Genomic DNA, 115,343 nt, shown 5'->3' on the forward strand with positions numbered 1-115,343 from the left:
CGCCCCTCCCATCGGAAGCGCTGGTCTCTTCGGAACGGAAGCGGAGGGAGGGTGCTGTCGTCCTCGCGCGCCTGGCTCGGGTCTGGCGGGCGCCCGAAGGGCGCGGGATGGCGCGCGAGGACGACAGCACCCTCCCGATCCCCTCAGCGCGTCGCTCAGCACTCCGGCGAACACCTCGGGGAAGCCAGAAGGCCCGGGCGGACCCGGGCCTTCTGGGGAGTCGGGATCAGCCTCGCGGCTTCTCCTTCATCTCGATCGTCTCGATCTCATCGCCGATCTGGATGTCGTTGTACTTGCCGAGACCGATACCGGCCTCGTAGTCCGTACGGACCTCCGTGACGTCGTCCTTGAAGCGACGCAGCGACTCGATGGCGAGGTTGTCGCCGACGACGACGCCATCGCGGATGACGCGCGCCTTCGAGTTGCGGGTGATCGTGCCGGAGCGGACGATGACACCCGCGATGTTGCCGAACTTGGAGGAGCGGAACACCTCGCGGATCTCGGCGACACCCGACTGGACCTCTTCGAACTCGGGCTTGAGCATGCCCGTGAGCGAGTTCTCGACCTCTTCGATCGCGTTGTAGATGACCGAGTAGAAGCGGATGTCCACTCCCTCTCGAGCAGCGCGCTCGCGGGCCTTGGGGTCGGGGCGGACGTTGAAGCCCACGATGATCGCGTTGTCGATCGTCGCGAGGTTGACGTCCGACTCCGTGATCGCACCGACACCGCGGTGGATGATGCGCAGCTGCACCGAGTCGTCGACCTCGATCTTGACGAGCGACTCCTCCAGCGCCTCGACGGCACCGGACACGTCGCCCTTGATGATGAGGTTGAGCGACTCGACCTTGCCCTCCTCGAGAGCACGGGTGAAGTCCTCGAGCGAGATGCGCTTGCGGGCCTTGGCCAGCAGGGCGTTGCGCTGAGCGGCTTCGCGCTTCTCGGCGATCTGGCGAGCCGTGCGGTCCTCCTCGGTGACGAGGAAGGTGTCGCCGGCGCGGGGCACGGACGAGAGTCCCTGCACCTGCACCGGTCGCGACGGCACGGCCTCGAGCACGGCGACGCCGTTCTCGTCCGCCATCGCACGGACGCGGCCGTAGGCCGTTCCCGCGACGATCGCATCGCCGACGCGCAGCGTTCCCGACTGGATGAGCACGGTCGCGACCGCGCCGCGTCCCTTGTCGAGCTTCGCCTCGATCGCGACTCCGCGTGCCTCCTTGTTGGGGTTGGCGCGCAGGTCGAGACCGGCGTCGGCGGTGAGCAGCACGGCGTCCAGGAGGTCCTGGATGCCCGTGTTGGCCCGGGCCGACACGTCGACGAACATGACGTCTCCGCCGTACTCCTCGGCGACCAGGCCGAACTCGGTGAGCTGCTGGCGCACCTTGGCCGGGTTGGCGTCGGGCTTGTCCACCTTGTTGACCGCGACCACGATCGGCACGTTGGCCGCCTGGGCGTGGTTCAGCGCCTCGATGGTCTGCGGCATGATGCCGTCGTCCGCCGCGACCACGAGGATCGCGATGTCCGTGACCTGGGCACCGCGGGCTCGCATGGCGGTGAACGCCTCGTGACCCGGGGTGTCGATGAAGGTGATCGGGCGCTCGATGCCCTCGTGCTCCGCGACGACCTGGTACGCACCGATGTGCTGCGTGATGCCGCCCGCCTCGCCGGCGACGACGTTGGCGTTGCGGATCGCGTCGAGCAGGCGCGTCTTTCCGTGGTCGACGTGACCCATGACGGTGACGACGGGGGGACGGATCTCGAGGTCCTCGTCCGTCTCGTCGTCGAGCTCCTGCTCGAGGTCGAGACCGAAGCCCTCGAGGAGCTCCTTGTCCTCGTCCTCGGGCGAGACGACCTGGATCTTGAAGCCGAGCTCGGAGCCGAGCACCTCGAAGGTCGCCTCGTCGAGCGACTCGGTCGCCGTGGCCATCTCGCCGAGGGCGAAGAGCACGGTGACCAGGTTGCCGGGGGGCACCGGCACGCCGGTCATGGCCTCGATCTTGTCGGCGAAGTCCGAGATGGACGCGCCGCGGCGCAGGCGGATGATCGTCTTGCCGTCGCCCCGGGGGACGCTGACGCCGCCGAGCGACGGGGCCTCCCTGAGCTCGAACTCCTGACGCTTCGTGCGCTTCGACTTGCGGGCCTTGCTCTTGCCGCCTCCGCGACCGAACGCACCCGCGGTGCCACCGCCGGGGCCGCGACCGCGACCGCCGCCGCCACCGGGACGAGGGGCGAATCCGCCGCCTGCTCCGGGGGCGCCGCCGGGACGCTGGAAGCCGCCGCCGGCCGGACGACCGGCACCGCCGGGACGACCGGCTCCGCCGCCGGGTCCGCCGGGACGCTGGCCGAAGCCGGCGGGGCGCTGACCCATGCCCGGTCCACCGGGGCGCGGTGCGCCGGGGCGGGGGGCCGCGGGACGGGGGATGCTGCTCGGGGTCGGGCGCGAGCCCATCCCCTGCGAGCTGGCGAAGGGGTTGTTGCCGGGGCGGGGGGCTGCGGGACGCTGGCCCATGCCCTGGTTGCTGGCGAACGGGTTGTTGCCCGGTCGCGGTGCACCGCCGGGGCGGGTGGATCCGCCCGCGCCGCCGGAGCGGGGGGTGTTGGCGGCGGGAGCCGGGCGAGGGGTCGCCGGCTTCGGGCCACCGGGGGTCGGTCCGCCCGCGGGCTTCTCCACCGCGGGGGCGGAGGCGGTCTCGGCGCTGGCCGGGGCCGCGGGGGCGGCGGGTGCCGCCGGAGCCGGAGCCTCGGCGGGCGCGTTGGCGGCCTCCTGCGCACGCTGGGCGGCAGCGGCCTCCTGCGCGGCCTGGGCCGCGACCTGGCGCTCGGCGACCGACATCGGCGGAGCCGGCGCGGGAGCGGGCGGCTTGGCCGGGCCGGGGGTCGGCGCGGAGGGGCGTGCACCCGAGGGGCGCGGGGCCCCGGGGCGTGCGGTGGTGGTGGGCGCCGACGGAGTCGACGCTCCTCCCGTGCTCGCACCGGCCTGGCCCTGGAGGGCCTGGCGGAGCTTGCGGGCCACGGGGGGCTCGATGCTCGAGGACGGTCCCTTGACGAACTCGCCCAGTTCCTTCAGCTTCGCAAGTGCGACCTTGCTATCGACACCGAGTTCCGATGCGATCTCGTGTACGCGTGGTTTTGCCACTTCTCTCCTGTCTTGGGCCTGCACCCAAGACGGGGGCAGGCGTCACGAACGGACGGGTCTCATTTCGAGCCGCTCATCAGTCTTCGCTCATGATCAGTTCACGGGCCGTTCTGCCTGTTCTCTATGGTGTGATCGTGCGCTGCGTCGGGTCCTCCGGATGAGGAGCCGAGCCGGTCGGATCGCGGGTGAGGTACTGCTCGAGGTCGCTCGCGTCCACGCTCTCGCGTGTCCGGAACGCCCTGCTGAACGCCCGGCGCTTGACCGCGCGTTCGTAGCAGTCCTTCGTCGGATGGAGCCACGCTCCCCTGCCCGCAGCGACGGCCCGCGGATCTACCGCGAGGACATCGGAGTGGGAGACGATCCTCAGAAGAGAGGATCGGGGGGCGCGCAGACGGCAGCCGACGCACGTTCTGACGGGTTCCACCCTACTCCCTCGTTCCCGGGAGCGCCTCCCTGCGTGGCCGACGCTCGGAGATCACTCCCCGTCCATCACCGAATCGGGCTGGATGTCGATCTTCGCGCCGGTGAGCTTGGCGGCGAGGCGGGCGTTCTGGCCCTCCTTGCCGATCGCGAGCGAGAGCTGGTAGTCCGGCACGAGGGCGCGGACGGCCTTGAGGCTCTGGTCGATCACGAAGGCGCTGGTCACCTTGGCGGGCGACAGCGCGCTCGCGACGAAGGTCGGGAGGTCGGAGGAGTAGTCGACGATGTCGATCTTCTCGTTGTTCAGCTCGGCCGTGACAGCACGCACGCGCTGGCCGAGCTCGCCGATGCAGGCGCCCTTGGCGTTCACGCCGGGCTCGGTGGCGCGCACGGCGATCTTGGTGCGGTGGCCCGCCTCGCGGGCGAGCGACACGATCTCCACGACTCCGGAGGCGATCTCCGGCACCTCGAGTGCGAACAGCTTGCGCACCAGCGAGGGGTGCGTCCGCGACACCTGCACCGAGGGACCCTTCGGGCCGCGTCCGACGCTCGTCACGTAGACGCGGATGCGGCGTCCGTGGCTGTAGTCCTCACCCGGCACCTGCTCCTCGGGGGCGAGGATCGCCTCGATCGAGCCGAGGTCGACGTGGATCATCTTGGGGTTCGGGCCCTGCTGGATCACTCCTGCGACGATGTCGCCCTCGCGTCCCTTGAACTCGCCGAGGACCTTCTCGTCGCCGATGTCCCGCAGCCGCTGGTTGATGACCTGCTTGGCCGCGAAGGCGGCGATGCGGCCGAAGTCGCGCGGGGAGTCCTCGGACTCGCCCACGACGGCGCCCTCCTCGTCGAGCTCCGGCACGAACACCGAGACGTGGCCGGTCTTGCGGTCCAGGTGCACGCGAGCGTCGACGGCGGTCGCCTTGTCGGCGTCGTCGGCCTGTCCGATGTGCTTGAGGTAGGCGGTGAGGATCGCCTGCTCGATGATCTGCACGAGTTCCTCGAAGGGGATCTCGCGCTCGCGCTCCAGGAGGCGCAGAACGCTCAGGTCGATGTCCACGGGCGGGCCTTTCTCTCTATTCACTTGGCGTCGCGGATGCGCGACCTCGTCGAAGTCCGGTCCGACGTCCGGCGGGTCGGCGGCCCGGGAGGCCGCCGCATCCGCGCGTCGGAACCATTGATCCTACCCGAGCGGGCGGGTGGCGGCTCGGCTCTCAGACTCCGAGACGGGCCAGGGCCTCGGCCGCCGGGAGCTGCTCGCGCTCCCCCGTGCGGCGGTCCCACAGCTCCACGATGCCGTCGGGAGCCCCGCGGCCGGCGATGACGATGACGGGCACTCCGATCAGCTCGGCGTCGCCGAACTTCACTCCGGGCGACACCTTCGGGCGGTCGTCGAGGAGCACGTCGCGGCCCGCGGCCTCGAGGGAGGCGCCCACCGACTCGGCGAGTGCCAGCGCCGACGGGTCCTTGCCCGTCGCGATCACGTGCACGTCGAACGGCGCGACGTTCGCGGGCCAGATCAGGCCGCGGTCGTCGTGGTTGCTCTCGGCGATGATCGCGAGGATCCGGGTCACCCCGATGCCGTACGAGCCCATCGTGACGGTGACGAGCTTGCCGTTCTCGTCCAGCACCTTCAGGCCGAGCACGTCGGCGTACTTGCGGCCGAGCTGGAAGACGTGGCCGATCTCCATGCCGCGCGCGGTCTCGATCGGGCCGGAGCCGTCGGGCGCGGGGTCTCCGGCGCGGACCTCGGCGACCTCGACGACGCCGTCGGCCGAGAAGTCGCGGCCGGCGACGAGGTCGAGCACGTGCTGCCCGGCGACGTTCGCGCCGGTGATCCAGGCGGTGCCGTCGACGACGCGGGGGTCGAGCAGGAAGCGGATGCCGGTCGCCGACTCCTCGCCGAGGACGGCGCCGTCGGGCGACCAGGGGCCGATGTAGCCCTTGACGAGTCCGGGGTGCTTGGCGAAGTCGGCCTCCGTGGCCGCTTCGATCTCGGCGGGCGCGAAGGCGACCTCGGCGCGCTTGAGGTCGACGTCGCGGTCCCCGGGCAGCCCGATGACCACGAGCTCGCGCGTGCCGTCGAGAGCGGTGAGCGCGAGGACGACGTTCTTGAGCGTGTCGGCGGCGGTCCAGGCCCGGCCGTCGTCGCGGGGCTGCTGCGCGTTCGAGAGGTCGACGAGCGTCTGGATGGTCGGGGTGTCGGGCGAGTCGAAGACGCGCGCGGCGGCGAGCCCCTCCATCGGCAGCGCGTCGGGCACCGGGGTCCGATAGGCCTCGACGTTGGCCGCGTAGCCCCCGGCCGAGCGCACGAAGGTGTCCTCGCCGACCGCGGTCGGGTGCAGGAACTCCTCGCTGCGCGAGCCGCCCATCGCGCCGGCGTCGGCCTGCACGATCACGTACTCGAGGCCGAGGCGGTGGAAGATCCGCTCGTAGGCGTCGCGCTGGAGCTGGTAGCTCGCGTCGAGGCCGGCGTCGGTGTAGTCGAAGGAGTAGGCGTCCTTCATGGTGAACTCGCGACCGCGCAGGAGTCCGGCCCGGGGGCGGGCCTCGTCGCGGTACTTGTCCTGGATCTGGTAGATCGAGAGCGGCAGATCCTTGTACGAGGAGTACAGGTCCTTCACGAGCAGGGTGAAGAACTCCTCGTGCGTGGGCGCCAGCATGTAGTCCGCGTCCTTGCGGTCCTTCAGGCGGAAGACGCCGTCGCCGTACTCGGTCCAGCGGCCGGAGAGCTCGTAGGGCTCGCGGGGCAGCAGCGCCGGGAAGTGGACCTCCTGCGCACCGATCGCCTCCATCTCGTCGCGGATGATCCGCTCGACGCGGCGCTTGACGCGCAGACCCAGGGGCAGCCAGGCGAAGACACCGGGGGCCTGGCGCCGGATGTAGCCGGCGCGGACCAGGAGGCGGTGGCTCGCGACCTCGGCGTCGGCCGGATCCTCTCGGAGGGTGCGGACGAACAGGTGCGAGAGACGGGTAACCACGAGGGACGATCCTATCCGGAGTCCCCGGGAGACCCGCTCCCGCCCCGCGTCACTTGGCGACGGTGACGACCGGCGATCCGGTGGAGGTGTCGTCGGCGGGCATCTCGGCGGCCAGGCGGTTGGCCTCCTCGATCAGCGTCTTCACGATCTCGGCCTCGGGGACGGTCTTGATGACCTCGCCCTTGACGAAGATCTGGCCCTTGCCGTTTCCGGAGGCGACGCCCAGGTCGGCCTCGCGGGCCTCGCCCGGTCCGTTGACGACGCAGCCCATGACGGCCACGCGCAGGGGCACGGTCATGCCCTCGAGACCCGCGGTGACGTCGTTGGCGAGCGTGTACACGTCGACCTGCGCGCGGCCGCAGCTCGGGCAGGAGACGATCTCGAGCTTGCGCTCGCGGAGGTTCAGCGACTGGAGGATCTGCAGGCCGACCTTGACCTCCTGCGCGGGCGGAGCCGACAGCGAGACGCGGATCGTGTCGCCGATGCCCTCCCCGAGGAGGATGCCGAACGCGGTCGCCGACTTGATGGTGCCCTGGAACTCGGGCCCCGCCTCCGTCACGCCGAGGTGCAGCGGCCAGTCGCCGCGCTCGGCGAGCTGGCGGTAGGCCTTCACCATGATGACCGGGTCGTTGTGCTTGACCGAGATCTTGAAGTCGTGGAAGTCGTGCTCCTCGAAGAGGCTCGCTTCCCAGACGGCACTCTCGACGAGCGCCTCGGGGGTCGCCTTGCCGTACTTCTGCATCAGGCTGGGCTCGAGCGAGCCCGCGTTGACGCCGATGCGGATCGAGACGCCTGCGGCCTTCGCGGCGGCGGCGATCTTGCCGACCTGGTCGTCGAACTTGCGGATGTTGCCGGGGTTCACCCGGACCGCCGCGCAGCCGGCGTCGATCGCCGCGTAGACGTAGTTCGGCTGGAAGTGGATGTCGGCGATCACCGGGATCTGGCTCTTCTTCGCGATGATCGGCAGCGCCTCCGCATCGTCGCGACTCGGCACCGCCACGCGGACGATGTCGCAGCCGGACGCCGTGAGCTCGGCGATCTGCTGGAGGGTCGCGTTGATGTTGGTCGTCGGCGTCGTGCACATGGACTGCACGCTCACGGGGGCGTCGCCGCCCACGAGGACCTTGCCGACCTTGATCTGACGGGACTTGCGGCGGGGGGCGAGGGTCTCGGGGACCTTGGGCAAACCCAGATTCACTGCTGGCACGCGCTCCATCGTACGCGCGCTCCGCCTCCGCCCCTCTCGGACCCCCTCCCCGTTCAGCGACCGGTCAGGCTGTCCCGCCCCGCCCGTCGCGCGGAGCGGCGGCGGCGGCTGCCCCGCCGCGCCCGCCGGCCGGCGGGTCGCGCAGGCCCGCAGGGGCGCATCGAGAACCACCACCGCCAGCAGAAGACTCTGCACTCCTCCCCTTCCGGCGGAGGTGGATCTCGATACGCCCGCTCCGCGGGCTACTCGATCAGCAGGCGGAATCCCGACGATGGGCCTCGGCTCCACCCCCGGACCCGGCGACCACCCCCGAAGCGAACGGACGAATCGCGTCCCAGCGATTCGCCCCAGCCGCACGCAGGACGCTCCACCCACGCACCGACCCCGTACAGCCGACCGCGGCAGGCCGGGCAGGGACCGGCCCCCACCCCCGAGGCGAACGGACGAATCGCGTCCCAGCGATTCGCCCCAGCCGCACGCAGGACGCTCCACCCACGCACCCACCCCGTACAGCCGACCGCGGCAGGCCGGGCAGGGACCGGCCCCCACCCCCGAGGCGAACGGCCGAATCGCGTCCCAGCGATTCGCCCTAGCCGCACGCAGGACGCTCCACCCACGCAACCACCCCGTACAGCCGACCGCGGCAGGCCGGGCAGGGACCCTAGCCGCACGCAGGACGCTCCACCCCCGCAACCACCCCGTAAAGCCGACCGCGGCAGGCCGGGCAGGGACCGGCCCCCACCTCCAAGGCGAACGGCCGAATCGCGTCCCAGCGATTCGCCCTAGCCGCACGCAGGACGCTCCACCCGCGCAACCACCCCGGAAAGCCGACCGCGGCAGGCCGGGCAGGGACCGGCCTGCAAGCTAGAACAGCCGGATCGGGTTCACGATGTCCGCGTAGATGAGCAGGGCGCTCATCCCTCCGAGGACGATGACGACCACGTACGTCAGCGGCAGCAGGCGGGCGATGTCGAAGGGCCCCGGGTCGCGCTTGCCGAAGAGCTTCGCGGTGCGGCGTCGGACGCCTTCCCAGAGGGCGCCGGCGATGTGGCCGCCGTCCATCGGGAGCAGCGGCACGAGGTTGAAGACGAGCAGTGCCACGTTGAGCGAGGCGAGCACGCCGACCATCGTCTGGATCTTCGAGACGATCGGCAGCTGGTCGGAGGCGGCGATCTCGCCCGCGATCCGGCCGACGCCGACCACGCTGATCGGTCCGTTCGCGTCGCGCTCCTCGTTGCCGAAGGCGGCCTGCGCCACGTCGTAGAGGCGCTGCGGGAGGTTGAGGATCACGTGGGCGACGCTCGTGATGTTCGTCCACACCGTCTCGGGGACGGCCGTGATCGGCTGCTGGACGAGCGCGCTCGTCGGCGAGATGCCGATGAAGCCGACGGTCTGCGTCTCGACGGCTCCGGAGGCGTCCGTCACGACCGCGCCCGACGCGTCGGTGACGGCGACCTCGTTCTCGACGGGCGTGATGGTGAGGGTGACGGCCTGTCCGTCGCGGTCGACGACCACCTCGAGCGGCGTGTTCGCCGACTCGCGGATGATCGGCGTGAGGTCGTCCCACGAGGACACCGCCGTGCCGTCGATCGAGGTGATGGTGTCGCCGGGCAGGATCCCCGCCGCCGCTCCGGGAGACAGCGGGTCGTCGGCGGAGCAGGTCTCGGCGCCCGTCGAGGAGGCGGGGACGACGCACTGGGAGACGGTGGCGATGGTGGAGGTGCTCTGCGCCACTCCGATGCCGCAGAGCAGCACGGTGAAGAGCACGGTCGCGATCACGAGGTTCATGAACGGGCCGCCGAACATGATGACGACGCGCTTCCAGACCGGCAGACGGTAGAATGCGCGGTGCTCCTCGCCCTCGCCGATGGTCTCGGCACTCGCCGCCCGGGCCTCGTCGATCATCGACGGGCGGCTGCTCGCGCGGATGTCGGCCGACTGCTGGCCGACGCCCTTGAACATGCCGACCGCCGACTCCGTGAGCGGATCGCCCTCGTGCTTCGGCGGGTACATGCCGATCATGGCGATGTAGCCGCCGAGCGGGATCGCCTTGATCCCGTACTCCGTCTCTCCCCGACGCCTCGAGAAGATGGTCGGACCGAATCCGATCATGTACTGCGTCACCTTGACGCCGAACAGCTTCGCGGGAACCAGGTGCCCCACCTCGTGCAGGGCGATCGAGAGCGCGACGCCGACGGCGATGATGACGACGCCGAGGACGAAGAGAAGCACGGATTCCACTGGGTCACTGTAGGCCGGGGTGTGGACATCCCGCTGGGCTGCGCCTGGGCGTCGTCGATGAGTCGCGGTGGCGAGCAGGACATCAGCTGAGAGTGGGGCTGGTCGACGATCGTGCCTGACGACCGCTCTCAGCCGAGGTGGTGCGCCGGAACGCTCAGGCGGAGGCGATCCGCTCGTCCGCCGTGCGCCGCGCCCACGTCTCGGCCTCGGCCAGCGACTCGCGGGTCAGCGCTCCGTCGACCGTGTGCGCGTCGACCACGGCCTCGACCGTGTCGAGGATGTCGAGGTAGCCGATCCGCCCCGCGTGGAACGCCTGCACCGCCTGCTCGTTCGCCGCGTTGAACACGGCCGGGTACGACGCCCCCGCGACGCCGACGCGCTTCGCCACCTGCACCGAGGGGAACGCCTCCTCGTCGAGCGGCTCGAAGGTCCAGGTGTGCGCGCGCGTCCAGTCGAGCGGGACTCCGACGCCCGCGACCCGGTGCGGCCAGTCGAGACCGAGCGAGATCGGCAGCCGCATGTCGGGCGGCGAGGCCTGCGCGATCGTGGAGCCGTCGACGAACTCGACCATCGAGTGGATGACCGACTGCGGGTGCACCGTCACGTCGATCCGGTCGTAGGGCACGTCGAAGAGCAGGTGCGCCTCGATGACCTCGAGCCCCTTGTTGACGAGGGTCGACGAGTTCGTCGTCACGACGAGGCCCATGTCCCAGGTCGGGTGCGCGAGTGCCTGCGCGGGAGTGACGTCGCGGAGGGAGGCGCGGTCGCGTCCCCGGAACGGTCCGCCGGACGCCGTGAGCACGAGCCGGCGCACCTCGCGGTGCTCCCCCGCGAGCAGCGCCTGCGCGATCGCGGAGTGCTCGGAGTCGACGGGGACGATCTGCCCGGGCGCCGCGAGGGAGGTGACCAGCTCGCCGCCGACGATCAGCGACTCCTTGTTGGCGAGGGCGAGCGTCCGCCCCTCCTCGAGTGCGGCGAGCGTCGGGCCGAGGCCCACGGAGCCGGTGATCCCGTTGAGGACGACGTCCGCCTCCACACTCCGCACCAGCTGCTCGGCCTCGATCTCGCCGAAGGCCGTGTGCTCGACCCCGAAGGCGGCGGCCTGCTCGGCGACGACGGCGCGGTTCGTGCCCGCCGAGAGGCCGACGACCTCGAAGCGGTCGCGGTTCGCGCCGATGACGTCGAGGGCCTGCGTGCCGATGGACCCGGTCGAGCCGAGGATGATGACCCTGCGCATCCGCCCATCCTGGCACGGGCGCCCGGCCGCGCCGGGGTCAGCTGACGGCGAGGATGTCGATCACGAAGACGAGCGTGTCGGTGCCGCTGATGCCCGCGTCCGCGTTGCCCGCGTCTCCGTAGCCCTGGGCGGGCGGGATCACGACGAGGACCTGCGAGCCGACCGTCTGGCCGACCACCGCCTGCTTGAAGCCCTCGATCACGTCTCCGGTGCCGAAGGAGGCGGGTGTGCCCGAGCCCCAGCTCTGGTCGAAGACCGTGCCGGTGCCCCAGACGACGCCCTGGTACTGCACGACGAGCGAGTCGCCGTCGACCACGGTCTGGCCGTCGCCCTTCTTCAGCACCGCGATCTGCAGGTCGGCGGGCGGGTCGGTCGCGGGGATGGTCACGGTCGGCGTGCCGTCCTCGGCGAGCGCCACGGTCGGGAGGCCGTCGACGGGCGCCTGCGGCTCGCCGGTCGCGGTCGTCGGGATGATGCCCTCGACGTCGATCACCATGACGATCGAGTCGGTCGCCGCGATGCCGAGGTCGGTGTTGCCCGCGTCGCCGAAGGCGTCGGCGGGCGGCACCACGGCGACGACCCGCGATCCGACGGTCGCGCAGTTCACGGCCTTCACGAGGCCGGCGAGGTACTGCTCGGTGTCGACCTCGAACGCCGCGCGGCCCCCGGAGGCGTAGCTGCTCGCCGAGAACTCGGCGCCGCTGGTCCCGTTGTAGAGGGTGTAGTCGACGAGGACCGTGTCGCCCTCGGCGACCGTCGCTCCGGTGCCCTCGATGGCGACGGAGCGCTCGGTGTCGTCGACGCTGATCGGCGTCGGGAACACGGTGACGGGCTTGGTCGCGAAGTCGCCGCTGGTCTGCACGGCGCTGGTCGCGTCCCCCTCCGAGACGCAGGTGAGCGGAGTCGCCGACGCGCTCGGAGCCGCATCCTCGGCGGTTCCGGTGCAGGCCGTCAGGCCGAGGGTCGCGGCCACGACGGCCACGATCGCGAGTGTTCTGCGCACAGCGCACCTTTCCTCTCCGGCGGAGCCGGCACGTACGGGGAGGAGTCCATCCTGCGCGACCCTCCTATGGAGGGCCTGGACGCGGAGGCCGGAGGAGCTGGACGCGGAGGCCGGAGGAGCTGGACGCGGTGCGTCGGCACGGGGTCCTCGGAGGCCGCTCGCCTACCATGGCGGCATGCGTGAATTCTCGGTCCCCCAGTCCCGAGAGCTCGTCACCGAGCTCCCCGGCCCGCGCTCGATCGCCCTGCAGGAGCGCCGCGTCGCGAGCGTCTCACGGGGCGCCGGCACCCTCGCGAACATCTACATGGACCACGCCTCGGGCGCCGTCCTGGTCGACGTCGACGGCAACCGCCTCATCGACCTCGGCTGCGGCATCGGAGTCACGACCATCGGCCACGCGCACCCGGCGGTCGCCGCGGCCGCCGCCGCCCAGGCCGACAAGCTGACCCACACCCTCTTCACGGTGACGCCGTACGAGAACTACGTGCGCGTCGCCGAGAAGCTCGCCGAGATCACCCCCGGCGACTTCGAGAAGCACTCCATCCTCGTGAACTCGGGCGCGGAGGCGGTCGAGAACGCGGTCAAGATCGCCCGCAAGCACACGGGTCGCCGCGCCATCGCCTCCCTCGACCACGCGTTCCACGGCCGCACCAACCTGACGATGGCGATGACCTACCGCCCCTGGCCCGAGCGCGCGGGCATGGGCCCGTTCCCGGGCGAGATCTACAGCCTCCCGATGAGCTACCCGTTCCGCGACCCCGAGGGCATGACGGGCGCGGAGGCGGCGGAGCGCGCCATCGACTACATCCGCACCCACATCGGCGCCGAGGAGCTCGCGGCTCTGTTCGTCGAGCCGATCCAGGGCGACGGCGGCATCATCATCCCCGCGGCCGGCTACTTCGAGCGCCTCTCCGAGTTCTGCACCGAGAACGGCATCGTCTTCGTCGCCGACGAGATCCAGGCGGGCATCGCGCGCACCGGCACCTGGTACGCGATGGAGCACTTCGGAGTCGTCCCCGACCTCGTCACGACCGCCAAGGGCATCGCGGGCGGCTTCCCCCTCGCGGCGGTCACCGGTCGCGCCGAGATCATGGACGCCGTGCAGCCCGGCGGCATCGGCGGGACCTTCGGCGGCAACCCGGTCTCGACCGCCGCCGCGCTGGCCACGTTCGAGGCGATCGAGTCGGAGGGTCTCCTCGCCGAGGCGCAGCGCGTCGAGCGCGCCCTGTGGGCCCGCATCGGCGACTGGGCCGAGCGCTTCCCCGTCGTCGGCGAGGTCCGAGGCAAGGGCGCCATGTTCGGCGTCGAGCTCGTGCACCCCGGCACGAAGCGCCAGAACCCGGAGGCGCTCGCGGCGGTCCTCGAGCACGCGACCACCAACGGCGTCATCGTCCTCGACGCCGGCAGCTGGGACAGCGTCCTGCGCATCATGCCGAGCGTGGTCATCAGCGACGAGCTGATCGACGACGCTGCCAGCGTCATCGAGGAGGCCCTCGCGACGCTGGGCTGACCGCATGACGCGGGCGGCATGCACCCGCCGGTAGCCTCGTCCGAATGCGGACCGACGACGACCACGAGAGGCCGACCCCACCCGGGATCGGCCTCTCGGCGCGTCTGGCGCGCCTCACCATGGGCGGCGCCGGGCGGATGATCTACCGGCCGATCGTCGAGGGCCGGGACAACGTGCCCTCCTCCGGTCGCGTGATCCTCGCGAGCAACCACCTCTCGTTCATCGACTCCCCCGTGCTGACGCTGCTCGCGCCGCGGCCGGTGCAGTTCCTGGCGAAGGCCGACTACTTCACGGGGTCGGGCGTCCGCGGAGCGCTCTCCCGCTCCTTCTTCACTGCCGTCGGAGCCGTCCCGGTCGAGCGCGGAGCGGGACAGGCCGCGCAGGAGGCGCTCGATCTCGGGCGCGCGATCCTCGAGCGCGACGAGGCGTTCGCCGTCTACCCCGAGGGCACCCGCTCCCGCGACGGCCGCCTGTACCGGGGCCGCACCGGAGTGGCCTGGCTCGCCCTCACGACGGGCGCTCCGGTCGTCCCCGTCGGACTGATCGGCACCCAGGAGCTGCAGCCCGTCGGCTCGAGCATCCCGCGGCTGCACCGCATCACGGTCCGCTTCGGCGATCCGCTCGACCTGTCGCCCCACGGCTCCGCCGACTCCGGTCGTGCCCGACGCCACGCGACGGACGAGGTGATGACCGCGATCCACGCGCTCTCGGGCCAGGAGCTCGCCGGCGCCTACAACGAGTCGCCGCCCGCGGGGACAGTGGAGCGCATCAAGCGGGCCCTGCCGCACGAGCGGCGCTGACTCACTCCGAGGAGCTCGCTCACTCCGAGGAGCTCGGCCCCGCCTCCGCCGTCGGCTCGTGCCCGACGGGGAAGCTCACCGAGTTCGCGATGAAGCACAGCCGCGACGCCTCGGCGTGCAGGGTCTGCGCCAGGGCGACCATCGACTCGTCGGCGACGCGGACGCGCGGCCGGAGCGTCACCGACTCGAACCGGCCGCCCTCGCCCTCCTGCACCATTCTTCCGACGGCGTCGTCCGTGTATCCCGTGACGACGACGCCGTTCTTGACGGCCACGTGCAGGTACGAGAGCAGGTGGCACTGCGCGAGGGAGGCGATCAGCAGCTGCTCCGGGTTCCACCGGTCGCGGTCCCCGCGGAACGGAGTGTCGGCCGAGCCGAGGATCGGCGCCGGTCCCTGCGCGGTGAGGAGATTCTGCCGCCCGTACTCGCGGTACCCGCTGGTCCCGGTCCCCTGGTCACCCTCCCAGACGACGGAAACCGCGTAATCGTGCGCTGCTTTCATCGGTATGCCCCTTCTCGTCGGTGGATCAGGCCGGTCTCGGCCGTCTGGACCACCGCGCCCCGAGGGCTCGCGGATAGACTCGACGGACCATGACAGACACGCTCGCCCCCCAGGTTCCCACGTCGGCAGTCCCCCAGGAGCGGCGCCTCGCGACCGAGATCCCGGGGCCGCGATCCCGGGCCCTGCACGAGCGACGCCTCGCCGTCGTCCCGGCGGGCGTGGGCACGGCGCTGCCCGTCTACATCGACCGCGCCCACGGGGCGATCCTCGTCGACGTCGACGGCAACCAGTTCATCGACCTCGGCGCCGGCATCGGCGTCACCACCATCGGGCACACCGACGACGCGGTGGTCGCCGCCGCGACCGCGCAGCTCGGTCGCCTGACCCACACGCTCTTCACCGTCACGCCCTACGAGCCCTACATCCGCGTCGCCGAGCTGCTCGCCGAGCACACCCCCGGCGATTTCGCGAAGAAGACGGTGCTCGTCAACTCCGGCGCGGAGGCGGTCGAGAACGCCGTCAAGATCGCACGCAAGCACACCGGCCGCCCCGGCGTCGCGGTGCTCGACCACGCGTACCACGGCCGCACCAACCTCACGATGGCCATGAACTTCAAGGCCCTCCCCTACGGACTCGGCTTCGGACCGTTCGCGAGCGACGTCCACCGCGCCCCGAGCTCGTACCCCTACCACGACGGCCTCTCGGGTGCCGGGGCGGCGGAGCGCACGATCTCGTACCTCGAGAAGACGGTCGGCGCCTCCGCGCTGGCCTGCCTCGTCGTCGAGCCCGTTCAGGGCGAGGGCGGCTTCATGGTGCCGGCCCAGGGCTACCTCCCCGCACTGCAGGAGTGGTGCACCGCGAACGGCATCGTCTTCGTCGCCGACGAGATCCAGTCGGGCATGGCCCGCACCGGCGCGTACTTCGCGAGCGAGCACTTCGGTCTCGTCCCCGATCTGGTGCTCTCCGCGAAGGGCATCGCGGGCGGCCTCCCGCTCGCCGGTGTGACCGGACGGGCCGAGATCATGGACTCGGCGCAGGCCGGCGGGCTCGGAGGGACCTTCGGCGGCAACCCCGTCGCGGCGGCCGCCGCTGTCGCCGTGTTCGAGCGCATCGAGCAGGACGGCCTCCTCGCCGAGGCCGATCGCATCGGCACGCGCCTCGGCGCCGCGCTGCGCGCGCTGCAGGAGCAGTACGACATCATCGGCGACGTCCGCGGCATCGGCGCGATGATGGCGATCGAGCTCGTCCAGCCGGGTACGGCCGCGACGACGAAGGCGCCGAACACGGCCGCCGTCACCGCGATCATCGACTACGCGGCGGCGCACGGCGTCCTCGTGCTGAGCGCCGGCACCTACGGCAACGTGGTCCGCTTCCTCCCGAGCCTCGCCCTCACCGACGAGCTGCTCGACGACGCGGTCTCGGTGCTCGCGGAGGCCTTCGCCACCCTCTGATCCCGATCCGCGGGGCGCCGTCCTCGAGCACGAGCGGCGTCTCGCGGCCGGGACCGGACAGGAGTCGACCGGGCGTCGGGCAAGATGGAGGGATGCCCGCAGGTACCTTCACCGTCGCAGAGTCCGTCGAACTGGCCGTCGTCGAGCGATCCGGCTTCATCGAGTCGCGTCACTCCGGCTCCGCGGTCGTCCTCGACTCCGACGGCCGCGTGGCCCGCAGCCTCGGCACGCCGACCGCTCCGATCTTCCCGAGGTCGTGCCTCAAGCCCTTCCAGGCCCTCGCGGTGATGACCGCGGGTGTCGATCTCACCGGGGCGGAGGCGGTCATCGCGACCGCGAGTCACGCCGGCATCCCGCAGCACGTCGCGCTCGTGCAGAACCTGCTGTTCCGGGCCGGCCTCGACCACACGGCGCTGCAGTGCCCGGCCGACTGGCCCGGCGACTCCACGACGCGCAGCCAGCTCATGCGGGCGGGCGCGACGCAGGACCCGCTCTACATGAACTGCTCGGGCAAGCACGCCGCGATGCTGCTCGCCTGCGTGCAGAACGGCTGGAGCACCGAGGACTACCTCGAGCGCTCGCACCCCCTGCAGCAGCACATCGTCGACACGATCGAGCGCCTCACCGGCGAGCGGATCGTCGCGTCCGGCATCGACGGCTGCGGTGCGCCGGTGCACGCCCTGCCGCTGACCGCGCTGGCGAAGGGCATCTCGCGGATCGTCTCCTCCTCCGCCGCCTCGCCCTTCGGCCTCTACCGGCAGGCCGGAGTGCTGACGAACTCGATCCTCGAGAACGCGTGGGCGATCGACGGACCGGGTCGCGACAACACCGTCGTCATCGAGCGCCTCGGCCTGGTCGCCAAGCTCGGCGCCGAGGGCGTGCTGGTGATGGCCTCCCCCGACGGCACGACCGTGGCGCTCAAGATCCTCGACGGCAGCCTGCGCGCCGCGACGGTCGTCGCTCTGAAGCTGCTCGTCGAGATCGGCGCCGTCGACCGCGCGGCCGCCAACGACGTGCTGGTGAAGCTCAACCCCGTGGTCTCGGGTGGCGGGCGCCCGGTCGGCGCGATTCGCGCCTCCTACGTCTGAGGCCCGGAGGTCCCTGGCTCCTCGCGAGCCTCTTCGCCCGCGCCGCCGACGACACCTGGGTGACGACGACGATCACGATCGCCAGGAGGAAGACGGCCGAGGCGATGACGTTGGCCTCGGCGGGGATGCCGCGGGCGGCCGCGATGTAGATGTACTTCGGGAACGTCGTCACCGAGCCGGAGTTGAAGTTCGTGATGATGAAGTCGTCGAAGCTCAGCGCGAACGAGAGCAGCGCCGCGGCGAGGATGCCCGGCAGCAGCAGCGGGAAGGTGATGCGCCAGAAGACCTGGCCGGGCGACGCGTAGAGGTCGCGCCCCGCCTCCTCGAGGCGCGGATCGAGGCTCGCGACACGGGCCTTCACCGTCACGACCACGAAGCTGATGCAGAACATCGTGTGCGCCAGGATGATGGTCACGAGTCCCTTCTCGGCTCCCACCGACAGGAACTGCGCGGCGAGACCCGCACCGAGGACGACCTCGGGCGTCGCCATCGGGAGGAACAGCAGCAGGCTGATCGCCGAGCGGAACCGGAAGCGGAACCGCACGAGGGCGATGGCGATCATCGTGCCGAGCGCGGTCGCGAGCACCGTCGCGACGGCACCGACCAGGAGGCTGTTGCCGAACGCGGTCATGACCTCCTCGCTCGTCCAGGCGGACACCCACTTGTCGAGGGTGAAGCCGCGCCAGGCGAGGTTGCTCTTCACCGAGTCGTTGAACGAGAAGACGAAGGTGTAGCCGATCGGGATGAGCAGGAAGATCAGCGCCAGCGCCGTGTAGACGCCGAGGCCGAGGCCCTTGAACCTGCGCGGCCCTCTGACGGGAGCGGGCGCTGGGGCGCCGAGGATCTCCTGGGCGCTCGCGACGGGCCGATCGGCGGTGGCGGTCACAGGAGGTCCTCCGTTCCACTGCGCTTCACGTAGAAGCCGACGATGACGAGGATGACGGCCATCAGCACGATGGACAGCGCCGCCGCCGCCGGGTAGTTCTCGAGGGTGAGGAAGTTCGCCTCGATCGCGTTGCCGACCATCGAGGTCTGCGACGAGCCCAGGAAGTCGCGGCTCGCATTGATGTAGTCGCCGGCCGCCGGGATGAAGGTCAGCAGCGTCCCCGAGACGATGCCGGGCATCGAGAGCGGCACGGTGACCTTCCAGAAGACCGAGGCGGGGTGCGCGTAGAGATCCGATCCCGCCTCGAGGAACCGCGTGTCGAGCCGCTCGAGGGTCGTGTAGAGCGGCAGCGTCATGAACGGGATGAAGTTGTAGGTGATGCCGAAGATCACGGCGAACGGCGTCCCGGTGAGGTGACCGTCGCTCGGGAGGATCGCGACCGCCTTCAGCGCCTGGACCAGCGGGCTCTCATCGGCGAGGATCTGCTTCCACGCCAGGGTGCGCAGGAGGAAGCTGATGAAGAACGGCGCGATGACGAGCGTGAGCAGCAGATTCTGCAGCAGCGGCCACGGCCGGGCCTTGACTCCGATGAAGTACGCCAGCGGATAGCTGATGACGAGCGCCAGCACCGTGGCGATCAGCGCGTAGCCGAACGAGCGGAGCGCGTGCGGCCAGTAGTCCGCCATCACGATCAGGTAGTTCTGCCAGGCGAAGCCGGGTGCGTACTCGCCGATGTCGCCGTCCGGGATCTCGACCTGGAACGACGTCAGCACCAGCGAGACGAGCGGCGCCAGGAAGAAGAGAAGCATGTAGGCGATGCCCGGCAGCAGGAGCACCAGCGCGATGGTCGACCGCTTCCGGACGGGCGCGTCGAGCGGATCCGCTGTGCCGGACGCGAAGGCGGCGAAGGCCATGCCTACGACCCTCCGGCGCGCCCGGCGAGGAGCCCGCGCTTCTGGAGCGCGATCGCGCGCGTGGAGTCGTCGGGGTCGAACCGCGCAACGGTGCCCGGCTCGTCGGCGAGGCCGAAGCCGTGCTCGATGCTCCAGCTGACCCACACCTCCGCGCCCTCGCCGACGACCGGCCCGAACACCATGTTCTGCGCGAAGACGACGACGGGGCCGAGGCTCGGGATCTCGATCGTGTACTGAGTGCTGACACCGCTGAACGACACGTCGACCACCCGGCCGGGTCCGAGCACGTTGCGGTCGGGGGCATCGGCGGGCGCCTCGGTCAGGAGGAGGAGCTTCTCGGGGCGGACCCCGATGGTCATCTCGCCCGACTCTCGGGCCGACCTCGCGGTCGGCACCACGATGCGGTTGCCGCCGGCCTCGACGGTGAGCGCCGTCGCGCTCGAGCCGACCACCTCTCCGGTGAAGAGGTTCGACTGCCCGAGGAAGTTCGCCACGAAGGCGGTGCGGGGAAGCTCGTAGAGCTCCTCGGGCGCGCCCATCTGCTCGATGCGGCCCTTGTTCATCACCGCGACCGTGTCGGCCATGGTCATGGCCTCCTCCTGGTCGTGGGTGACGTGCAGGAAGGTGAGGCCGACCTCCTCCTGGATCGACTTCAGCTCGAGCTGCATCTGACGGCGGAGCTTGAGGTCGAGCGCGCCGAGCGGCTCGTCGAGGAGCAACAGGGCCGGGCGATTCACGATGGCGCGGGCGAGCGCGACGCGCTGCTGCTGCCCGCCCGAGAGCTGCGCGGGGCGGCGCTGCGCGAGGTGATCGAGCTCGACGAGGCGGAGGGCCTCGTGCGCCTTCCCGACCGGGTCGTCGATCTTGCGCCGCTTGAGGCCGAAGGCGACGTTCTCGAGGATCGACATGTGCGGGAACAGCGCGTAGGACTGGAAGACCGTGTTCACGGGCCGCTGGTAGGTCTTCGTCGCCGTGACGTCCTTCCCGCCGATCAGGATGCGTCCGCCGGAGGGCTCCTCGAGGCCCGCGACGAGTCGCAGGGTGGTCGTCTTGCCGCAGCCCGACGGGCCGAGGAGGGCGAAGAAGGATCCCGCCGGGATGGTGAGGTCGAGCGAGTCGATGGCCGTGAAGCCCGGGTACTGCTTGCTGATCCCGACCAGTTCGAGGTCGGCGCCGCTCTCGGCGAAGGTTCCGGCGGCCATCAGATGCCCAGCAGCACTTTCTGGAACTCGGCCTGGTAGTCCTTCTCCTCGGCCGCGGTGAGCGTGCGGAAGACGTGGGCCTGCGACAGCGTCTCCTCGTCGGGGAAGATCAGCTGGTTCTCGGCCAGGTCCGGATCGATGCTCTCCATGGCTTCCTTCGCTCCGTCGACGGGGGTGATGTAGTTGACCCATGCGGCGACCTGGGCGGCCACCTCTGGTTCGTAGTAGTAGTTCATGAGGGCCTCGGCGTTGGCCTTCCGCTGCGAGCCCATCGGCACGACGAAGGTGTCGTTCCAGAGCGTGCCGCCCGAGTCGGGGAGGGCGAACTCCCACTTGTCCCCCGCCTCCGCGTTGATCAGGGTGATGTCCCCCGACCAGCAGATGGCGGCGAGAGTGTCCTCGTTCTGCAGGTCGTTGAGGTAGGCGTTGCCCTTGATGTTGCGGATCTGCCCGGCGTCCACCTGCTCGCGGAAGACGTCGATCGCATCCATGAAGGCGTCGTCACCCCACTTCCCGGCGATGTCCGTCCCCTGGGCGAGCATGATGAGGCCGATGGTGTCGCGCATCTCGCTCAGCACGCCGACGCGGCCGCGGAGCGCCGGGTCCCACAGGTCGTCGATGCTCTCGAGGCCGTTCGGGAGCTTCTCCTTGTTCCAGCAGATGCCGGCGAAGCCCGCCTGCCACGGCAGCGAGAGGTGGCGACCGGGATCGAAGTCGGGGTTCGCGAGTGACGGAGTCAGGTTGACGATGTTCGGGATGTTGGCGTGGTCGAGCTCCTGGATGTACTGGCGGCGTGCGAGCCGCGACACCATCCACTCGGTGAGGCAGACCGTGTCGGCGCCGATGTACTGACCGAGGGCGAGCTGGTCCTTGACCTTGCCGTAGTAGGAGTTGTTGTCGTCGACCGCCACGTTGTAGGTGACCGAGATGCCGCTCTGCTCCTCGAACGCGAGGAGGGTCGGGTAGGCGCCGTCGTCGTCCTCGTCGAGGTACGCGGGCCAGTTGTCCCAGACGAGCTCCGGATCGGAGGCCGATACGTCCGCGGCGGCCGTCGGAGCGGGCCTGCTCACGGGTGCGCACGCCGCGAGAGCCAGCGCCCCCGCCCCCAGTCCGAGGCCTCCGAGGACCGCGCGACGCGAGAGGACGGCCCTGCGCTCGCGGTCGCGGGAGCGGGCGACGGCGATGGCTTCGCGGAGGACGGGATCCCTCGGGAGGGGACGGGTCATGCTGCGACTCCTGTCTGCGTCGGTGCTCCGGCCGACCGGCGTGAACGTGAGGAAATGATGGCACAGCCCCCACCTCGTGTCGACGCTGGACCGACGAGATCGGACATCTGGAAACACGATCGTCACGAAATCCGTGCCGGAGGCGGGGTCATACGGCGGATTCCCTGTGTCCCGCTCCGATCGCGGCGGGCCAGCGCGCGCGGTGCAGCACCCCCTCACTCTCGATCAGCACCCGGTCTCCCGCGCAGAGCGGAGCCGGCCCCAGCGCTCCGAGCACCAGGCGCGCCTCGCTCGGCGGGACGTCGAGGACGACGGCCCCGTCTCCCCGCATCGTCGCGAGCAGCCCCCGGGAGGAGGACCACTCGAGGACCGTGCCGACGACGGCGTCCGTCGGTCCACCGGCGACCGCCTCCTGCACGCTCGAGACGGCGACTCCGAGTGCCTCCAGTCGTGATCGGACCGCACGAGCACGATTCGTGAGCACGGCGACCGGCACGGAGCCGATCGGAACGTCGGGCGGCGGAGGCGAGACGTCGACGAGCGCGCGGGCGCCGGGCGCGAAGACCTGGATGCGCTCGCCGTGCCACCATCCGCCCCCGGGCGGGAGATCGGGATCGAACCTCTCTCCCGAGAGGGCGAGCAGTTGATGCTCCTGCCGGTTCGACGCGCGGAGGAGCAGGACGTCGTCGAACGCGTCCCGCACCGCAGCGAGACCGTCCGTGAGGCGACGGGCCGCGACGACCACGCGGCGCTCCCCCGCTCGGACCGCGGTCTGCAGGGCGTCGAGCAGTCGGCGCCGCTCGTCGTCCGCGCAGCGCCGGAGCAGCAGATCGAGGTCGTCGAGGAGGAGCGGCCCGGCAGCCGCTCCGTCGTCCATGACGGCGTCCCACGCCCGCTCCGGGTCGTGCGCGCCGACGAGGCGAGCCCCCTCGAGCTGACCGGCGATCGTCCGCAGCACTCCGGTCCGGCCCGATCCCGACGCGCCGAGCACCAGGACCGATCGACGCTCGAGGGACACGACGTCCTGGCTCTGCTCCTCCGGCCGGTCGACCAGCCCGAGGAGGAGGCGATCACCGGGATCCGCGGGGAGAGGGATCACGGAGGGCAGCGGGTCGCGCCACGGTCGGTGCACGACGAACGCCGCGTCTCCCGGGCGCACGGCGGCGGCGAGCTCCTCCGGAGGCGCGACCGCGGCCTGGACGAGCCGCTCCTGCCCGCCGAGCGAGACGATGCAGCGTCCGGGAGCGCCGTGCGGGAGACGGGCCGCCGCGTCCGAGCCGATCAGGGCCCGGGAGTCGGCCGCGTCCTGCACCCGCAGGGCGATGCGGAGCCCGCAGTTAGCGGCGACGGCATCGCGGACGACTCCGACCGGCCGCTGGGTGCAGAGGACGAGGTGGACGCCGAGCGAGCGGCCCCGGGCCGTGATGTCGGCGAAGGCTCGATGCAGCTCGGGAGCCCGCTCGAGGACGACCGCGCACTCGTCGACCACGATGACCAGCCGCGCCAGCACGCCCGCGGCCAGGCGCGCGACGTCGGCGACCCCGTGCTGGGCGAGGACGATCTCCCGCCGGCGCAGTTCGGCCGCGACGCTGGCGAACGCCCTGGCCGCTCCTCCCGGATCGAGATCGGTGATCACCCCCGTCACGTGAGGGAGTGCGGCGAGCGCGGCGAAGCCCGCCCCGCCCTTGAAGTCCGCGAGGAGGAAGGTCACGGCGGCCGGATCGTGACGGGCCGCGAGGGCCACGATCCAGGCGACGAGCAGCTCGGTCTTGCCGCTTCCGGTGGTGCCTCCGATGATCGCGTGGGGGCCGTCTCCGACCAGGTCGATCTCGAGCGGGCCGTCCTCGGCCACTCCGATGACGGCACGGAGGCCCTGTTCTCCGTGCCTGCGCTCCAGAGCACCGAGCTGGGCGAGGAGTACTCGCGAGGGCAGCTCCCCGACCGCGACACCGCCGACCGACTCGCCCAGCGCGAGCGCATAGGCCCTCGCCTGCTCCGAGGAGACGTAGTCGACGCTCAGGTCCTCCGTCGCGCCCGGGAGCACCCGTCCGACGACTCGGTCGCCGGCGTCGTCGCCGAGGAGGACGACGACCCGGCACGCCGTCGGGAGCCTCGACGGGTCGTCGGTGAGGACGATCACCCTGGCGTCGTCGCTCGGCTCCGGCACCGCCTCCGCGCCCTGCTCGAGGACGCTCACGCCGACGGGAGCGGTGAACGCCCGGTTGTGCGGCAGCGCCCTCAGCCCGTCCCACGCCCGGTGCGGCGGCAGCCCGATCGACAGCGCACCGGGCGAGGCCAGCTCGGCGCACTGCAGGAGCAGCCCTCTGACGAAGGCCCGGGCGAGCACCGGAGGACCGACGACGCCGATGCCCGCCGCGAGAGGCGCTGTCAGCGGGGCCCCGGGCAGTGTCGTCTCCGACCTCCGCTCCGGCAGCCCCGAGCGGAGCTCGCCCGTTCCGAGGACGATCTCCAGCGACGCTGCCCGGCGTCGCCAGCGCGCATCCACGGGCAGGGACCGCTCGAGGACGGCCAGCGGGCCGGGGGCGGCGATCCGCAGGGCGGTGAGCTCTCGCGCGCGGGAGTCGGCGAGTGCGAGGTCGTACTCGGCGAGCAGTCGCTCGTAGCGGGCCTCGTCCACGCGCGCGGAGCGCTTCCTCCCGCGCACTCCGTCGAGGAACGACGCGAGGGCGATGACCGGCCCCAGTGCGGCCAGGGCGAGCGTGTACGGCGAGGACGTGAGCGCGTACAGGACCAGCGACGACAGCACGGGGGCGAGGGCCGCGATCCAGGGGAAGGATGCGCGGGGCGGCGCAGGAGGAGGCGTCGGCGGGGCGGCAGGTCGGAACGTCATGGGTCAAGCTCACCGGAGCCGGGCCGGACGCGGGGGCTCAGCGGGTGATCGGTGGACGAGCGGAGCCTGTGGAGGAGCCGTCGACGCGCTCGATGCCCATCTCGACGGTCGACAGGAGGATCCGGCTCCCGAGCTTCGCGCGGTACCGCCGCCCCGCCTCCAGGGGAAGCGGCGCCTGGGTCGTGGTCACCAGCACGGAGCCGTTCGCCGACCAGCGGTCGCGCACCCAGAGCCCGCCCTCATCGAAGCCGAACTCGAGGTGCGTCTTCGACAGCGATCGGGACGCGTCGGGGATCGCCAGGATGTGCCGGAAGGTCTCGCCGGGGTCGGGGAGCGGTTCCCTGCCGATGAGTCCGTTGCCCGTCACGATCGCGTGCTGCCCCGAGGCGAAGCTGAGACGCACGAGGCCCTGGGCCGGCGGGGCCATCGGCGCACCGGGCGCGGGCCGACGGTGGCGGCCCGGCGCGAGGCCGGGGAGCCATGCGCGGCGGGAGGGATCGAGCACCGTCGTGTCGCCCACGGAGGTCGGGCGCGAGGCGCCGGGAGTCGCGTGCGACGCCACCGAGGATCCGCACTCGCCGCAGAGGATCGCCCCGGAGGCGAGAGTGGAGCCACACGTGCTGCAGATCACCGAGAACGCCCTTCCTCTCCCCATCGTAGCCAGGCGTCGGACGCACGTTCCCGGATCACCGGATCAGCCCGGGTCCCCCGTCACCGCGAGCACGTCGACGACGATGACCGTGATGTTGTCGCGGGCTCCGTTCTCGAGGGCGGCGTCCACCAGCGCGTCGACCGCCTCGAGCGCGGTCGACGCGCTGCCGAGGAGGTGATCGAGTCCGGCGTCGGTGAGCTCCTTCGTCAGCCCGTCGGAGCAGATCAGCAGCCGGGAGGGGGCGATCACCGGCACGAGGCGGTAGTCGGGAACGGGCGCTTCGTGGAAGCCGACCGCGCGGGTGATGACGTTGCCGTGCGGGTGCACGTCGGCCTCGTCCCGGGTGATCAGCCCGGCGTCGACGAGCTCCTGCACGATCGAGTGGTCGACCGTCAGCTGGACGAGGGAGCCCTGGATCCAGAGGTAGACCCTCGAGTCGCCGATGTTGAAGATCGACCAGTAGGGCTCACCGCCCACCGCGGTCAGCGCCGCTCCGGTGACGGTCGTCCCGGTCCCGCCGTCCGCTTCGCCGGCGTGCCGGGCGATGTCGTCGACGGCGTCCCTCAGTGCTCGGTCGATCTCCTCGGCGCCGACCGTGGCACCGGTCGCGGCGCGCGAGAGGCGCGAGACGACGGCGTCGCTCGCCACCTCTCCGGCCGCGTGGCCGCCCATGCCGTCGGCCACGGCGAACAGAGGCGATTTCGCCAGGTAGCTGTCCTCGTTCGCGCTCCGGACGAGACCGGTGTCCGTCCTCGCGGCCCAGCCGAGCCGCACCTCGGCGGAGGGCGAGTCGGAGCTCCAGGCCGAGACCGGGACGGTGACGGAGGCGCGGCTGCGGCCGATCTGCGTCATCGCGTCTCCTCGCCTCCGGTCCTCTCCGTCCGCACAGGCCGGAAGGGCCTTCCGATGGTACCGGCTGGCAGGACGACCGGGGCCTCGCAGCGGCGCGGTCCCGACCGACCCGGGTCCCCGATGCCTCCGCCCTCGCGACCACCCGCCCGCTCGACGGCGGATTCCCACACCGTGCAGGCTCCGCGTGTACGGATTCACTTGCCGCGCCCCCCGGCGACTGTCAGAATCCTCGCATGAGCCCCTCCCGCCCCCCTTCCCAGCGCCCGATCCAGCTCGACGACGTGTCGAAGGCGATCATCGAGCAGCTGCAGGCCGACGGACGTCGCTCGTACGCCGAGATCGGGAAGGCGGTCGGTCTCAGCGAGGCCGCGGTGCGTCAGCGGGTGCAGAAGCTCACGGAGTCGGGAGTGATGCAGATCGTCGCCGTCACCGACCCGATGCAGCTGGGCTTCTACCGTCAGGCGATGATCGGCGTGCGGGTGACGGGCGACACCCGGGACGTCGCCGATCGGCTCGCCGCCATCCCGGCGGTCGACTACGTCGTCCTGACAGCCGGGACCTTCGACATCCTCGCCGAGGTCGTCTGCGAGAACGACGACGACCTGATCGCCCTGCTCAACCAGGAGATCCGCTCGCTGCCCGGCGTGCTCTCGACCGAGACGTTCGTCTATCTCAAACTCCACAAGCAGTTCTACAACTGGGGAACGCGGTAACCAATGACCGAGACAGCCTTTTCCACCGTCGGCCTCGAGTCCGGAGACGCGGTGACCGGCACCGAGGCCGGCGCCGGCATCGACGACTCCGCGCTCCAGCAGAAGGCCAAGGACCACCTCTGGATGCACTTCACCCGCCAGTCGGTGATGGACTCCGGCGCCGGTGTGCCGATCATCACCAAGGGCGAGGGCCACCACATCTGGGACAGCACGGGCCGCAAGTACTTCGACGGGCTCTCCGGGCTCTTCGTCGTCAACGCCGGCCACGGGCGCCGCCGTCTCGCCGAGGCCGCCGCGAAGCAGGCCGCCGAGCTGTCGTTCTTCCCGCTGTGGTCCTATGCGACGCCGTCGGCGATCGAGCTCGCCGACCGTCTGGCCGACTACGCGCCCGGCGACCTCAACCGGGTCTTCTTCTCGACCGGCGGAGGCGAGGCCGTCGAGACCGCGTTCAAGCTCGCGAAGCACTTCTGGAAGCTCCAGGGCAAGCCGGGCAAGCACAAGGTCATCTCCCGCTCCGTCGCCTACCACGGCACCCCGCAGGGAGCGCTCGCCATCACGGGTATCCCGGCCATGAAGGCGATGTTCGAGCCGATCGTCCCGGGCGGCTTCCGCGTGCCCAACACCAACTTCTACCGGGCGCCCGAGCACGGGGACGATCTCGAGGCGTTCGGGGTGTGGGCGGCGGACCGGATCGAGGAGATGATCGAGTTCGAGGGACCGGAGACGGTCGCCGCGGTGTTCCTCGAGCCGGTGCAGAACTCCGGCGGCTGCTTCCCGCCCCCTCCCGGCTACTTCCAGCGGGTCCGCGAGATCTGCGATCGCCACGACGTCCTCCTCGTCTCGGACGAGGTGATCTGCGCCTTCGGCCGCATCGGCCACATGTTCGCGTGCGACGAGTACGGCTACGTGCCCGACATGATCACCTGCGCCAAGGGGATGACGAGCGGGTACTCGCCCATCGGCGCGACGATCGTCAGTGACCGCATCTACGAGCCCTTCCGCCACGGTCAGGCGTCTTTCCCGCACGGCTACACCTTCGGGGGCCACCCCGTCTCGGCGGCCGTCGCTCTCGAGAACCTCGACATCTTCGAGGAGGAGAAGCTCAACGAGCGCGTCCGCGAGAACTCCCCCGTCTTCCGCTCGACCCTCGAGAAGCTGCTCGATCTGCCCATCGTGGGCGACGTCCGCGGTGCCGGCTACTTCTTCGGGATCGAGCTCGTGAAGGACAAGACGACGAAGGAGACGTTCGACGACGACGAGTCCGAGCGCCTGCTGCGGGGCTTCCTGTCGAAAGCCCTCTTCGATGCCGGGCTCTACTGCCGCGCGGACGACCGCGGTGACCCCGTCGTGCAGCTCGCGCCGCCGCTCACGATCGGGCCGAAGGAGTTCGACGAGATCGAGCAGATCCTCCGCGGCGTGCTGACGGAGGCGTGGGCGCGCCTCTGAGGCGCCGGCGCGCATCACGCGGCTCGCTCCGCGCCGCTCCTCTGCGGAGCCGGGGTCGACTGCTGGAGCGCGCAGACGAGCCGGCGGGCGTCGAGGTCGTGCGGATCCGAGCGGGCCGCGCGGTCGGCGAGACGGAGCGCGTCCTCCTGGCGCCCCGCGGCCCAGGTGAGGGTCGCGAGCAGGACGAGCACCGGCACGCGCTCGGTGGCCGGAGCAGACGCCGCCGCGGTCGCGACGAGCTGCAGCAGCTCCGTCGACGGAGTGATAGTCGAGGCGGAGACGAGGCGGAGCGCGTGAGCGCGCCAGTCGGTCCGCTGGGCGCAGACGATGAGCGCGGCCAGCGCATCCGGTTGCGGCGCGTTCGGCCGCCCCGCGGAGGCACGGCGCAGGAGCGCGTCCACGCCCGCTCGCGCGGGCTGGGCGAGCTCGGCCCGCGGATGCCGGTCGAGCAGGGCGTCGACCTGCGCGCAGACGGCGCGCAGAGTGCCGCGGTCGACGTCGGGGAGCAGCCGCCCCTCCGTGCGCTTCGCCGACGGCGCGTACCCGTCGCCCGCATCGCCGGCCCCAGCGCCTCGAGAGCCGGAGACGATCACCTCGAACCCCCTGATGCCCGCTCGACGCGCCGCGGTGGACAGAGCACCGCTTAGACGGCTGTCCTGGACCGCGTCGCTGTGATCCCGGTAGAGGACGGCGACGGCCGACTCCGTTCGGCCGAAACGACCCAGCGCACCGATGTACGCACGGGCGCAGGACACCGCGTCCCCTTCGGGGAGGTCGAAGCGGAGCGCTCCTGTCGCCCGCCCGCCTCGGAGCGGCACGAGGACCAGGCAGTCGCTGGGGACGAAGCCGATCAGGTCGGGGACGGACGCCAGGAGGCGGTGGTGCGGCGAGTGGAGTGCGGTGAGGGTCATGCGGAGATCGTGGCGTCGATCGCATCGACCGCGGGAGGCTGCCCTCCGATCTGGAGACAGACTCGAGGATCTCCGCCTGTGGAGGCCGCTCGGCGCAGGGTCCGGTCCCGTTCACCGGGGATCCTGCACTCCGGACAGCGCTGGTCGTCGCCGTGACTCCTCCCCAGGCGCAGGCTCGAGGGACTTGTGCACCGATGTCCGATTCCCGCGAGAGGGGTGGCGGAGCCCTCGATACTCTCGGGGCATGAGAACGACTCCGCTCCACGTCCGTCGCGTCGACAGCCCTCTCGGCCGCATCGAGATCGGCAGCGACGGCGACTCGATCGTCTCGCTGCACATCGAGGCCGGCGGGTCGCTCCCCCACGACCACCTGCCCGAGAGCGAGGTCCCCGTGCTCGAGACCGCCGCGCGCCAGCTCGGCGAGTACTTCGCCGGCGCACGCCGTCGCTTCGACCTCCCGCTGGTCCTGCGGGGCACGCCCTTCCAGCTCGAGATCTGGAACCAGCTGCAGCGGATCGAGTGGGGTGAGATCACCTCCTACGGCGCTCTCGGCCGGGTGACGGGCAGGCTCCGCTCGGGCCGGCCGATCGGCGGCGCGGTCGGCGCGAATCCGATCCCGATCATCGTGGGCTGCCACCGGGTCCTTGCCGGCGACGGCCGGATCACCGGCTTCAGCGCCGGCGAAGGCATCGCCACGAAAGCCTGGCTCCTCGACCACGAGGGGATCGCGCACCGATGACGGCCGCCGACGGGCTCATCACGGGCGACGACGGACGGACCCGGTGCGCATGGAGCGGAGCCGACCCCGAGTATCGCCGCTACCACGACGAGGAGTGGGGCGTCCCCCTCCACGGCGATCGCGAGCTCTTCGAGAAGATCTGCCTCGAGGGATTCCAGTCCGGGCTGTCCTGGATCACGATCCTGCGCAAGCGCCCGCGTTTCAGAGCGGTCTTCCACGGATTCGACCTCGAGACGGTCTCCCGGATGGCCGGGGAGGATGTGGACCGCCTGATGGAGGACACCGGCATCATCCGCAACCGCGCCAAGATCCTCGCCACCATCGGCAACGCCCGGGCGGCGCTCGCCCTCCGCGAGCGAGAGGGGGAGGGAGCGATCGACCGCCTCGTGTGGTCGTTCCAGGGGCCGCTCCCACCCCCGCCGAGAACGCCCGGAGACATCCCCACGGCGACTCCGGCGTCCCTCGCGCTCTCGAAGGCCCTCCGCGCCGCCGGCTTCCGCTTCGTCGGTCCGACGACGATGTACGCGCTGCTGCAGTCCGCCGGCGTCGTCGACGATCACCTCGCGGGCTGCTTCCGCGCGGCGGCGTGAGGGTCAGCCCTCGCGCACCACGAGATCGACCTCGCTCGTCGAGGCGTTCGGCGTCAGCTCGAACCCCCTCCCCCTCGCCCAGTCGGCGAGCTCCTCGAGCGAGTCGGACTGCACCCCGTCCTCCACCAGCGCTCGCACGAAGCGTCCCTTGCCCTGCTTGTTGAAGTGGTTCAGGTTCCGGAGGACCCCCGACGCGTCCCGCGACCGCACACGGACGAAGCGGCGGTCGTCGCCGAGAGCCAGCGGCCCGAGCGACGCGTAGGCCTCGCTCCGCAGATCGAGGACCAGACCGCTCAGACCGGCGAGTACCGCCGACGCCGGCTCCGCCCACCAGCGCTTGAGCGGGAGACCCGGGATGCGCGAGTCGTGCGACAGCCGGTACGCCGGGATCTCGTCCAGCGCGCAGACCGGACCCCACAGAGCCGACTGGATGATGACGGAGCGGCCGAGCCTCTCCCGCGCGTCGGCGTCGAGCGAGCCGGCGTCGAGGGCATCGAAGAGCACCCCGTCGAAGCGATCGACGGCGGGCATGGCCCGCGACGACGCGAGCGCCGCGTTCCGGTCGATCTCCTCGAGCTGGCGCGGACCGAGCTTGAGCGCTCTGGCCGCCGCCTCGCGGTCGCGCGAGAGATCGATCAGGGCATCGCGGAGCAGCTGACGACGCTCCGTCAGCTCGGGGAACGCCAGGCGATCCAGGGCGAACGGCGAGGAGCCGCCGCTGCGCTTGGTCTCCGACGGCGGCAGGAGGACGTGCACGGGACTCCTTCTCGGGTGAGCGCCGGCGACGCGACGGGCGCCGACGACGGAGGGGCCGGGCGATCTCGATGTTCGCCCGGCCCCTCCGGATGCCGCAGGACGCGGCGGTGGTTCAGACGAGCGCCGCCTCGCGGGCGACGACCGTCACGACGTCGTTCTCGACCGAGAGGAAGCCGTCATCGGCCTGCGCGGTGATGCGCGTGCCGTCCACAGCCGTCACCCGGACCTCGCCGGACGCGAGGATCGCGAGCAGCGGCTCGTGTCCGGCCAGGATGCCGATCTCGCCCTCGACCGTGCGAGCGGTGAGCTGACGGGCCTCGCCGGCCCACACCTCCGCGTTCGCGGAGACGACACTGACCTTCAGGGTGCCGGCCATGATCAGCCGTTCTCCTTCTGGATCTGGGCCCACTTCTCCTCGACGTCCGAGATCGAACCGACGTTGAAGAACGCCTGCTCGGCCACGTTGTCGAACTCGCCCTTGCTGATCGCGTCGAACGACTCGATCGTGTCCTTCAGCGGGACGGTCGAACCCTCGACACCGGTGAACTTCTTCGCCATGTAGGTGTTCTGCGAGAGGAACTGCTGGATACGGCGCGCACGCGACACCGTGATCTTGTCCTCCTCCGAGAGCTCGTCGACACCGAGGATGGCGATGATCTCCTGCAGCTCCTTGTTCTTCTGGAGGATCTGCTTGACGGTCGTCGCAACGCGGTAGTGATCGGCGCCCAGGTAGCGGGGGTCGAGGATGCGCGAGGTCGAGGTCAGCGGGTCGACGGCCGGGTAGAGGCCCTTCGACGCGATCTCACGCGACAGCTCGGTGGTCGCGTCGAGGTGCGCGAACGTGGTCGCCGGCGCCGGGTCGGTGTAGTCGTCCGCGGGGACGTAGATCGCCTGCAGCGAGGTGATCGAGTGTCCGCGGGTCGACGTGATGCGCTCCTGGAGCACACCCATCTCGTCGGCGAGGTTCGGCTGGTAGCCCACCGCGGAGGGCATGCGGCCCAGCAGGGTCGACACCTCCGAGCCCGCCTGCGTGAAGCGGAAGATGTTGTCGATGAAGAGCAGCACGTCCTGCTTCTGCACATCGCGGAAGTACTCCGCCATGGTCAGGGCCGACAGTGCGACGCGGAGGCGCGTTCCCGGCGGCTCGTCCATCTGGCCGAAGACGAGGGCGGTCTTGTCGAAGACGCCCGCCTCCTCCATCTCGGCGATGAGGTCGTTGCCCTCTCGGGTGCGCTCGCCCACTCCGGCGAACACCGACACACCACCGTGGTCCTGCGCGACGCGCTGGATCATCTCCTGGATGAGGACGGTCTTGCCGACGCCCGCTCCGCCGAACAGGCCGATCTTGCCGCCCTGCACGTACGGGGTGAGGAGGTCGATGACCTTGATGCCGGTCTCGAAGAGCTCGGTCTTCGACTCGAGCTGGTCGAAGGCCGGGGGCTTGCGGTGGATGGGCCAGCGCTCGGTGATCTCGAACGACTCGCCGTTGATCTTCCCATCGGCGTCGGCGTTGAGCACCTCGCCGATCACGTTGAAGACCTTGCCCTTGGTCACGTCGCCGACCGGGACCGAGATCGGCAGGCCGGTGTCGTGGACCTCCTGACCGCGGACGAGTCCGTCGGTCGGGTTGAGCGAGATGGCGCGGACGAGGTCGTCGCCCAGGTGCTGCGCGACCTCGAAGGTCAGCTTGCTCGAGACGCCCTCGACCTCGACGTGCGTGTAGAGCGCGTTGTAGACCTCGGGGATCGCGTCGTGGGGGAACTCGATGTCAACGACGGGGCCGGTGACGCGGGCGATACGGCCGACGGCCCCGCCCGGAGTCCCGGTCGCCGCCTCAGGTGCGGTCAGTGTCATTGCTTCTTCCTTCTGGATCTCACCGCACCCGTGGCGCGGAGTCTGCATGTCTGGGGAGGAGGGCGTCTGCTACTTGGAGGACGACAGAGCGTCGGCGCCGCCGACGATCTCGGCGATCTGCTGGGTGATCTCGGTCTGACGCGCGTTGTTGGCGAGCCGCGTGTACGTCTTGATGAGCGTGTCGGCGTTGTCGCTCGCCGACTTCATCGCCTTCTGGCGCGCCGCGTGCTCGGACGCCGCCGACTGCAGCATCGCGTTGAAGATGCGGCTCTCGACGTAGACCGGGAGCAGCCGGTCGAGCACGGTCTCGGGGTCGGGCTCGAACTCGTACAGCGGGTAGAGGTCGGTGTTCTGATCCTCCGCGCCCTCGACGACCTCGAGCGGCAGGAGCCGCACGACGGTCGGCTGCTGGGTGACCATGCTGACGAAGCGGTTGTACACGAGGTGGATCTCGTCCACTCCGCCCTCCTCGTCGTCGAGGTTGTAGGCGTCGACGACCGCGTCCGCGATCTCCTTCGCCGTCTCGAAGACGGGCTGGTCGGTCCCCCCGGTCCAGATGCGCACGCTGGGGCGCTTCCGGAACGAGAAGTACGCGTTCGCCTTGCGGCCGACGAGGTAGAAGACGACCTCCTTGCCCTCGCTGCGCAGAAGCGTCGCGAGCTCCTCGGCCTCCTTGAGCACGCTCGAGGAGAAGGCTCCCGCGAGCCCGCGGTCCGAGGTGAAGATCACGATCGCAGCCGTGTCTAGCTTCTCGCGCTCGGTCGTGAGCGGGTGCTCGACGTTCGAGTAGGTCGCGACGGCCGACACGGCCCGCGTGATGGCGTTCGAGTACGGTGCCGCGGCGGCGACACGGTTCTGCGCCTTCTGGATGCGCGAGGCCGAGATCAGCTCCATGGCCCGAGTGATCTTCTTGGTCGTCTGGGCCGAACGGATCTTCGACCGGTAGACCCGAAGTTGCGCTCCCATGTGTCTCCTGTAGTCCTTAGTGGCGAATCGTGGGGGTGCCGCTGTTAGCGGCGGCCCTTCACGATCTTCTCCTGGCCGACCTCGTCGGCCGAGATCGCCTGGTGCTCCTCGCGTCCGACCGACGCGAGCGGCTTGCCCTCGCCCGTCTGGAACTCGAGCTTGAAGCCGTCGACAGCCCGGTGGAGCTCGGCGACCGTGTCGTCCGAGAGGACGTTGGTGTCGCGCAGGGTGCTCAGGACCTGGGTGTTGCGGCCGAGGTAGTCGAGCAGCTCGCGCTCGAAGCGCAGCACGTCGGGCACGGGGACCTCGTCGAGCTTGCCGTTGGTTCCGGCCCAGATCGAGACGACCTGCTCCTCGACGGGGTACGGCGAGTACTGCGGCTGCTTGAGCAGCTCGGTGAGGCGGGCGCCGCGGGCGAGCTGACGGCGCGAGGCGGCGTCGAGGTCGGAGGCGAACATCGCGAACGCCTCGAGCGAGCGGTACTGCGCCAGCTCGAGCTTCAGCGTTCCCGAGACCTTCTTGATCGACTTGACCTGCGCGTCACCGCCGACTCGCGAGACCGAGATGCCCACGTCGACCGCCGGACGCTGGTTGGCGTTGAAGAGGTCGGACTGGAGGAAGATCTGGCCGTCGGTGATCGAGATCACGTTGGTCGGGATGTACGCCGAGACGTCGTTCGCCTTGGTCTCGATGATCGGGAGGCCCGTCATCGATCCGGCGCCGAGCTCGTCGGACAGCTTCGCGCAGCGCTCCAGCAGACGGGAGTGCAGGTAGAAGACGTCGCCCGGGTAGGCCTCGCGTCCCGGCGGGCGGCGCAGGAGGAGCGACACGGCGCGGTACGCCTCGGCCTGCTTGGACAGGTCGTCGAAGATGATCAGGACGTGCTTGCCGCCGTACATCCAGTGCTGGCCGATGGCCGAGCCGGTGTAGGGGGCGAGGTACTTGAAGCCGGCGGGGTCGGAGGCCGGGGACGCGACGATGGTCGTGTACTCCATGGCTCCGGCGTCCTCGAGCGCGCCCTTCACCGAGGCGATGGTCGAGCCCTTCTGGCCGATGGCGACGTAGATGCAGCGGACCTGCTTGTTCGTGTCGCCGGACTCCCAGTTGGCCTTCTGGTTGATGATCGTGTCGATCGCGATGGCCGTCTTGCCGGTCTGGCGGTCGCCGATGATCAGCTGGCGCTGTCCGCGGCCGACGGGGATCATCGCGTCGATGGCCTTGATGCCGGTCTGCAGCGGCTCGTGGACCGACTTGCGCGACATGACGCCGGGCGCCTGGAGCTCGAGCGCACGACGACCCTCGGAGGCGATGTCGCCCAGTCCGTCGATCGGATTGCCGAGAGGGTCGACCACGCGGCCGAGGTAGCCGTCGCCGACGGGGACCGAGAGGACCTCGCCCGTGCGGGTCACCTCCATGCCCTCCTCGATGCCGGAGAACTCGCCGAGCACGACGACGCCGATCTCGTTCTCGTCGAGGTTCTGGGCGAGGCCCAGGACGCCGTTCGAGAAGCGGATCAGCTCATTGGCCATGACGCCGGGGAGTCCCTCGACGTGGGCGATGCCGTCGGCGGCGTCGATGACGTAGCCGACCTCGGTGGTGGAGGCCTTGCCCGGCTCGTACGACGAGACGAAGTCCTTCAGCGCGTCGCGGATCTCATCCGGGCTGATGGTGATATCTGCCATGGGAATTCCTATTCGTTGGGTCCGTGCGAGCCGAAGAGGTCGTCGGGGCCTGACCTGGATGGTGCGGGGGTCGGGGGCGGCGCGAGCCGCTCCCTGAGGATACGTGCGCCCGTCAGGACGCGAGCTGGAGCTTCAGGTCGGAGAGCCGCGCGGACACGGTCCCGTCGATGACCTCGTCGCCGACGTGCAGACGCATCCCGCCCAGGAGGGAGGGGTCGATCAGCACGTTGACGGAGACCGGGCGGCTGTACTGACGCGACAGCGCCGAGCGCAGCCGGTCGAGCTGCCCGGGGGCGAGCGGTGCGGCGACCGAGACCGTGGCGATGGTGAAACCGCCCTGGTCGGCCACGACGCCCGCGGCGAAGCGGACGAGCTCGGGGATCCGGCGACCGCGCGGGTGCGCGATCAGCTGGCGGAGGATCGCGAGGGTCTCGGCCGAGGCCTTGCCCTCGAGGAGGCGCTGCACGAGCGCCACCTTCGAGTCGGCCGCGGCGAGCTTGCTGCCGAGCGCGAGCTCGAGCTGGGCATCGGACGCGACGACCGCGCCGAAGGCCTGCAGCTCGGTCTCGAGCGAGACGCACTCGGGAGCGGAGGCGGCGATCGCACGGACCCCGACCTCCTCGATCCCGGCGACGAGATCGCTCGGGCTCGACCAGCGGTGACCGACGACCACGGTGAGCAGGCGCTTCGCCGGCTCGCCGAACGGACCGAACACGCGGGCGACGAGCGCACGCTTGAGGTCGGCTTCGGCGCTCGGGTCGGCCAGGGCGGAGCGCAGCTGCGCCTGCCCGTCGATGACCCGAGCCGCTTCGAAGAGCTGCTGGGCCGTGTCGAGGGACGCCTGACCGCCGAGGGCGGAGAGCTCCGCCTTCGCCGATGCGAGTGCCTGCCTTGACGCGCTGCCCATCAGTTGTTCGCCTTCTCCGAGGCCTCGAGGTCGGCGAGGAAGCGGTCCACGATCGCGGACGCCTTCGCGTCGTCGTTGAGGCTCTCGCCGATCACGCCGGAGGCGAGGTCGATGGCGAGGGTTCCGACTTCGGAGCGCAGAGCGACGACCGCCGCCTGGCGGTCGGCCTCGATCTGGGCGTGCGCGTTGTGGAGGATGCGCTCGGCCTCGACCTGCGCCTGCTCCTTCTTCGCCGCCACGATCGCGTTGCCGTCGGCGTTCGCCTTCTCGCGGATCACTCCGGCCTCGGCGCGAGCCTCGGCCAGCTGAGCGGTGTACTTCTCGAGGGCGGCCTCAGCCTGACGCTGAGCCTCGTCCGCCTTCGCGATGTTCCCCTCGATGGCCGCGGAGCGGTCGTCGAGGAGCTTCTGGAGGCGCGGCAGCACCAGCTTCCAGAAGAAGAACAGGAGGATGAGGAAGATCACCCCCGACCAGAAGAAGTCGTAGAACTCCGGGATCAGGATGATCTCGGGAACGTCACCTTCTCCCGCAGCGATGTTCACAGCGGTGCTGATCACGACTACGCCGCGAAGATGAAGTAGGTGGCGAGGCCGATGAGCGCGAGCACCTCGGTGAACGCGATGCCCAGGAACATCGTGGTCTGGAGGCGGCCGGCCATCTCGGGCTGGCGCGCCATGGCCTCGACGGTCTTGCCCGCGACGATGCCGACACCGATGCCGGGGCCGATCGCTGCGAGGCCGTAACCGACCGTCGCGATGTTGCCGGTGAGTTCGGCGAGAACGGTGACTGAGTCCACGAGTGGGTCCTTTCAGTGGGGGGATCGTGAGAACGGGCGGGAGCCCGTGAGTTGAGGGGTCAGTGCTCCTCGGCGACGGCCAACTGGATGTAGACCGCGGTGAGGAGCGTGAAGATGTAGGCCTGCAGGACGGCGACCAGGAGCTCGAAGAGCGTGAACGCGCCTCCGAAGCCGAAGGTCAGGATGCCGAAGAGCTTGAAGCCCGGGTCGACCTGGGAGCTGAAGAGGAAGAACTGCGTGGCCGAGAAGCACAGCACCAGGAGGAGGTGGCCGACGATCATGTTCATCACGAGCCGCAGCGCGAGCGAGAGCGGACGGATGATGAACGTCTGCAGCAGCTCGATCGGCGTGAGGATGAAGTAGATGAGGAACGGCGCACCGGGCGGGAACAGGGCGTTCTTGAAGAAGCCCATCCCGCGGTCCTTGATGCCGGCGTAGATGAACGTGACGTACGCGACCAGGCCGAGGAACAGCGGCATGCCGACCACGGAGGTTCCGGCGATGTTCAGGAACGGCACGATGCCGGTCAGGTTCATCGACAGGATCGCGAAGAAGATCGTGACCAGGATCGGCAGGAAGCGGCGCGCGTCCTTCTCGCCGAGGATGTCCTTGGCGATCGTGACGCGCACGAAGTCGAAGGCCATCTCGACGATGCTCTGGAAGCGACCGGGGACGATGCGCATCCGGCGGGTGCCGAAGTAGAAGAACAGCATCAGTGCGATGACCGCGATGAAGCGGACCAGCATGACGCGGTTGATCTCGAATGGGGTTCCCTCGAAGAGGAAGCCGGGCGGGAAGAACTCGGAGATCGACGGGGTGTGGAAGTCACTCTCACCGGTCGAGGACGAGACCAACAGGGTCACAGCGTTAGCAAACAGCGCTAGCTCCTGGAATTCGGGGCGTGGCACGTTGCAGCCGACCGAATCGAATCATTCGGACGCAACGCTCTCGCGACGACGAAAGGTGGGGTCTTCCGCTCAAGCGGCGATCGTACTCGACGGCCGACATCAACGATGAGACGACCTGAGGACACGTTCGCCTGCGGATTCATCCCTACTGTAGCAACAGAACGGCCTGAGAGCCGAATCGCGAGGCTCTCAGAAAGCACTCGGCCAGCACTCATCGAGCGATGTCGCTGACGTTCGCGAGACGCGAGCGCGAGACCACGAGCACGTCGATCACGAGCGATCCGAGGACCGCGACGATGATCGTGACGAACATCGCGGTGCTGTTCAGCCAGGGCTGATCGCGCAGCACGAGGGCGGCGATGATGAAGAGCACGAACTTCGCCAGCCAGGTCCCGAGCACGACGGCGAAGAACCCGCCGATGTCGAGGCGGTTCGCGACCAGGATGCTCGCCGCGGTGAGCGCGACCATCACGCCGCCGACGATCGCGCCGAGGAGCGCGCCGATCGCCCCCTCCGCTCCCGCGGCGAGTGCGCCGACAGCGGCGCCCACGACCGCGAGCGCCAGGACGAACACGCCTCCGATCACGAGGGTCCTGCGCAGGACGGGCACCGAGGCGGGCTGCTGTCGGGTGACGGCCGGGTTCTCTCCGGTCATGATGCTTCTTTCCGCGCCGCGGACGGCGCTGTCGTGTCACGTCCGAGCGGACGCTCGGCGGACGGACGACCGGACTCCGGTGCGGAGGCGCGGTCGAGGGGGTCGAGCACGGGTGAGGCCTCGGCGAGCTGGGCTGCCGCCTCGAGGCGCTTGCGGCGGCTGAGCGGTGCGAGCGTCACGACGGTGCACACCAGCAGGCCGATCGCCAGGAACACGAGCGGGACCCAGAGGACGTCGACGACGAACATCAGCAGGCAGCTGAAGGCGATGACGGCCGTCCACGCGTAGAAGATGAGCACGGCGTGCAGGTGCGAGTGGCCCATGTCGAGCAGACGGTGGTGGAGGTGCTTGCGGTCGGCGCTGAACGGCGACTTGCCGGCGCGCAGCCTCCTGACCACCGCGAGACCGAAGTCCATCAGCGGGACGACCAGGATCGCGAACGGCAGGATGATCGGGATGAACGCGGGGAGCAGCTCCTTCGCCGCCAGCTGGGCGGGATCGATCTGCCCCGTCACGGCGATGGCCGAGGTCGCCATCAGCATGCCGACGAGCAGCGCTCCCCCGTCGCCCATGAACATCTTCGCGGGCCGCCAGTTGATCGGTAGGAAGCCGGCGCAGGCGCCGACCAGCACGACGGCGATCAGCGATGCGAGGTTGAAGTAGTCCGTCGGCGAGGTCTGCTGCACGAGCAGGTAGCTGTAGAGGAAGAAGACGCCGTTCGCGATGAGCGCGACGCCGGCGACCAGTCCGTCCAGTCCGTCGATGAAGTTCAGGGCGTTGGTCACCAGAACGATCGCCAGCACCGTGATGATGAGCGACATCCACGGCGATCCGACCGTCAGCCCGCCGATCGGCAGCGAGACGATCTGCACGCCCTTCCAGGCGATCAGGCCCGCCGCGATCAGCTGCCCCGCCAGCTTCGTCGTCCAGTCGAGGTCCCAGATGTCGTCGGCGACGCCGATCAGCACGATCAGGAGGCTCGCACCGAGGATCGCGAGGATCGGCTCCGGATTCGAGAACACCAGCCGGAAGTACGGCAGCTGGGAGGCGATGGCGAACCCGACCACGATCCCGAGGAACATCGCGATGCCGCCCAGACGCGGGGTCGGCCGCGTGTGCATGTCCCTGACCCGGATCTTCGGGTAGAGCCGGTACTTCAGGCTCAGCTTCCAGATCACGAAGGAGAGGGCGCCGGTCACGATCGCGACGGCGAGCGAGACGAGGGCGAAGGTGATCATCGGCTACTCACCCGGAGCGGAGTCGGTGCGCGCGGTCGCGCTCGCCGCCGGCTCGTCGTGCAGGCGCGCACCGGCCGCCCAGTCGGGGCGCGCGCTCGGCGCGGGCTGCTCGGCAGGCTCGTCCGGCTCCTCGGACCCGAGCGACGTGTCGGTCGAGGCGTCGTAGGACTCCGGTGCGGCGTCGGGGTCGGGGAGCAGGTCGCCGATGACCTCGCGGATCCGCTCGGCCGAGACGACTCCCTGGCGGAGGATCCGCAGCGTGCCGCCGTCGAAGCTGAGCGCCGTCGCGTCGACGATGGTGGAGGACTCGCTCGCTCCGCTCGGGCGGTCCGCGTAGCTCGTGCCCGCCGCACCGGCGTCGAGGTAGACGTCCACCGCGTCGCCGAGCTGGTCGAACGCCTCCTGCGCGGTCGTCGCAGAGGCCTGCCCGGTCTTGTTCGCCGAGGAGACGGCGAGCGGACCGGTCTCGGCGAGGAGCTCGATCGTGACGGGGTTGTCGGGCATGCGCAGGGCGACGGTGCCGCGGGTCTCCCCCAGATCCCAGACGAGCGACGGCTGAGCGTGCAGCACGATCGTGAGGCCGCCCGGCCAGAAGGCCTTGGCGAGCTCCCGGACCGGGTCGGGGACGTTCTCGGCGAGGGCGTCGAGCGCCGCGAGATCGCCGATGAGCACGGGAGGCGGCGACTGCCTGGTCCGGCCCTTCGCGTCGAGCAGGCGCTGCACGGCGGCCGCGTCGAACGCGTTCGCCGCCACGCCGTAGACGGTGTCGGTGGGGATCACGACGAGCTCGCCGCGCCCGATCGCCGTCCGAGCGAGACGGGTGCCGGTGAGGAGGTCGGTGTCGACGGAGCAGTCGTAGATGCGAGCCATAACGGAGTCATGATACCGGGCCCACTCCCCGCGTGACCGGTGCCGCTTCCTGTCCCTCGGGGAGAGCGACCCGAGTGCCACGAAGCCGGCCTCTTCGCGCCCCGGAGCGTCCCCCCGCCTCGCAGGGGGACTATGGTCGCGGCATTGTGACCATGACTCACGTTCCACCCACCGCCTGTCCGTGTCGACTCGACCGCTCCCGCCCCGTCGCGACCAGGGCTGTGTCGTGAAGGGGATCATTCTGGCGGGTGGTTCGGGGTCGCGGTTGTGGCCGATCACGAAGGGCATCTCGAAGCAGTTGATGCCGATCTACGACAAGCCGATGGTGTACTACCCGTTGTCGACGTTGATGATGGCGGGGATCGATGAGGTCCTGGTGATCACGACTCCGGAGTACAACGAGCAGTTCCGGGCGCTGCTGGGCGACGGGTCCTCGTTGGGGATGTCGATCTCGTACGCGGTGCAGGAGTCGCCGGACGGGCTCGCGCAGGCGTTCCTGATCGGTGAGGAGTTCATCGGCGACGATTCGGTCGCTCTGGTGCTGGGGGACAACATCTTCCACGGGACGGCGCTGGGCACGGCGCTGGCGGCGAACACGGACGTGGAGGGTGCGGTGATCTTCGCGTACCAGGTCGCGGATCCGCGCGCGTACGGGGTGGTGGAGTTCGATGCGGACTTCCGTGCGCTGTCGATCGAGGAGAAGCCGGTCGCTCCCAAGAGCAACTACGCGGTTCCGGGTCTGTACTTCTACGACAACGACGTCGTGTCGATCGCGAAGACGATCGAGCCCTCGGCGCGGGGCGAGCTGGAGATCTCGACCGTGAACGAGCGGTACCTGGAGGCGGGCACCTTGAACGTGCAGGTCCTGGACCGGGGCACGGCGTGGCTGGACACGGGCACGTTCGACTCGATGATCGAGGCGACGGAGTTCGTGCGGGTCATCGAGCAGCGTCAGGGGTTCAAGATCGGCTGCATCGAGGAGATCGCCTGGCGCAACGGCTGGATCGACGACCAGCAGCTCGCCGCCCTCGCCGCACCGCTGGTCAAGAGCGGCTACGGCGCCTACCTCGACCGGCAGCTCGAACTCGACTCACGGGCATCCAGCCGGTGAAGCAGGATCGCGTCTCCACGCTCTCCCTTCACGCCGTTGCGGCGAATTCCGAATCAGCCGGAGCGCTCGTGCGGATCCTCGTCGCCGGCGGCGCACGATCCATCGGCAGCAGCTCCGTTCATCTCACGCTCCGCGAGCTGCCCGACGAGCAGATCACGGTTCTCGACAAGCTCACCTACGCCGGTCATCGCGACTCCCTGTCCTCCGTCGCCGACCGCATCCCCCTCATCGAGGACACCATCACCGACGCACCCCTCGTCGCCGACTCCGACATGGTCATGCCATCGTGACGGCGGTCGACACGATCGCCTGGGCCGTGCAACCGGGCTCGACCGCGCTCACGCGGCCCGACAGACTCATCAGCGAGCTCATCGAGCTCGGCGCGGTCTCGCCGGACGCCGCCACCGTCTTCCATGGAGGAACAGCGTCAAGAGCGGGATCCGAGCGTGCCCCACGGCTCTGGCCTTCATCTGCGCTGAAGCACAGGAGCCGAGTCGCCGCGCTCTCTCCGCTCTTCGCTCTGGGAGCTCGTGCCGACCTTGTGTGGATCGATCTGTACGACGACTGGTCGCTCGCTCCAGACATCAACGCTCTCTACCGGAGATACGCTGCGCACGCCTACGAGCGCCTCCGAGGAGGATCACACCCAGGGGCGCTGCTGACGACGAACACGACGCACCTCGCCGAGAGAGTCGGATCGAGGAGGGCTGTCGTCATCGCGAACGGTGTGGAACCCGAGCTGGCAGTCCTCCCACGCACGGACGACGACGCTGCTCGCTTGGTGATCCTCGGGCACTTCTTCGAAGGTCGAACCGACTTCGACCTGATGGAGCGTCTGATGACATCTCGCCGATTCCGTTCGGTCCACATCGGTGGGCCTGGGAACGACTCGCGCCTCCGCATCATCATCGAATCCGTTCGATCGGCCTTTCCCAATCGCGTGGTCGTGCACGAACGGCTCGACCCGGCGGCTCTCGCGCTGCTCGCTGGACCGAGAACGGTCGCCCTGATCCCGAGCAGGGTCTCGCCGTACACGATGAGTCAGGACCCCATGAAGGCGTACATGTTCGGAGCCATCGGGATGCCCGTCATCTCGAGGCGCGAAGTGTGGCCAGCGAGCATTCCTGCGTCGTCGAACCTCCTCGTCGAGCGAGGAGACGACCTCGAGAGCAGGCTCCGATCCTGGCTGCCGGAGCGCGCGACCGATGATCAGCGTCTCGACTTCGCACGCACCCATTCGTGGAGGCGAAGAGCAGAATGCATCGCAGACCGACTGCCCCTGCGGACCTCGTGATGGCCCGGATCCTCTATCTCTGTGTGCACGATGCGTCCTACCCGCGCAACGCGCTCATCCGCGATCATCTCGTCGCGCAGGGTCATGAAGTCGTTGTTCAGCGCCGCGGCCCCAAGGAGCCTTTCCTCCGCGCGTCGGCGAGAATCATGACGGAAGGTCTGCGCGAGCAGGGGCCCTTCGACCTCGTCGTACTCTCAGAGCTCGCGCTTCAGTACGCGCTCGTCGGCAAGGTCGTCGCCCTCCGCCACCGCGCTCGCTACTGGGTCGACGCCTTCGTCGGCATGCACGAATCGAACGTCGAGGACTGGGGCGAGGTCCAGGAAGGATCGATGCGCGCACGGGCGTACCGCTCCTTCGATTCGATCGCGTACCGCCTCTCCGATCTCTGCATGATCGATACGGGTGTCCGCGGCGAGCAGATCCGGACTCGAGGAGCGCGCCAGGTCGTAGTCGTACCCGTTGGAGCTCCGGACTGGGTTCCGACGGAACCGCTGCCCGAGGGTCCCGTTCTGGAAGTCCTCTACTACGGGAACTACATCCCCCTCCATGGTCTCGACTACGTCGCCGCAGCGCTGCCCTCATCGAGTCGATCGAAGAAGATCCGCATGACCTTCATCGGCAACGGCTCTCTCCGCGGAGAACTCGAATCGGGTCTTCGGGATCGAGCGGGCGACATGACCGTCGAGTTCTCCGACGCGGTGACGGTCGAGGAACTCGGCGCGCACATCACTCGAGCCCACGTCGTCCTCGGAGTCTTCGGGACCTCGCCCAAGGCCGCGAGCGTCCTTGCCAACAAGCTCTGGCAGGGCCTGGCCTCCGGTCGAACTGTGATCAACCGGGACTCCCCGGCTCTCGCCGAGCTGGTCCCTCTCGTCGACGGCCAACTCATCAGCGTCGATCCGGAACGACCAGAGCAGCTTGCACGCGCGCTGGATCGACTCGTCGATGAGCTGGAGGCAGGCCGGCTCCACCTGTTCACCGCCCGGACCGAGCTCGACGCCTACGTCCGAGCAGGTCTGGCGAACTTGGACCTGCACGTGTCACGTTGACGCCCGACTGACCGAGGCCACTCGGGTTCCATCGACGCGAAAACCACGAGAACCACACCACCGAGACGAGCTCTGCCCGAGCGGGTCCCTCGTTCAGCAGAAGTCGAGGCGCGTCGTCGGGACCGGCTCTCAACGCCGTCGCGGTTCTCGCATCACCCGGTAGAGGACGACTGCTTGGACGATCTCGCAGGAGGTCTCCGCGGCGATCACGCCCAGCAGGCCGCCGTCGGCCGCAGCGATCATCGATCCGAGCGGAACAGCCACCAGCGCCACCACAGCACCCACGATGATGGCCGCAGTGATGGCGTTGGCGCGCTGAAACGCCACCAAGCCGAGACCCAATCCGGCCCCGACGCAGATCATCGCGACCAGCACACCACTGAGAGTCGCCGTGAGGAGGGGAATACCCACCTCGCCGGAGAACACGTAGGAGCTCACAGGCGGGGCGAGCAGAGTGAAGCCGACTCCGGCGACGATTCCCATCGCGATCTGGATCTGCAGCGCACGCACGACTCGCGCCCGCGGAGAGGCACCCGACGCGCTCTGCGCTCCGATCCAGCTCTGGAGGCGCGACGGGACGGATCTCAGGACCATCACCGACATCCTCAGCAGGCGATCCGCTGCAGAGAACAAGGGCGATGCCTGCGGGGAGACGAGCCCGACGACCACGACGGGAGCGGAGGTGAACATGATGCTGATCGACCGTCCCCAAGCGACGACCGCCTGCTCTCGAATGACCCGTACGACGCCGGACCAGTCCTCCGCTCGAGGAATCGACCCCGGCCCGAGAGCCAACGCTGTGAGCAGGAGGGTCAGCGGGACGCAGAGCAGAGTCGCGATCGGGAACACCACTAGTGGAGCCCCTGCGTCGATGGCCAGAGCGGACCCGAGAGCTGCAGCGAGGCGGGGGGCGCCGTCGGTCAACAGAATGGTCAGTGGGCGGTTGAGCCCGATGAAGAACCATTGGGGCGTGAGCGCCGCCCCCATGACTCCCACTGCGATGATCGCCGATTCCCCTTCGTAGGACTGAACTGCGAACCAGGAGACCATGCCGGTGATTATCCCGATCGGACCGATGACGGCCAGCCTCGAGGTGAGGGCGAGACGGTAGATCCCTAACGCCTCGGGGAACGTATGCGATGCAATCTGCTGAGGACCGATCACGCTCCATCCCAGGCCTGCGAAGAGCGCCGTTCCGTTGCCGATGGCTTGAGCGATGGCCAGTGCCGCCCATCCCTCCGCGCCGAAGTTCCGGGTAATCGCAGGGATCACGAAAAGGGGGCTCAAGACGCCGATCGCAGGGATGAGGGCGTACTTGACCAAGTCGATGAACAGCTTCGCACCACGTCGATGGATATCGCCCCGACCGCCACCCTCAACCACCGCAGATCTCGCTCAACGCCCGCTCGAACGACTCCGTCGCGCGACTCCAATTGAATTGCTCGATCATGGAACGCCCCGCAGCAGCCAAGGTCAGTCGTCGCTGCGTGTCGCCCAAGAGGTCGATGATGCCCTGCGCCATCTGGAAGGCGTCTCCCCGCGGCACGACCACTGCCGTTTCTCCTGCCACGGCGTAATCCAGGACCCCTGGATTGTCCGTCGCCACGACGGCGACCCCGCAGGCCATGGCTTCGGCTGGCGTCAGTCCCCAGCCCTCGGATGTGCTCGTGTGGAGAAACACATCGAGGCTGTTGTAGTAGTCGACGAGGTCCTCCCCGGTCAACCGCTCGCGGTAGTCGATCCACGACGGGATCTCCGACGGCCGCGCAGGATGCCCGAACAGGGTCACCCGCACTCCGGGGTCGGCCGCGTGCACGCTGCTCAGAGCTCGAAGTCCGTCGAGGGCCCCTTTCGAGGGATTCGGGTGCCAGAGCATGCCGACGTGGTCACCGGCGCGCACCGCGGAGGGGACCACTACCCGGAAAACGGAATGATCTATCGCATTCGGGACGTACCGGGCGACAGATCCGGGATCGAGCGATCGAGCCAGATCCCCCAGCCACCGGGCGATGACGATCTTCTCGAGCGGAAAGCGCCATGTCTCATCGACATCGGCCCGAGGCCCGTCCCAGATCTCGTAGTGCTGAATGAAGTACGCCTTCGAGCCGGAACGGAGTGGCGCGTCCCGCACATATCGCGCCGTCAACCATGCGGTCGCTATGATCACGTCGCCCGTTGGAGCAAGCGCCGGATCGTCACGGAAGCGAATTATGACGTCGACTCGCTCGTCCAAACGCATCCATGGAATCCGGCCCCGGTACCACCATCGCTTGGCGATCTCGCGAAGCGCATTCGGACTTGCGTATCGGCGTCCGCCCCGCGATCGCAATCCCGGAGCGAACATGATGATCGTCACCACGTGCCCCCGAGCAGCGAGCCTGTTCGCGTACTCGAACACCATCCGATATCCGCCACTCACGCGCTGATCGAAGTGCGGAAGGACGAAAGTGATCCTCATCGAGATTGTCATCTTCTCCACTGATCAGCGCTGATGGTCCGCGGCACGACGACCGGACGCCCCGGCTATCGGGTGGCCTGCAGAATGGCGCCGCCCTGGAGAGCCGGACAGAGGAGCGGCCGAGACAGCCCGCTTCTTCGAGACACCGCTCGTACTCGCTCGCTCGGAAAGCTGACGCGACGGGGGTCTCACTGCGACCGCGAAGAAGGCGAACATGATGACCGTCGGTGAGAGCAGTCGACCGATGTCGAAGTTGAAGAAGAACACGGTGAGGACCACGGTCAACGCGACGCCGACGCGGTCGGCCTTGATGACGACGGTCGCCCACAGGGTCACGAAGAGCCCGAATCCCAAGAGTCCGAGAGTACCGAGAACATAGATCGGCCAGTTGTCGATCAGGGCGACTCCGAACGGCGAGACGATCCAACCGTGCGCATACAGCGCCGCTTCGTTAGCGAAGCCCGACCCCACCCAGAAGTCCGGGTCGGGACGACTCAGCAACGAGGGATAAGCGCTGACCGAGCCGAGCCGTTGCTGCCAGGATCCGGACTCGCCGAGCTCTGTGACTATCTCGATAGCCGCCTCACTGAATTGGGCGAAGACCGCCGAGCCGGCCACGGCTATCAGGACCACTGATCGGAGGAATCTCCCGATTCTCCTCTGGAGGAGGAGATAGATGACGACCCCGGCGACGGCTGCGGGAAGCGCGATCCTGGTCCCGGTCAAGAAGATCCCGAATACGAGTACAGGCACGATGACGACCTGGACTCTCCTCCTCATCGAAGCCTCGCCGCTTATCGTGGCGACGAGCGCGAGACAGAGGACCATGGCGAGTGGATTCGGATGACCGAGCGTCCCTTGTGCTCGATCGACGATGTCACCGAGAAGAGGATTAGGAACTGCACCGTTCCGGTAGCCGTAGATGGGAAAACCCACCGGCGAGATCTCCCACACGCAGACGCAGGTCTGGAACACGCCGATCCAGACGAACCCGCGGAGCACCCGTGCTCGCGACGTGACATCGAGCATCAGACCTGCGACCACCGCAAGCACAGACGCACCGAACAGCAGGGCGGCTCGAGCCGGAGGGTAGGTCTCCGCGCCCGCAACACTCGTCAGCGCGATGAAGACGAACCACACGGTGCTCAGAATCAGGACACTCGCATGACCCAGCGCCTGATGTCGAGCGCGATAGATCCCCATCAGAAGGACGCAGATGGAGAACTCCAGACTTCCTTGCCAGAGGTAGGACGGCGCGAGGAACATCCCGAAGAGAGTGACGCTCCAGAGCGCCAGCGTGAGTGACGCACTCAAGGCGCGCTCGGCCGGAATCGCGAGGACGAAGAGCAGGAGAACGACAGCTCCTGTGATTCCGGCGATCAGCGGAGTCATGAGCGCACCGTCGACCGCTCCGGTGACAGATTCATCGACTCAGGTTCTCTCGATTTCATCGTTCCCTCACTCCGGGAACTCGCTGGCAGAGTCGTCTCGCGCGGATCCGAATCCCAACATGACCGCCGCCGATGTCGGCAGCACGAGGCTCCTGGCACCTCGGTGCGGAGATGTCCGCCCCAGCCGACTCTCATCGGCGAGCTTGTCCAGAACCTGTCTCGGTTTTCGCGTGACGTTTCGGATGCGAGCACAGAGGTGGCGATCGGCTCCGGCAAGACCGACGGCCTGTGAATCGTGGACTCGATAGCGTATGACGGCCCCGCGAGCCAGTTCGAGCCCATCGAAGGCGACGGCGTGGAGGGTCAACCATCTGTCGTGCAGCCATCCGGGAGGGACAGCCCACGCGCCCAGCCGAGCCGGCTGGATCGCCATTGCGGCGCCCGTTCCGACCGGGTGCCGCATCACGAACCGGACACGCTGTTCATGGCGCAGCTGCCACCAATTCGACGGGACCGGGAACGAACCCCGGAGTGTTCCGCCGGTGTCGGCATCGAGAGCATCGATGACGACGCCGTCATGCGCGACGACAGAGAGACTCGGTCGGCTCAGGAACACCTCTGTCTGGATGTCGACCCTGCTCGGCAACCAGAGATCGTCCTGGTCCGCGAAGAGGACGACACGCCCCGACGCCGAGGCGACTCCCTGCGTGAAATTCGCCGCGACCCTGCTGTACACCGGCATGCCCTTGGGAGCTGAGGATCGCAGGATCTGCACGGGGAACGAGCTGTTCGACTGATAGTCACGAAGGATTGCAATCGTGTCGTCAGTGGAGTTGTCGTCGACGACAACGGCCTCGTCCGGCAGAGTGAACTGACGCTCGATCGATGCCAGCTGCTGCTGTAAGAAGTCGGCACCATTGTGGGTGACCGCGACCACCGTCGTCCTCACGTGCACGTCGTCTTGCCCTTCCCGAAGAGGTGGCGTCGGCCATTCGTCCCGATCGATCGGCTCGGCGCTCTCGTACCGGCCTTCTGCGGCTCGAGCCGCAGCGTGGTCACGAGGCCACGCGATCGATGGCGGCTGCAAGGCCTGGAGCGTCATCCGCCGCGACGTAGGTCGCTGAGCCGCCCAGCGTCTCGTGGAACACCGCGATGTCGCTCGCGATGACCTCGACCCCCATGGAGAGCGCTTCGATGACCGGCAGGCCGCAGCCTTCGTCGTGCGACATGCAGACGAAGACGGTTGCGTTCTCGTACAACCAACGGAGTTCACCGTCTGACACTCTGCCCAACTGGTGAACCGAACCCTTCTTTCCGTATCTGCTCGACAGAGACGGGATATCAGGACTTCGACCGGAGTACTCGCTCGTACCGACCACGAGAAGTTTCGTGCCATGACGACTCGCCCGCGACTGCAGGACTCCCTGAATGGTCACCTCGAGGTTCTTCCGCGCGTTGAGCCTGCCGACACTGAGAATGAAGGGGTCCCCCTCCCGGACCGAGGGTGGTCTGACAGGATCCACACCGCTCAGACGTCTGCCCATGGCATCGATGCGCATGATCTGGACGGGCACCAGCGCCGGGTGGAGACGCTCCATGCGAGCCGCCTCGGTTCGAGTCGATGTGTGGACGCGGCGAGCACGACGGGCCAGGCGTGACATCGGCCAGAAGTAGAACAGCTCCAGTCTCGTGAACCATTCAGGATGATCCTCGAAGAGGAGGTCGTGAACGAAGACCTCTGCCGGACCGAAGAGCGGCGTGTAGTTGTGGGCGAACATCAGCTCCGCGCGCACTCGTCGTGCGATGAGCGGGAGCTCCACAGCATTGCTCAGGGCGTGAGGCCAGAGGTCGGTCACGACCAGCTCCGCCGAATCGGGAGCTTCGCGCCGTGCTGCTCGAACGTGCTTTCTGCGAACGGCGAGCACGATCTGGTCTCTCGGATGATCCACCATCCACTGCTGCACGATACCTCGGAGTACAGTCCTGTTCGCCGGTGGCCCATCGATCCACCAGAACGCGTCAAAGAGAACGCGCATGAGCCAGCTCCGACAATGCGTCTTCATACCGTCCGCAGACGGTCGCCCAGTTGTACTCCAGACGGCTGCGGTCGAGGGAAGTGGCCTCGGCATGGTCCTGGAGATCCGGATCGGACAGAATCGCGATCAGGCCCTCGGCGATCGCGACGGGAGTCGGCTGTACGTAGATCCCCTTCGCTCCGAGGACCTCGCGGTTGTAGACCGTGTCCCGAGCGACGACAGGAGCGCCGCACGCCAGCGCTTGAACGAGAGCAGGGTTCGTTCCGCCGACACTGTGTCCGTGGAAATACGCGCCCGCGTGCTTCAAGAGGGCGAAGAGAAGACGGTCATCACTGACGTGCCCGAGCCAGTAGATGTTCTCATGGCTCTCCGCCAGCCGTCTGACGCGTTCATCGAGGACACCGCCGTAGCCGGCCGACCCCACTATCACCACAGGATATTCCGCAGCGATCTGGGGAGCGGCCTCGAGGAATTCGAGGATGGAATTCTCTGGCACGAAGCGGGCGACGATCAAGGCATAACCGCGATGGGAGAAGCCCGCGGGGACGGGGAGGTCTCCCGGATCATCCCCTCCGTAGGGGATGAAGACCCCGCCTCGGCCGAACTCTTTCTTCCAGATGCGCGCGATGGCCTGCGCATCGTAGACGAGACGCGTCCCGTACTTCGCGGTGAGGCGGGCCCCCAGGCGAAAAACTGCTTTCGCCAGCCGCCCCCACTTGTCTCGATCCCACTCGATCCCGTCGACGTTCACCAACGTCGGGATCCCTCTCGCCTTGAACAGCGGGAGGAAGAAGCCATTGGCGACGTTCATGACCAGAGCGACATCCGGCTTCCGGCGGAAGACAGCGTCGAGCGAGGAGGTGAAACCGTAGGAGAGCGTGCTGAGGGCTTTCGACTCGATACCCCGTGTCGTTATCGACCGGACACGAGAGTCACCAGCACGGCCGATGTCGGGGCTGGTCCCAGCGCGTCCGTAGACGATGACGTCCCACCCCTGTTCCACGAGGTACGGGGCGAGCGTGCGAACAGCGGTCTCGAATCCTCCGTAATAGCTCGGATACCCTCGGCTTCCGATGATCGCGACAAGCGGCCTTCGCTTCTCGTTCGTGGAGATGCTGATGTTTCCCTCCCACCTTCCGTGATAGGACGACGTGCAACGAGAAATGCGAGGAGGGGATGACGACTTCTCGGGCGGCGAGACCGACGGAGCGGTGCTCCTGCGCCATGGCCCGCTCAGCTCCGCCTCAGCTCGACGAGGTTCAGATCTTCGAGTTCCACGAGGAACTCCTCCACCTGCCCATCCAGAGCGGCGGAGTCCACTCCGTACCTCTGCTGGAGAGTGCGAACGAGGTCGGAGACGAGGGTCTCGCTCTGGATCTCCCTCCAGATGTCAGCTGCGCTCTCTTCCAGGAGGATCGGGGATGTGACCGGTGCCTCCAGTGCTGCGTCGAGCACGAAGGCGCTGCGCTCCCACGTGAGCGATACCGTCCATCGAGCCCGTCGTACGCTCAGGGATCCCCACCACCCGCGGGATCGTCCTCCCCGGAGCCGAGGCTCTTTCATCCCCGTCGGATCCTGAGGCGTCGCCTCCCGTCGGGGCGGCACCTGCTCGGAAGCGGTCTCCTCAGCCGGGAAGCCGCGCTCAGCGGGGCCGGACCCGCCCGCGGCGCGGTGATGCGTCGAGGCGACGATCGCGCGCTCCTGTCGATATGCGTCCACTGCCACAGGGAGCGCGCGGGCTGCGGACCAGAGCCGGTCGGTGCGCGCCCGGACCAGCGCGATCGCGCTGGTCCTCCCGACTGGATGGTCGATGTAGAGGTCGTGTCTGGCCGGAAAGACGGCGCTCACGATCAGCCTCGGTTTATCCCGCCAGCGCGCCGAGGAGATGAGCGAGAGCCAAGCCGCGGAACGATTCAGCTGGCGCTGATTGCGCAACCAGATGCCGTATTCGGCCGGAACCTCCGTGGGTACTGCAGTCTCGACTCCGATCGCCCGGAGGAACGGCTGCAGCGAGAGAAGAGCTCCCACCTGACCGGCCACGTCCGCCAGCTCCGATCCGAGAGGGGCGAGTTCCTGGACGTTCCATGCCGCTGTCAAGTAGTCGAGCTCGGAGGCGCTCCTGGCGTCGAAGGGGGTTCGCAGAGAGTGCAGCGCCGCGATGATCACGCTCGAGACGCGATCGGCCGCGTCGATCTGTCGCTCCGCGAGGAACAACGGCTGCCGTCGCGCCCACAGCGTCTCGAAGGCGGTCGTCGCGAACATTCCCGGGTACGAATAGTGAACATCGATGTCACAGGGCCACCGCTCGTTGATGAGTGAGTCGGAGTGCGTGACGAACGCCTTGTTCGCGAGGGAAGCCGGCCGCGGACGCCAGCCGACGGTCCTCAGCGCCTCGATCAGAAGAGCGGAGCGGGACGGTTCGACGAGGACATCGACGTCGCTCGAGACTCGCGGAGGCCGCAGTCCCCAGCGGTTCGAGATCGGTCCTTTGATGAAGAGGACCCGCACCCGGGCCTGGTCCGCCACGGACTGCACCAGGGCGTGCGCGAGATCGATCGCTGCGGCCATGGGGAGGTTGGCACCATTCAACCGTCGCCATCCTTTCGCATCTCTTGCTCGCAGGGATCGCGTCGTTCTCACGAGCCCTCGGGTTGTCTGCAGCCTCTGCGGCGCCGATGGGAAGACGCGAGGGTCATCTTCTGGAGCGGCGGTCACGTCACCCACGGCGTGGCGAACGAGCGACGCGAGCGATCCTCATTCTGAGGGCACGCGGCAGGATGCCCCCAACTTCGTCCGACTTTGGCGCGTACCGCGCGCAGCTGCGCACGCAGATCGGACGCACAGGACGATGAGCGGACTCTCTCCTCGAGAGTCAGAGAAGTCCCTTCTGATCAGGATTTCCCTGATCTAGGAGTCGGCGCGAACCGATCACGCCGACCTGATGGCGAGTCCGATCCACTCGATCTCATTCCACGCCAATCGCCGAGGTGCCGCGAAATGCTGCGTCGCGTCGGCGCTGAATGAAGGTCGGCTGCCGGACGCTCGCGGCGGAACAGTCGGCGCAGCTCGACTGGGCGCCTTTCGGCTCGCGGTCGCTGCGAGCGGGGCCATGAATCGCCCTGCTCCGCCGAGTCGAACGCCCCGGCGAGCAGCCATCCGAGGAGCCGAGCCCGGTCTTCCGCGCGAGCCCCGATTCTCGGGATGCCGCCAGCGTCGTTCGGCAGACCGTCGGCTCCGTCCCAGCCGCATGAGCACGCGGAGCACCCCGATGCGTGCGGAGAGCCGTTCGACCTTCGATCGGATACGGTCGCACGGCGCGATCCATGAGACCCCGCCCGGAGCGGTGACCTAGGAGACTTCGAGACGTTTCTGCGCTGAGCCGTCCGGTCGACCCGAGACCGACCTCGTCTCGCCGTGGTGCTCGACCAACTCGGCGATCTTGCGGAGCGTCACGTTGCACCCGCTGACGAGGTGACCTGCTCCTGGCCCTCGTGGTGCTCCGGCACGCGCAGACAGGTGTCGTCCAGGAGGAGGACTCGCGGCGCGACCGACCGGTCCCCCGATTCGTGCCACCACGCGCGTCGGACCACGCAGCCTCGTAGCGACGGATCAGGGGCGGCAGCGTGTCCGAGCCGAACACCGAGGAGCTGTCTCCGGGTTTGTAGAGGCTTGTCGGAGTTGCTGGGATCAGCGCGGTCCGTTTCGCCTCTGCACCGCTCGACCGTGGAGGATGGCGATGCGCCGCCGAACGACCTCCCTCCGATCCGGAGCGTCGAGCGTTTTGGAAGTCAGACGCAACTCATCGGTAGAAGAGGAAGGTCCGCGCACACGCCTCTGAGCAGAACGATGATCGCCCCTTCGCCGGTTCTCGCAGGCAGCTCTCGCAGAGACGCGTCCGTCGGCGGAACGGCCAGAGGAACGACAGCCGGCGTGCACGAGCCGCGGATGCACGACGCCGCCCGACGGCATCGACGCCCTGTGGAGTGACAGCGGATCTCCGACCCGGGAGTTGCGGACTCACGGCTGCAGACTACGCCCGCGGGCCGGGCGAGGAGGTGAGCAGGCGGCTTCAGCCGATCACGTGGTGAGCGGATGACTGTCGTGCTCGCTGCGGGCGGGGCAGCGGATGATGGACTTGTCGACCGCGACCCCGACGTGAGGAAGGCTTCGGGCAGAGCCGGCTCCCACCGGGGTGAGTGTGACGATCGGTGAGGCCGAGAAGGCGACCGTCCCTCGTGTGTCTCCGCCCGAGACGGCCTGACTCGTGACGTGAGCCCCAGACGGGACGGGCGACGGGGCCGATCGCGTCATGGTGAGGCGACCACGGAAGAGGTGCGTCGCCGCCCTCGATCAGGGCGGGCGGTGTTGCCCGGTGCTGCGACTCCATCGTCCGGGGATGCGACGTGGCGACTGCAGAAGCGCAGCCACTGCACCTCTGAGGCGTCGGCTCCTCAGTCCTCGATCTGAAGCGCCGCTTCGGCGGCGCGCTCCACCCGGACGGCATCGCCCCGCGCGGCACACCGGCTCGTCCGAGCGGACTGGATCGTCTCCTCGAACACCACACCGACGCGACCGAGATGCGTTCTCATCGCTTCCGAACGTTCCGCGTCGGTGTCACCGACGGCGGGCACGGTCCCGGGCCGCTCCGCCGCCGTGCGGTAACGTCTCAGCCGCAAGCCACGCCCCGTTCACATCCCATCAGCAGGAGTACTCGTGCGAATCCTCGTCACCGGCGGCGCCGGCTTCATCGGCAGCAACTTCGTGCACCTCACGCTCCGCGAGCGGCCCGACGCGCAGATCACCGTCCTCGACAAGCTCACCTACGCCGGCAACCGCGACTCCCTCGCCCCCGTGGCCGACCGCATCACCCTCGTCGAGGGCGACATCACCGACGCGCCCCTCGTCGACCGCCTCGTCGCCGACTCCGACCTCGTCGTGCACTTCGCCGCCGAGTCGCACAACGACAACTCCCTGAACGACCCCTCGCCGTTCCTCGAGACCAACATCATCGGTACCTACACGCTGCTGCAGGCCGTCCGCGCCCACGACGTCCGCTACCACCACATCTCGACCGACGAGGTCTACGGCGACCTCGAGCTCGACGACCCCGCGAGGTTCACCGAGCAGACCCCCTACAACCCCTCCAGCCCCTACTCCTCCACCAAGGCGGGCAGCGACCTCCTCGTCCGCGCCTGGGTGCGCTCGTTCGGCGTCCGGGCCACGATCTCCAACTGCTCCAACAACTACGGGCCCTACCAGCACGTCGAGAAGTTCATCCCCCGCCAGATCACCAACGTCATCGACGGCATCCGCCCCAAGCTCTACGGCGCCGGCGAGAACGTCCGCGACTGGATCCACGTCGACGACCACAACAGCGGCGTCTGGGCCATCATCGACCGCGGCCGCATCGGCGAGACCTACCTCATCGGCGCCGACGGCGAGAAGAACAACCTCGAGGTCGTCCAGCAGATCCTCACCGAGTCCGGCCGGCCCGCCGATGCGTTCGACCACGTCACCGACCGCCCGGGCCACGACCTCCGCTACGCCATCGACTCCACACGCCTGCGCACCGAGCTCGGCTGGCAGCCCCGCTACACCGACTTCGAGACCGGGCTGGCCGCGACCATCCAGTGGTACCGCGACAACGAAGCCTGGTGGCGGCCCCAGAAGGCCGCCACCGAGGCGAAGTACGCGGCGCAGGCCACCGCCTCGTGATCGAGGAGGACGACGGAGCCGTCACGATTCCGCGACGGCTCCGTCGTCATCGGTCTCGACTATCAATCCTGATTCGAGCAGCCGGCCGACAATTCGGTCCGTCGCGACGGCGAAATCCCTGTCGAATTCGTCCGCATAGGTCGCCGACAGGACGGACACGAGCGAAGCGCGATCGGACGGCAGGCTGAGCGCGGCCAGCACGACCGCCATCGGGCCGTCTACTGCAAGGGGCCGGAACCTGTAGACACCCGAGGCGGGCATCGCGTAGATCACGTCCCGTTCGGCGACGAGCGCCAATCCCTCCGCTTGCATGAGCATCCTGCGGACTCCCCCGCCTCGAGACGCCACCAGGCGTCACCTAAACTCGCAGCCATGACCGCGGCAGCGAATCTACCAGCGTCGGCCGCCACCAGACTCGCTCATGCGCTCTGCCATCGGCTCGGGAGCGAGAGCGGCATCCGGATGCTCTCGATCAAGGGGCCGGTCGCGGTCGCCGAAGGAATTCGTGCGCCGTATGTGCCGAGCGACGCCGATCTTCTAGTCGAACCCTCGGAACTCCATCGGATGGTCGCCGAGCTCGTTCGGCTCGGTTGGCGAGAGCGTCCTGGTGAGGCGCTTCCCCGCCTCCTCGATGAGCACTCGGTGACGCTCATCCACGACTCCTGGCCGTGCGACCTCGATCTGCATCGCCGCTTCCCCGGCTTCCTCGCAGAGGACAACCACGTCTTCGAGCTCATGTGGTCGTCACGGACCGAGATCGATATCGCCGGCATCGCCTGCCCAGTCCCTTCGAGCGAGTTCAGCTGGGCCATCGCCGTGCTCAACGACTACCGGGACAGCTGGAAAGGCCAGCAGACTCGCGCAGACGAGCTTCTGGCCTTCGCGCGAGAGCGCTTCGCCGGTGACGATTTCGTGCAGCTCACCGCCGCGCTCGAGAACAGCGGATCCGTTCAGACGCTCGAGCCGGCGATGGCTGCGCTGGGCATTCACCGCGACGGTCCCGCGGCTGACCCCCGAGCGCTTGTTCGCTGGCAGATCCGACGTGAGGCGGGACTCAGCCCCGTCCTCCCCGTCCTCGTCGAGCTCGCGGAGGGGAGGCTCGTGAGGGCAGCACGACTCAGCTGGACCCTGCTCACCGCCACGACTCGCTCGACCGGCGAAACGAACCTCGACCGCCGCCCTCTCGCCGTCCGAGCGATGCGAACTCTTCCTCGGATCCCGAGATGGATCCGACTGGTCAGGCGATCAATCCGCGTCGGTCTGAAGTGAAGATTGTCGGGCGGCCGGCGTGTTGTCGGCGTGCGATCGCCGCCCGCCGACGATGTCCTTCGCGATGATCCAGGCGAGCTTGAGCGGCTCCACGAGGTACCGGCCGGCCAACCGCCGGGGATCCTTCACGAGCCGGTAGGCCCACTCGATCCCCGCATCACCCATCCACCTCGGGGCGAGCGCCTGGACACCGGCGATGTAGTCGAGGCACCCGCCGACGTTGGCGAACGCCGCTTGTGGAGCGCTGAGCCGATGCTCCATCACCCAGCGCTCCTGACGGGGCATTCCCATACCCACCAGAACGAGGTCGGCTCCGGCAAGAGCGTCCTCGAGAGTCAGTGGGCTGCCCGACCCGCGGAAGTCGCCGTCGAAGCCGTCGAACGCATGCCAGGTCATCCGCGACGTGCGACGACGGACCGCCGCACTCGCCGCGGCGGACGACTCTGGTGTCCCACCGACCGCGACGATCGTCAGAGGCTGATCCCGCTCGATCAGCGGAAAGAGCCAGTCCGTGCTGCCGATGCGGTGAGCTGAGGTCAGCGCCGATCGTCGGATCCCCCTGGCGAGCGCCAGCACAGGCCATCCGTCGATCACGACGGTGTCGGCTTCGTCGCAGTACCGCTTGAACTGCTCGTCGGTCCGATAGAGGTAGAGGCCGCGCAGATTGAGGTTGCCGATGATGCGACCGCGGTGGACGCCGTCGACGATCTCGGCTGCAAGCTCGTCCGCGGTCTTCGCATCGACGACACCGAGACCGAACGGCAGCCGGGTTCGCGGCTCGGCATCCATCAGGGCACCCGCACTGAGTCGAGGATCGTCTCGACGCGACGGCCCCACGAATGCTCAGCCCAGACGTCTCGTTGCTTGTCCGCGGCACGACGCGAGAGATCGGCAAGCGATGCGACGGACCTGGTCAGAACACTCTTGAGGTCGTCCGCCCCGGACGGGTCGTAGCAGACCACGGCGAAGCCCTGGCTCTCGAGATCGGCGGTCACCTCGTGGCGACTCGCGACCACCGGCTTTCCGGCAGCCAGGTATTCCCACAGCTTGAGTGGAGAGAAGTAGCTCCCGTTAGCGCTCGAGTGACCCGCAAAGCAGAGATCGACTCCGGCGAGGAACTCGGGGACCTCGTCGGGATGAACCCTCCCTCTGAAGTGGACCCGACCCTCGACACCCAGCGCACGGGCCTGTTGCTCAAGTGCCGCGCGCTCGGGACCGTCTCCCGCGATGTGGAGCTCTGCGGCAAGGAGACCCTCCGCCGACAGGAGCGCCACGAGCGAGGAGACGTTCTGCCAGGGGTAGAGCGTGCCGAGGAATCCGATTCGAGGCGTAGATGCCAGGGTGATCGGAACCGCAGCGTGGTGCACCGTGTGGTCCACGCCGTTCGCGACGACGAGCATCCGCTCCGCGGGGATCCCGTAGTGCGAGCCCAGCTGATCAGCCAGCGCCTGCGTCACCGCCACGATCACGTCTGCGCGCCGCAGCGTGCGCTTCTCCATCCACTCGGCCAGCCGTCGGCTCGTGGTCGCGCGACGCTCACTCGTCGCCTCGACGGCCAGTAGGGCGTTGACCTCCAGGATCCACAGAGCTCCGGTCTCCCGTCGTGCGACGGAACCGAGCTCCTGGAACAGTGCATACCGCTCATAGACGAAATCGAGGCTCCGGTTCCTCGCCCGCATCTTGAGCTGCAGACGCGACCGCAGGCGCGACGCGAATCGAAAGACATCAGCGGCGAGCAGCGGGAGCACACCCGAGGACATCCGCCCCTCCGAGCCCTGACCGTGAACCGCATCTGGCATCGCGTCGCCCACGATGAAACGATCGATCTCGACTCCGTGCTGCTCGAATCCACGAATGACTCCGAGAATGTGAGATCGCGGACCGAGGCTCTCGGTCGACGCTTTAGTGGACAGTCGCGGGGCACCAGACAGATACATTGCTTTCACGTGGCGATGTTCTCCAGACTAAAAGGCCGACTATTCCACCTCCCCCTGGAGACAATATCATCGCCTCGCCTACGACTTCGCCAGCGGGGGGCGGCCCGTTCGGGTGTCATGGGCTTGAGACCGACTCACATCTCCGATCACCGCCTCCGATTCGCGCATGCGGCGAGATTCGAGTAGTAAAGAGAGGGCCGTGATCGCGTAATCAGCAGAGCAGGGCACCTCATAGGATTCGATGTCCGGTTCCGCAATCCACCAAGTGTCGGAAATATGAAAGGGAGATCCCGTGGCCGAAGGCTCCGCGAGAGGAGCGCAGCTCTGCGTCCTCCAGTCCGTGGCGGCTCCTGATGGGACGACACGCTTCGTCGACCAGGTCACACGTTTCGCTCCCCCCTCGATCCGATTCAGGTTCTTCTCCTGGCGAACGGCGCTGATCGGACAATGGGATGTTCTCCACGTTCATTGGCCTGAATTCCTTCTGAGGGGTCGTAATCCTGCGGTCGAAGGCATTCGCACGGTCTTCTTCATCCTTCTCCTACTCAGACTCATCGTCTCGCAGAAGAAGGTCGTCAGGACAGTTCACAACATCGCTCCACACGACCCGGGATCTCGAATCGAAACGCTTCTCATCCGACTACTGGATCGCCGTACCGACCTTTTCGTGCGCTTGAACGACGAGACTGCCGTTCCCTATGACAAGCCCTCCGTGCTGATTCCTCACGGACACTACCGAGATGTCCTGCCGCTCGAGGCGCGTCAAGAATCGCGGCCTGGTCGACTGCTGTTCTTCGGGCGGATCGAGGCATACAAGAACGTTGACCGGCTGGTCGGAGTCTTCCGAGGGACGACCGATCTCGCACTCGAGCTGAGGATCGTCGGCAAGGCATCCGGCGAGCCGCGGCGGCGGATCAGCGAAGCAGCCGACGGTGATGACCGAATCAGTCTGCACTTCGGCTTCGTACCCGATCATGAGATGGTGGCCGAGATGACGTCGGCCCAGCTGGTCGTGCTCCCCTACACCGAGATGCACAACTCCGGCATCGTCCTGGTCGCACTCTCGCTCGGGCGTCCCGTTCTGGTGCCCTCGACTCCGGCGAATCGCCTGCTCGCGGACGAGGTCGGACGCCAGTGGATCCGGTTCTTCGAGGGGGATCTGGAGACCGCCGACATCGTCGATGCGGTGCACTCGACTGCGACTGCGCCGTCAGAGGGCCCGGCTCTAGACGGCAGGAACTGGAGCGTCGTCGGCGCCTCCTACGCGCGTGCCTACCAGCGAGCAGTCGATTCCCGCGTCCCGCCGAAGAGAGGCACGTCATGAGCACCAGGATCTTCGTCAACCCGAGTGGCCAGAAGGACAATCTCGGGGACTCCGTCCTCCGTCGCGGATATCTCAATGCGCTGCGCTCGCAGGGCGAGCTGCACGTCTTCGCCGGATCTCACGCCGGCTACGTCTCCGGTCTCCACCTGGATCCCCAGGACGTCGTCTACCACTCCCGCCGCTCCTGGCTACTCGCCGCTCTGGGCAGAACGGGTCGCGGAGGAACGATGGCGTTCGCGATGAATGCGGGCGAATGGGTGCTCGACGGCAGATTCCTCGTGAACTCGACCTGGCAGACAGCGCTGCTGCTCCGATCACGGCTCAGTGGCGCACGGTCTGCCGCGCTCGGTATCGCTGTGCGCCGCGAGCAGAGCCGGCTCGGACGCGCCTACTTCCGCTCGATCCTGCGGCTCGTCCAGACAGTGAGCTGGCGCGACCCGGAGAGCAGGGACGACCTGCACCTGGGCGAGGTCGCTCCCGACTGGGCGTTCGCCCTCGGCTCGGCAGAGGATCACCTGCGACCGCTGGAGGTGCGGCGGTCGATCGCCGTCGTCCTGCGTGGTGACCGGCCCTCTCCAGGTCCGACCTGGATCGCCGCCGTCCGTGCCCTCGCCGGCAAGCTCGAGTGCGGAATCGTAGTGGTGAACCAGATGCGCGAGGACGAGGCCCGCTGCGCGGAGCTGGCGGAGGTCCTCGACGGCGAGATCCTGACCTGGGAACCGGGCGTTGCGCACGCGGCACAGGAGGAGAGGGTGCGAGCCGTCTACGGCGACTGCGTCGCCGTAGTGAGCGACCGGATCCACGCACTCATCCTCGGCCTCACTGAGGGCGCGGTCCCGGTCGGATTCACGACCAGTGACCCCGAGAAGGTCCGACGCACCTTCGCCGCCATGACCGACCTGCCGATCGCCTTCGCCGAAAGCGAGGTGAACGGGCCCGACGACGCGCACCGACGTGCGACGCAGCTCCTCGACGAACGGGAGAGCCTGCTCCGCAGCCTCGCCGAGGCTCGCCGCCGGCTCGCCGAGCTGAGCCGCGGGCTCTCGCTCTGACGAGCAGCCGTGCGCCTGGCCGTGATCAGCGTCGACGCATCCTGGCGACCGTGCTCCAGAGGAGGAGGACATCGGCCCTGTATGGACGGATCAGAGCGACGATCGCGAGCACGACTAGCAGGTCGAAGCCGCCGACCACGGCCAGCTGCGCGATCGCGTTCCACTCGGACACGAGAGCGAGCGCCGGTATCGACACGACGACGACGACAGTACCGAGCGCCAGAGGGCGGATCGCCTGGACAGCGAGCGTCCGCACGTCGATGTCCGCCTTCGGGACGGCGAAGAGCGTCAGGACGACCCAGTTGAGGATGAGACCGGCTGTACTCCCGATCGCCACTCCGACAGGGCCCCATACGACTCCGACGGCCATGAAGGCGACCATGAGCGAGCGGGACAGCACGCTGTACCGCAGCTGCAGCCCCGTCAGCGCCTTGGCCAGGAACACCCAGTAGTAGACGAATCCGAGCGCCTGGAAGACGCCGCCGACAGCGAGGATCCGAAAGATCACCTTCGACTGGTCCCAGCCGTCTCCGAGGGCGAGTTCTATCAGTGGATCGGCGAGCGCCGCCGCAGCGAAGAACACCCCTCCCATGACGTAGGCGAGCACCAGCTGTGCGCGCTGGACGTATCGCTCGAAGCCGGGATCGTCCTTCATCTTCGAGAGCACCGGGAAGGCGACTCGGGTCATCGGGGCGGCGATCTGCTGAAGAGGCATCCGGAAGATCTGGTACGCGCGGTCGTAGACGCCCAGCGCGCCGGCACCCCAGACGCGCCCGATCAGGACGCTGTCGGCGTTGCCGCTGATGTAGTTGACGAACTGCACGCCGACGGTGTTGGCACCGAAGCTCAGGAACGAGCGCATTCCGGCCGTCTTCCTGGGTAGCCCGGGCAGCCAGCGCGCGCCGATGAGGAGGACGAGGAGGGTGACGAGAGCGATGAGCACCTGCTGCGCGACGAGCGCCCAGTAGCCCGCTCCCGCGAGAGCCAGCGCGACGGCCGCGGCCGAAGCGACCAGCTGGGCGGCGACGTCCGATGCTGCCAGCCACCTGAAGCGGAACTTCCTCGAGACCTCGGCTTTGAACTGCGCTGCGATCGAGTTCACGAGGAAGACGGACGCGAGGACCTGACATACGTGGACGAGCTCGTCACGCCCGTAGAAGGCGGCTATCGGGTGGGCGAGCAGGAACACCAGGCCACTCAGCACCACACCGAGCCCGACGTTGATCCACAGCAGGTTGCTCCGCTGGACGTCAGACACGTCACTCGACTGGATCGACGCCATCGAGAGACCGAAGTCGCCGAGGAGCGTCGCGACACCGGCGATCGCGAGGACCATCGAGATCACGCCGTAGTCCTCGGGCGACAGGATGCGTGCGAGGACGGCGAGAGCAGCGAGCTGGAGAACGAAGCGCAGCCATTGACCGCCAAGAGTCGTCGCAGCGCCGCGGGCGGCGTCGCCCGCGATCGTCATCCGCGATCACCTCCGGTACCGCGCCACAGATCGCGCGGGAATGCGGCTAGCAGCGCGGACGCGTCCCACCGGATCGGCCGCTCGCCTCCGATCGCCACGGCTTCAGCGGCGGTCGCCGCCGGCGTGAAAGTCGTTCGACCGGAGCCCTCGTAGTAGTCGCGGTACTTGAAGTCCGGCTCGCTCGCGGACGCGACGAGTCGCGCGGGTATGCCCAAGGATTCGGCGATCACGATTGCATGAAGGGAGGAGCCGACCACCAGATCGCTGGCCGCGATCGCCCGGATGACCTCACGCACGGGCCGCGTCGGTTCGACGAGGCCGTCGGCGGCAGTGGGAGCACCCCCCTGCGAACGCATTCTCCGAAGGTCATTGAGATTCGGGATGATCGTCACGGTGCGATCCGCCGCGCCCGCGCGGAGCTCCTCGCGCGTCCAGAGCGTGCCGACGAGCAGCCCGGGATCGCCGTAGATCTCAGGTGCCGAGATTCCCAGATCACGCAGGAACGCCCTGGTGCGCGGTCCTCTCACTGCCCTGACGTCGAGGCCCTCGAAATCGAAACGATCCTGGAGGGACTTGCCGTTCGCTCCGATGCCCCAAACAGTGTCGCCGTCACGCGCCAGCTTCAGGATCGAGCCGACCGCGAGCATCCTTCGGCTTCGGAGCGCGGCGGAAGGATCGATTCCCTCGAGCTCGAGAATGCGCGAGACGATGATCGGGCCGAGTAGATCGCCGAAATTGTTCACGCGACGCCGCAGAGGCAGGCATCTCGCCCATGGTGATTCGGCGACCGGTCGCCAGGGATTCCAGTGAACGACTTCGATCTTCGGCACGGAAAGCTGATCTCCTCGGGCTCTGCTATGCAGGTAACAGCGGGCAGACCTATACTAACCGGCAGCGAGACCTCTCTTTCGCCTCCTACGAGCAGGCGGATCACCGGCCCTACCTCAGTCTTCGGAGAAGATCCCATCTCGAACAATCGATCAGTCGCGACACCCCCGAACGGGCGGTACCGAACTCGTCCTTCCGCTGCTGAGAGGTTGGCGGAAACGCGTCACGCCCGGCGACCTTTCCTCGTCGGCACGCTTGTCGGGACTGCCGCGGGCGTCGTCGGTGTCCAGATCAATGCCCTCGGTCCCTTCCAAGGGCTCAGCATCGTCTTCGTCGCGCTCGCGCTTCTGGCCGCAATGAGCTGGACAGACAGATTCCGCCTCTCGAAGATCCGGCTGAGCCCGATGGACTACTCGTTCGTCGCGCTTCTCGTGGTCTGGGCGCTCATCGAGCTCATCAATGCATCGGAATTACGGCATAGTCCTTTCCTCGGTGTTCTCATCACGGTCGGTATCTCTTATCTTGCATCGATACCGGTGCGAATGGTCGTTCGCGGACCCTCTGATCTCTCTCCTTTTCTTCGAGGATTCGCACTTCCTGGAGTCGCTGTCTCGATCATTGCCGTGGCGCAGCTGCTGCGAGTGCCGGGAGTCAATGCGATCCTTGTGCAGTACACGAACTCGGCCGGTCTCGCCGAAAGGCTCACAAGCGGCTGGGATATCCGCGGCACCTCCACCATCGGCCACTGGACAGCCCTCGGCGGCTACCTTGCCTGCGTGATCGCAGCGACTTGCGTCGACCTCATCATCAGCCGGAACGGCCCGCGGCTCGCGGCGTGGCCGGTGGTGGTGCTGGCGATCCTCTTCGCGGGATCGATCACCACCCTGACGTTCGCAGTCGTGGGTACGTCGGCGGTGATCATCGCGCTGACAGCCCTCCGCCTCAAGATCCGCCCGGTGCTTGTGATCTCCAGCCTCGGTGTCGCCTTCGCAGGCTGGACGTTCTTCGGGCAGAGCATCGCAGACCGGCTGGAGCAGCAGTCCGGGCAGTCGCCCTACGTCATCGCGCAGTACGCCTGGCTGCCCCAGACGATCGGCTACCGCGTCAACATCTGGGTCACCGAGACTCTGCCCGCCATCGATGAACGACTGCTGACGGGCTGGGGGGCTCAGGTCTACTCGGCGGCACTCAAGAACTGGCCGGTCAGCCCGCAGTCCCTGGTCTGGGTCTCTCCTGAGTCTGAATGGATGCGGACCCTCGTCGCGAGCGGCGTCGTCGGGCTCTTCGTCGAGATCGTGCTGCTCGTCGCTGCCTTCGCCGCACTCCGTCGGTCCCGTCGTGCGCTCGGAGCCGCTGCCGTCGCGCCGATCATGGTCCTCCTTGTCTGCCTCCTCCTCATCTCCTCCATCCACAGCCACCTCTCCAACCCTGGAGTCCCCCTTGCCTTGTGGCCGCTAGTCTTCGCCGTCGCCACCGCTGCAGCCAGGGCACGACCGGACCAGGTCGTGGCAGAATCGCGCGCACCGGCCGAGGCGACGACACCACGAGATCCGCGCCTCAGGCGGCTCGCTCCTCGCTCACCTCGCTAGGGCTCGACGAAGCATCTCCCCGGGCACCCTGCAGAGGCGGTCATCCGCGCCGCGGAACAGCGTCTCACCGCTCGCGGCGCGTCCTCGTCGATGCGTGCATCGGCCGCAGCCTTCACGCCACCTCGCGCCATGCGGCGCCGTCCCAGAACAGCAGCAGCTGGCTGCCAGGATCGAGCGCGAGATCGAGGCCTGCAGTCAGAACGGTTCCACCCGCCGGACCGTGCCGCACGGTCACCGGGCGCGCCCCGGAGTGCAGGAAGTGCAGACGCTGCCCGAAGATCGTCGAGCTCGGCAGCGCAGCCATCGTCAAGGTGTTGGTCGACGTCAGGCGCACCATGATGACAGGATCGGGCGAGAGTGCGAGCCTCTGCTGCACCGCGAGGACCTCGTTGTTCCCCCAGGTGTACACGGCGGAGGAGGCGATCTCCGTGCTTCCGTCTGCCGGAACGTCGCACCGCCACTCGACGGCGGACCCCGCAGCGAGATTCTCTCCCGGCATGTAGCGGAAGGGATAGGTGAAGCGGACGTTCCTCGCACGGATGAGATGGTTCGAGCCGCTGAAGGCGGCCCAGGTCCGTACGACCACATCCGGCGTGCTGCGGACCTCGAGACCGTCGATCTCGGTTCGCTGGAGACCGGGAACAGCGCCCGCGGTCGACCCGGAGGCGATGGGACGCGGCGTCCCCGCGGTGTTCCCCTCGAAGTCGAGGATGGTGTCGCGGATCCGTACCAAGCTGTTCTCGGCATAGATCCCGTGGTAGTCGCCCGTCCCGGGGTTCGACTCGCCGGCACGGAACAACCCGCCCGCGAGGACGACAGAGGCGTTGTAGCTCACCAGCAGGGCACCCGAGCGCTCGGCGTAGACGTCGGAGACCGCGACTGTCGGCGCGGGGTCGTAAACCCCGGCGGTCGGATGGCCAACGGGCCGCCTCACCACTCTTACGGCGGCTCCTCGAGCGTCGAAGACCCGGAGGCCGTTGATCTGGTGCGAGCGCGAGTCGCCACCCTTGACCTCATCCTGGACGATGACGCCGTTCTCCACGAAGCGCGCGGTGCAGTCGACGACCCTGTGGCCGATGCCTCGCAACTGGAACCCGGACTGGCCCTGGCTGCCCTGCCCTATCCCCGAGGTGGCGTTGCAGGCAACGAAGGTGACCCCTTCAGAGCAGTGGTGAGTGTCGAAGGCGCTGGAGGTCGTCATGAGAGCGTTGACGCCCGACACCACCGTTCCGAAGGTGCGCCCGTACCCCGAGATCTCGCTGTTCGCCGCCACACGATTCGTGTCGTCCGAATAGGCGTGCCTGACATGGGAGTACACCCCCCTCTCGACCTGACCGAAACTGCTGCCGACATCCGAGACGCCGTATCCGAGGATCGACGCTCCCGCATCGTCCGTCGCGAAACGCACGATCGCGTCCTCGACGAGGTAGCCGTAGCAGGAGGAGAAGCGGAAGACCGGTCCGGAAGCGCGCGGCACCGTGACGGAGCGCAGCTGCGGGTACTTGAGTCGCGAGAAGTAGACCAGCGGGTTGTTCGACGCCGCGGCGCGGGCAGCTGCGACCTGCAGGGTTCCCCCTTCGATCGAGAAGGTCTGATCGCTGATCGCGGCGGCGCGGATGTTGGTGCTGTACCGCTCGCGCAGAGGTCCGCCGAGGACCACGGTCGAACCGTTCGACGAACGGACCACCGCGAACTCCCCAAGTCGCGACTCGACGTTCCCATCGCCGGGACGCCGCTCGGGGATGGCGTCGTCCGACACGATCTTGATGACGGTCCCGGCCGCCCACCCCGGGGCGCCGCTCACCGCGAGCTGGGAGACGGAGGACGCACCGGACGGGGAGACGCGCGTGACAGCGTCGACTCCGAAGATTGCGCCGTAGGTGCCCGACACCGAGAAGATGGGGGCCGACGTCGTGGCGATGAGAGTCGCACCCCAGGCGCTCACCCTCATCGACTTGGTCAGACGGGGGTAGAGCGCGGTACCGACCAGATAGGTACCGGTCGGGATGACGAGCACTCCGCCCTCCGGCGTCGCGTTGATCGCCAGCTGCAGGCCGGCACTCGAATCCGCGGCCCCCGTGGCGTCGATGCCCGCGAACCGGGCGGCGGAGGCGACGATGGCGACCCGGTCCATCTCTCCTTGCGAGATGGTGACCGCCGCCTCGGCCTCGGGTGCGGCGGCGACGGTCACTCCTCCAGCGAGGCCGACCGCTCCGAAAGAGAGAATGCTCCGCCGCCCGACATTCCGGAGCCGGTCCGGAGTGGTGGCGTCGATCTCTGCGTGCGACATAGGCAGGTCATCCCCTCGCCTGGGAGCGCCGAGAGTGGCAGCTCCATGGCTCACCCGATTCTCGGGTCGTCGGCGGTCCCTATGAACCGAGTGAGCATTCTTTCCCCGTCTGTGGCACCCGGCTGCGGGGCACAGTCGGCGAAGGCGTGACGGAGGATGCTCGTCACCGCGACAGGTGCTGCTCGATCACTGTGCTCTGCGAGCGGGCGTCGTCGATCTCCTCGCCGTCGCCGCAGTAGGCCATCAACCAACCACAGGACGCTTTGCGCGTCGATCCGAAGTACGTCACGTCCATCCCGTAGCTGTCGGCGAGAGTGTAGAACCGGGCGCCGACCGCATTCCACGACTGAGGATCGCCAGGGGCCACGTCAAGACTTTCGTCACTCGGCCACCCCACCTCGCCCACAGAGCACCGCACGCCGAACGTCGTGCACCAGTCTCCGAAGCCCCGGAGTGCCGCGAGGAACGCCGATCCGGACGTCGGCCCTGCATCATCGGCGCCGCGAAGCGCAGTGCCTGTTCCACCCGGGTAGAAGTGCTGGGAGTAGACGATACGGTCGAGCGGGTCGTTGATCCAGGGACCGTCTGGTGCGATCTGCGGCAGGCCGCCGGTCGCCGCCTCCTTCATGCCTTCCACCCAGAGGGTGTGCATGTCGCCGTTCTCCCTGATAGCTCTGACGACGGCTCGGATGTACGTCTTGTAGGTCGGGGCGCTCACCATGGACAAGCGCACTTCGTTGAAGAGGTCGTAGGCTGCGATGTCCTCATCCGTCTTGAACTCGTCCGACAGCAGCCGCCAGACCCTCTGAGCCTGCTCGATCGAGATTCCCGCTCCGAACCAGACGGTTCCCGGCGGGAACTCGCCCTGACTAGCGGGGTAGGTGCCGTTGTTGTGCAGGTCGAGGACGACCCTCATTCCTGCAGCACCGATGGAAGCGATCTCCGACCGGAGCACTCCCACCGCCGTCGGGTCGAGCCCTCGGGACAGCGCATCATCCGTGGACTCACCGGGCGCCTTCGGCTGCAGGAAGCTCCAGGGCACCGCGAGCCGCACGAGCTGCACTCCGCGTTCGGCGAGGAACTCGTAGCTCGAGGCAGGATTGAGCGCCGTGCAGTCGACGCCGAGTGACACGCGCGACTGCAGGTCGAAGACGTTGACGCCCCGGAGGTAGCTCTTGCCGTCGAGGTAGTCGATGTCGGCGGGAGGGACAGCGCTCGTCGGCGTCGTCGGTGAACCCGGGATGCTCCCCGGAGTGGCCTGTGCCGACGGAGGGTCCACTGTCGGACACGGATTCGAGGTATCGCCGTCCCGGTCGCCGAGGTCGAGCAGGACGATCGCTGCGGTGACAAGGACTGCGACGACGAGTGCCGCGACCGCCCTCGGCACACGCCGCCTCGGTTCCACGGTCGAGTCGTGGTGCTCGCGTTCGATGATGTGAGCCTCCCGCATCAGAACGGCACCGTGTCGCTTCCGCACGTCTACGGAGTCGACGACACGCTAGCACCGGGAATCGGCAGTTCCGCCTGCCACCGGCGCCGATCGAGAGACGAGAGTCCTCAGCGCACCGCCACCGTCGACCGATCGCGCCCGGTCAGGTCGCGCTGCGTCGTCGCCCCGCGCCAGCCGTCCGTCGTGAGCAGGGCGCGGATCTCCGCGCCCTGCAGCTCGCCGTGCTCGATCACGAGCACTCCCCCGGGCCGCAGCAGACGCCGGGCCGTCATCGAGAGCGAGCGGACGATCTCGAGGCCGTCCTCGCCTCCGTACAGCGCCGACGGCGGATCGTACAGCCGCACCTCCGGATCGCGCGGCACAGCGGCCGCGGGAATGTAGGGCGGATTCGACACGACGACCGAGACGGTGCCGTCGAGCTCGGGCAGCGCGCGGGCGATGTCGTCGAAGACGATCCGCGCGTTCTCCAGCGCGAGCCGGTCGCGGTTGCCGCGGGCCCAGATGAACGCCTCGACGGCGTTCTCGACGCCGATGACGCGGGCGTGCGGCACCTCGTGCGCGAGCGACAGCGCGATGGCACCGCTGCCGGTGCCGAGGTCGACCGCGATCGGCGACGGATCCACGACGGCACGGAGCGCGTCGATCGCGATCTGAGCGACGCCCTCGGTCTCGGGGCGCGGCACGAACACCCCGGGGCCGACCGCCAGCTCGAGCGATCGGAACGGCGCGACACCGGTGATGTGCTGGAGCGGCTCGCGGCTCGCGCGGCGCTCGACGAGGCGGTCGAACGAGGCGGCAGCGGGCTCCTCGAGACGGAGCCCGGTGATCAGGCGCGCCTGCAGCTCGCCCCGTCCGAGCCCGAGGAGGTGCCCCAGCAGCAGCTCGGCATCGACCTCGGGCGTCGGGACGAAGGCCCTGGCGAGCCGGCCCGTCGCGTCGGCGAGCAGTGCGCGGGCATCGAGGTCGTTCGTCACGGTGATCACGCCTCGTCGCCGCCGATGTCGGCGAGCCGCGCCTCTTCGTCGAACTGGATCGCGCTCTCGATCACCGGATCGAGCGCACCGTTCATCACGCCGTCGAGGTTGTAGGCCTTGTAGCCCGTGCGGTGGTCGGCGATCCGGTTCTCGGGGAAGTTGTAGGTGCGGATGCGCTCGGAGCGGTCCATCGTGCGGATCTGCGTCTTGCGCGCGTCGGAGGCGGCCGCGGCGATCTCCTCCTGCTGACGCGCGAGGATCCGGGCGCGCAGCACGCGCATCCCCGCCTCGCGGTTCTGCAGCTGGCTCTTCTCGTTCTGCATCGACACGACGATCCCGGTCGGCAGGTGGGTGATCCGGACCGCGGAGTCGGTCGTGTTGACCGACTGGCCGCCAGGGCCGGAGGAGCGGTAGACGTCGATCTTGAGGTCGTTCTGGTTGATCGCGACCTCCTCGGGCGCGTCGACCTCGGGGAACACCAGCACGCCGGTGGTCGACGTGTGGATGCGGCCCTGCGACTCCGTCACGGGGACCCGCTGCACGCGGTGCACACCGCCCTCGTACTTCAGGTGCGCCCAGACGCCCTGCGACGGGTCGGTCGCGTTGCTCTTGATCGCCACCTGCACGTTCTTGTAGCCGCCCAGGTCGGACTCGTCGCGATCGAGGATCTCGGTCTTCCAGCCCTTCGCCTCGGCGTAGTGCAGGTACATGCGGAGGAGGTCGGCGGCGAACAGCGCGCTCTCGGCCCCGCCCTCGCCGCCCTTGATCTCCATGATCACGTCGCGGCCGTCGTCCGGGTCGCGCGGGATGAGCAGGCGGCGCAGCTTCTCCTGCGCGACGCGCAGCGACTCCTCGAGCGCCGGCACCTCCTCGGCGAAGGCGTCGTCCTCGCGGGCGAGCTCGCGGGCGGCGTCGAGGTCCTCCCCCGCCTCGATCCACGCCGCGTGCGCGGCCTTGATCTGGCTCAGCTCGGCGTAGCGGCGGTTGACCTTCTTGGCGCGCGCGGCATCGGCGTGGAGCGCCGGGTCGGACAGCTGCGTCTGCAGGTCCTCGTGCTCGGCGAAGAGGACGCTGACGGATTCGAACATGGGGTGGCCTGGCTTCCGGGGTAGTGGAGGTGGGGCTCGACTGCCCCGGGGACGCGAAAACGCCCGCGGTCACCCCTCGTGAGGGGCGACCGCGGACGTCGAGGCGCTAGTGGTGGCCGTTGCCGTGACCGGCGGTGGTCGGGCCGACGGCCGACTTCGAGACCTGCATGAGGAACTCGACGTTGGAGGTCGTCTCCTTCAGGCGCGACAGGATGATCTCGAGCGCCTGCTGCTGGTCGAGGCCGGCGAGGGCGCGACGCAGCTTCCAGGTGATCTTGACCTCGTCAGCGCTGAGCAGCATCTCCTCGCGGCGGGTGCCCGACGCGTTGACGTCGACAGCGGGGAAGATCCGCTTGTCGGCCAGGTGACGCGAGAGACGCAGCTCCATGTTGCCGGTGCCCTTGAACTCCTCGAAGATCACTTCGTCCATCTTCGAGCCGGTCTCGATGAGGGCCGTGGCGAGGATGGTGAGCGAGCCGCCGTTCTCGATGTTGCGCGCGGCACCGAAGAACTTCTTCGGCGGGTACAGCGCGGAGGCGTCCACGCCGCCCGAGAGCACGCGGCCCGAGGCCGGAGCGGTCACGTTGTAGGCGCGGCCGAGGCGGGTGATCGAGTCGAGCAGCACGACGACGTCGTGGCCCAGCTCGACGAGGCGCTTGGCGCGCTCGATGGCGAGCTCGGCGACCGTCGTGTGGTCCTCCGCGGGGCGGTCGAACGTCGAGGCGACGACCTCGCCGCGCACGGTGCGCTGCATGTCGGTCACCTCTTCGGGACGCTCGTCGACCAGCACGACCATGAGGTGGACCTCGGGGTTGTTCTGGACGATCGCGTTCGCGATCTGCTGCAGCACGATCGTCTTGCCGGCCTTCGGCGGCGCGACGATGAGGCCGCGCTGGCCCTTGCCGATCGGGGCGACGAGGTCGATGATCCGCTGGGTCAGCTTGCCCGGCTCGGTCTCGAGACGCAGGCGCTCGGTCGGGTACAGCGGCGTGAGCTTCTGGAACTCGACGCGCGCGGCGGCCTCCTCGACGGTCTGGCCGTTGATCGAGTCGACCTTGACGATCGCGTTGTACTTCTGGCGGCCGCTGCCCTCGCCCTCGCGGGGCTGGCGGATCGCTCCGACGACGGCGTCGCCCTTGCGCAGGTTGTACTTCTTGACCTGGCCGAGCGAGACGTACACGTCGTTCACGCCGGGCAGGTAGCCGGTGGTGCGCACGAAGGCGTAGTTGTCGAGGACGTCGAGGATGCCGGCGACCGGGATGAGGACATCGTCCTCGCTGATCTCGGGCTCGAAGTCGTCGCCGACGGCGCCGCCGCGACGCTTGCGGTCGCGGTAGCGGCTGCGACGGCCGTCCTCGCCCTCGGCCTGCTGGCCGTTCTGGGGCTGGTTGCCGCCGGAGCTCTGGCCGCCGTTCTGGCCGTTGGAGGCGCCCTGCGGCTGGTTGCCGCCCTGGCCGTTCGCGTTCTGGGCCTGAGCGTTCTGGCCCTGGTTGCCCTGGCCGTTCTGCTGACCGCCGTCCGCGCCCTGGCGGTCCTCGCCGCGGTTGCGGTTGCGGTTGCGGCGGTTGCGGCCGCGGCTCGAGCCCTGCTGGTCGCCGGAGTTCTGCTGGTCGCCCTGCTGCTCGTTCGAGCCCTGCTCGTCGGCGGTGTCGCTGTCGGCGTCCTGCGCGTCGACCGCGTCGTCGGAGGCGGCGGTCTCGGTGGTCTCGTTCTGCTCGGAGTTCCCCCCGCGGCTGCGACGACGGCCGCGACGCTCGCGGGGTCCGCCCTCGCGCGACGTGTCGCCGGTCTCGGGCCCGTTGGGCAGCTCGATGTCGACGACGGTCTTCGGGGTCTGGTCGGCGTCGGCCGACGGCTCGATGACCGGGAGGTCGGGGATGAGCGACTCGACGCCCGTCCCGCCCTCGATGTTGAGGTGCTCGCCGGCGGCGACGGTGCCACTGGAGGCGCGGCGCGACGCGCGACGGCGCGGGGTGCGCTCGGCGGGGGCGGCCTCGACGGCGGCCTCGGGAGTGGCGGCCTCGGGGGCGACCGTCTCGGGAGCGGCGGGCTCCGGCGCGGGCTCGGCCGCGGCGGGCGACTCGAACTCGATCGGAGCCGACTCGGCGACGGGCGCCGGCGCCTCGTCGACGACGGGAGCGGCCTGCTCGATCACGTCGGCGGTGTCGGCCTCGGTGGTCTCGACCGCGGGCTCGGCGGGAGCCTCGGGCGCCGGGGTGGCCTGCTCGAGGACGTCGGCCGGCTCGGCCTCGGTGCTCGATGCGTCGACGACGGCGGCCGCCTCGGACGCCGCACCGTCGCGGAGCGCCGAGATCGCCTGGACCAGCTCGCCCTTGCGGAGCTTGGAGGCACCGCCGAGACCGAGGCTCGTCGCGAGCGCCTGGAGCTCCGCGACGCGGAGGGCCGAGAGGTCGGTGCTGGAGTCCACGGCCGAGCCGCGGGTGTTGACATCTGTCACTGGAGAGGGTTCCTTCCCTCCGGGAGCGAGTGCTCACCGGGAGAGCTCATCGACCGTGCGGTTCCATCGCGTGTTCTGATCCACGCGATGCTCTCGGCAGCCCACGCCCCGGCTGCGACGAGGCAGCGGAGGAGGATGGACGACCGGACGCCGATCTGCAAGAGGAGCAGGACGGGCGTCCTTCACACGATTCGATGGCCGTGGTTATCGGGACGATCCTTCGGACAGATTCCGCTCGTGACGCGGTTCCTCAGGATGCAATGCCCACTGTAGCACCCTTGAAGTCGACGGCCAGCATGTGGGCGCGCCACGGTGTGCGCGCCTCCTTCTCGACCAGATCGGCCGCGGCGAGGCGCTGCGCGGGGTCGCTGCAGAGGACGAGGACGCTCGGCCCGGCACCCGAGACGACCGCTGCGTAGCCGTGCGAGCGCAGCAGCGCGATCAGCTCGGAGGTCTGCGGCATGGCGGCGGCGCGGTAGTTCTGGTGCAGCTTGTCCTCGGTGGCGGCGAAGAGCAGCTCGGGGCTCTGGATCAGCGCCGCGATGAGCAGCGAGGAGCGCGACACGTTGAAGACCGCGTCCTCGTGCGGCACGCTCTGCGGCTGCAGCGACCGCGCGAGCTTGGTCGACATCGTGTGCTCGGGCACGAAGACCACCGGCGACACTCCACGGTGCACCATGAGGCGCTTCGACCGGGGGCGCAGCGGGGTCTCGGCTCCGCCCGCCGCATCCGGCTCGACCCACGCGATGGTCAGACCGCCGAAGAGGGCGGGCGCGACGTTGTCGGGGTGACCCTCCATCTCGGTGGCGATGCGCAGGAGGTCGTCGGAGTCGAGCGCGACGATCCCCTCGAGCAGCCCCTTGGCCGCCATGATGCCCGAGACGATCGCGGCGCCCGAGGAGCCCATCCCGCGGCCGTGCGGGATGATGTTCCGCGCGATGACCTCGATGCCGGGCATCTCCTGGCGCTGGTCCGCGAAGGTGTAGGCGATCGCCTGCACGACGAGGTTCGTCTCGTCGGTCGGCACCTCCCCCTCGCCCACACCGTGCACGGTCACCCGGGCGCCCGAGGCCGCGACGGCCGTCACGTCGAGCTCGTCGTACGACGAGAGCGCGAGGCCGAGCGTGTCGAACCCGGGGCCGAGGTTCGCCGAGGTCGCGGGGACCTTGACGTGCACGGTGCGGCCGACGGGAACCGCCGAGGTCATGCGCCGGCCAGCCCCAGCACGCCCGCGATCGCGGTGGTGTCGACGGGGACGACGGTCGGCGTGATGTCGGCGCCGTCGGCGGTGCGGAGGGCCCACTGCGGGTCCTTGAGGCCGTGGCCGGTGACCGTGAGGACGACGGTGGCGTCCTTCGGGATCGCCCCCGCCTCCGCGCGCTCGAGCAGGCCGGCGACGCTGATCGCCGAGGCGGGCTCGACGAAGACGCCGACCTCGCCCGCGAGGATGCGGTACGCCTCGAGGATCTTCTCGTCGCTGATCGCGCCGAAGTAGCCGTCGCTGACGGTGCGCGCGTTGAGCGCGAGCTCCCACGAGGCCGGGTTGCCGATGCGGATCGCACTGGCGATGGTCTCGGGGTGGCGGACGACCGCTCCGTGCACGATCGGCGCGGAGCCCTCGGCCTGGAAGCCGAACATGCGCGGGAGGCGGGTGGTCGCGCCGCGCTCGAGCTCCTCCGAGTAGCCGCGGAAGTAGGCGGTGTAGTTGCCCGCGTTGCCGACCGGGACGATGTGGAGGTCGGGGGCGTCGCCCAGCACCTCGACGACCTCGAAGGCCGCGGTCTTCTGGCCGGCGATGCGATCGGGGTTCACCGAGTTCACCAGGTGCACCGGGTAGTTCTTCGCGAGGTCGCGCGCGATGTCGAGGCAGTCGTCGAAGTTGCCCTGCACCTGCAGCAGCTGGGCGTTGTGCGCGATCGCCTGGCTGAGCTTGCCGAGCGCGATCTTGCCCTCGGGCACCAGCACGGCCGCGGTGATGCCGGCGTGGGTCGCGTAGGCGGCCGCGGAGGCCGAGGTGTTGCCGGTGGAGGCGCAGATGACGGCCTTCGCGCCGTGCTCGACGGCCTTCGAGATCGCCATGGTCATGCCGCGGTCCTTGAAGGAGCCGGTCGGGTTCATGCCCTCGTACTTGACCCAGACCTTGGCGCCCGTGCGGGCCGACAGAGCCGGAGCCGGGATGAGCGGGGTGCCGCCCTCTCCGAGCGTGATGACCGGGGTCGCCTCGGTGACATCGAGGCGGTCCGCGTACTCGTGCAGGACTCCGCGCCACTGCTTGGCCATCTCAGGCTCCTTCAACTCGTAGAACAGACGTCACGGCGCCGACGAACCCATGGGAATGGAGGGCGGTGACGGTGGCCGCCAGGTCGGACTCTGCCGCCGCGTGCGTGCCGATGACCAGGGTAGCGGTCGGCTCGCGGCGCTCCGCACCGGCCGCGGCGTCGTCGAGCGGGTCGGCGACGGGCGGGGTCTGCACGAGGGTCTCGACCGAGACGCCGTGGTCGGCGAAGACGCCCGCGATCTGCGCGAGCACGCCGGGCCGGTCGAGGACCTCCAGGGTGACCTGGTAGCGCGTCGTCACGTGTCCGATCGGCAGGACGGGGAGTCCGGAGCTGGCGCTGGTGACGAGGCCCGGGCCGCCGACGACGTGCCGGCGCGCGGCCGAGACCACATCGCCGAGGACCGCGGAGGCCGTCTCGATGCCGCCGGCACCGGCTCCGTAGAACATCAGGCTGCCCGCGGCCTCGGCTTCGACGAAGACCGCGTTGTTCGCGCCGTGCACGGCGGCGAGGGGGTGCGAGCGGTGGACGAGCGCCGGGTAGACGCGGGCCGAGACGCCCTCCTCCCCCGTCTTCGCGTCGACGAGCCGCTCGCAGATCGCGAGCAGCTTGACCACGTAGCCGGACTCGCGGGCCTGGTCGATCTGCTGCTTGGTGATGCCGGTGATGCCCTCGCGGTGCACGAGGGTGACGGGCACGTCGGTGTGGAACGCGAGGCGCGCGAGGATCGCGGCCTTCTGCGCGGCGTCGTAGCCCTCGATGTCGGCGGTCGGGTCCGCCTCCGCGTAGCCGAGCTCCGTGGCCCTGGCGAGCGCCTCCTCGAGGGTCGAGTGCTCGGTGTCCATGCGGTCGAGGATGTAGTTGGTGGTGCCGTTGACGATGCCCATGATGCGGTGCACCCGATCGCCCGCGAGGCTGTCGCGCAGCGGCCGGATGATCGGGATGGCTCCCGCGACGGCCGCCTCGTAGTTCAGCTGGGCGCCGACCTGGTCGGCCGCCTCGAACAGCTCGTTCCCGTGCGCCGCGAGCAGCGCCTTGTTCGCGGTGATCACGTCCGCACCCGACGAGATGGCCTTGAGGATGTAGCTGCGCGCCGGCTCGAGGCCGCCGATCAGCTCGACGACGATGTCGGCGCCGAGGATCAGGGCCTCGGCATCGGTCGTCAGGTACTCGCGGGGGATGTCGGCGGTGCGCGGTGCGTCGATGTCCCTGACGGCCACACCGGCGAGCTCCAGCGGCGCCCCCACGCGCTGGGCGAGCTCGTCGCCGTGGTCGAGCAGGAGGCGCGCGACCTGGGCACCGACGGACCCGGCGCCCAGCAGGGCGACGCGGAGGCTGCGGTACTCGATCATCGGAGGATGGCCTTTCGTTCGATGCCGGCGTCGCGGCGGAGGAGGTCGTCCTCGTTCTCTCCCCGCACGATCACGCGGGCGCGGCCGTCGCGCACGGCGACGACCGGGGGGCGTCCGAGGTGGTTGTAGTTGCTCGACAGCGACCAGCAGTAGGCGCCGGTCGCGGCGACCGCGAGGAGGTCGCCGGGCTGCACATCGGCGGGCAGGTAGTCGTCGTGCACGACGATGTCGCCCGACTCGCAGTGCTTGCCCGCCACGCGCACGAGGGCGGGCTCGGCGCCGGAGGAGCGGCCGGCGATCCGCGCGGTGTAGTCGGCTCCGTAGATGGCGGGGCGGGCGTTGTCGCTCATCCCGCCGTCGACGCTCACGTAGCGCCGGACCGCACCGTCCGCGCCGACGACGACGTCCTTGATCGTGCCGACCTCGTAGAGGGTCAGGCCGGCCGGGCCGATCAGCGAGCGGCCGGGCTCGATCGCGATGTGCGGCACCGGGATGCCGCGGCTCGTGCACTGCGCGGCGACCGCGTCGGCGATGGCCGCGGCGATCTCGTCGATCGGCGTCGGGTCGTCGGCGCTCGTGTAGGCGATGCCGAAGCCCCCGCCGAGGTTGAGCTCGGGGACGGGGCCGCCCGCGAGCAGCGCCGCGTGCACCTCGAGCAGGCGCGAGGCCGACTCCGCGAACCCGGCGGAGCCGAAGATCTGCGAGCCGATGTGGCAGTGCAGGCCGAGGAAGCGCAGGCTCGCGTGCGAGCGGATGCGGGCGACCGCCTCCGGGCAGTCGGCGAGCGTGATGCCGAACTTCTGGTCCTCGTGCGCGGTGGCGAGGAACTCGTGGGTGTGCGCGTGCACTCCGCTGTTCACGCGCAGCCGCACCGCCTGCACGCTGCCGTGCCGCTCGGCCGCCGCGGCGACCCGCTCGATCTCGATCAGGCTGTCGAGGACGATCGTGCCCAGTCCGACCTCGACCGCGCGGTCGATCTCGGCGAGCGACTTGTTGTTGCCGTGCAGCCCGAGCCGCTCGGGCTCGATGCCCGCGGCGAGAGCGACGGCGAGCTCGCCCCCGCTCGACAGGTCGATGTTGAGGCCCTCGTCGCGCATCCAGCGGGCGACCTCGGTCGAGAGGAAGGCCTTGCCCGCGTAGTAGACGGTGACGCCGGTGCCGATCCGGCCGAGCTCGCGCGCGAAGGCGTCGCGGGTCCGCACCGCACGACGGCGGGCGTCGTCCTCGTCGACGACGTAGAGCGGAGTGCCGAACTGCGCGGCGAGCGCCGTGGCGGTGACGCCCGCGACGCGGAGGACGCCGTCGTCGTCGCGCTCGGTGTTCTCGGACCAGACGCCGTCGACGAGCGAGTCCGCCTCGGCGGGGGCGAGGAGCCACTCGGGTGCGAGCGGATGACGCGGGGCGCGGGCGGGCGCGTCGTCGTTTTCCACGGGTGAGACCTCACAGGAGAGAGTGGGAGCGTCACTGCGTGGCGAGCGAGTCCGGATTGACCCCTGAAGCCATCGAGTTCAGTGTGTGCGGCGGTGCCGGGCCGCGGGATCCCGCGGGCACAGGGCTCCGATCCTACCGGTCGGCGGCGCGCGGGCCGAGCCGGGTCAGGGGCAGACGCCGGTCTCCTGCTGCGCGGGGTCGCTGAGGAACGTCGGAGCGAGCGCGAAGGTGGCGTCGAGCGATTCGGACGACACCACCGCAGCGGTCAGCGTGAGCCCCCGCGGCACCGAGTCGGCGATGCAGACGGAGCGGGGTCCGAGCAGCCCGTCGGCGACCGCGCCGAAGCGCGACTCGACGTCGGAGGCGGTCAGCGTCGCACCGGCGACCGTCACCTCCGACGGGGTCAGCTCGATCGCCCCGTCCGTCGCGCCGAGCTCGATCCCGACGCCGGCCGCGAGGGTCAGCCCGAGCACCTCGACGGAGGTGTTCACGCGCACGAGCGGCGGGTCGAGGGTGACTCCGTCGATCGGCACCTCGCTCCGCGCGGCGACGAGATCGCTCACCGAGGCCGGGTCGAGGGCGACGGTCGCGGTGCCGGAGTCGAGCGCGCCGGATCCGCTCGCGGGCACACCCTCGAGGGTGGCGTCGACATCACCGTTCAAGTCGCCGAAGGCGACGTCGTCGCTGCGGATGTCGAGCCGGTCGAGCCGCCCCGACAGCAGTTGCGGCAGCACGGCCCAGCCGGCCACCTCGACGTCGACCGGGTGATCGGCGGGGAGCGAGAGCGCCTCCCGGATGCCCGACGCCGCCTGATCGGCGACCGCGCGGCGCGCCAGGGCCTCCCCGACGACCGCGGCGACGACGAGCAGCACGACGATCACCACCGCGACGACGAGGACGCGGCGCCTCCGTCGAGGCACCTCGGTCACATCCGGTCCGGAGCGGTCACGCCGAGCATCGAGAGGCCGTTGCGCAGGACCTGGCCGGTGGCCTCGTTGAGCCGCAGACGGGTCGAGTGCACCGCCTCGATCGGATCCTCGCCCTGCGGCACGACCCGGCAGTTGTCGTACCAGCGGTGGTAGAGGCCCGCGATCTCCTCGAGGTACCGCGCGATGCGGTGCGGCTCGCGCAGCTCGGCCGCGTGGGCGACGATGCGCGGGAACTCCTGGAGGCCTCCGAGCAGCGCCGACTCGGTCGGGTGCACGAGCGTCTCGGGCGCGAAGGGCTCGCGCGGCACTCCCGAGGCCTCGGCCTTCGCGGCGACCTGGCGGGTGCGGGCGTGCGCGTACTGCACGTAGTAGACCGGGTTGTCGTTGCTCCGCTTGGTCAGCAGGTCGAGGTCGATGTCGAGCGTCGAGTCGGCGGAGGAGCGCACCAGCGAGTACCGGGCCGCGTCGACGCCGACGGCCTCGACGAGGTCCTCCATCGTCACCACGGTGCCGGCCCGCTTGGACATCCGCACGGCCTCCCCGTCCTTGAGCAGGTTGACCAGCTGCCCGATCAGGATCTCGAGGTTCACGCCGGGGGTGTCGCCGAACGCCGCGCACATCGCCATCATCCGGCCGATGTAGCCGTGGTGGTCGGCGCCGAGCATGATGATCGCGCGGTCGAAGCCGCGCTCGCGCTTGTCGAGGTAGTAGGCGAGGTCGCCCGCGATGTACGCGGCCTCTCCGTCGCTCTTGATGATGACCCGGTCGCGGTCGTCGCCGAAGTCCGTGGTGCGCAGCCACGTCGCTCCGTCGGCCTCGAAGATGTGGCCGAGCTCGCGGAGGCGCTCGATCGCGCGCTCGACGGCGCGGGACTCGTGCAGCGAGTTCTCGTGGAAGTAGACGTCGAAGTCGACTCCGAACTCGTGCAGGCTCTGCTTGATCTCGCCGAACATCAGGTCGACGCCGATCGAGCGGAAGGTCTCGGCGCGCTCCTGCTCCGGCAGCACCGACAGGTCCCCCGGGTACGCGGCGACGACGCGGTCGGCGATGTCGGCGATGTAGGCGCCGCCGTAGCCGTCCTCGGGAGTCGGCAGGCCGTCGTGGGCGGCGAGCAGGCTGCGGGTGAAGCGGTCGATCTGCGCGCCGTGGTCGTTGAAGTAGTACTCGCGCGTCACCTCGGCGCCCTGCGCGATCAGCACGCGGGCCAGGCTGTCGCCGACGGCCGCCCACCGGGTGCCGCCGATGTGGATGGGTCCGGTGGGGTTGGCGGAGACGAATTCGAGGTTCATCCGCACGCCGGAGTAGAGGGACCCGGTACCGAACGACTCCCCCGCCTCGACGATCGCGCTCGCGAGAGCTCCTGCGGCGGCGGCCTCGAGGCGCACGTTGAGGAAGCCGGGCCCGGCGACCTCGACCGAGGCGACGCCGTCGACCGCGGCGAGGCCCTCGGAGAGCTCGGCGGCGAGCTCGCGAGGGTTCGCCCCCGCCTTCTTCGCGAGCTTCATCGCGATGTTCGAGGCCCAGTCACCGTGGTCGCGGTTCTTGGGGCGCTCGAGCACGACGTCCGAGAGCGCCACCTCGACGTCGCTCCCCCGTCGCTGCACGGCGTCGAGGACGAGGGCGTGCAGGGAGGCGGCGAGCTGTTCGGGAGTCACGGGGCACGATTCTACCGGCCGGTGCCGTCGCGGCCGCCCGGCGGTCGGCCCGCCTACGGAGCGGTTGCTAGGGTGCCTCGCTCGTCCCCTCCTCAGCGCTGACCGGGCTCTGGGCGGGCTTCGCGCCGGGCGAGGTCGAGCCGACAGCGGTGTCGACCGAGATCGCCGGCTACGACGGAGTGGTCTGCGGCTGGACGGACTCCTCCGGAGCGTCGTTCCAGCTCGCCGTCGCGCAGCTGGACCCGGAGATCATCGAGGCACTGAAGAACGAGTACTACACGACCAGCAAGGCGGTCCCCACCTACGGCAAGCCTCCCGAGGTCGAGGGCTACTACGAGGTTGCGGGCGGCCGAGGAGTCGCCGACGCCTTCGTCGGCCAGTACTGGCTGGAGGCGTCGAGCGAGTCGTTCGTGGAGCCCGGCGACCCCGAGCAGCTGGTCCGCGCGGCGCTGGACGCCCTGACGAGCTGAGTCAGCCCAGTCGCATCGGCGACACGTGGTCGTCCTCGGGCAGCTCGTCGCACTCGGCGTCGACGCTCATGGTCTCGAGCCGCAGGTCGGAGAGGTAGCTGCTGAGGAACGCCGTGTCGGCGGTGTCGCGGCCCGACGAGATGCGCAGCATCGAGCCCCGCGGAGCCAGCCGGGTCGCGTCGACCACGTGCCAGGCCCCGCCGACCCACGCCTCCGTCACCGCGTGGAAGTCCTTGGGCTGCAGCGCGGGCGCGTACACGGCGGTGACGCGCGCCGGGATGTCGAGCGCGCGCAGGAGGCCGGCCACGGTGTGCGCGAAGTCGCGGCAGACGCCCTGTCCGCTCTCGATCACCTGCGCCGCTCCCCCGGTCGCGACCGTCGAGCCGTAGACGTAGGACAGGCGGCCGTGCACCCACTCCTCGACCGCGGCGAGCGCCTCGAAGCCGCGGGCGCGGCCGAACTCGCGCCGCGCGATGCCGCCCAGGGCATCCGCTTCGGCGTAGCGGCTCGGCCGCAGGTACTCCACCAGCTCGAGCTCGCTGGGCTCGTCGGGGGCACCGTGCCCCTCCACGCGCGCCCGGTACTCGACCGTCATCTCGCCCCGGTTCGCCTCCACCCGGTGGATGCGCGCGCCGTGCCGCGCGTCGAACTCGCGGACGGGCACCGGTTCGCCGTCGAGCAGGACGGTGAACGAGTCCTCGAACGCGGTGCCCGTCGGCGTCGCGGCCACCAGGAAGATGAGGTCGGTCGGCCCCGAGAGACGCAGGCCCAGCGAGGCGGAGACGGTGCGCAGCATGGCTCCATCGTGGCATGACCGGCAGCCCGCGCCGGCGTCGGGGAGGCGTCCGGCCGGGTGCTAATGTTGTCCGGTACTCCTGGCCCCCATAGCTCAGGGGATAGAGCACTGCCCTCCGGAGGCAGGGGCGTAGGTTCGAATCCTACTGGGGGCACATCCGCTCGGATCTTCGAGCTCAGCAGGTCTTCACCTCAGCACGACGCGGGTTGTCAGGCTACCTCTGCGCCCCGGCGGTCGCGACCCACGGCGCTCGGGTCCCTTGTTTGTGGCCGCTCGCGGCAATGACGACGCAGACATGATCGTGTCGAGGGCGACGGATGCAAGTCCACCCTCCGTCTCGCGCTCTCCGACAAATGATGGACAGCCGCAGTCGCCGTCCGCAGACTGGTTCCTGTGAAAGCTTCGGAGCTCCGATCGAATGTGCGTGGCGACCTGGCGGCGAAGGGCCACGCGTCCGACAGACTGACCGTCCTGATCTTCCGCTTCGGACAGTACGCGACGGCAAGTCGGCGCCGGGTGCCGCACCGCATCGCCTTCCGAACGGCGGATCTGCTCTGGACGCGAGTCATAGTGGGGGCTGAGCTCCCGCCGTCAGCGATCGTTGGCCCCGGTCTCCGTCTTCCGCACTGGGGGCGCGGCGTGATCCTGCACCCGCGCACCGTCATCGGCCGGAACGCGTTCATCTATCACGGCGTGACCATCGGCGAGTCGAAGGGCGGGACTCCGGTCATCGGTGACGACGTATACATAGGCGCTCGCGCCACTGTCGTCGGCGCGGTGCGGGTCGGCGACGGCGTCAGGATCGGAGCAGGCACCGTCGTAGTCCGAGACCTTCCCGACAACACGACAGCGGTCGGGGGTTCGACCCGCATAGTGCGATGACCTGAGTGTCCGACCGGGTCTGAAGCCCGGTCGTCCGCCACGCCGACGCGAGGCGGGTCAACGTCGTTGTCGCACTGACCGCGAGACCGCCCCGCTATGGACGCTCTCCACCAGAGCGCTTCTGAAACGGCAGCATCACCAGCATGAACGGCAGCGCGATCACCCAGACGCCGACGGAGATCGCCACTCGGGTCCAGATCGGCACGAAGGAGAATGCCTTCGTCGTCGCTTCAGTGGACGAGGTCTCAGGAGGACGATCGGAGTGGTGATAGGTCCGCGGTCGCGAACGCCTTTGCACAGAGGTCATTGGAGTCAACCATTTCGTCGACGTCGCGAACTTCCGTTGGGACGGATCGCGCTTCGGGTGCGCGACATTCGCCGGGAGACGTCGTGTCCTATTCGTAGTCGTCTGTCCCCTGGATGGGAACGATTTGGCGGGAAAAGACAGCAGATTTGCTCAGCGTGGGGACACATCGTCCCTCCGGTTGCAACCTCCCTCGATCGGGGGCACGGCTTCCTCGCCGCGAACCCCGAACATCCCTCGAAACGCTCTCAGGAACCGCCCGTTCCTGAGAGCCGGGTCGTAGGGTGAGCGCGTGAAGATCCTTGTCGTCGAAGACGATCCAGCCATGGGCGAGGCCCTCGTCGGCGGCCTCGAAGACGCCGGCTACGAAGCCGAGCTGACGACGAACGGCGTCGACGCGCTCGTCGCGTTCAACAACGCGGAGTTCTCGGCCGCCATCGTCGATGTGATGCTGCCGGCGATGTCGGGCTTCGAGATCTGCCGTCGCATCCGCGAGCTGGGCCGGTCGACGCCTATCATGCTCCTCACGGCGCGGGACGCCATCGAGGACCGCGTCTTCGGACTGGACGCCGGTGCGGACGACTACCTCACCAAGCCCTTCGCGTTCACCGAGCTGAACGCCCGCCTGCGCGCCCTGCTGCGCCGCAGCCCCTCGCTGATGTCGACCTCGATCGAGGTGGGCCGCATCACGGTCGACGGATCGAGCATCCGCCGGACGGCCGACGGCACCCGCATCCACGTCAGCCCGAAAGAGCTCGAGCTGCTCAAGCTCCTCATCACCCCGGTCGGCTCGGTCGTGACCCGCCAGCGGATCCTCTCGGAGATCTGGGGCGGCGGCGAGATCGTCGACAACAACATCGTCGACCAGTACGTCAGCTACCTCCGGAAGAAGCTGCCCACCGAGGACACCGGAGTCGGCATCGTCACGGTGCGCGGCAAGGGCTACTTCCTCCGCCCTGTCGAGTAGGGCCGTGTCGACGCCCGACTCGGCACCGCGCCGCTCGAACGCCCTCACGATCCGCGCGCGCATCACCGTCGGCAGCGTCGCCGTTGCGACCGTTCTCTTCGCGCTGGCCGCGATGCTCTTCTACCAGGTGGTCTCCGGCATCGTCGAACGGAGCGAGCGGACCATCCTCGTGTCGATCGAGGACGAGATCCGCCGCAACATCTCGGCCGGCAACGTCCCGCGGGCCGAGGGCTCCTCGACCGGGCAGCTCTACCTCGCCGTCAGCCCCGAGGGCGACTCCGGCGCGACCACGATGCCCGCCCGCCTCTCGGCGGCCGTCGCCGACGAGCTGGAGGCGGACGGTGCCGACACGACTCCGCGCTACACCGAGATCACGACCGGATCGACGCGGTACCTCGTGCGGATCACCGCGGTCGAGGCCGACGACGGCACCTGGAGCGTGGCGACCGCCCGCGACCAGGCGGCGTCGCAGCTGGTGCTCGACGACTTCGCGCACGTGCTCGTCTACGCCGCCATCTTCCTCGTGGTGACCTTCGGGCTCGCCTCCTGGATCCTCACGGGCGCGGCGCTCGCCCCGGTGAGGCGGATGCGCGCGCGGGCCGACCAGATCGCCGCCGACCCCGGGCAGGGCGACCAGCTGCCCGTCGTGGGCACCCGCGACGAGATCGACGAGCTCGCCGAGACGCTGAACGCGTTCCTCACCAAGCAGACCGCCTCTCTCGCCCGCGAGAAGCAGATGGTGTCGGATGCGAGCCACGAGCTGCGGACTCCGCTCGCCGCCCTGTCGGCTCAGCTCGAGATCGCCCACCACCGGGTCGAGGATCCGGTGGCCGTCGACCGGGTCATTCTCGACGCCCGCAAGAGCGTCGACCGGCTGGTGCGCCTCGCCTCGGCCCTGCTCGACATCTCGCGGATCGAGAGCCGCTCGGCGCGGCCGACGTCGCCGTTCGACGAGCTGGTCGACGAGCTCGTCGGCGCCGTCGACCGGACGAGGCTGCTGGCGAGCGAGTCAGGGGTCGAGATCGACTACGACATCGACGAGCGCGAGCCGTCGCGACTGTACGGAGTCGCGGCCCAGGACTTCGGCCGCGTCATCGACAATCTCGTGCGCAACGCCATCCAGGCGATCGAGCGCGGCGGGATGATCGTGGCGGCCCTCAGCCAGAAGGACGGGCGCCTGCTGCTGACCGTGTCGGACGACGGCCCGGGCATGCCGACGGCGTTCATCCCCGTCGCCTTCGACCGCTTCTCGCGGCCCGACGACTCGCGGACCCTCGCCTCCGGCGGCAGCGGCCTGGGCCTCGCGCTCGTGCACACGACGGTCGTCTCGGCCGGAGGAACGGTGACCCTCTCGAACCGCGAACCCCACGGACTCGTGGTCGACATCGTCCTGCCGCCCGTCGGCTCCCGCTGACGCGGCGGGAGACTAGCGCTGGTCGTCCTCGGGGCGGACCGGCTGCGGCTCCCCCGTCACGGGCGGCGGCGCCCAGACGGCCTGCGGCGCCTCGGCCGCGGCGCTCTGCCCGTCGAGCAGGTTGCGGGCGCGATTGACGACCTCGGGGTCGACGAGCACCGAGTAGCTGGTCGCGATGACCTGCATCGTCGAGGTGAAGTCGCGGCGACGGCGGTTCACCGCGTAGGAGGCGAGGCCGAACAGCATGCCGAAGCCGGCACCGAGCAGCACGGCGGCGATCAGGAACGAGAAGTCGGTGGTCGGCGAGAAGATGATGAGCAGCAGGCCGAGGAACACGCCGAGCCAGGCTCCGGAGGCGGCACCCGCCAGCGCGACCCGGCCCCAGGTGAGCTTGCCGGTCACCCGCTCGACGCTCTTCAGCTCGTTGCCGATGATCGCGAGCTGACGCACCGGGAAGTCGGCGCGGGCGAGCACGTCGACCGCGGCCTGCGCCTCCTGGTACGTGTCGAAGGTGGCGAGGATCTCGCCGCGAGGGATGGTCGGGAACGCCGGCCCGCGGCCGTTGAACGGCATCTGCTGAGTCACCCGTTCAGGCTCGCACAGCCGACTTGGAGGCTTCTGAACAGCGATCGAGAGCATCCCGAGGGCGAGCCGGGAACGCTCGGCCGGCGCCCGGGTGCGCGGCACTAGGTTTGTAGCCGTGAGTTCTGCCAGAGTCTTCGTCGCGCGCTTGGCCGGATGCACGGTCTTCGACCCCGCCGGCGATCGCGTCGGCAAGGTCCGCGACGTGCTGCTGGTCTACCGGCAGAACGACCCTCCGCGCGTGGTCGGGCTGGTCGTCGAGATCCCCGGCCGGCGCCGCGTCTTCGTCTCGATCGGCCGCGTGACCAGCATCGGCAGCGGGCAGATCATCACCACCGGTCTCATCAACGTCCGCCGCTTCGAGCAGCGCAGCGGCGAGGTGCGCGTGATCGCCGAGCTCCTCGGCCGGCGCATGAGCTTCGTCGACGGCTCGGGCGACGCGATCGTCGAGGACGTCGCGATCGAGGAGGTGGGCCCGGGCGAGTGGCAGCTCGCCCAGCTGTTCGTGCGCCGCCCGAAGACGAGCCCCTCCCCCTTCGCCAAGGGCGCGACCACCTTCGCGGGGTGGCGGGAGGTGCGCGAGAGCGTCTCGCGCGAGGCCCAGTCGGCCGAGCAGTACGTCGCCAGCCTCTCCGAGCTCAAGCCCGCCGACCTCGCCAGCACCCTCCTCGATCTGCCTCAGCAGCGGATGCTCGAGGTCGCCGGCGAGCTGTCGGACGACCGCCTCGCCGACGTCCTCGAGGAGATGCCCGAGAGCGAGCAGGTCGAGATCCTCGGCCAGCTCGACGACGACCGCGCGGCCGACGTGCTCGACCAGATGCAGCCCGACGACGCGGCCGACCTGATCGCCCAGCTGTCCGACGAGCGCGGCGAGGCCCTCCTCGAGCTGATGGAGCCGGAGGAGGCGGAGGACGTCCGCATGCTCCTCACCTACGCTCCCGAGTCGGCTGGTGGCCTGATGACGACGGAGCCGATCATCGTCTCGTCCGAGGCGACCGTCGCCGAGGGCCTCGCCCTCATCCGCCGGCACGAGCTCGCGCCGGCGCTCGGGGCGGCCGTCTGCGTGACACTGCCGCCGTACGAGCCGCCGACCGGGCGCTTCCTCGGCATGGTGCACTTCCAGCGGATGCTCCGCTACCCGCCGCACGAGCGCCTCGGCACGCTGCTGGACCCGAGCCTGGACCCGATCACGCCCGACACCTCGGCGGCCGAGGTCGCGCGGATCCTCGCGAGCTACAACCTCGTCTCGGTGCCCGTGGTCGACGAGTCGCACCGCCTCGTCGGAGTCGTCACGATCGACGACGTCCTCGACTACCTGCTCCCGGACGACTGGCGCAGTCACGGCGACGACGACGAACCCCGCAAGCCGGTGACCACGGCGACGCAGGGCATCCCGCTCGCGCCGCCGCAGACGACCAGGGCGAGTGCAGGACGACGACGAGGATGGAGGGGCGCCCGTGGCTCGGGAGACTAAGCAGGACCGGCGGCTCGACGCCCCGAAGGGACTCCGCACCCGGGTCCTCCCGCTGCGCAACAGACAGAGCAGCGACCGCTTCGGCCGCCTGACGGAGTCGTTCGCCCGCGGCATGGGGACCCCGTGGTTCCTCGTCGGGATGACCGTCTTCTGCGTGTTCTGGCTGATCTTCAACACCTACGGCCCCGAGGACGCGCGCTTCGACTCGCAGGCGCTCGGCTTCACGGTGCTGACGCTGATCCTCTCGCTGCAGGCCTCGTACGCCGCCCCCCTGCTGCTGCTCGCGCAGAACCGTCAGGACGACCGCGACCGCGTGCAGATCGAGCAGGACCGTCAGCGTGCCGAGCGCAATCTCGCCGACACCGAGTACCTCGCCCGCGAGGTCGTGGCGCTCCGCCTCGCGATCCGCGACATGGCGAGCAAGGACTTCATCCGCTCCGAGCTGCGGAGTCTGGTCGAGGAGCTCGAGAAGGATCGCGCGGAGTCGGGCGCACCCGAGCGCGGCGATGCCTGATCCGTCCGACCTCGAGCGCGCGGTCCGGGAGTCCCTGGCGCGCGTCGTGGATCCCGAGATCCGCAGGCCCATCACCGAGCTCGACATGGTCGAGTCCGTCGTGGTGGCCGATGACGGCGCCGTCGACGTCGAGATCCGGTTGACGATCGTCGGCTGCCCGGCGGCCTCGGCGATCGAGCGCGACGTCCGTGAGGCGATCGAGCGGACGCCGGGAGTGACGCGGACGGGCCTGGAGGTGGGCGTGATGACGCCGGCGCAGCGGAACGCCCTCACGGAGCGCCTCCGCGGTGCTCGGCGGGCGATGCCGTTCGGCCCCGACTCCCTCACCCGGGTCATCGCCGTCACCAGCGGCAAGGGCGGAGTGGGCAAGTCGACGGTCACCGCCAACCTCGCGGTCGCCCTCGCGCAGCAGGGGCTCTCGGTCGGGCTGGTCGACGCCGATGTGCACGGGTTCTCGATCCCCGGCCTCCTCGGACTGATGCACGACGGTCGGGTCGCCGGGCCCACGCGGGTGGGCGAGCTGATGCTCCCCCCGGTCGCTCACGGCGTGAAGGTCATCTCGATCGGGATGTTCCTCGAGGGCGACACCCGCGGTGCCGCCGTCTCGTGGCGCGGACCGATGCTGCACCGCACGATCTCGCAGTTCCTGACGGACGTCTACTTCGGCGACCTCGACGTGCTGCTGCTCGATCTGCCGCCGGGGACGGGAGACGTGGCGATCTCGATCGGCCAGCTCCTCCCCCACGCCGAGGTGCTGATCGTGACGACGCCGCAGCCCGCCGCCGCCGATGTGGCGGAGCGCAGCGGCGCGCTCGCTCGGCAGTCCGGTCAGCGGATCATCGGCGTCGTCGAGAACATGGCGGGGCTGCCCCAGCCCGACGGCAGCGTGCTCGAGCTCTTCGGCAGCGGAGGCGGTGCCGAGGTCGCACGGCGGCTCACGGCGAGCGGCGATCCGGTGCCGGTGCTCGCGTCACTGCCCATCAGCGTCGCCCTGCGCGCGGGAGGCGACGAGGGCGTGCCGGTGGTCGTGGGCGACCCCGAGGATCCCGCCGCGCGCGCGATCGCGGCGCTCGCGCAGGACCTCGCGAGGAGGCCGCGCGGGCTGACCGGGCGGAGCCTCCCGATGTCGGTCGGCTGAGCCGACCACGTGCCCGGCTCAGGAGGAGCGGTCTCGGCTCAGGTCGCTTCCGAGTCGATGGGCGGAGGCGCGACGGTCGAGAGCTCGCCCGCACCAGCGGAGCGCTTCATCGTCGTGTAGTAGCTGTCCTGCTTCGATGCGACCGTGGTGACGGGGGCGGCGACGGCGGTCGGCGGCTTGACGCTCGGAGTCGGGGTGTCGTCCTCGAGGAGCGCGTCTCGGATGATGCGGCGCGGGTCGTACTGGCGGGGGTCGAGCTTCTTCCAGTCGACCTCGTTGAACTCCTCGCCCATCTCGTCCTTGACCCGCTCGCGGGCCTGCGTGGCGAATCCGCGGACCTTGCGCACGAGCTGCCCGAGCTGGGCGGCGTAGTGCGGCAGGCGGTCGGGACCCAGCACGAAGACGGCGATGACCCCGATGATGAGGAGCTTGTCGAACGTCAAACCGAACACGACACAAGAGTAACCCGCCGCGCCTGCGTCACCGACCTCCCGCGCCACCGTAACCTGACCGTGCGACGGGCGCGATCCGCCGGCCGCATCGACGAAAGGGAGTCCGTCCGTGTCCGACAAGGATGCCAACTGGAAGTACGCCGAGGACGCCATCGTCGAATCGGAGGCCATCGCCTCCGCCCGCCGGCTCGCGGTCGAGCTCGGCATCGACGCCGTCTCGCCCTCGATCGGCGCGCAGTCCGCGCTGGTCGCGGCCGCCGCGCGCGCGACCTCGATCATCGAGATCGGCACGGGGACCGGCGTGAGCGGGCTCTGGCTGCTCGACGGCGCCCCCGAGGCGATGCTCACCTCCATCGATTCGGAGGCGGTGCACCAGCAGCACGCGCGAGCCCAGTTCCACGAGGCGGGGATCTCGCCCAACCGCCTCCGGCTCATCCCCGGGCGCGCCCTCGAGGTCCTCCCCCGGATGAACGAGAACTCGTACGACATCGTCTTCGTCGACGGCGACCCGCTGCAGGTCATCGAGAACGTCGAGCACGCCCTGCGTCTCGTGCGACCGGGCGGCACCGTGCTCGTGCCGCACGCGCTCTGGCGCGGGCGCGTCTCCAATCCGGCGCAGCGGGACGAGATCGCGTCAGCGTTCCGCACGCTCGTCGCCGAGGTCTGCGCCTCGCCGGCGGTGGTCAGCGTCCTCTCGCCGATCGGCGACGGACTGCTGCAGGCCAACAAGCGCCGCGCCTGACGCGCTCGCCCACCGGCCCGACAACGAGGGAACGCCCGCCGCACGGAGTGCGACGGGCGTTCTCGACAGTGCAGGTCAGGCGGGAGCCACCACCGACGCGAGTGCGTCGTGGAGTTCTTTCGCCTCTGCATCGTTGACCGAGACGACGAGGCGTCCGCCTCCTTCGAGCGGAACGCGCACGACGATGAGTCGCCCCTCCTTAACAGCCTCCATCGGTCCGTCTCCGGTCCTCGGCTTCATGGCCGCCATAGAGTTCCCCTTTCGTGACGTATCCCTCTATTATCGTGCATCCCGGGCCCTCACGAAATCCGAGCCCCTGAGGCCGCTCAGGGTTGCCGATCACGGCGGTGTCCAGTCATAGCCGTCGACCGCCCAGCAGATCGCGATCCAGCCGATCTGACCGGCGATGCCGAGGGCCACGAGCGCGGTGCGGAACAGCGGCGACCGGGGAACGGCGAGGGCTCCCACGAGCGGGAACATCGGCCCGAGGAGCCGGAACGTGCTCGACTGCGGGAAGAAGAACGCGAAGAGGTAGACGGCGTAGCCCGCCACCCACGCGCGGCTGAACAGATCGAGCCGGCGGGTCCACGGAGCGGCCAGGATCCCCGCGAAGGCCGCGACGACCAGCACGACGAGGGCGATGCCGGCAAGGGGTGCTCCGAACCACCAGTCGCCCCACCATGCTCCGCCCTGGAACCACGACGTGAACGGGAAGAGCTCCTGGTAGCCGATGTAGGCCGAGCGCCAGGCGAGCTCGGTGTCGGTGTAGGCGGTCGGCGACCCGGTCACGGCCCACGCGGCGGCGGGCCAGGAGAAGCCGACGACGAGGCCCCAGCCGGTCAGAGCGACCGCGGGGAGCCAGTCGGCGCGAGGGAACGGCTCGCGCGCGCGGCGGAGGAAGCGCACCAGGACGTACAGGCCCATCGCGGCCGCGAAGGCGAGACCGCTCGGGCGGGTCAGCCCCAGCAGGAGCACCACCGGGAAGACCCAGGCGTACTGCCGTCGCACGAGGAGCAGCAGCGCGATCGCCGTCAGCATCATCGCCGCCGACTCCGCATAGGCGAGCTGCAGCATCGGGGAGGTCGGCGCGACGCAGAAGAGCAGGACCGCGACGAGCGACTGCACCTCGTCGAGCGAGTGCCGGAAGAGGCGGTACAGCACGAGGCAGGTGACGGCTCCGCACGCCACCGAGACCGCGACGGCGGCCGTCGCCCAGCCGAGACCGGTGACGGCCATCAGGAGCCGCACCACGGCCGGGTACAGCGGCATGAACGCCCACGCGTTCTCGCCGATCTCGCCCGTGTCGGTGACGGGGAGCACCGAGGGGTACCCGGACGTCGCGATGATCTCGTACCAGCGGCCGTCCCACATCGAGGCGAAGTCGACGTAGGAGGGCGACGGTCCGGTCCACGAGTTCTCCGCCTGGTGCGCGGCGAACTGCAGCAGGATCACGGTCGTGACCACGCGGGTCAGCAGGAAGACCGCCAGGACGCGGACCCACCACGGGACGAGCCGCAGCTGCGCCCTCCGCCGCACGGAGAGCTGAGCCGCCGGGGCGCTCACGCCCGACCGCTGAGCCAGCGGCGGAGCCCCGCCGCGCAGGCCGTGATCTCGTGCACGGCCACGCGCTCGTCGTCGGCGTGGGCGAGAAGCGGATCGCCGGGTCCGTAGTTGACGGCGGGGACTCCGAGAGCCGAGAAGCGGGCCACATCGGTCCAGCCGTACTTCGGCTTGGCCTCGGCGCCGACGGCCGCGATGAAGGCGGCGGCCAGCGGCGCGTCGAGGCCGGGACGCGCGCCCTCGGCCAGATCGGCGACCTCGACCTCGAAGCCGTCGAAGAGGCTGCGGAGGTGCGCGACGGCCTGCTCGCCGCTCTGATCGGGAGCGAAGCGGTAGTTGACGTGGACGGTGCAGAGGTCGGGGACGACGTTGCCCGCGACTCCGCCCGAGATCCTGACGGCGTTCACGCCCTCGCGGTAGACCAGCCCGTCGACCTCGACGCTGCGGGGCTCGTACGCCGCCAGCCGGTCGAGGATGGGAGCGGCCGCGTGGATCGCGTTCTCGCCGACCCAGCTCCGCGCCGAGTGGGCGCGGCGACCGCGGGTGACGACGTCGACGCGGAGGGTGCCGTTGCAGCCCCCCTCGACCTCGGCGCTCGTGGGCTCGCCGAGGACGGCGAAGTCGGCGGCGAAGAGGTCTGGACGGTGCTCGGCGAGCCGGCCCAGCCCGTTGAGGTCGGAGGCGACCTCCTCGTTGTCGTACCACATCCAGGTGATGTCGGCCACCGGGTCGACCAGCTCGGCGGCGAGGACGAGCTGCACCGCGACTCCGGCCTTCATGTCGACGGTGCCGCGGCCGACGAGGTGCCGGACGCCGTCGACGGTCTCGTCGCGGACGGGGAGGTTGCGGTTGATCGGCACCGTGTCGAGGTGGCCCGCGATCACGACGCGCTGCTCGCGCCCGAGGTTCGTCCGTGCGACGACGGTGTGGCCGTCGCGGATCACCTCGAGGTGCTCGTAGGGCGCGAGGGCGAGCTCGACGGCGTCGGCGATCGCCCGCTCGTCCCCCGAGACCGACGGGATGTCGCAGAGCACCCTCGTCAGCTCGATCGGATCGGTGCTCAGATCGAGGGGCGCGACGGCGGGAACGGCGGAGGGCGGAGCGGCCATGCGACCCAGGGTACCGGCCGCGCCCTCCGCGCTACCCTGGTCGGCATGACCACCCCGAGCACCGCTGACTCCGCCGCGCCCTCCTCCGCCTGGGGATACGGCCTCGCGACCATCGCCGCCGACGGCACCGTCCTCGACACCTGGTTCCCGGAGCCTCGCCTCGGCGTCATCCCGGCCGGCCGCGATCCGTGGATCGTCCCCGCCGAGTTCGAGGCGCTCGCGGGAGAGGACGCGCGGCGCGAGGTCCGCATCGACGTCGTCACGCTGCAGATCGACACCCAGGCGCCGCCGGCCTCGACCTCGGACGCGTACCTGCGTCTGCACCTGCTCTCGCACCTGCTCGTCCAGCCCAACACGATCAACCTCGACGGCGTCTTCGCGCACCTCCCGAACGTCGTCTGGACGAACGCGGGACCCGTCGCTCCGGAGTCCTTCACCCGGCTGCGGCCGTCACTGCGGCGCCACGGCATCCAGGCGACCGGGATCGACAAGTTCCCCCGCCTGACCGACTACGTGACCCCGGCCAAGGTCCGCATCGCCGACACGTCGCGGGTGCGCCTCGGGGCGCACCTCGCCCCCGGCACGACGGTGATGCACGAGGGCTTCGTGAACTTCAACGCCGGCACGCTCGGCAGCTCGATGGTCGAGGGGCGGATCTCGCAGGGCGTCGTCGTCGGCGACGGCTCGGACATCGGCGGCGGCGCCTCCATCATGGGCACCCTCTCCGGCGGAGGAGTGCAGCGCGTGTCCATCGGCGCGCGGGCGCTGCTCGGCGCGAACTCGGGGATCGGCATCTCGATCGGCGACGACTCCGTCGTGGAGGCGGGCCTCTACGTGACGGCCGGCACGAAGGTCGTCGTGGTCGACGCGGCGCCGCGGGCCGACGGCCGCCCGCAGACGGTCAAGGCCGTCGAGCTCTCGGGAGTGCCGAACCTGCTCTTCCGCCGCAACTCGCTGAGCGGGGCCGTCGAGGTGCTCGCCCGCACCGGCGCCGGCATCGAGCTGAACGCCGCGCTGCACGCCTGACGATCTCCGCGGGTCTCCACCCGGGTCTGCCACACGCCGTGGCGTGAGGCGCACCCGGGCGGAGACCCGCGGTCCGGGTCAGCGGCCGGTCGGCCAGTGGCGCTCGGGGGCGCCCATGTAGAGCTGCTGGGGGCGGCCGATCTTGGTCTGCGGGTCGAGGTTCATCTCGCGCCAGTGGGCGATCCAGCCGGGCAGGCGGCCGATCGCGAAGAGCACCGTGAACATCCGCGTCGGGAAGCCCATCGCCTTGTAGATGACGCCGGTGTAGAAGTCGACGTTCGGGTAGAGGCGGCGCTCCTTGAAGTAGTCGTCCTCCAGCGCCAGGGCCTCGAGCTCCATCGCGATGTCGAGGAGCGGGTCCTTCACTCCGAGGGCCTGCAGCACCTCGCCCGCGCTCTCCTTGACGAGCTTCGCGCGCGGGTCGTAGTTCTTGTACACCCGGTGGCCGAAGCCCATCAGGCGCACGCCCTCCTCCTTGTTCTTCACCCGCTCGACGAAGGTCTGCACGCTCTCGCCCGACTCGCGGATGCGGCCGAGCATGGTCAGCACGGCCTCGTTGGCTCCGCCGTGCAGCGGTCCGAACAGCGCGTTGATGCCCGCGGAGACCGACGCGTAGAGGTTCGCCTCGGTGGAGCCCACGAGGCGCACGGTCGACGTCGACGCGTTCTGCTCGTGGTCCTCGTGCAGGATCAGGAGGCGGTCGAGCGCCTTCGACAGGACGGGGTCGATCTCGTACGGCTCGGCCATGGTGCCGAAGTTGAGCCGCAGGAAGTTGTCGACGAAGCTCAGCGAGTTGTCCGGGTACAGGAACGCCTGGCCGATCGCCTTCTTGTGCGCGTACGCGGCCATCACGGGCAGCTTCGCGAGGAGGCGGATGGTGGTCAGCTCGACCGCCTCCGGATCCTTGGGGTTCGAGGTCTCCTCGTAGTAGGTGGAGAGCGCCGAGACTCCTGCCGAGAGCACCGACATGGGGTGCGCGTTGTGCGGGAGCGCGTCGAAGAAGCGCTTGAGATCCTCGTGCAGGAGCGTGTGGCGGCGGATGCGCTCGTCGAAGCCCGCGAGCTCGTCGGCGGTGGGCAGCTCGCCGTAGATGAGGAGCCACGCCACCTCGAGGTAGGTCGCGTTCGTCGCCACCTCTTCGATCGGGTAGCCGCGGTAGCGCAGGATGCCCTGGTCGCCGTCGATGTAGGTGATGTGCGACTTCGTCGCCGCGGTGTTCACGAAGCCGTAGTCGAGCGACATGAAGCCGGTCTGCTTCGACAGCGTCGAGAAGTCGATGCTCGACGCGCCGTCGACGCTGCGGAGCACGGGGAACTCCGCCGTCCGATCACCGAAGGTCAGCGTGACCTTCTCGGGCTGGGCCTCGGCCGCTGCCGGCGCGCTCTCCGTGGCGGGCTCGGGTGTCTCCACCGTCGCGGTTCCGTCGCTCTGCGTGCCGGATTCGGTCACAACGCCTCCCAGGTCGTCACGTCGCACCCCTGCGCGCGCTCGCTCGGAGCGGGCGGCGCCGGGTCTGGATGGTGGTGCAGCGCGCGCCGTCGTGAGGCGACATCGACCGAACCACATACAGCCTATGGGCAAAGCGAGGGCACTGTGACACCGTCCAGCGCTCCCCGCACCCGCCTGTGGGATCCCTCCAGGATCGGCTGGAGGAGCGCCTCAGAGACCCGTCGCGAGGCGCTCGGCGGCCGCGGAGATGCGCTCGTCCGTGGCCGTCAGCGACAGGCGCACGTGCTCGGTGAAGTGGTCTCCGTAGAAGACGCCGGGGCCTGCGAGGACGCCGAGCCGGGCCAGGCGCTCGATGGACTCCCACGCGGGCCGGCCCTCGGTCGCCCAGAGGTAGAGCCCGGCCTCGCTGCGATCGATCCGGAAGCCGGCGGCCTCGAGCGCGGGCCGGAGCCGGTCTCGGCGAGCCCGGTAGCGCTCCTTCTGCTCGGCGACGTGCTCGTCATCGGCGAGCGCGACGATCATCGCCTCCTGCAGCGGCGCAGGGACGATCATGCCCGCGTGCTTGCGCACCGTGACCAGGCGGGCGATCAGGCCGGCGTCTCCGGCGACGAAGGCGGCGCGGTAGCCGGCGAGGTTGGACTGCTTGCTGAGGGAGTAGACGCCGAGGACACCGCGGCGGTCCTCCCCCGCGACGCGCGGATCGAGGATGCTCGGGATCGGCTCCGAGGCCCAGCGGCCGTCCCAGCCGAGCTCGGCGTAGCACTCGTCTCCCGCGATCACGGCTCCGAGCTCGCGCGCCCGGGCGACGGCGCGCTGCAGCGCGGCGACGTCGAGCACGGAGCCGTCGGGGTTGCCGGGAGAGTTCAGCCAGACCAGGCGGGTCGCCGCGGGCCACTCGTCGGGGTCGTCGGAGGCGAGCACCCCGGCCCCCGCGATCGCCGCACCCATCGCATAGGTCGGGTAGGCGGCCCGGGGGTGCACGACGACGTCGCCCTCGCCGAGCCCCAGGAGGAACGGCAGCCAGGCGACGAGCTCCTTCGAGCCGATGGTCGGCAGGATCTCGTCGGGGCCGAGGCCGGCCACTCCGCGGCGCCGGGCGTACCAGGCGGCGATCGCCTCGCGGAGCGCGGGCGTGCCGACCGTCGTCGGGTAGGAGTGAGCGTCGGTCGCGCGGGCCAGGGCCTCCCGGATCGGCCCGGGGGTCGGGTCGACCGGGGAGCCGATCGAGAGGTCGACGATCCCGTCGGGGTGCGCCGCCGCCGTCCTGGCGTACGGACCCATGAGGTCCCACGGGTAGTCGGGGAGCGCTCCGAGTGCCACGGAGGAGGGCCTCAGTGCGCCTGGGGCGGCAGGACCGCGATGACCGGGTGGTCCTTCGCGATCACTCCGACCTTCGCGGCGCCGCCGGGCGAGCCGATCTCGTCGAAGAACTCGACGTTCGCCTTGTAGTAGTCGGACCACTCCTCGGGGAGGTCGTCCTCGTAGTAGATGGCCTCCACGGGGCAGACCGGCTCGCAGGCACCGCAGTCGACGCACTCGTCGGGGTGGATGTAGAGCGAGCGCTCGCCTTCGTAGATGCAGTCGACCGGGCATTCGTCGATGCAGGCGCGGTCTTTGACATCGACGCACGGAAGTGCGATCACGTAGGTCACGGTCGTGGACGTCCCTTCGAACAGAGGTCTCTATCGTACGGGGAGCGGCGGTGCGCCGGTGCCGCCGGCGACCGGGGTGCGCACCCGCGGCCAGGCGATCACGACGAGCGCGATGAGGGCCGGGAGGAAGGTCCACGCGATCCCCATGCCGTTCGCGGGCACCAGCACCGAGCCGCCGGCGCTGCGCAGCGCGAGGAGGCCGATCACACCGAGCAGCCCCATCGCCGTGCAGAACGCGACGAAGCGGTCGACCATCACGAGGCGCAGGCCCAGCAGCAGCAGCAGGACCGCGGCGAGCGAGGCGACGAGGCCGAGCGGGAGGACGGCCCCGCCGAGGGTCAGCGTGCTCTGGTGCGCGACCGTCGTGATCGCGCCGACCACGGCGCCGACCGCGACCGCGGCGACCCCGGAGAGCACCCTCGAGCGCAGGTCGGGCCGCTCCTCGACGGCCGCCGCGGGCTCGACCGGCGCCCCCGAGGGCCGGAAGCGCTCGACGCGGCCGATCGGGAAGGCGGGCCCGCTCGAGAGGCGCGCCAGCTCGCCCTCGACGACGATCTGCGTCGCGTGGGCCTCGAGAGCGGAGCGCTTGCGGGCGTAGTCGTCGTCGGTCAGCTCGATCGCGACGTCGCCCGGGAGCGGCTCGGCGTCGACGGGCAGGACCGCGAGGAACCGCAGGTCGAGGCGCTCGGCCGCCTGGCGGGCCACGCTCGCGATCCGGATGTGATCGGGGTGGCCGTAGCCGCCTCCGTCGTCGTAGGAGAGCACGGCGGCGGCGCCGGTCTGCGCGAGGACCGCGACGAGATCGGCGATCTCCTCCTCCTCGTCGGCGCTGGTGAGCGAGGCGGGGTCGGCCGGCTCGAGCGGGACGGGGACGCGCCCCGGGCCCCACTGCATGCCGGAGTCGCGGTAGACGCGCGGGGCGAGGCCGGGCGCGCGGGCGCCCGCGTCGCCGAGGAAGCGGTGATCGGCGACCCCGAGCGCGGTCAGGGCGACGACGAGCTCGGTGGTGCGGTGGGAGGCGAGCTGCTCCGAGCCCTCGAGGGTCGCGAGGTCCTCGGGGATGACCTCGCCGCGCTCTCCGCGGGTGGCGGTCACGACGGTGACGGCCGCTCCCTCCGCCACGAGATGCGCCAGGGTCCCGCCCATGGTCAGGGTCTCGTCGTCCGGATGGGCGTGCACCGCCACGATCCGCTCGGTCGCGCCGTCCCGACTCGCGTCCACTCTCCGCCTCTCGTCCGGCGTGCTCCCGGCGGCCCGCGCCACTTCTGGACAGGCGCGCGGGCGTCGAGCTAAGGTCTACCTCGGTAAGGCAAGGCTTACCGAAGGAAAGCGGCCCGGGGCGGGTGCCGTCCCGTCCTCCCCGCCCTCGATCAGGAGAACACGCGTGCTCGCAAACTACCTCATCGGCCTTCGCGAAGGCCTCGAAGCCGGCCTCGTCGTCGGCATCCTCGTGGCCTACCTGACCAAGCTCGGCCGCCGCGACGTGCTGCCCCGGCTCTGGATCGGGATCGCCTCCGCGATCGTGCTGTCGCTGGGCACCGGTGCGATCCTCACGTGGGGGCCGTACGGCCTGTCGTTCCAGGCGCAGGAGCTGCTCGGCGGCGGGCTCTCGATCCTCGCCGTCGGCCTCGTGACCTGGATGATCTTCTGGATGGGCGCGAACGCCCGGAGCCTCAAGGGCGAGCTCGAGTCGAAGCTCGACGGCGCCGTGGCGGGCTCCGCGATCGGGATCGTCGTGCTCGGCTTCGTCAGCGTCGGCCGCGAGGGCATCGAGACCGCGCTCTTCGTCTGGGCCAGCGTCTCCTCGAGCAGCGCGGGCTCCGGGTCGGACGCGTGGGTCGGCACGATCGGCGCGTTCCTCGGGATCCTCAGCGCCGTCGTCATCGCCTACCTGATCTTCCGCGGCTTCGTCCGCATCGACCTCGGCCGCTTCTTCACCTGGACGGGCGGGTTCCTCATCCTCGTCGCCGCCGGCGTGCTCTCGTACGGCGTGGGCGATCTGCAGGAGGCGTCGCTGCTGCCCGGCTGGGGCGCTCCGCTGTTCAGCCTCGGCTCGATCCTCCCGGCGCCGATCGCCGCCGTCCTCGGCGGTCTCTTCAACTACACGCCCGAGCCGACCGCGCTGCAGTTCGCGGCCTGGCTGCTCTACCTCGTCGTCGTCGGGGTCCTCTTCGTCCGCCAGGTCCGCCTCCGCAGGCCGCGACGGGGCAGCGCGGCCCCGGCCGCGGCACCGACGACCGCCTCGGTCTGACCCCTCCCGCTCCGCTCCGGCCTCGCCGGACGACCTCCCCCGACACCAGGAGAACAATGGCCTCGCGCACCCGACCCCCGCTCCCCCGCGTCCTCACCGGCCTCGCCGGCGCCGGCGCGCTCGCGCTGATCCTCACCGGCTGCGTGCCGAACACGACGAGCTCCTCCTCGGCCGCCCTCGACGTCGCGATCAGCGACGACGCGTGCGACGTGTCCGCGGCCACCGCCGAGGCCGGAGCCGTCACCTTCGCGCTCGAGAACACGGGGTCGGACGTCAACGAGTTCGAGATCCTCGCCGAGGACAAGCTGCGCATCGTGGGCGAGAAGGAGAACGTCACTCCGGGCCAGAGCGTCTCGTACGTCGCGCAGCTCGAGCCGGGCACCTACTACACGGCCTGCAAGTTCCAGCAGGTCGGCGCCCCGATCGGCCTCAGCGCGTTCACGGTGACCGGCGAGGCGACGGAGCAGTCCGCCGATGAGAAGGCCGCCACCGAGGCCGCCGTGACCAACTACATCGCCTACGTGAAGTCGCAGGCGGGCGAGCTGCTCCCCGCGGTGAAGGCCTTCGCCGACGCGTACACCGCCGGCGACGACGAGACCGCCCGCAGCCTCTTCGCCTCGACCCGCGTGTTCTACGAGCGCATCGAGCCGACCGCCGAGGCCTTCGGCGACCTCGACCCGAGGATCGACTACCGCGAGGTCGACGCCGTCGCCGAGGGCCTGGACTGGACCGGCTTCCACCGCATCGAGAAGGACCTCTGGGTCCCCGCGCAGGACGCTCTCAACTCCGACGGCACCAGCGCCTGGCTCGACTGGGCGCCCTCGACGACCGAGCAGCGCGCCGAGTTCGGCCAGGGCCTCGTCGACGACGTGCAGAGCCTCTACGACCTCGTGAACGCCTCCGACTTCACCGTCTCGGTCGGCGACATCTCGAACGGCGCGATCGGGCTCCTCGACGAGGTCGCCGCCGGCAAGATCACCGGCGAGGAGGACTGGTGGTCGAGCACCGACCTGACCGACTTCGCCGCCAACGTGCAGGGCGCGGAGGTGGCCTTCGGCAACGTCGAGCCCATCGCCACCGCGAGCGGCGACGACGGCGCGGACCTCACGGCGCAGATCACCGAGCGCTTCACCGAGCTCGACACGATGCTCGCGCAGTACGGCTCGATCGACTCCGGCTTCGTCGCCTACTCGACGCTGACGGACGACCAGAAGAAGGAGCTCTCGGACCAGGTGAACGCCCTCTCGGAGCCCCTCTCGCAGCTGACCCACACCGTGCTGGGCGTCGAGGAGCCCGCGGAGTAGTGAGCGAGGACCAGCGCGCGGACGACCTCGAGTCGACCGGACCCGCCGAGCAGCCCCGCCGCCTGTCGCGGCGCGGGCTGCTCGGCCTCGTCTCGGCCGGGACCGCCGGGCTCGCGGCGGGCGTCGGCGGCACGTTCGCCGTGACCTCCGCGGCGACGGCGAGCGACTCCGGAGCCGCGAACACCGTGCCGTTCTTCGGCGCGCACCAGGCCGGCATCACCACCGCCGCGCAGGACCGCCTGCACTTCGCCGCGTTCGACGTCGCCTCCGGGACCACCCGCGAGGATCTGATCGAGCTGCTGCAGGACTGGACGCTCGCGGCCTCCCGTCTCGCCCGGGGTCTCGAGGTGGGCGAGGACGGCGCGGTCGGCGGCCCCGACACCGCGCCTCCCCAGGACACCGGCGAGGCCCTCGGGCTCGACGCCGCCTCGCTCACCGTGACGTTCGGGTTCGGCCCGACGCTCTTCACCGATGCGGACGGCACCGACCGCTTCGGCCTCGCCGACCGGCGGCCGCCCGAGCTCGAGACGCTGCCGCGCTTCCGCGGCGACGCGCTGCTGCCCGCGGGCAGTGGGGGCGACCTCTGCATCCAGGCGTGCGCCGACGATCCGCAGGTGGCCGTGCACGCGATCCGCAACCTGAGCCGCATCGCCTTCGGCCGCGCGTCGCTCCGGTGGTCCCAGCTCGGCTTCGGGCGCACCTCGTCGACCTCGACGGCGCAGGCGACTCCGCGCAACCTCTTCGGCTTCAAGGACGGCACCGCGAACATCAAGTCCGAGGAGCCGGACGCCGTCGAGGAGCACGTCTGGGTGCAGCCCGCGGACGGCCCCGACTGGCTCGCGGACGGCAGCTTCCTGGTCGCGCGCAAGATCCGGATGATCATCGAGACCTGGGACCGCAGCCAGCTCGGCGAGCAGGAGCGGGTGATCGGCCGGAGCAAGGGGTCGGGCGCGCCCCTGTCGGGAGGCGGCGAGTTCACCGAGCCCGACTTCGACACGGCCGGCGCGACGGGCGCGCCGCTCATCGACGAGGAGTCGCACGTGCGGCTCGCGCACCCGAGCGTCAACGGCGGGGTGCGGCTGCTGCGGCGCGGCTACAACTTCGTCGACGGGAACGACGAGCTGGGGCGCCTGAACGCGGGGCTGTTCTTCCTCTCGTTCCAGCGGTCGCCGCAGCAGTTCGTCACCGTGCAGCAGAGCCTCGCGAGCGACGCGCTCAACGAGTACATCAAGCACGTGGGCTCCGCGGTCTTCGCGGTCCCGCCCGGTGCGCGCGACGAGAGCGACTACGTGGGCTCCGGGCTCTTCGCCTGAGACACCTGAGCAGACGCGCATCCGGTCCCAGCCGCTGCGCCGCTCGCTCTTACCCTCCCGAAAGACGGGCTGCCTAGCGTCGGGCCGATGTCGGGACACGGTGCGAAGAGCGGGCTGACCAAGCGCGAGCGGCAGGAGCTCGCCCGCGAGCAGGCGCGGGAGCGGCGCGAGGCCGAGCGGAGGCGTCGACGCCGCAACCGGGTCCTCGGGCAGAGCGGAGCGGCGCTCGGCGTACTCGCGGTCGTCGCCCTCGTCGCGTGGAACGTGTGGTCGCAGCAGGCCGTGGCCAGCATCGGCCCGGCCAACATGCTCAGCGACGGGATCGTGCTCTCCGGCTCCGACTCGACCGTCGCCGCGGTCACCACCGCCCCGATCGAGCCCGGCGCCGAGCCCGTCGCGACCGACGAGGCGGCCGCGCGGGCCGGCGGAGTCGTGACGGTCGACCTCTACGTCGACTACCTCTGCCCGTACTGCGGGCAGTTCGAGACGACGAACATGGCCGACCTCGAGTCGTGGCTGACGCAGGGGGCGATCACGCTCGAGATCCATCCGATCGCGATCCTCGACTCCTCCTCGGCGGGTTCGCAGTACTCGAGCAGGGCCGCCAACGCCGCGGCGTGCGTGGCCGACGAGGACCCGGACAGGTTCCTCGCCGTGCACGAGGCGCTGTTCGCGCAGCAGCCCGCCGAGGGGACCGCGGGGCTGGACGACGACGCGCTGCGGACGCTCGTGACCGACGCGGGCGTGACCGACGACGACGTGCTGGCCTGCATCACGAGCGGCGAGTTCCGGCCCTGGGTCGCGGCGGCGACGGAGCGGGCGACGACGCAGCCTCTCGCCAACTCGTCCCTCGGGAAGCTGGTGTCGACTCCGACCGTGCTCGTCAACGGCCAGCAGTACACCGGGGCGCCGGACGACGCGGACGCCTTCGTGTCGTTCATCACGTCGACGCTCGAGGCGGAGTCGACGGCCGCGACGGACACGCCGACGCCGACTCCGGCGGGCTAGGCCACGCTCGGGGCGGGTCTCGATCCGCCCCCGCGGGGCCGCTCGATGCGCAACGGACACCGGACATGCGGAAGGCCGGCCGGAGCGTGCTCCGGCCGGCCTTCCGCATGGATCAGTTCTGCTTCTTGAGGCGGCTCGTGGCGCGAGCGCGAGCGTTCGCGTCGAGCTCGACCTTGCGGATGCGCACGATCTCGGGGGTGACCTCGACGCACTCGTCCTCGCGGGCGAACTCGAGACACTCCTCCAGAGTCAGCTGACGCGACGGCGTCATCGACTCGAAGGTGTCGGAGGTCGACTGACGCATGTTGGTCAGCTTCTTCTCCTTGGTGATGTTGACGTCCATGTCGTCGTTCCGCGAGTTCTCTCCGATGACCATGCCCTCGTAGACCTCCTCGGTGGGGTTCACGAAGAAGGTCATCCGCTCCTGGAGCGCGATGATGGCGAACGGAGTCACGACGCCCGTGCGGTCGGCGACGATCGAGCCGTTGTTGCGGGTGACGATGGCGCCGGCCCACGGCTCGTAGCCGTGCAGGATGGCGTTCGCGATGCCGGTGCCGCGGGTGGTGGTGAGGAACTCGGTGCGGAAGCCGATCAGGCCGCGCGAGGGCACGATGAACTCCATGCGCACCCAGCCGGTGCCGTGGTTCGCCATGTTCTCCATGCGGCCCTTGCGGGCGGCGAGGAGCTGCGTGATCGCGCCGAGGTACTCCTCCGGGGCGTCGATGGTCAGGTGCTCGAAGGGCTCGTGCACCTTGCCGTCGACCTGGCGGGTGACCACCTGGGGCTTGCCGACGGTGAGCTCGAAGCCCTCGCGGCGCATCTGCTCGACGAGGATGGCCAGCGCGAGCTCGCCGCGGCCCTGGACCTCCCACGAGTCGGGACGGCCGATGTCGAGGACCTTGAGCGACACGTTTCCGATCAGCTCGCGGTCGAGCCGGTCCTTCACCATGCGCGCGGTGAGCTTGTGGCCCTTGACCTTGCCGACGAGCGGCGAGGTGTTGGTGCCGATCGTCATCGAGATCGCCGGGTCGTCGACCGTGATGGCCGGCAGGGGGCGGATGTCGTCCGGGTCGGCGATGGTCTCGCCGATCGTGATCTCGGGGAAGCCCGCGATCGCGACGATGTCGCCGGGACCGGCCGACTCGGCCGGGTAGCGGTCGAGCGCCTTCGTGATCAGCAGCTCGGTGATGCGGGCGTTGGTGTGCGAGCCGTCGTGGTGGACCCAGGCGACGGTCTGGCCCTTCTTGATCGTGCCGTTGAAGACGCGGAGGAGGGCGAGGCGGCCGAGGAACGGCGACGCGTCGAGGTTGGTGACGTGGGCCTGGAGCGGCGCGTCGTCCTCGTAGGTCGGCGCGGGGATGTGCTTGAGGATCGCCTCGAAGAGCGGCTCGAGGTCCTCGGCGTCCGGCAGGGTGCCGTTCTCGGGCTTGTTCGAGGAGGCGCGGCCGGCCTTGCCCGAGGCGTAGACGACGGGCACGTCGAGGATCGCGTCGAGGTCGAGGTCGGGGACGTCGTCCGCCATGTCGGAGGCGAGGCCGAGCAGGAGGTCCTGGCTCTCGGCGACGACCTCGTCGATGCGCGCGTCCGGGCGGTCGGTCTTGTTGACCAGCAGGATGACGGGCAGCTTGGCCTCGAGCGCCTTGCGGAGCACGAAGCGGGTCTGCGGGAGGGGGCCCTCCGACGCGTCGACCAGGAGGCAGACGCCGTCGACCATGGACAGGCCGCGCTCGACCTCTCCACCGAAGTCGGCGTGGCCGGGGGTGTCGATCACGTTGATCGTGATGGGGCCGTCGGTCGCGTGGACGCCGCTGTACGAGACAGCGGTGTTCTTCGCGAGGATCGTGATGCCCTTCTCGCGCTCGAGCTCGTTCGAGTCCATCGCGCGCTCGTCCACGTGGGCGTGCGCGTCGAAGGAGTTCGTCTGCTTGAGCATGGCGTCGACCAGGGTGGTCTTGCCATGGTCGACGTGGGCGACGATCGCGACGTTGCGCAGGTCGGAGCGGGTGGCACTTGCCATGTGAACGGACTCGTCTCGTGTTCTCGTGCATAAAGGGGGACTATCCATCGTACCGCAGGCTCGCCGGGGAACGGCGAGAGGCCCCGGACTCCGCCGGAGCGCCTGCGCGGCAGGCTCTCTCGGCGGGGTACGGGGCCTCTCGACGGCGCGGATCAGACGGCGAACTCGATCCCGGCGCCCGGGATGGCGGCGAGCAGCTCGCGGGTGTACTCCTGCTCCGGCGAGTCGAACACGGTGTCGGTCGACGCGTGCTCGACGATCCGGCCCTTCTGCATCACGCAGACGTCGTCCGCGATCACGCGGACCACGGCGAGGTCGTGCGTGATGAACAGGTAGGTCAGCCCGAGCTCGGCCTGCAGATCGGCCAGGAGGCGGAGGATCTGCGCCTGGACGAGCACGTCGAGCGCCGAGACCGCTTCGTCCAGCACGACGATCTCGGGCTTGAGCGCGAGCGCCCGCGCGATCGCGACGCGCTGGCGCTGACCGCCCGAGAGCTCGTTCGGGTAGCGGCCTGCGATCACCCGGGGCAGCGACACCTGGTCGAGCAGCTCGAACACGCGCTCGCGCTGCGAGGTGCGGTCGCCGACGTTGTGCACCTTCAGCGGCTCCGAGATGGTGTTGCCGATGTTGTACAGCGGGTCGAGCGACCCGTACGGGTCCTGGAAGACCGGCTGCATCGAGCGCCGGAGCGCCAGCATCTCCTTGCCGCGCAGCTTCTCGGTGCGACGGCCGTCGATCGAGATCGCTCCGCTCGTCGCCGTCTCGAGACCGAGCACGAGGCGCGCGATCGTCGACTTGCCCGAGCCGGACTCCCCCACGAGCGCCGTGGTGGTGCCCTTCGGGATCGAGAACGAGACCTCGTCGACGGCGGTGAAGTCCTCGGCCTTCAGCCCGCCGCGGCGGATCTTGAAGACCTTGGTGAGGTTCTCGACCTCGATCATCGGAGTCGCCGTGGCAGCCGGCACGCCGGTGTGCACGCCGGCGGCGCGGACCAGGTCGACCTCGCGCACGTCCGCGGACTCGCCGGGCACCGCCTCCGTCGCCGCGCCCGCGGTCGACTGGATGCGCCGCGAGGCGAGGCTCGGAGCCGCCGCGATCAGGCGCTGCGTGTAGGGGTGCTGCGGGTTCTGCAGCACCTCGACCGAGGCGCCCGACTCGACGATGCGGCCCTTGTACATGACGATGAGCTTCTCGGCGCGCTCGGCGGCGAGGCCGAGGTCGTGCGTGATGAAGAGCAGCGCCGTGCCGTCGGTCTTCGTCAGGGTCTCGAGGTGGTCCAGGATCCTGCGCTGCACCGTGACGTCGAGCGCCGAGGTGGGCTCGTCGGCGATGAGCAGCTGCGGAGCCGCGGCCAGGCCGATGCCGATGAGCACGCGCTGGCGCATGCCTCCCGAGAACTGGTGCGGGAACTGCTTGAGGCGCTTCTCGGCGTCGGCGAGGCCGGCGTTCTGCAGCACCTCGATCGCCTTGGCGCGGACCTCCTTGCGCCCGGTGGCGAGGCCGTTCGCCTTGATCGTCTCCTCGACCTGGAACCCGATCGACCAGACCGGGTTGAGGTTGGACATCGGGTCCTGCGGCACGTAGCCGATCCGGCGACCGCGGAGGTCCTCGAGCTCGGTGCGCGACGCCTTGGCGAGGTCCTTGCCGTCGAACAGCACGGAGCCACCGGTGACCTTGCCGCTGCCGGGCAGCAGCCCGATGATCGCCGCGGCGGTCGTCGACTTGCCCGAGCCGGACTCGCCCACGATGGCGACGGTCTGGCCGTGCTCGATCGTCAGGCTCACGCCGCGCAGGGCCTGCACCAGGCCGCTGCCGGTCTGGAAGCCGACCTCGAGGTCGCGGACCTCGAGGAGCGGGCCGGTGGGGGTGGGGGGTGTGGTCGTCATCGGAGGGCCCTCGCCTTCGGGTCGAGCGCGTCGCGCAGGGCCTCACCCATCAGGATGAAGCTCAGCACCGTGATGGTCAGCGCGGCGGACGGGTAGATCAGCGTCTGCGGGTTGGTCCGCAGGTCGCGCTGGGCCTGGCTGATGTCGTTGCCCCACGACATCACCGAGCCGGGGAGGCCGACGCCGAGGAACGACAGGGTCGCCTCCGCCGTGATCGCCGCGCCCAGCGAGATCGTCGTCACGACGATCACGGGGGCGATCGAGTTGGGCATGACGTGCCGGAAGAGGATCGCCATCCGCGAGAGCCCCGTGGCCGTCGCCGCGCCGACGAAGTCGGACTGCTTGACCCGGAGGACCTCCGAGCGGAGGACGCGGGCCGTGGTGGGCCACGCGAACGCGCCGATCGCCAGGGCGATGACGAACACGTTCCGGTGCTCCGAGAAGACCGACATGATGACGACCGCGGCGAGGATGTAGGGGATCGAGAAGAAGATGTCGCCCGCGCGCATGATCACGGTGTCGACCCAGCCGCCGAAGAAGCCGGCGAGGGCTCCTCCGATGACACCGGTGATCGTCGTGATCGCGATCACGATGAGGCCGACGGACAGCGATGTCGACGTGCCGAAGATGATCCGCGAGTAGACGTCGCAGCCCTGCTTCGTGAAGCCGAGCACGCTGCCGTCGCCCGGTCCGTCGAGACTGCGGCCGAGGTCGCACGCGCGCGGGTCCGCCGAGGTGAAGAGGTTCGGCAGCAGGGCGACGGCGATGATGAGCAGGATCAGGACGCCCGAGATCCAGAACATGGGGCGCTTGCGGAGGTCCTGCCAGGCGTCGGTCCAGAGGTTGCTGGGCTTCTCGTCGAGCGAGACGGCGTCGATCGAGGCGATCGGGGTCTCTTCGAGAGGAGCGACGAAGTGATCGATGCGGCGCGGTGCGCCGGGCGTCTCATTTGGCATAGCGGATCCTCGGGTCGAGTACGGCGTAGAGCAGGTCGACGAGGATGTTCACCACGAGGTAGAACAGCACCATCACCGTGACGAAGGAGACGACCGTCGGCCGCTCTCCTCGGATGATCGCCTGGTAGAGCGTGTTCCCGACTCCGGGAACGTTGAAGATGCCCTCGGTCACCGTCGCGCCCACGATCAGGAGGCCGAAGTCGGCGCCGAACTGGGTCGTGACGGGGATCAGCGAGTTGCGCAGGATGTGCACGGGCACGACGCGGCGTCGCGACAGTCCCTTGCCGTAGGCGGTGCGCACGAAGTCGGAGCCCGCCGTCTCGATGACCGAGCCGCGCGTGAGGCGGATCGCGGAGGCGACCACGAACAGCGCCAGCACGATCGCGGGCAGCAGCAGCCGCTCGAACGTCGCCTGGCCGCCGACCGTCGGTGGGAACCAGCCGAGCTGGACCGCGAAGAAGGTCTGGGCGATGAAGCAGAGCACGAAGATCGGCACCGAGACCAGCAGGAGGCTGACCACTAGGGCGCTCGCGTCGAAGAGCGAGCCCTTCCGGAGTCCGCTGATCAGGCCGATGGTGAGAGCGAGGACGATCTCGATGACGATGGCCATCATGGCGAGCGTGAGCGTCACCGGGAACGTGCGGGCGAGGATGTCGTTGACCGACTGGCCCGAGAACGAGATGCCGAAGTCGCCCCGGACGACTCCGCCGAGGTAGTAGAGGTACTGGACGATGAAGGGGTCGTTCAGGTGGTACTGCTCCTCGAGACGCGCGAGGAGCGCGGGGTTCGGCGTCTTGTCGCCGAAGAGCGAGAGCAGCGGGTTCCCCGGCATGGCGAAGACCATGAAGTAGATGAGGAACGTCGTGCCGATCAGCACGGGGACGGCTTGCAGGATGCGTCGGACGATGTAGGCGAGCATCTCAGCCCTGCCGATTCCGGTGTCGCATGGTGGGAGACCTCATTCGATTCGGACCGAAACAGGGCGCTCCGCCCGCCGGCCGACCGAGGTCGACCACGCGGGCGAAGCGCCCCAGTTCTAGCAGCTTAGTTCTTGGTGATCTCGTAGTAGAGCGGCACCGAGTTCCAGCCGAACTGCACGTTCGACACGGTCTCGCCGTATCCGCCGGTCACGTTCGAGTACCACAGCGGGATCGCGGGAAGGTCCTTCAGGAGGACCTCCTGCGCCTGCTGGAACTTCTCGTTCGCCGAGTCGAGGTCGGTGTCGACAGCGCCCTCACCGAGCAGCTGGTCGAACTCGGCGCTCGAGTAGTCGCCGTCGTTCGACGAGGCGTTGGTCGCGTACAGCGGGCCCAGGAAGTTGTACAGACCCGGGTAGTCGGCCTGCCATCCGGTGCGGAACGCGGTCTCGATGGTGCGGTCGGTGATCTTGGTGCGCGCCTCGGCGAAGGTCGGGTAGGCCTCGCCCTCGGCGTCGATCCCGAGCGTGTTCTTGATCGAGTTGGACACAGCGTCGACCCAGCCCTGGTGGCCGCCGTCGGCGTTGTACGCGATCTTGAAGGTGCCGTCCCAGGGGCTGATGGCGTCGGCCTCGGCCCACAGCTCCTTCGCCTTGTCGGCGTTGTACTCGAGCACCTCGGCGCCCTCGAGGGAGTCGCTCCAGCCGTCGATCACCGGGGAGGTGAAGTCGGAGGCCGGGGTGCGGGTGCCCTCGAAGATCACGTCGGTGATCTGAGCGCGGTCGATCGACATCGAGATGGCCTGACGGCGCAGCTGGCCCTCCTCGCCGCCGAAGTGCGCGAGGCGCTCCGGGATGGTGAAGGACTGGAAGACGGCGGCGGGCTGGTTGACCGCACGGTCGCCCAGGTCGCTCTCGTAGGTGCCGTACGCGGAGTCCGGGATCGCGTCGAGGACGTCGAGGTTGCCGCCCTGGAGGTCGGAGTACGCCGCGTCCTGCGTCGCGTAGAACGTGATGGTGAGTCCGCCGTTGACGGGCGTGCGGCCGCCTGCGTAGTCGGGGTTCACGACGAGGTCGATCTGCACGTTGTGCTGCCACGCGTCATCGCCCGAGAGCATGTACGGGCCGTTGCCGATCGGGTTCTGACCGAAGGCGTCCATGTCCTCGAACGCGGCGGCGGGCAGCGGGTAGTACGCCGAGTAGCCGAGACGGAGCGGGAAGTCCGACTTCGGCTCCTTGAGCGCGACGGTGAAGGTGGTGTCGTCGACGACCGCGAGGCCGGAGAGCTCGCTGTCCTCGTCGTAGCTGAAGCCCTCGATGTCCTCGAAGAAGTAGCTGTTCAGCTGGTTGTTCGAGAGCAGCGCGCCGTAGTTCCACGCGTCGACGAACGAGCTGGCCGTGACCGGGTCGCCGTTCGTGAACGTGAGGTCGGGCTTGATGGTAATGGTGTAGTTCTGCGCGTCGTCCGACTCGATCGACTCGGCGACGTCGTTCTGGGGAGCACCCTCGGCGTCGTAGTAGACGAGACCGGCGAAGATCTCGTCGAGGATCTTTCCGCCGCCCACCTCGTTGGTGTTCGTCGGGATCAGCGGGTTCTGGGGCTCGGAGCCGTTGGTGGTGATGATCGCGCCGGAGTCGCCTCCCGCGTCACCTCCGCCCGAGTCGCCCGAGCTGCTGCAGCCGGCCAGAACCAGGGTGCTCGCGGCGACGAGCGCCAGAGCCCCGAGGCCGAATCGTCTGATTTTCACTATTCCTCCAGTGGTGTGAGGGCGCGCGAGAAGTGGTTTCCCTGACGCGAAGAAGGCCGTGCGCGTGGCGACGGCGTCGGCGCACGGGAGACTGTTGGCCACCGCGCGAATGCCTTGGACGAGACTATGTATTGACTCGCTATCTCTGCAAAAGCATGTGGGAACCGTTACACAGCGGTAACCGGGAGGTGTAATCCTTGCGTGGGTCCGCACGAATCGTGCGTCCAGGCGCCTCCGGACGCGGATCATCGACGTTGCGAAAGGATCCGGGCGTTGTCCAACCAGCTTCCAGGAAGCACTCCCCCACGGCGCCGGATCGGGGCCGAGATCCTGCTCGTCCTCGGTCTCTCGCTCGGTGCGTCGGCCGTCTACTCCGTCGTCTCGATCACCAACAAGCTGACGCGCTCGGTCGCCCTCGGTGATCAGACGACGACGATCAACGGCTCGCTGAGCGATCGTCCGACGTTCGACCTGATCTACCAGCTGCTCGCCCTGTTCTTCGATCTCGTGCCGGTCGCGCTCTGCGCGTTCCTCCTCTGGCAGAGCGCCGGACGTCCGCTCGGCCGTCTCGGGCTCGATCTGCGGCGTCCCGGGTTCGATCTGGGCAGCGGCGTGATCCTCGCGGTCGCCATCGGCGCTCCGGGGATCGGGCTGTACGCCCTCGGCCGCGCGCTCGGGATCACCGTCGCGGTCGTCGCGTCGCCGCTCGACACCTACTGGTGGACGGTCCCCGTCCTGGTGCTCTCGGCGATCCGCGCCGGCATCCAGGAGGAGGTCATCGTCGTCGGCTACCTCTTCGCGCGCCTGGAGGACCTCGGCTGGGGCCGCTGGCGGATCCTGTTCGCGAGCGCGCTCCTCCGGGGCAGCTACCACCTGTACCAGGGCATCGGGCCGTTCATCGGCAACGTGATCATGGGGGTCGTGTTCGGGCTGTTCTACCAGCGCTTCGGGCGCACGCTGCCTCTGGTGATCGCGCACTCGATCATCGACATCGTCTCGTTCGTCGGCTACCCACTGGCCGTGGCGCTCTGGCCGGAGCTGTTCGCGGCGCCGCCCGCGACTCCCACTCCGACGCCGACGCCCTGAGTCGAGCGGTCGCTGGAGTCGGGGCCGCACAAGTAAGGCTGGGCGACCGCTTCCCCCGAGATCTCGGCAGTTCCCCCCACTCAGCCTCAGTTGCGCAGACGTTGCCGCTGGCCGGGCGTCCAGAGGTGCACGCGGCGGCGCACGAGACCGGCGAGGGTCGCCTCAGTGGTCGGCCAGTCGTGCAGGACTTGACGAGAGGACAGCCGAACGACGAAGAAGCCCCTCGCCTGCAGCGCGAGCGTGCGGCGGTAGTCCTCCTCGAGCTGGACGGACCCGGTGTGGAAGGCGCGACCGTCGGTCTCGACCGCGAGGCAGTCGCCGATCACGTTATCGACGGCGCCGACCCCCTCGACCGGTACCTGCGCGCGCACCCGGGCCCGGAGGCGGACGCCGGCCAGGCGGATCCTCGTCTCGAGACCCGACTGGCAGCCCCTCACGACCAGGTCGAAGACCCGCCGTCGCCCAGCCGACGCCAGAGAACTCAGTGCGATCAAGTCGTCGTAGGGCAGGAGGCCCTTGTCGACCACCGAGTCGAGGGCCATCACGGCCTCCTCTTGAGGGAGGCACTCGACCGCGTGGAGGACGCTGGCGCGGATGCCGTCGCGCGAGCACGTCTCCCGACCGCAGCCCGGCCACTCGCGCCAGTGCAGACGGACACCTCGCGCGGGCGACCGCACTGCGTTCGGCGCGACAGCGACATGCAGCTCCCGCTCCGCGAGGACCCATACCTTCCGGGAGGCGAGCGCGGACGCGCAGGTGAGCACTCCGCCCGCTGCGACCGCCCGACGCTCGTCGACCGGGACGGACGGCAGAGCGAACCACCCCCGTCGGAGGCGGAGCACGAGTCCTTCGCGCAACGCCAGCTCCAGGAAGTGCCGACTGCACCCGTCGGAGGCGAGCTGACGGGCGGAGGCCACCCCGTCGCGAGCGGCGAGGGCGAGGAGAACGCGGTTCATCCCGCGAGGATGCCCCTGCCATGACCTGCGGTGGCCGGAGAACCGGGCGGCGGTGGAGAGCCGACCCGGACCAGGCCCTCGGGAGGATCGACGATTCGCCTCACAACTGAGGCCGGATGGCCCCGACTCCCGAGAATTCTCGGGAATCGAGCATCCAGCCTCAGTTGTGAGGTTCTAGCGCCGGCGGATCAGGCGAAGGCCTCGATGGGCGGGCAGGCGCAGACGAGGTTGCGGTCGCCGAAGGCCTGGTCGACGCGGCGGACGGGCGGCCAGTACTTGCCGCGGACGAGGGTGCGGACGGGGTAGACCGCCTCCTCGCGGGAGTACGGGTGCGTCCACTCCTCGGCGACGAGGCACTCCGCGGTGTGCGGGGCGCCGCGCAGCGGGTTGTCGTCGACGGGCCACTCCCCCGCGCCCACCCGGTCGGCCTCGGCCTTGATACCGATCATCGCGTCGATGAAGCGGTCGATCTCGGCGAGGTCCTCGCTCTCGGTCGGCTCGACCATCAGCGTCCCGGCGACGGGGAAGCTCATCGTCGGCGCGTGGAAGCCGTAGTCGACGAGGCGCTTCGCGACGTCGTCCACGGTGACCCCGGTCGCCGCGGTGAGCGGACGGATGTCGAGGATGCACTCGTGCGCCACGAGCCCGTTCTCGCCCGTGTACAGCACCGGGTAGTGCTCGCGGAGGCGCGCGGCCACGTAGTTCGCCGACAGGACGGCCGCTCCCGTCGCGGCCCGCAGGCCCTCCTCGCCCATCATGCGGGCGTAGGCCCACGAGATCGGGAGGATGCCCGGGCTGCCGTACGGCGCCGCCGAGACGGGAGCGCCGCCGTGCACGACGGTCTCGCCGTGCTGGCCGACCGCGTGCTCGAGCCGCTGCGCGAGCGGGTGCCCGGGCAGGAACGGCGCGAGGTGCGCCTTGGCGGCGACGGGGCCGACTCCGGGGCCGCCTCCGCCGTGCGGGATGCAGAACGTCTTGTGCAGGTTGAGGTGCGAGACGTCGCCGCCGAAGTCGCCGAACCGGGCGAAGCCGAGCAGCGCGTTGAGGTTCGCGCCGTCGACGTAGACCTGGCCGCCGGCCTCGTGCACGAGCCGGCAGATCTCGGCGACCTCGTGCTCGTAGACGCCGTGCGTCGACGGGTACGTGATCATCAGCGCGGCGAGTCCGGCCGCGTGCTCGGCGATCTTGGCGCGCAGATCGTCGAGGTCGACGTTGCCGAGCTCGTCGCACGCGACGACGACGACCTTCATGCCCGCGAGCACAGCGCTCGCGGCATTGGTCCCGTGCGCACTGGAGGGGATGAGGCAGACGGTGCGCTCGAGGTCGCCGTTCGCGCGGTGGTAGCCGCGGATCGCGAGCAGTCCCGCCAGCTCGCCCTGCGAGCCCGCATTGGGCTGCAGCGAGACGGAGTCGTACCCGGTCAGGTGCGCGAGCCAGCGCTCGAGCTGGTCGATGAGAGCGAGGGAGCCCTCGACGTCGGACTCGGGGGCGAACGGGTGCAGGTTCGCGAACTCGGGCCAGCTGACCGCCTCCATCTCGGTGGCGGCGTTGAGCTTCATCGTGCAGGAGCCGAGCGGGATCATGCCGCGGTCGAGCGCGTAGTCGGCGTCGGCGAGGCGCTTGAGGTAGCGCATCATCGACGTCTCGCTGCGGTGGGTGTTGAACACCGGGTGCACGAGGAACGGCGTCGCCCGCTCCAGCACGGCCGGGATGCGGCGAGCCGCTCCTGCGATGAAGCCGGACGAGGAGTCGAGGTCGCC

Annotated in this window: 102 protein-coding genes and 1 tRNA gene (1 of these 103 only partly in view); 33 read left to right on the forward strand and 70 right to left on the reverse strand. The window is 69.6% G+C overall.

The window, feature by feature from the left end:
• Positions 1–226 precede the first annotated feature (226 nt).
• The 8 genes from infB to GSU68_RS11105 form a co-directional block, all read right to left on the reverse strand.
• Positions 227–3,133 (reverse strand): translation initiation factor IF-2, encoded by a 2,907-nt coding sequence (infB, locus tag GSU68_RS11070; RefSeq protein WP_159908286.1) that lies wholly within the window; start codon positions 3,131–3,133, stop codon positions 227–229.
• 121 nt (positions 3,134–3,254) lie between these two features.
• On the reverse strand, positions 3,255–3,557 hold the full coding sequence (locus tag GSU68_RS20065; RefSeq protein ID WP_159908288.1) for a YlxR family protein: 303 nt from the start codon (positions 3,555–3,557) through the stop codon (positions 3,255–3,257).
• A 51-nt stretch (positions 3,558–3,608) separates the two neighbouring features.
• Positions 3,609–4,610, reverse strand: a complete 1,002-nt coding sequence (gene nusA, locus GSU68_RS11080; protein WP_056044484.1) for a transcription termination factor NusA — start codon at positions 4,608–4,610, stop codon at positions 3,609–3,611.
• A gap of 154 nt (positions 4,611–4,764) precedes the next feature.
• Positions 4,765–6,531, reverse strand: a complete 1,767-nt coding sequence (locus tag GSU68_RS11085) for a proline--tRNA ligase (protein ID WP_159908290.1) — start codon at positions 6,529–6,531, stop codon at positions 4,765–4,767.
• Between the two features lie 49 nt (positions 6,532–6,580).
• A complete protein-coding gene (gene ispG / locus GSU68_RS11090) occupies positions 6,581–7,738 on the reverse strand; it encodes a flavodoxin-dependent (E)-4-hydroxy-3-methylbut-2-enyl-diphosphate synthase (protein WP_208544555.1) in 1,158 nt (385 codons plus the stop codon).
• An 864-nt stretch (positions 7,739–8,602) separates the two neighbouring features.
• On the reverse strand, positions 8,603–9,979 hold the full coding sequence (locus GSU68_RS11095) for a site-2 protease family protein (RefSeq protein ID WP_159908292.1): 1,377 nt from the start codon (positions 9,977–9,979) through the stop codon (positions 8,603–8,605).
• Between the two features lie 154 nt (positions 9,980–10,133).
• A complete protein-coding gene (locus tag GSU68_RS11100; protein WP_159908294.1) occupies positions 10,134–11,216 on the reverse strand; it encodes a 1-deoxy-D-xylulose-5-phosphate reductoisomerase in 1,083 nt (360 codons plus the stop codon).
• A 37-nt stretch (positions 11,217–11,253) separates the two neighbouring features.
• Positions 11,254–12,219, reverse strand: a complete 966-nt coding sequence (locus GSU68_RS11105; protein ID WP_159908296.1) for an FKBP-type peptidyl-prolyl cis-trans isomerase — start codon at positions 12,217–12,219, stop codon at positions 11,254–11,256.
• A gap of 175 nt (positions 12,220–12,394) precedes the next feature.
• Between GSU68_RS11105 and gabT (GSU68_RS11110) the strand changes: the two genes are divergently transcribed.
• Both gabT (GSU68_RS11110) and GSU68_RS11115 read left to right on the forward strand, forming a co-directional pair.
• A complete protein-coding gene (gene gabT, locus GSU68_RS11110) occupies positions 12,395–13,729 on the forward strand; it encodes a 4-aminobutyrate--2-oxoglutarate transaminase (RefSeq protein ID WP_159908298.1) in 1,335 nt (444 codons plus the stop codon).
• A gap of 119 nt (positions 13,730–13,848) precedes the next feature.
• Complete coding sequence (locus tag GSU68_RS11115; RefSeq protein WP_244259485.1) at positions 13,849–14,529, forward strand: lysophospholipid acyltransferase family protein; 681 nt, start codon at positions 13,849–13,851, stop codon at positions 14,527–14,529.
• 19 nt (positions 14,530–14,548) lie between these two features.
• Here GSU68_RS11115 and GSU68_RS11120 read toward each other — a convergent pair whose 3' ends face one another.
• Complete coding sequence (locus GSU68_RS11120) at positions 14,549–15,031, reverse strand: OsmC family protein (protein ID WP_159908302.1); 483 nt, start codon at positions 15,029–15,031, stop codon at positions 14,549–14,551.
• A gap of 89 nt (positions 15,032–15,120) precedes the next feature.
• Here GSU68_RS11120 and gabT (GSU68_RS11125) point away from each other — a divergent pair, with 89 nt between their 5' ends.
• Both gabT (GSU68_RS11125) and GSU68_RS11130 read left to right on the forward strand, forming a co-directional pair.
• Positions 15,121–16,482: a 4-aminobutyrate--2-oxoglutarate transaminase gene (gabT, locus tag GSU68_RS11125; protein ID WP_159908304.1), complete on the forward strand. Its 1,362-nt coding sequence runs from the start codon at positions 15,121–15,123 to the stop codon at positions 16,480–16,482.
• A gap of 92 nt (positions 16,483–16,574) precedes the next feature.
• Positions 16,575–17,570, forward strand: a complete 996-nt coding sequence (locus tag GSU68_RS11130; protein WP_159908306.1) for an asparaginase — start codon at positions 16,575–16,577, stop codon at positions 17,568–17,570.
• Here GSU68_RS11130 and GSU68_RS11135 read toward each other — a convergent pair.
• The 7 genes from GSU68_RS11135 to GSU68_RS11165 all read right to left on the reverse strand — a co-directional run bounded on the left by GSU68_RS11135 (position 17,509) and on the right by GSU68_RS11165 (position 26,153).
• Positions 17,509–18,336, reverse strand: a complete 828-nt coding sequence (locus GSU68_RS11135; RefSeq protein ID WP_244259486.1) for an ABC transporter permease — start codon at positions 18,334–18,336, stop codon at positions 17,509–17,511. The genes GSU68_RS11130 and GSU68_RS11135 overlap by 62 nt on opposite strands.
• A 116-nt stretch (positions 18,337–18,452) precedes the next feature.
• On the reverse strand, positions 18,453–19,370 hold the full coding sequence (locus GSU68_RS11140; RefSeq protein ID WP_159908308.1) for an ABC transporter permease: 918 nt from the start codon (positions 19,368–19,370) through the stop codon (positions 18,453–18,455).
• A 2-nt stretch (positions 19,371–19,372) separates the two neighbouring features.
• Positions 19,373–20,572 (reverse strand): ABC transporter ATP-binding protein, encoded by a 1,200-nt coding sequence (locus GSU68_RS11145; protein WP_159908310.1) that lies wholly within the window; start codon positions 20,570–20,572, stop codon positions 19,373–19,375.
• The gene (locus GSU68_RS11150; RefSeq protein ID WP_159908312.1) at positions 20,572–21,798 is read right to left on the reverse strand and encodes a spermidine/putrescine ABC transporter substrate-binding protein; all 1,227 of its coding nucleotides are present in this window, start codon (positions 21,796–21,798) and stop codon (positions 20,572–20,574) included. The genes GSU68_RS11145 and GSU68_RS11150 overlap by 1 nt, the downstream gene beginning before the upstream one ends.
• 148 nt (positions 21,799–21,946) lie before the next feature.
• Positions 21,947–24,649, reverse strand: a complete 2,703-nt coding sequence (locus GSU68_RS11155; protein WP_159908314.1) for an FtsK/SpoIIIE domain-containing protein — start codon at positions 24,647–24,649, stop codon at positions 21,947–21,949.
• Between the two features lie 37 nt (positions 24,650–24,686).
• On the reverse strand, positions 24,687–25,211 hold the full coding sequence (locus GSU68_RS11160; RefSeq protein WP_159908316.1) for a hypothetical protein: 525 nt from the start codon (positions 25,209–25,211) through the stop codon (positions 24,687–24,689).
• Positions 25,212–25,343: 132 nt separating this feature from the next.
• Positions 25,344–26,153, reverse strand: a complete 810-nt coding sequence (locus GSU68_RS11165; protein WP_159908318.1) for a protein phosphatase 2C domain-containing protein — start codon at positions 26,151–26,153, stop codon at positions 25,344–25,346.
• 233 nt (positions 26,154–26,386) lie between these two features.
• Here GSU68_RS11165 and GSU68_RS11170 point away from each other — a divergent pair, with 233 nt between their 5' ends.
• Together GSU68_RS11170 and GSU68_RS11175 are read left to right on the forward strand one after the other, a co-directional pair.
• Complete coding sequence (locus GSU68_RS11170; protein WP_056044512.1) at positions 26,387–26,866, forward strand: Lrp/AsnC family transcriptional regulator; 480 nt, start codon at positions 26,387–26,389, stop codon at positions 26,864–26,866.
• A 3-nt stretch (positions 26,867–26,869) separates the two neighbouring features.
• Entirely contained in the window at positions 26,870–28,312 is a 1,443-nt protein-coding gene (locus GSU68_RS11175; protein WP_159908320.1) for an aspartate aminotransferase family protein, read from the forward strand.
• A 14-nt stretch (positions 28,313–28,326) separates the two neighbouring features.
• On the opposite strand, the gene GSU68_RS11180 is transcribed toward GSU68_RS11175, so the two are convergent.
• Positions 28,327–29,223, reverse strand: a complete 897-nt coding sequence (locus GSU68_RS11180; protein WP_159908322.1) for a DUF4192 family protein — start codon at positions 29,221–29,223, stop codon at positions 28,327–28,329.
• Between the two features lie 244 nt (positions 29,224–29,467).
• Here GSU68_RS11180 and GSU68_RS11185 point away from each other — a divergent pair, with 244 nt between their 5' ends.
• Positions 29,468–29,962: a methylated-DNA--[protein]-cysteine S-methyltransferase gene (locus tag GSU68_RS11185; RefSeq protein ID WP_159908324.1), complete on the forward strand. Its 495-nt coding sequence runs from the start codon at positions 29,468–29,470 to the stop codon at positions 29,960–29,962.
• A complete protein-coding gene (locus GSU68_RS11190; protein WP_159908326.1) occupies positions 29,959–30,552 on the forward strand; it encodes a DNA-3-methyladenine glycosylase I in 594 nt (197 codons plus the stop codon). Before GSU68_RS11185 ends, GSU68_RS11190 begins: the two co-directional genes overlap by 4 nt.
• Before the next feature lie 3 nt (positions 30,553–30,555).
• Here GSU68_RS11190 and yaaA read toward each other — a convergent pair whose 3' ends face one another.
• The 12 genes from yaaA to GSU68_RS11250 form a co-directional block, all read right to left on the reverse strand.
• Entirely contained in the window at positions 30,556–31,308 is a 753-nt protein-coding gene (gene yaaA / locus GSU68_RS11195; RefSeq protein ID WP_159908328.1) for a peroxide stress protein YaaA, read from the reverse strand.
• Positions 31,309–31,420: 112 nt separating this feature from the next.
• Positions 31,421–31,684 (reverse strand): F0F1 ATP synthase subunit epsilon, encoded by a 264-nt coding sequence (locus GSU68_RS11200; RefSeq protein WP_159908330.1) that lies wholly within the window; start codon positions 31,682–31,684, stop codon positions 31,421–31,423.
• A gap of 2 nt (positions 31,685–31,686) precedes the next feature.
• Positions 31,687–33,162, reverse strand: coding sequence for a F0F1 ATP synthase subunit beta (atpD, locus tag GSU68_RS11205; protein ID WP_056044523.1), 1,476 nt, complete (start codon positions 33,160–33,162; stop codon positions 31,687–31,689).
• Between the two features lie 69 nt (positions 33,163–33,231).
• A complete protein-coding gene (locus GSU68_RS11210; RefSeq protein ID WP_159908332.1) occupies positions 33,232–34,128 on the reverse strand; it encodes a F0F1 ATP synthase subunit gamma in 897 nt (298 codons plus the stop codon).
• A 44-nt stretch (positions 34,129–34,172) separates the two neighbouring features.
• Complete coding sequence (gene atpA, locus GSU68_RS11215) at positions 34,173–35,810, reverse strand: F0F1 ATP synthase subunit alpha (RefSeq protein ID WP_159908334.1); 1,638 nt, start codon at positions 35,808–35,810, stop codon at positions 34,173–34,175.
• A gap of 112 nt (positions 35,811–35,922) precedes the next feature.
• Positions 35,923–36,717, reverse strand: a complete 795-nt coding sequence (locus GSU68_RS11220; RefSeq protein WP_159908336.1) for a F0F1 ATP synthase subunit delta — start codon at positions 36,715–36,717, stop codon at positions 35,923–35,925.
• Positions 36,717–37,274, reverse strand: coding sequence for a F0F1 ATP synthase subunit B (locus GSU68_RS11225; RefSeq protein ID WP_159908338.1), 558 nt, complete (start codon positions 37,272–37,274; stop codon positions 36,717–36,719). Before GSU68_RS11225 ends, GSU68_RS11220 begins: the two co-directional genes overlap by 1 nt.
• A 2-nt stretch (positions 37,275–37,276) precedes the next feature.
• Positions 37,277–37,513: an ATP synthase F0 subunit C gene (locus GSU68_RS11230; protein ID WP_055794702.1), complete on the reverse strand. Its 237-nt coding sequence runs from the start codon at positions 37,511–37,513 to the stop codon at positions 37,277–37,279.
• A gap of 59 nt (positions 37,514–37,572) precedes the next feature.
• Positions 37,573–38,376: a F0F1 ATP synthase subunit A gene (atpB, locus tag GSU68_RS11235; RefSeq protein WP_159908340.1), complete on the reverse strand. Its 804-nt coding sequence runs from the start codon at positions 38,374–38,376 to the stop codon at positions 37,573–37,575.
• Between the two features lie 256 nt (positions 38,377–38,632).
• A complete protein-coding gene (locus tag GSU68_RS11240) occupies positions 38,633–39,076 on the reverse strand; it encodes a hypothetical protein (RefSeq protein WP_159908342.1) in 444 nt (147 codons plus the stop codon).
• A complete protein-coding gene (locus GSU68_RS11245) occupies positions 39,073–40,314 on the reverse strand; it encodes an MraY family glycosyltransferase (RefSeq protein WP_159908344.1) in 1,242 nt (413 codons plus the stop codon). Before GSU68_RS11245 ends, GSU68_RS11240 begins: the two co-directional genes overlap by 4 nt.
• A 3-nt stretch (positions 40,315–40,317) precedes the next feature.
• Positions 40,318–41,184 (reverse strand): L-threonylcarbamoyladenylate synthase, encoded by an 867-nt coding sequence (locus GSU68_RS11250; protein WP_159908346.1) that lies wholly within the window; start codon positions 41,182–41,184, stop codon positions 40,318–40,320.
• A gap of 226 nt (positions 41,185–41,410) precedes the next feature.
• Between GSU68_RS11250 and rfbA the strand changes: the two genes are divergently transcribed.
• The 4 genes from rfbA to GSU68_RS11270 all read left to right on the forward strand — a co-directional run bounded on the left by rfbA (position 41,411) and on the right by GSU68_RS11270 (position 44,638).
• On the forward strand, positions 41,411–42,295 hold the full coding sequence (gene rfbA, locus GSU68_RS11255) for a glucose-1-phosphate thymidylyltransferase RfbA (protein ID WP_159910257.1): 885 nt from the start codon (positions 41,411–41,413) through the stop codon (positions 42,293–42,295).
• 68 nt (positions 42,296–42,363) lie between these two features.
• Entirely contained in the window at positions 42,364–42,585 is a 222-nt protein-coding gene (locus tag GSU68_RS11260; protein ID WP_159908348.1) for a hypothetical protein, read from the forward strand.
• Positions 42,582–43,589: a hypothetical protein gene (locus GSU68_RS11265; RefSeq protein WP_159908350.1), complete on the forward strand. Its 1,008-nt coding sequence runs from the start codon at positions 42,582–42,584 to the stop codon at positions 43,587–43,589. Before GSU68_RS11260 ends, GSU68_RS11265 begins: the two co-directional genes overlap by 4 nt.
• Positions 43,589–44,638: a glycosyltransferase gene (locus GSU68_RS11270; RefSeq protein ID WP_159908352.1), complete on the forward strand. Its 1,050-nt coding sequence runs from the start codon at positions 43,589–43,591 to the stop codon at positions 44,636–44,638. Before GSU68_RS11265 ends, GSU68_RS11270 begins: the two co-directional genes overlap by 1 nt.
• Before the next feature lie 129 nt (positions 44,639–44,767).
• On the opposite strand, the gene GSU68_RS11275 is transcribed toward GSU68_RS11270, so the two are convergent.
• The 8 genes from GSU68_RS11275 to GSU68_RS11310 form a co-directional block, all read right to left on the reverse strand.
• Positions 44,768–46,021, reverse strand: coding sequence for a hypothetical protein (locus GSU68_RS11275; protein ID WP_159908354.1), 1,254 nt, complete (start codon positions 46,019–46,021; stop codon positions 44,768–44,770).
• Positions 46,014–47,108, reverse strand: coding sequence for a glycosyltransferase family 4 protein (locus GSU68_RS11280; protein WP_208544556.1), 1,095 nt, complete (start codon positions 47,106–47,108; stop codon positions 46,014–46,016). The genes GSU68_RS11275 and GSU68_RS11280 overlap by 8 nt, the downstream gene beginning before the upstream one ends.
• 12 nt (positions 47,109–47,120) lie before the next feature.
• The gene (locus GSU68_RS11285) at positions 47,121–48,488 is read right to left on the reverse strand and encodes a hypothetical protein (protein WP_159908358.1); all 1,368 of its coding nucleotides are present in this window, start codon (positions 48,486–48,488) and stop codon (positions 47,121–47,123) included.
• 66 nt (positions 48,489–48,554) lie between these two features.
• Positions 48,555–49,424, reverse strand: coding sequence for a glycosyltransferase (locus tag GSU68_RS11290; RefSeq protein WP_208544557.1), 870 nt, complete (start codon positions 49,422–49,424; stop codon positions 48,555–48,557).
• 118 nt (positions 49,425–49,542) lie between these two features.
• On the reverse strand, positions 49,543–50,523 hold the full coding sequence (locus tag GSU68_RS11295) for a glycosyltransferase family 1 protein (protein WP_159908362.1): 981 nt from the start codon (positions 50,521–50,523) through the stop codon (positions 49,543–49,545).
• On the reverse strand, positions 50,507–51,760 hold the full coding sequence (locus GSU68_RS11300) for a glycosyltransferase (protein ID WP_208544706.1): 1,254 nt from the start codon (positions 51,758–51,760) through the stop codon (positions 50,507–50,509). The genes GSU68_RS11295 and GSU68_RS11300 overlap by 17 nt, the downstream gene beginning before the upstream one ends.
• Complete coding sequence (locus GSU68_RS11305) at positions 51,757–53,091, reverse strand: PqqD family protein (protein WP_159908364.1); 1,335 nt, start codon at positions 53,089–53,091, stop codon at positions 51,757–51,759. The genes GSU68_RS11300 and GSU68_RS11305 overlap by 4 nt, the downstream gene beginning before the upstream one ends.
• A gap of 1,883 nt (positions 53,092–54,974) precedes the next feature.
• The gene (locus GSU68_RS11310; RefSeq protein WP_159908366.1) at positions 54,975–55,154 is read right to left on the reverse strand and encodes a hypothetical protein; all 180 of its coding nucleotides are present in this window, start codon (positions 55,152–55,154) and stop codon (positions 54,975–54,977) included.
• Between the two features lie 82 nt (positions 55,155–55,236).
• Between GSU68_RS11310 and rfbB the strand changes: the two genes are divergently transcribed.
• The gene (gene rfbB, locus GSU68_RS11315) at positions 55,237–56,238 is read left to right on the forward strand and encodes a dTDP-glucose 4,6-dehydratase (protein ID WP_159908368.1); all 1,002 of its coding nucleotides are present in this window, start codon (positions 55,237–55,239) and stop codon (positions 56,236–56,238) included.
• A gap of 21 nt (positions 56,239–56,259) precedes the next feature.
• On the opposite strand, the gene GSU68_RS11320 is transcribed toward rfbB, so the two are convergent.
• Positions 56,260–56,556 (reverse strand): hypothetical protein, encoded by a 297-nt coding sequence (locus GSU68_RS11320; RefSeq protein ID WP_159908371.1) that lies wholly within the window; start codon positions 56,554–56,556, stop codon positions 56,260–56,262.
• A 54-nt stretch (positions 56,557–56,610) separates the two neighbouring features.
• On the opposite strand from GSU68_RS11320, the gene GSU68_RS11325 reads away from it, so the two are divergent.
• Complete coding sequence (locus tag GSU68_RS11325) at positions 56,611–57,507, forward strand: nucleotidyltransferase family protein (RefSeq protein WP_159908373.1); 897 nt, start codon at positions 56,611–56,613, stop codon at positions 57,505–57,507.
• Here the strand turns inward: GSU68_RS11325 and GSU68_RS11330 are convergent.
• Both GSU68_RS11330 and GSU68_RS11335 read right to left on the reverse strand, forming a co-directional pair.
• Positions 57,484–58,296 carry a WecB/TagA/CpsF family glycosyltransferase gene (locus tag GSU68_RS11330; RefSeq protein WP_159908375.1) on the reverse strand — a complete coding sequence of 271 codons (813 nt, stop codon included), beginning with the start codon at positions 58,294–58,296 and terminating at the stop codon, positions 57,484–57,486. The genes GSU68_RS11325 and GSU68_RS11330 overlap by 24 nt on opposite strands.
• A complete protein-coding gene (locus tag GSU68_RS11335) occupies positions 58,296–59,444 on the reverse strand; it encodes a glycosyltransferase (protein ID WP_244259488.1) in 1,149 nt (382 codons plus the stop codon). Before GSU68_RS11335 ends, GSU68_RS11330 begins: the two co-directional genes overlap by 1 nt.
• Before the next feature lie 292 nt (positions 59,445–59,736).
• Here GSU68_RS11335 and GSU68_RS11340 point away from each other — a divergent pair, with 292 nt between their 5' ends.
• Together GSU68_RS11340 and GSU68_RS11345 are read left to right on the forward strand one after the other, a co-directional pair.
• Entirely contained in the window at positions 59,737–60,768 is a 1,032-nt protein-coding gene (locus GSU68_RS11340; RefSeq protein WP_159908379.1) for a glycosyltransferase, read from the forward strand.
• Positions 60,765–61,820 carry a polysaccharide pyruvyl transferase family protein gene (locus tag GSU68_RS11345; protein WP_159908381.1) on the forward strand — a complete coding sequence of 352 codons (1,056 nt, stop codon included), beginning with the start codon at positions 60,765–60,767 and terminating at the stop codon, positions 61,818–61,820. The genes GSU68_RS11340 and GSU68_RS11345 overlap by 4 nt, the downstream gene beginning before the upstream one ends.
• A 25-nt stretch (positions 61,821–61,845) precedes the next feature.
• Here the strand turns inward: GSU68_RS11345 and GSU68_RS11350 are convergent, their stop codons facing one another.
• Positions 61,846–63,291 (reverse strand): lipopolysaccharide biosynthesis protein, encoded by a 1,446-nt coding sequence (locus tag GSU68_RS11350; protein WP_159908383.1) that lies wholly within the window; start codon positions 63,289–63,291, stop codon positions 61,846–61,848.
• Positions 63,288–64,121, reverse strand: coding sequence for a polysaccharide pyruvyl transferase family protein (locus GSU68_RS11355; protein ID WP_159908385.1), 834 nt, complete (start codon positions 64,119–64,121; stop codon positions 63,288–63,290). The genes GSU68_RS11350 and GSU68_RS11355 overlap by 4 nt, the downstream gene beginning before the upstream one ends.
• 207 nt (positions 64,122–64,328) lie before the next feature.
• On the opposite strand from GSU68_RS11355, the gene GSU68_RS11360 reads away from it, so the two are divergent.
• Positions 64,329–65,708, forward strand: a complete 1,380-nt coding sequence (locus tag GSU68_RS11360; RefSeq protein WP_159908387.1) for an O-antigen ligase family protein — start codon at positions 64,329–64,331, stop codon at positions 65,706–65,708.
• Between the two features lie 112 nt (positions 65,709–65,820).
• On the opposite strand, the gene GSU68_RS11365 is transcribed toward GSU68_RS11360, so the two are convergent.
• From GSU68_RS11365 to argS, 11 genes are all read right to left on the reverse strand, one after another.
• Entirely contained in the window at positions 65,821–67,899 is a 2,079-nt protein-coding gene (locus tag GSU68_RS11365) for a hypothetical protein (protein ID WP_159908389.1), read from the reverse strand.
• A gap of 262 nt (positions 67,900–68,161) precedes the next feature.
• On the reverse strand, positions 68,162–69,475 hold the full coding sequence (locus tag GSU68_RS11370) for a cellulase family glycosylhydrolase (RefSeq protein WP_159908391.1): 1,314 nt from the start codon (positions 69,473–69,475) through the stop codon (positions 68,162–68,164).
• An 80-nt stretch (positions 69,476–69,555) separates the two neighbouring features.
• Positions 69,556–70,422 carry a peptide chain release factor N(5)-glutamine methyltransferase gene (gene prmC / locus GSU68_RS11375; protein ID WP_159908393.1) on the reverse strand — a complete coding sequence of 289 codons (867 nt, stop codon included), beginning with the start codon at positions 70,420–70,422 and terminating at the stop codon, positions 69,556–69,558.
• A 5-nt stretch (positions 70,423–70,427) separates the two neighbouring features.
• Entirely contained in the window at positions 70,428–71,510 is a 1,083-nt protein-coding gene (prfA, locus tag GSU68_RS11380) for a peptide chain release factor 1 (protein ID WP_159908395.1), read from the reverse strand.
• 106 nt (positions 71,511–71,616) lie between these two features.
• Positions 71,617–73,968 (reverse strand): transcription termination factor Rho, encoded by a 2,352-nt coding sequence (rho, locus tag GSU68_RS11385; protein ID WP_159908397.1) that lies wholly within the window; start codon positions 73,966–73,968, stop codon positions 71,617–71,619.
• 250 nt (positions 73,969–74,218) lie between these two features.
• On the reverse strand, positions 74,219–75,175 hold the full coding sequence (gene thrB, locus GSU68_RS11390) for a homoserine kinase (protein WP_159908399.1): 957 nt from the start codon (positions 75,173–75,175) through the stop codon (positions 74,219–74,221).
• Entirely contained in the window at positions 75,172–76,248 is a 1,077-nt protein-coding gene (thrC, locus tag GSU68_RS11395) for a threonine synthase (RefSeq protein ID WP_159908401.1), read from the reverse strand. Before thrC ends, thrB begins: the two co-directional genes overlap by 4 nt.
• A gap of 1 nt (position 76,249) precedes the next feature.
• Positions 76,250–77,596, reverse strand: a complete 1,347-nt coding sequence (locus GSU68_RS11400; RefSeq protein ID WP_159908403.1) for a homoserine dehydrogenase — start codon at positions 77,594–77,596, stop codon at positions 76,250–76,252.
• Positions 77,593–79,026, reverse strand: a complete 1,434-nt coding sequence (gene lysA / locus GSU68_RS11405) for a diaminopimelate decarboxylase (RefSeq protein ID WP_159908405.1) — start codon at positions 79,024–79,026, stop codon at positions 77,593–77,595. The genes GSU68_RS11400 and lysA overlap by 4 nt, the downstream gene beginning before the upstream one ends.
• A 165-nt stretch (positions 79,027–79,191) precedes the next feature.
• Positions 79,192–79,956, reverse strand: a complete 765-nt coding sequence (locus GSU68_RS11410; RefSeq protein WP_159908407.1) for a DUF2993 domain-containing protein — start codon at positions 79,954–79,956, stop codon at positions 79,192–79,194.
• Positions 79,953–81,611, reverse strand: a complete 1,659-nt coding sequence (argS, locus tag GSU68_RS11415; protein ID WP_159908409.1) for an arginine--tRNA ligase — start codon at positions 81,609–81,611, stop codon at positions 79,953–79,955. Before argS ends, GSU68_RS11410 begins: the two co-directional genes overlap by 4 nt.
• 149 nt (positions 81,612–81,760) lie before the next feature.
• On the opposite strand from argS, the gene GSU68_RS11420 reads away from it, so the two are divergent.
• Positions 81,761–82,081, forward strand: coding sequence for a hypothetical protein (locus GSU68_RS11420; RefSeq protein WP_159908411.1), 321 nt, complete (start codon positions 81,761–81,763; stop codon positions 82,079–82,081).
• A gap of 1 nt (position 82,082) precedes the next feature.
• Here the strand turns inward: GSU68_RS11420 and GSU68_RS11425 are convergent, their stop codons facing one another.
• Positions 82,083–82,877 (reverse strand): transglutaminase family protein, encoded by a 795-nt coding sequence (locus tag GSU68_RS11425; RefSeq protein WP_159908413.1) that lies wholly within the window; start codon positions 82,875–82,877, stop codon positions 82,083–82,085.
• 82 nt (positions 82,878–82,959) lie between these two features.
• Here GSU68_RS11425 and GSU68_RS11430 point away from each other — a divergent pair.
• The 5 genes from GSU68_RS11430 (at position 82,960) to GSU68_RS11445 (ending at position 86,444) form a co-directional block, all read left to right on the forward strand.
• Positions 82,960–83,031 (forward strand) — tRNA-Arg (locus GSU68_RS11430).
• Between the two features lie 239 nt (positions 83,032–83,270).
• Entirely contained in the window at positions 83,271–83,759 is a 489-nt protein-coding gene (locus tag GSU68_RS11435; protein ID WP_159908415.1) for a serine acetyltransferase, read from the forward strand.
• Positions 83,760–83,902: 143 nt separating this feature from the next.
• Entirely contained in the window at positions 83,903–84,028 is a 126-nt protein-coding gene (locus GSU68_RS20070) for a hypothetical protein (protein ID WP_279631032.1), read from the forward strand.
• A gap of 327 nt (positions 84,029–84,355) precedes the next feature.
• The gene (locus GSU68_RS11440) at positions 84,356–85,030 is read left to right on the forward strand and encodes a response regulator transcription factor (protein WP_279631033.1); all 675 of its coding nucleotides are present in this window, start codon (positions 84,356–84,358) and stop codon (positions 85,028–85,030) included.
• 4 nt (positions 85,031–85,034) lie between these two features.
• On the forward strand, positions 85,035–86,444 hold the full coding sequence (locus GSU68_RS11445; RefSeq protein ID WP_159908419.1) for a HAMP domain-containing sensor histidine kinase: 1,410 nt from the start codon (positions 85,035–85,037) through the stop codon (positions 86,442–86,444).
• A gap of 12 nt (positions 86,445–86,456) precedes the next feature.
• Here the strand turns inward: GSU68_RS11445 and GSU68_RS11450 are convergent, their stop codons facing one another.
• Positions 86,457–87,029, reverse strand: coding sequence for a general stress protein (locus GSU68_RS11450; protein WP_244259250.1), 573 nt, complete (start codon positions 87,027–87,029; stop codon positions 86,457–86,459).
• Between the two features lie 115 nt (positions 87,030–87,144).
• Here GSU68_RS11450 and GSU68_RS11455 point away from each other — a divergent pair, with 115 nt between their 5' ends.
• The 3 genes from GSU68_RS11455 to GSU68_RS11465 are packed head-to-tail and all read left to right on the forward strand — an operon-like array spanning position 87,145 to position 90,152.
• Positions 87,145–88,500: a CBS domain-containing protein gene (locus tag GSU68_RS11455; protein ID WP_159908421.1), complete on the forward strand. Its 1,356-nt coding sequence runs from the start codon at positions 87,145–87,147 to the stop codon at positions 88,498–88,500.
• Complete coding sequence (locus GSU68_RS11460; protein WP_159908423.1) at positions 88,484–89,014, forward strand: DUF1003 domain-containing protein; 531 nt, start codon at positions 88,484–88,486, stop codon at positions 89,012–89,014. The genes GSU68_RS11455 and GSU68_RS11460 overlap by 17 nt, the downstream gene beginning before the upstream one ends.
• Positions 89,007–90,152, forward strand: coding sequence for an Mrp/NBP35 family ATP-binding protein (locus GSU68_RS11465; RefSeq protein WP_159908425.1), 1,146 nt, complete (start codon positions 89,007–89,009; stop codon positions 90,150–90,152). The genes GSU68_RS11460 and GSU68_RS11465 overlap by 8 nt, the downstream gene beginning before the upstream one ends.
• Positions 90,153–90,190: 38 nt before the next feature.
• On the opposite strand, the gene GSU68_RS11470 is transcribed toward GSU68_RS11465, so the two are convergent.
• Complete coding sequence (locus GSU68_RS11470) at positions 90,191–90,604, reverse strand: twin-arginine translocase TatA/TatE family subunit (RefSeq protein WP_159908427.1); 414 nt, start codon at positions 90,602–90,604, stop codon at positions 90,191–90,193.
• A 109-nt stretch (positions 90,605–90,713) separates the two neighbouring features.
• Here GSU68_RS11470 and GSU68_RS11475 point away from each other — a divergent pair, with 109 nt between their 5' ends.
• The gene (locus tag GSU68_RS11475) at positions 90,714–91,346 is read left to right on the forward strand and encodes a class I SAM-dependent methyltransferase (protein ID WP_159908429.1); all 633 of its coding nucleotides are present in this window, start codon (positions 90,714–90,716) and stop codon (positions 91,344–91,346) included.
• Positions 91,347–91,421: 75 nt separating this feature from the next.
• Here the strand turns inward: GSU68_RS11475 and GSU68_RS11480 are convergent, their stop codons facing one another.
• From GSU68_RS11480 to dapE, 3 genes are all read right to left on the reverse strand, one after another.
• Positions 91,422–91,595, reverse strand: a complete 174-nt coding sequence (locus tag GSU68_RS11480; protein ID WP_159856411.1) for a DUF3117 domain-containing protein — start codon at positions 91,593–91,595, stop codon at positions 91,422–91,424.
• Between the two features lie 90 nt (positions 91,596–91,685).
• A complete protein-coding gene (locus tag GSU68_RS11485) occupies positions 91,686–92,909 on the reverse strand; it encodes a hypothetical protein (protein WP_244259251.1) in 1,224 nt (407 codons plus the stop codon).
• Positions 92,906–94,015 (reverse strand): succinyl-diaminopimelate desuccinylase, encoded by a 1,110-nt coding sequence (gene dapE / locus GSU68_RS11490; RefSeq protein ID WP_159908431.1) that lies wholly within the window; start codon positions 94,013–94,015, stop codon positions 92,906–92,908. The genes GSU68_RS11485 and dapE overlap by 4 nt, the downstream gene beginning before the upstream one ends.
• 45 nt (positions 94,016–94,060) lie before the next feature.
• On the opposite strand from dapE, the gene dapD reads away from it, so the two are divergent.
• Positions 94,061–95,041 carry a 2,3,4,5-tetrahydropyridine-2,6-dicarboxylate N-succinyltransferase gene (gene dapD / locus GSU68_RS11495; protein WP_159908433.1) on the forward strand — a complete coding sequence of 327 codons (981 nt, stop codon included), beginning with the start codon at positions 94,061–94,063 and terminating at the stop codon, positions 95,039–95,041.
• A gap of 78 nt (positions 95,042–95,119) precedes the next feature.
• On the opposite strand, the gene GSU68_RS11500 is transcribed toward dapD, so the two are convergent.
• From GSU68_RS11500 to GSU68_RS11515, 4 genes are all read right to left on the reverse strand, one after another.
• Positions 95,120–96,382, reverse strand: a complete 1,263-nt coding sequence (locus tag GSU68_RS11500; protein WP_244259489.1) for a citrate synthase — start codon at positions 96,380–96,382, stop codon at positions 95,120–95,122.
• A 318-nt stretch (positions 96,383–96,700) separates the two neighbouring features.
• Positions 96,701–97,810: a succinyldiaminopimelate transaminase gene (gene dapC / locus GSU68_RS11505; protein WP_159908435.1), complete on the reverse strand. Its 1,110-nt coding sequence runs from the start codon at positions 97,808–97,810 to the stop codon at positions 96,701–96,703.
• Positions 97,811–97,821: 11 nt separating this feature from the next.
• The gene (gene fdxA, locus GSU68_RS11510; protein ID WP_056044987.1) at positions 97,822–98,142 is read right to left on the reverse strand and encodes a ferredoxin; all 321 of its coding nucleotides are present in this window, start codon (positions 98,140–98,142) and stop codon (positions 97,822–97,824) included.
• Positions 98,143–98,172: 30 nt separating this feature from the next.
• A complete protein-coding gene (locus GSU68_RS11515; RefSeq protein ID WP_159908437.1) occupies positions 98,173–99,363 on the reverse strand; it encodes a PIG-L family deacetylase in 1,191 nt (396 codons plus the stop codon).
• Between the two features lie 163 nt (positions 99,364–99,526).
• Between GSU68_RS11515 and efeU the strand changes: the two genes are divergently transcribed.
• From efeU to GSU68_RS11535, 4 genes are all read left to right on the forward strand, one after another.
• A complete protein-coding gene (efeU, locus tag GSU68_RS11520; RefSeq protein ID WP_159908439.1) occupies positions 99,527–100,393 on the forward strand; it encodes an iron uptake transporter permease EfeU in 867 nt (288 codons plus the stop codon).
• Between the two features lie 56 nt (positions 100,394–100,449).
• Positions 100,450–101,697, forward strand: a complete 1,248-nt coding sequence (efeO, locus tag GSU68_RS11525; RefSeq protein WP_159908441.1) for an iron uptake system protein EfeO — start codon at positions 100,450–100,452, stop codon at positions 101,695–101,697.
• A complete protein-coding gene (efeB, locus tag GSU68_RS11530) occupies positions 101,697–103,010 on the forward strand; it encodes an iron uptake transporter deferrochelatase/peroxidase subunit (RefSeq protein ID WP_159908443.1) in 1,314 nt (437 codons plus the stop codon). The genes efeO and efeB overlap by 1 nt, the downstream gene beginning before the upstream one ends.
• An 87-nt stretch (positions 103,011–103,097) precedes the next feature.
• Positions 103,098–104,018, forward strand: coding sequence for a thioredoxin domain-containing protein (locus GSU68_RS11535; RefSeq protein ID WP_159908445.1), 921 nt, complete (start codon positions 103,098–103,100; stop codon positions 104,016–104,018).
• Positions 104,019–104,130: 112 nt separating this feature from the next.
• Here GSU68_RS11535 and typA read toward each other — a convergent pair whose 3' ends face one another.
• The 5 genes from typA to GSU68_RS11560 all read right to left on the reverse strand — a co-directional run bounded on the left by typA (position 104,131) and on the right by GSU68_RS11560 (position 111,541).
• Positions 104,131–106,035 (reverse strand): translational GTPase TypA, encoded by a 1,905-nt coding sequence (gene typA, locus GSU68_RS11540; protein ID WP_159908447.1) that lies wholly within the window; start codon positions 106,033–106,035, stop codon positions 104,131–104,133.
• 152 nt (positions 106,036–106,187) lie between these two features.
• Entirely contained in the window at positions 106,188–107,921 is a 1,734-nt protein-coding gene (locus GSU68_RS11545; protein ID WP_159908449.1) for an ABC transporter ATP-binding protein, read from the reverse strand.
• Positions 107,918–108,877 carry an ABC transporter permease gene (locus GSU68_RS11550; protein ID WP_159908451.1) on the reverse strand — a complete coding sequence of 320 codons (960 nt, stop codon included), beginning with the start codon at positions 108,875–108,877 and terminating at the stop codon, positions 107,918–107,920. The genes GSU68_RS11545 and GSU68_RS11550 overlap by 4 nt, the downstream gene beginning before the upstream one ends.
• Entirely contained in the window at positions 108,867–109,796 is a 930-nt protein-coding gene (locus tag GSU68_RS11555; protein WP_159908453.1) for an ABC transporter permease, read from the reverse strand. The genes GSU68_RS11550 and GSU68_RS11555 overlap by 11 nt, the downstream gene beginning before the upstream one ends.
• Before the next feature lie 125 nt (positions 109,797–109,921).
• Positions 109,922–111,541: an ABC transporter substrate-binding protein gene (locus tag GSU68_RS11560; RefSeq protein ID WP_244259252.1), complete on the reverse strand. Its 1,620-nt coding sequence runs from the start codon at positions 111,539–111,541 to the stop codon at positions 109,922–109,924.
• A gap of 273 nt (positions 111,542–111,814) precedes the next feature.
• Here GSU68_RS11560 and GSU68_RS11565 point away from each other — a divergent pair, with 273 nt between their 5' ends.
• Positions 111,815–112,627: a CPBP family intramembrane glutamic endopeptidase gene (locus GSU68_RS11565; RefSeq protein ID WP_244259253.1), complete on the forward strand. Its 813-nt coding sequence runs from the start codon at positions 111,815–111,817 to the stop codon at positions 112,625–112,627.
• An 86-nt stretch (positions 112,628–112,713) separates the two neighbouring features.
• On the opposite strand, the gene GSU68_RS19685 is transcribed toward GSU68_RS11565, so the two are convergent.
• Both GSU68_RS19685 and gcvP read right to left on the reverse strand, forming a co-directional pair.
• On the reverse strand, positions 112,714–113,583 hold the full coding sequence (locus GSU68_RS19685) for a hypothetical protein (RefSeq protein ID WP_208544558.1): 870 nt from the start codon (positions 113,581–113,583) through the stop codon (positions 112,714–112,716).
• 188 nt (positions 113,584–113,771) lie between these two features.
• On the reverse strand, positions 113,772–115,343 hold the 3' portion of the coding sequence (gene gcvP / locus GSU68_RS11575; protein WP_159908459.1) for an aminomethyl-transferring glycine dehydrogenase. Its footprint extends 1,317 nt past the window's final position; the window shows 1,572 of its 2,889 coding nt (coding positions 1,318–2,889); its start codon lies beyond the right edge, outside the window; the stop codon is at positions 113,772–113,774.

It is taken from the genome of Rathayibacter sp. VKM Ac-2759 (assembly GCF_009834225.1).
Taxonomy (GTDB): Bacteria; Actinomycetota; Actinomycetes; order Actinomycetales; family Microbacteriaceae; genus Rathayibacter.

What these genes read in the sequence shown, in the direction of transcription:
- GSU68_RS11100 (WP_159908294.1), bottom strand. Translation starts at nt 11,216, where the DNA reads ATGCGCAGGGTCATCATCCTCGGCTCGACCGGGTCCATCGGCACGCAG.
- gabT (WP_159908298.1), top strand. Translation starts at nt 12,395, where the DNA reads ATGCGTGAATTCTCGGTCCCCCAGTCCCGAGAGCTCGTCACCGAGCTC.
- GSU68_RS11115 (WP_244259485.1), top strand. Translation starts at nt 13,849, where the DNA reads ATGGGCGGCGCCGGGCGGATGATCTACCGGCCGATCGTCGAGGGCCGG.
- GSU68_RS11120 (WP_159908302.1), bottom strand. Translation starts at nt 15,031, where the DNA reads ATGAAAGCAGCGCACGATTACGCGGTTTCCGTCGTCTGGGAGGGTGAC.
- gabT (WP_159908304.1), top strand. Translation starts at nt 15,121, where the DNA reads ATGACAGACACGCTCGCCCCCCAGGTTCCCACGTCGGCAGTCCCCCAG.
- GSU68_RS11130 (WP_159908306.1), top strand. Translation starts at nt 16,575, where the DNA reads ATGCCCGCAGGTACCTTCACCGTCGCAGAGTCCGTCGAACTGGCCGTC.
- GSU68_RS11140 (WP_159908308.1), bottom strand. Translation starts at nt 19,370, where the DNA reads ATGGCCTTCGCCGCCTTCGCGTCCGGCACAGCGGATCCGCTCGACGCG.
- GSU68_RS11145 (WP_159908310.1), bottom strand. Translation starts at nt 20,572, where the DNA reads ATGGCCGCCGGAACCTTCGCCGAGAGCGGCGCCGACCTCGAACTGGTC.
- GSU68_RS11150 (WP_159908312.1), bottom strand. Translation starts at nt 21,798, where the DNA reads ATGACCCGTCCCCTCCCGAGGGATCCCGTCCTCCGCGAAGCCATCGCC.
- GSU68_RS11155 (WP_159908314.1), bottom strand. Translation starts at nt 24,649, where the DNA reads ATGACGTTCCGACCTGCCGCCCCGCCGACGCCTCCTCCTGCGCCGCCC.
- GSU68_RS11165 (WP_159908318.1), bottom strand. Translation starts at nt 26,153, where the DNA reads ATGACGCAGATCGGCCGCAGCCGCGCCTCCGTCACCGTCCCGGTCTCG.
- GSU68_RS11170 (WP_056044512.1), top strand. Translation starts at nt 26,387, where the DNA reads ATGAGCCCCTCCCGCCCCCCTTCCCAGCGCCCGATCCAGCTCGACGAC.
- GSU68_RS11175 (WP_159908320.1), top strand. Translation starts at nt 26,870, where the DNA reads ATGACCGAGACAGCCTTTTCCACCGTCGGCCTCGAGTCCGGAGACGCG.
- GSU68_RS11180 (WP_159908322.1), bottom strand. Translation starts at nt 29,223, where the DNA reads ATGACCCTCACCGCACTCCACTCGCCGCACCACCGCCTCCTGGCGTCC.
- GSU68_RS11185 (WP_159908324.1), top strand. Translation starts at nt 29,468, where the DNA reads ATGAGAACGACTCCGCTCCACGTCCGTCGCGTCGACAGCCCTCTCGGC.
- GSU68_RS11190 (WP_159908326.1), top strand. Translation starts at nt 29,959, where the DNA reads ATGACGGCCGCCGACGGGCTCATCACGGGCGACGACGGACGGACCCGG.
- GSU68_RS11200 (WP_159908330.1), bottom strand. Translation starts at nt 31,684, where the DNA reads ATGGCCGGCACCCTGAAGGTCAGTGTCGTCTCCGCGAACGCGGAGGTG.
- atpD (WP_056044523.1), bottom strand. Translation starts at nt 33,162, where the DNA reads ATGACACTGACCGCACCTGAGGCGGCGACCGGGACTCCGGGCGGGGCC.
- GSU68_RS11210 (WP_159908332.1), bottom strand. Translation starts at nt 34,128, where the DNA reads ATGGGAGCGCAACTTCGGGTCTACCGGTCGAAGATCCGTTCGGCCCAG.
- atpA (WP_159908334.1), bottom strand. Translation starts at nt 35,810, where the DNA reads ATGGCAGATATCACCATCAGCCCGGATGAGATCCGCGACGCGCTGAAG.
- GSU68_RS11220 (WP_159908336.1), bottom strand. Translation starts at nt 36,717, where the DNA reads ATGGGCAGCGCGTCAAGGCAGGCACTCGCATCGGCGAAGGCGGAGCTC.
- GSU68_RS11240 (WP_159908342.1), bottom strand. Translation starts at nt 39,076, where the DNA reads ATGACCGGAGAGAACCCGGCCGTCACCCGACAGCAGCCCGCCTCGGTG.
- GSU68_RS11245 (WP_159908344.1), bottom strand. Translation starts at nt 40,314, where the DNA reads ATGATCACCTTCGCCCTCGTCTCGCTCGCCGTCGCGATCGTGACCGGC.
- GSU68_RS11250 (WP_159908346.1), bottom strand. Translation starts at nt 41,184, where the DNA reads ATGGCTCGCATCTACGACTGCTCCGTCGACACCGACCTCCTCACCGGC.
- GSU68_RS11270 (WP_159908352.1), top strand. Translation starts at nt 43,589, where the DNA reads ATGGCCCGGATCCTCTATCTCTGTGTGCACGATGCGTCCTACCCGCGC.
- GSU68_RS11280 (WP_208544556.1), bottom strand. Translation starts at nt 47,108, where the DNA reads ATGACAATCTCGATGAGGATCACTTTCGTCCTTCCGCACTTCGATCAG.
- GSU68_RS11285 (WP_159908358.1), bottom strand. Translation starts at nt 48,488, where the DNA reads ATGACTCCGCTGATCGCCGGAATCACAGGAGCTGTCGTTCTCCTGCTC.
- GSU68_RS11295 (WP_159908362.1), bottom strand. Translation starts at nt 50,523, where the DNA reads ATGCGCGTTCTCTTTGACGCGTTCTGGTGGATCGATGGGCCACCGGCG.
- GSU68_RS11305 (WP_159908364.1), bottom strand. Translation starts at nt 53,091, where the DNA reads ATGGCCGCAGCGATCGATCTCGCGCACGCCCTGGTGCAGTCCGTGGCG.
- GSU68_RS11320 (WP_159908371.1), bottom strand. Translation starts at nt 56,556, where the DNA reads ATGCTCATGCAAGCGGAGGGATTGGCGCTCGTCGCCGAACGGGACGTG.
- GSU68_RS11325 (WP_159908373.1), top strand. Translation starts at nt 56,611, where the DNA reads ATGACCGCGGCAGCGAATCTACCAGCGTCGGCCGCCACCAGACTCGCT.
- GSU68_RS11330 (WP_159908375.1), bottom strand. Translation starts at nt 58,296, where the DNA reads ATGGATGCCGAGCCGCGAACCCGGCTGCCGTTCGGTCTCGGTGTCGTC.
- GSU68_RS11335 (WP_244259488.1), bottom strand. Translation starts at nt 59,444, where the DNA reads ATGTATCTGTCTGGTGCCCCGCGACTGTCCACTAAAGCGTCGACCGAG.
- GSU68_RS11345 (WP_159908381.1), top strand. Translation starts at nt 60,765, where the DNA reads ATGAGCACCAGGATCTTCGTCAACCCGAGTGGCCAGAAGGACAATCTC.
- GSU68_RS11350 (WP_159908383.1), bottom strand. Translation starts at nt 63,291, where the DNA reads ATGACGATCGCGGGCGACGCCGCCCGCGGCGCTGCGACGACTCTTGGC.
- prfA (WP_159908395.1), bottom strand. Translation starts at nt 71,510, where the DNA reads ATGTTCGAATCCGTCAGCGTCCTCTTCGCCGAGCACGAGGACCTGCAG.
- thrB (WP_159908399.1), bottom strand. Translation starts at nt 75,175, where the DNA reads ATGACCTCGGCGGTTCCCGTCGGCCGCACCGTGCACGTCAAGGTCCCC.
- thrC (WP_159908401.1), bottom strand. Translation starts at nt 76,248, where the DNA reads ATGGCCAAGCAGTGGCGCGGAGTCCTGCACGAGTACGCGGACCGCCTC.
- GSU68_RS11400 (WP_159908403.1), bottom strand. Translation starts at nt 77,596, where the DNA reads ATGATCGAGTACCGCAGCCTCCGCGTCGCCCTGCTGGGCGCCGGGTCC.
- GSU68_RS11425 (WP_159908413.1), bottom strand. Translation starts at nt 82,877, where the DNA reads ATGCTGCGCACCGTCTCCGCCTCGCTGGGCCTGCGTCTCTCGGGGCCG.
- GSU68_RS20070 (WP_279631032.1), top strand. Translation starts at nt 83,903, where the DNA reads ATGAACGGCAGCGCGATCACCCAGACGCCGACGGAGATCGCCACTCGG.
- GSU68_RS11465 (WP_159908425.1), top strand. Translation starts at nt 89,007, where the DNA reads ATGCCTGATCCGTCCGACCTCGAGCGCGCGGTCCGGGAGTCCCTGGCG.
- GSU68_RS11480 (WP_159856411.1), bottom strand. Translation starts at nt 91,595, where the DNA reads ATGGCGGCCATGAAGCCGAGGACCGGAGACGGACCGATGGAGGCTGTT.
- dapE (WP_159908431.1), bottom strand. Translation starts at nt 94,015, where the DNA reads ATGGCCGCTCCGCCCTCCGCCGTTCCCGCCGTCGCGCCCCTCGATCTG.
- dapD (WP_159908433.1), top strand. Translation starts at nt 94,061, where the DNA reads ATGACCACCCCGAGCACCGCTGACTCCGCCGCGCCCTCCTCCGCCTGG.
- efeO (WP_159908441.1), top strand. Translation starts at nt 100,450, where the DNA reads ATGGCCTCGCGCACCCGACCCCCGCTCCCCCGCGTCCTCACCGGCCTC.
- GSU68_RS11535 (WP_159908445.1), top strand. Translation starts at nt 103,098, where the DNA reads ATGTCGGGACACGGTGCGAAGAGCGGGCTGACCAAGCGCGAGCGGCAG.
- typA (WP_159908447.1), bottom strand. Translation starts at nt 106,035, where the DNA reads ATGGCAAGTGCCACCCGCTCCGACCTGCGCAACGTCGCGATCGTCGCC.
- GSU68_RS11545 (WP_159908449.1), bottom strand. Translation starts at nt 107,921, where the DNA reads ATGACGACCACACCCCCCACCCCCACCGGCCCGCTCCTCGAGGTCCGC.
- GSU68_RS11550 (WP_159908451.1), bottom strand. Translation starts at nt 108,877, where the DNA reads ATGCCAAATGAGACGCCCGGCGCACCGCGCCGCATCGATCACTTCGTC.
- GSU68_RS11555 (WP_159908453.1), bottom strand. Translation starts at nt 109,796, where the DNA reads ATGCTCGCCTACATCGTCCGACGCATCCTGCAAGCCGTCCCCGTGCTG.
- GSU68_RS19685 (WP_208544558.1), bottom strand. Translation starts at nt 113,583, where the DNA reads ATGAACCGCGTTCTCCTCGCCCTCGCCGCTCGCGACGGGGTGGCCTCC.